Genomic DNA, 115,343 nt, shown 5'->3' on the forward strand with positions numbered 1-115,343 from the left:
GCAATTAACAAACAATTTAAGGTGGCCATGGCGATGAGGCTCACCCCTTTCCATTCCGAACAGGGAAGTTAAGCTCATCTGCGCCGATGGTACTGCCACTAGGTGGGAGAGTAGGCCGTCGCCTTTTTTCAAAAGCCCTTATCTAACGATAAGGGCTTTTTTTATACCCTAAATTTAAGGATAGTATAGATTACAAGTCATAGTTTATACAAATAGCATCAAAAAAGGCCTAGATATACTCTAGGCCTTTTTTAGTTTATAGAGGGGTATACGCGTGTATAACCAAACTTGCACTAGTTAAATCTATATAAGCTAGTATACAGCATCAGAATAGTAGTAATAGGAGGAGTGAATTGTTTTAATGTGTAGTTTACGGTAGTTAGATTATAGATAATGTATTAATTAGGTACTATTTGTTGTTATTAGCTGTGTATTAATAGGAACTAGTATGAGAATATTATTGAGTTTACCACAAAGAAAAAGGGCTAGAAACATATGTTTCTAGCCCTTTTATTATATACTACTATGTGATATGAAGTTATTCTTCTTCACTACTATTTAATTCTTCTTCTTCCTCTTTATTTTTAGTATTCTCAAGTATGTTAAGCTTCTTTAATTTTGCTTTCCATGTATTTAAAGACTCTTTTTGATTGTTAATATTCTTTAAAACATTTTTAACTAAAGGATTGTCTTCAGAAGCATTTGAGAAAAACTGTAAATTGTTTTCTAACTGACGAATTTCGTTTTTAGATTCATCAATTTTTCTTCTAATAAATAACCTTTCTTTGTAGATTGCATTTTCATTATCGCTAGATGATAACTTTTGAATCTTATCACCATATTTAAGCAACTCTGATTCTTGCTTGCTAATATCTAGTTTTCTAAATATGGCATCTAAAATAGTATTAAATTTATTATTTATATTTTTCTTTTTAAACGGTACGTGTCCGTAGCTTTTCCATTCGTTTATAAACTCCTTAATACTAGCTAAATCTTTAGATCTATCGCCAGAAAGTTGAAACTCTTTTAACTTGTCTAAACAAGCTGTTTTATGTTCTAAATTTTCAAGTTCCTCTTTGCTAGATTGATTTTTTAAAGCGTGAAGTCTGTCAAAATAATGATTACAAGCAGCCTTGAACTCATTCCAAATTTTATCAGAATATTTTCTAGGAACGTGGCCAATTGTTTTCCACTCTCCTTGTACGCGTTTCATTTCTTTAGTTGCAACGTCCCAATCTTCGCTATCTTTTATTTGAATAGCGGTTTCTAATAAAGCTCTTTTTTTATCTAAATTTTCTTGTTGTTCCTTTTTTAAGTTTTTGTAAAAAGCATTTTTAGACTTGTTAAATGTTTTTACTGCTTCTTTAAAGGTTGCCCAAGTTTGTTCGTTAGATTTCTGAGGTACTTTGCCAGCGTTAAAGAATTCTTCTCTTAGAGCTTCTATTTCTTTAATTTGTTTTTGTAATTCTTTATGGTTGCTAGATGTGTTTTCTGATATGGCAATTATTTTTGCTATAATAGAGTTCTTTTTTTCTAAGTTAACCTCGTGAATTTTATCTAGGTCTTTATAATAATCTTGTCTCCTTTGGTGTAATACTTTTGTAGCATTGCTAAATTCTTCCCAGATTAACTCTCTGTGGTCTTTACCTACAGGGCCAATATCTTCTTTCCAGATTTTGTGTAATGTTTGTAATTCTCTAAAAGCTTTGCTAAGATCTGGCTCGTTAGTTAAGGCGTTAGCACGAACTATTAATTTAAGTTTTTCTTCTAAATTATGTTTAAAGTCTAAATCTCTTAATTCCCTGTTTAAATGAAGAAAGTCGTAAAAAATTTCTATATGGTGGTGGTATGTTTTCCAGACATTGTTATAATCTGTCCTAGGAATAGGTCCAGCATTTCTCCAGTTTTCTTGAAGGTCTTTAAAGTTCTTATACGTAGTATTTATATCTTCTTCTACGTTTACAAGACCTTTTAAATCTTCAATTATTTGAAGTCGTTTTTCTAAGTTTTTTTGAAGGTTTTGTTCTAGGTTTTTATAATATTCATCTCTTTTTTCTCTATAATCAGAAAATACTTCGTTAAATTGTCTTTTTGTTACAGAGTTGTATTTAAAGTCAATTTCATTGCCGCCATTAGCTATAAATTCTTCTTTTTTATGTTCAAGAAATTCTTGAAACTTTAAGTCGAATTCATATTTAATACCATCTATGTGTTTTTTAATGGCCTGTACTTTTTCATTCTTTACCAAGCGTTGTAGTTCGCCTACTAAATTTTCCATACTCATTGCATGGTAATCTAATAATGGTATTTCATGCCTTTTTTGATTGTCTTGATCTTCTGCATCTTCTGCATTTGTTTCTTCAATCTCATCTATAATTTCTTTATCATCTTCAACTTCTTCGTTAGATGATGAGTTGTCAAGATCTTCATTTTTTATTTCAGTGGTTTTCTCTGATGTAGTAGTTGCATCAGTAGTTTCTGAATTTTCTTCACCCTCTACATTGTTTTGTAGTTCTTCTTTGCTGTCTTCCAACATAATCTTTAGTATTTGGATTTCTATATAATGGTAATATACTAACAACCAAACAAACTTCAAAACTTAATATGTTTTTTAGCAGTCTTAAATTCTACATTTGGTAGTGGTATTTTTCTTATAATTTGTTATTTTATTACTTTAACTCCCTCTAAGTTTACTCTAGAAACGTGTATGTCATAAGGTATGCCTACTTTATTATAGATATCTTGCATTGCATTGGCTACTTTTTTAGCGTTTTCTTTTCCTTTGCTTAAGGCAAATATAGATGGGCCAGACCCTGAGATTCCACAACCCAACGCGCCAGCTTCTAAAGAAGCACTTTTTACATTGTCAAAAGCAGGTATAAGTATAGAGCGTATTGGTTCTATAATGTAATCTTGTAACGACCGGCCAATTAAATCATAATCTTCAGTATATAAACCAGCTATTAGTCCACCAACATTTCCCCATTGCTTAATACCGTCTGCTAAAGAAATTGTTGTTTTAAGTATTTTTCTAGAATCTGACGTTTTTATCTCTATTTGCGGATGTATAACCGTTGCGTAAAGTTCTTTAGGTGTATTTATTTTTATTATATCCAAGGGATTATAGCTACGAACTAAAGTGAAACCTCCAAATATTGCAGGTGCTACATTATCTGCATGTTGTACACCACTTGCTAATTCTTCTCCTTTCATAGAAAATTGAACAAGTTCTAAATTAGAAAAAGGCTTGCCTAGTAATTGGTTCATTGCCCAAACAGCACCAGTAGAGCTGGCAGCGCTACTTCCTATACCGCTACCAGCTTTAATATTCTTATATATTTCTATCTCAAAACCACCAGAGTAATCTGTTGCAGCTAACAAGGCCAAGCCCGCAACACCAGCAACGTTTTTATGGGTTTCTAATGGTAGGTCTTGACCTTCTAATTTTGTAATTGTTATGCCTTTCTTGGTAGTTTTTCTGATAACCATTTCGTCACCAACACTGTCTAAAGCAACACCAAGAACATCAAAACCACAAGATACATTTGCTATAGTAGCAGGACAAAATACCCTAATTTCGTTTTTCATAATTAAAAGTTTCCAATTCTTATTATATCAGCAAATATACCAGAAGCAGTAACATCTGCTCCTGCGCCAGCGCCTTTGATTATCATAGGTTGGTTAGGATATCTTTCAGTAAAAAATAAAACAATATTATCACTACCTTCTAGATTGTAAAAGTCGTGCCCTTTTGGTATGTGTTGTAAACCAACGCTTGCTTTTCCATTTTCAAACTGAGCGACATACTTAAGTTTGCAATCTTTTTTGTCTGATTCATTAAACATATCTTGGAAAGAATCTTCATTTTTAATAAGAGAGGCAAAGAAGTCTTCGTTATTTGTTGTAGCTAAGCTTTCTTTTGGTAAAAATGGTTTATTAGTTATTTCATCAATATCTAATTTATAACCACTTTCTCTTGCTAAAATTAAAATTTTACGGGCAACATCTATCCCGCTTAAATCTATTTTAGGGTCTGGCTCTGTGTAACCTTCTTCTTGAGCTTCTTTTACGATATCATGAAAAGTAGTAGAGCTACTAAAGTTATTAAAGACAAAGTTTAAACTACCAGATAGTACCGCTTGTATTTTTAATATTTTATCTCCAGATGCAATTAAATGTTTTAATGTATCTATAATTGGTAAACCTGCGCCTACATTAGTTTCAAACAAAAAGGGAGCATTATATTTTTGAGCTAAATATTTTAATTTACTATAGTTATCATATTCCGATGAGCATGCAATTTTATTACAAGTAACAACAGAAATGCTATTGCGTAAATAATCTGCATAAGTCCTAGAGACTACATCACTAGCTGTGTTGTCTATAAAAATGCTATTTCTGTAGTTTAATTCATTTACTTTAGAAAAGAATTTTTCTTTATCAGCTTTATCTCCGCTAGCTAATTGTGTTTCCCAATTTTTTAAAGAGATTCCGTCTTCATCAAAAAACATAGTTCTGGAGTTAGATATACCAACTACTCTAATGTTTAATTTTAAATTGTCTTTAAGGTATTTTTTTTGTTGTTTAATTTGATGTAATAATTTAGAACCAACATTACCAACACCCATAATAAACAAGTTAAGTTGTTTTGTGTTTTCTTCAAAAAATTTCTCATGAAGAGCATTTAAAGCCTTTTTAACATCGCACTTATCTATAACGGCTGAGATATTACGTTCAGATGATCCTTGTGCTATAACTCTAATATTTACGTTATTTTTACCTAGTGTGCTAAACATTTTTCCGCTTAACCCTTGGTGGTTTTTCATATGGTCACCGACAAGAGCAATAATTGCAAGATCATTTTCAACCAAAACAGGTTTAATTTTTCGTAATGAAATTTCGTACTCAAATTCCGAATTAATTGCAGCTTCTGCAGTAGTTACATCATCAGCAGAAATACCAACACAAATTGAATGCTCTGAAGATGCTTGAGTTATAAGCACAATGCTAATTTGCGCTACCGAAAGTACTTCAAAAAAGCGTTTAGATATACCTGGTATGCCAACCATTCCGGAGCCTTCTAAAGATAATAGACTAATATTTTCTATATGACTTATTCCGCGAACCGTTCTCCCGTTTTTATCTAAGTTTTTAGTTATAATTGTACCTTGAGACTCAGGATTAAACGTGTTTTTTATAGCAATTGATATGCCTTTTGCAAGTACCGGTTGTATTGTAGGTGGGTATAAAACTTTAGCCCCAAAATGAGAAAGTTCCATAGCTTCTTCATAAGATATATTAGCTATTGCTTTAGCTTGTTTAACTATTCTAGGATTTGCTGTAAACATACCGCTAACATCTGTCCAAATTTCTAAGTTTTCGGCATCAATGGCAGCAGCAATAATAGATGCTGTATAATCAGATCCGCCACGGCCTAAAGTTGTAGAGTCTCCCTGAGTTGAAGAAGCAATAAAACCACCTAAAACAGTAATTTTGCTTTCTGTGCTATTAAAGAAATTTTTAATTAAGCTATTTGTTTCATTAAAGTTTTTAATTGCAGCTTTACCATAATTGGCATTAGTTTTTATAAGCTCTCTACTGTCTTTGTATGCAGTATTTAAACCTTGGGCTATAAAGTATTCACTAATAATGTAAGAAGATAATAGTTCTCCATAACTTACTATTTTGTCTGATAATTTAGGTGTTATTTCACCAATAAAGAATGCGCCCTCTAATAATGTTTCTAGTATGTTTAATTCGGTTTTTACTTTGCTTAAAACTTTACTTTGGTTGGTTACAGGAATTAGTTCTTTTATGGTGTTTATATGTCTTTCTTCAATCTTTAAAAAGACATCTTTGTAGCTTTTTTGGTGTATAGATGCTAATTGTGCAGCTTCTAATAATAGATCTGTAACGCCACCAAAAGCAGAAACAACCACGGCTGTTTTAGATGTAGATTTTGAAACTATGTCTTTAACTAATTCTATATTTTTGGCATTGGCAACCGAAGTTCCGCCGAACTTTAATACTTTCATTGTAAGATAATTATAGATTTTTTATTTGTATTGAAAAAAATCAATACGTAAAATGGACGTGTATTATATAGCAAATAACCCCATAGGGGTAATTGTTGTGTTAGTAATAACACAAGTAAAAATGGTTGTAGAAAATGTAGTTACGTTGTCCAAAATGTTTATTTAAGCTTTGCTTATTAACGAATCAAATGTAGTACTTTTGTCTTTTTAAACAAATGATTTCTAAAACTTTTACCATTTTAACAGTAAAAGACTAATATTTTTATTGAATGAAGATTTTTACAGGTGCACAAATATACGAAGCTGATAAGTTTACAATTGAAAAACAGCAAATTACAAGTGATGAGTTAATGGAGCGTGTTGCAACTCAAATTTTTAATTGGTTGCATTTAAGATTACAAGGCGCACAACCAAAAATACATTTGTTTTGTGGTATTGGTAATAATGGAGGAGATGGTTTGGCTGTTGCAAGACATTTACAAGAGCACGGCTATAATATAGAAGTATACATTGTAAACTATAATGAAAAAAGAACAGATGAGTTTTTAACAAATCTAAAACGTCTTAAGGATAGAAATATTTGGCCTAATTTTCTTACAGAAGATAACGAGTTGCCGCAAATAGCAAAAGAAGATATAGTTTTAGATGCTATTTTTGGAATTGGTTTAAATAGAGCACCTGTTAGTTGGGTTGCAAAATTAATGAACCACATTAATAATTCACAAGCATTTATATTAGCGGTAGATGTACCTTCTGGTTTATTTTTAGATAAGGTAGTAACAGATCCAAACGCAATAATACATGCAAACCATATATTAACATTTCAATCTCCTAAATTGGCTTTCTTTTTGCCAGAAACAGGTATTTACTTTAATCAGTGGGAGATTTTAGATATTGGTATAGATGCAGAATATATAGCTAAGACAGAAACTGAATTTGATTTAGTAAGTAAAAATGAAGTTTTACAGTTATACTTACCAAGAGAGAAATTTGCTCACAAAGGTACTTATGGTCATTCTTTAATAATAGGTGGTGGTTATGGTAAAGTAGGAGCTACAATATTAGCCTCAAAGGGTGCTTTAAACTCGGGTAGTGGTTTAGTATCTGCTTATTTACCTAGGTGTGGTTACATACCAATGCAAACAGCAATGCCCGAAGTTATGGTGCAAACTTCTAAATCTGATGAGCATATAACGGATTTTAATTTTGATATAAAAGCAACAGTTATAGGAATAGGTCCAGGTTTAGGTCAGCATAAAGAAACAGTTGAAGCTTTTTCTAAATTTTTAGAAACAAATACAACACCTTTGGTTGTAGATGCAGATGCATTAAATATTTTATCAAATAATAAAAAACTATTAGAATTATTACCAGAAGACAGTGTGTTAACGCCGCATCCTAAAGAGTTAGAGCGTTTAATAGGTGAGTGGAGTAATGATTTTGATAAATTAGAAAAAGCAAAAGCTTTTTCTGGACAATATAAGTGTGTGCTAGTTATAAAAGGAGCACATACCATAACACTATATAAAGGAAAAGGATTTATAAATACTTCTGGAAACCCAGGAATGGCTACAGCTGGTAGTGGAGATGTTTTAACAGGAGTTATTACAGGTTTTATAGCGCAAGGATACTCGCCAGTTATTGCTGCCGTATTTGGTGTTTACTTGCATGGAAGTGCTGGTGACTTGGCGGTAGAGAGTTTAGGGTATCAATCCTTAACAGCGTCTAATATTGCTAATACTATTGGTGGGGCGTTTATAGAATTATTTAGAAGACCTGAAGCTCCGCAAGCACAAGAGCAACAACAAGCATAATATATTAGTTATAGTAAGGCTTACAGAAACTATTCTTTAGTTTTTGTAGCCGATGCTGTAGCTAACCTTCTTTTTACCCAAGTTAATGCATTTGAGTATTCTATAAAAAACTTCATTGGTTTTTTGTAGAACATTTTTTCAATTTTAAAGTTGTGCATATCTATTTCTTTTACAGAAACAATTGCGAGTGCTTTAAGGTTTTCTAAACCTCTTACAAAATTATAAACTGTTGGATCTATAGCGTAAGAATTTTTACGTAGACTAATGTATCCAAAATCTCTATCTCTAAAATGTATTTCTGAAATGCCAATTATTTGAAAAGTTTTTTCTAATGTAATAGTAGTTCCTTCATCAAAAGAAGCTACCATATAATTGTCATATATGTATATTCTTCCAGACTCTAATTGATATTCTTTAACAATTACAGCCTTTTTGGTTTGCCCCATTTTCATATTCTGTATGTAATAAATAGTGTTCGGGCGCTAAATTAAATTTATGTTAAGATAATTAGAAAAAAACTAGATAAAAGGTTAATATATCCTTTAACAGTTGGTAAAAACAAAATATTGTTTTGTTTTTATTGCCTATAATGCGATTTAATAAAAAAGGAGCCAATGAAAATTGACTCCTTTTTGTTTATTTGCTTATAATTAAATTTATGCTTCAGAAGCTTTGCCTTCTTTTTCAATTTTAATAGTAAGCTCGTTCTTTTCATCATTTAAATCCATAAAAATGCTATCTCCTTCTTCTAGCTTAGAATTTACTATTTCTTCTGCTAATGCATCTTCTATGTATTTTTGAATAGCTCTTTTTAGTGGTCTTGCACCATATTGCTTGTCAAAACCTTTATCTGCTATATAGTCTTTAGCTTTTTCTGATAAGTTAAGGTTGTACCCTAAATCGCTAATTCTACTGTATAGTTTTTTAAGCTCTATATCTATGATTTTGTGAATGTCTGCTCTCTCTAATGGGTTAAAGACAATAACGTCATCTATCCTATTTAAAAATTCAGGAGCAAATGCTTTTTTAAGAGCATTTTCTATAACACTTTTTTGATGAGAGTCTGCTTGTGCTTTTTTAGCAGATGTACCAAAACCAACACCTTGTCCAAAGTCTTTTAGTTGACGTGCACCAATGTTAGAAGTCATAATAATGATTGTATTTCTAAAATCTATTTTACGACCTAAGCTATCTGTTAAGAAACCATCATCTAGAACCTGAAGCATCATATTAAACACATCTGGATGTGCTTTTTCTACTTCGTCTAATAAAACTACAGAATATGGTTTTCTACGTACTTTTTCAGTTAATTGACCACCTTCTTCGTAACCAACGTATCCTGGAGGTGCACCAACTAATCTTGAGATAGCAAATTTCTCCATATACTCACTCATATCAATACGAATAAGAGCATCTTCAGAATCAAACAACTCTTTAGCTAATACTTTAGCTAATTGCGTTTTACCAACACCAGTTTGTCCTAAAAAGATAAACGAGCCAATTGGCTTGTTAGGATCTTTAAGTCCAGCTCTGTTACGTTGTATAGCTTTAGAAACTTTAGCAACAGCATCATCTTGACCAATAACATTACTTTTAATAAGGTTAGGTAATTCTGCTAATTTATTAATTTCTGTTTGTGCAATTCTGTTAACAGGTATGCCACTCATCATAGAAACAACATCTGCTACATTGTCTTCGGATACAGTTTCTCTATGTAATTTGCTTTCTTCTTCCCATTTTTCTTGAGCAATAGCTAAATCTTTTTCAATTCTTTTTTCGTCGTCTCTAAGTTTAGCAGCCTCTTCATAACGTTGTTTTTTTACAACGGTATTTTTTAGTACTCTAACATCTTCTAGTTGTTTTTCTAACTCTAAAATTTGTTTAGGCACGTCCATATTAATTATATGTACTCTAGAGCCAGCTTCATCTAAGGCATCAATAGCTTTGTCTGGTAAAAAACGATCTGTCATATAACGGTTCGTTAATTTAGCACAGGCAATAATAGCCTCGTCTGTATAATTTACATTGTGGTGCTCCTCATACTTACCTTTAATGTTTTGTAAAATCTCTATTGTTTCATCTACAGTAGTTGGTTCTACAATAACCTTTTGAAAACGACGCTCTAATGCACCATCTTTTTCTATGTATTGTCTATACTCGTCTAAAGTAGTTGCACCAATACATTGTATTTCTCCACGTGCTAATGCTGGTTTAAACATATTAGAAGCATCTAAGCTTCCTGTTGCACCGCCTGCGCCAACAATGGTGTGTATTTCATCAATAAAAAGAATAATATCATCATTCTTTTCTAGTTCGTTCATAACAGCTTTCATACGCTCTTCAAACTGACCACGGTATTTTGTGCCTGCAACTAAAGAAGCTAAATCTAGTGTTACAACACGTTTATTGTATAAAATTCTAGATACTTTTTTGTTTATAATACGTAAAGCTAAACCTTCTGCAATGGCACTTTTACCAACACCAGGTTCGCCTATTAAAAGAGGGTTGTTCTTTTTTCTTCTACTTAAGATTTGCGAAACTCTCTCTATTTCTTTTTCTCTACCAACAACAGGATCTAATTTGTCTTCCTCTGCCATTTTAGTAAGGTCTCTACCAAAGTTGTCTAAAACAGGAGTTTTAGATTTTTTGTTAGATTTAGGACCTCCGGTAGTAGCGCCAAAGTTTTCTTTTTCATCATTATCACTACTGTCAGAGTCACCAGGAAAAGATTCTGCTCTTGGTGTGTCTATAAAGTCTTCATCTTTAGTGATAATAGATTTAAATTCGCTTTTAACGTTATCGTAATCTACTTTTAGCTTATGTAAAAGTTTTGTAGTTGGGTCGTTTTCGTTTCTCAAAATACATAATAATAAGTGCGCTGTATTAATAGAAGAACTTTGAAAAAGTTTAGCTTCTAAAAAAGTTGTTTTTAATGCGCGTTCTGCTTGCCTAGTCAAGTGCAAGTTTTTTTTATCTTTTTGCAGATTGTCAGAATTAGGGTTTGCAGGGCTCAGTATTTCCACCTTGCGTCGCAAATGATCTAAATCTATCTCTAATGCATCTAATATGTTAATTGCTTTTCCGTTTCCGTCTCGCAATAAGCCAAGCATTAAGTGCTCGGTACCTATAAAATCGTGCCCAAGTCTTAAAGCCTCCTCTTTGCTATACGCAATTACATCCTTTACTCTAGGTGAAAAATTGTCATCCATAAATTAATCCTTAATCAATTATAAAAGTAATAAATCTATTTCTATATAAGGCAAATACTGTTCCTATATTCGTTAAAGTTGGAATATTTGTCGAAAAAATAAGGTTGGACTACCATATTTTAAATAATTATTAACTATTTGCCTATTAAAAAGTGTTAATAAAAAATGTATTAAAGTGGGGTAATTGTGCTTTTCTCGTAATGATTTTATGTATATTGGCATCAAATTTTTAATCAAATAGTATATAAGATTTTAATATGGCAGAAGGGGAAAAAATTATTCCAATAAACATAGAAGACGAAATGAAATCTGCCTACATTGATTATTCAATGTCGGTTATTGTATCACGTGCTTTACCAGACGTAAGAGATGGTTTAAAGCCTGTACATAGGAGGGTTTTATATGGTATGCATGAGTTGGGTGTTCGTTCCAATAGTGCGCATAAGAAATCTGCCCGTATTGTGGGTGAGGTTTTAGGTAAGTATCACCCACACGGAGATACTTCTGTATATGACTCTATGGTGCGTATGGCTCAAGAATGGAGTTTGCGTTATATGCTTGTAGATGGTCAAGGTAACTTTGGTTCTATAGATGGTGATAGCCCGGCAGCAATGCGTTATACGGAAGCACGTATGCGTAAAATTGCCGATGACATGTTGGCAGATATAGAAAAAGATACAGTAGATCATCAACTAAACTTTGATGACTCTTTAAAAGAGCCAACAGTTTTACCAGCAAGAATTCCAAACTTATTAGTAAACGGTGCCTCTGGTATTGCAGTAGGTATGGCTACAAATATGCCACCACATAACTTAACAGAAGTTGTAGATGGTACTATTGCATATATAGATAATAATGATATTGAGATAGACGAGTTAATAACACATATAAAAGCTCCAGATTTTCCTACTGGTGGTATAATATATGGTTATGATGGCGTTAGAGAAGCCTTTAAAACAGGTCGTGGACGTGTAATGATGCGTGCTAAAGCTACTTTTGAAGAAGTTCAAGGTAGAGAATGCATTGTTGTTACAGAGATACCATACCAGGTGAATAAGGCTGATATGATTAAGAAAACAGCCGATCTTGTTAACGATAAAAAAATAGAAGGTATTTCTACTATTAGAGATGAGTCTGATAGAAACGGTATGCGTATAGTTTACATCTTAAAAAGAGATGCTATACCTAATATTGTACTTAATACCCTTTATAAATATACTGCATTACAAACGTCTTTTAGTGTTAACAACATTGCACTAGTAAAAGGTAGACCACAATTACTTAATGTTAAAGAGATGATTCACTATTTTGTGGAGCATAGACATGAGGTTGTTGTACGTAGAACCGAGTTTGAACTTAAGAAAGCAGAAGACAGAGCGCACATCTTAGAAGGTTTAATTATTGCGTCTGATAATATAGACGAAGTAATTGCTATTATTAGAGGTTCTTCTAATGCAGATGAAGCTAGGGAAAACTTAATTGAAAGGTTTAAACTTTCTGAAATACAAGCCAAAGCAATTGTAGAGATGCGTTTGCGTCAATTAACAGGTCTGGAACAAGACAAGTTAAGAGCAGAGTACGACGAAATTGTTAAAACTATTGCAGACTTAAAAGATATTCTTGCTAATCAAGAGCGTAGAATGCAAATTATTAAGGATGAGCTTTTAGAAGTTAAAGAGAAATACGGAGACGAAAGAAGATCTGAAATTAATTTTGCAGGTGGCGATTTAAGTATAGAAGATATGATACCAGATGAGCAAGTGGTAATTACCATTTCTCATGCAGGTTATATTAAACGTACCCCTTTAACAGAATATAAAACACAAAATAGAGGTGGTGTTGGGCAAAAAGCATCATCAACTAGAACAGAAGACTTCTTAGAGCACTTATTTGTTGGTACAAACCATCAGTATATGTTGTTCTTTACACAAAAAGGAAAATGTTTCTGGATGCGTGTTTACGAAATACCAGAAGGTAGCAAAACATCTAAAGGTAGAGCAATACAAAACCTTATAAATATTGAGCAAGATGATGCTGTTAAGGCATTTATTTGTACACAAGATTTAAAGGATGAAGAGTATGTAAATAGTCACTATGTAATTATGGCGACTAAAAAAGGTACCGTTAAAAAGACATCTTTAGAGCAATATTCTAGACCACGTTTAAATGGTATTAATGCCATAGGTATTAAAGATGATGATGAGCTACTAGAAGCTAAATTAACAACTGGTACTAGTCAAATATTCCTAGGTTTAAAATCTGGTAAAGCCATTAGATTCGAAGAAAGTAAAACAAGACCAATGGGTAGAAATGCTTCTGGTGTTAGAGGTATTACACTTGCAGATGATAATGACGAGGTTGTAGGTATGGTATCTGTACATAACTTTGATGATGACATTTTAGTAGTGTCTGAGAAAGGTTACGGTAAGCGTTCTAGTTTAGAAGATTATAGAATAACAAATAGAGGAGGTAAAGGAGTTAAAACTATCAGTGTTACCGATAAAACAGGTGGACTAGTAGCAATTAAAAATGTTACTGACTCTGATGATTTAATGATTATTAATAAATCTGGTATTGCAATACGTATGGGTGTAGAAGATCTACGTGTTATGGGTAGAGCAACGCAAGGTGTTAGGTTGATAAACATAAAAGGTAAAGATTCTATTGCGGCTGTAGCTAAGGTTATGAAAGACGAAGAAGCAGTTATAGAAGACGAACTTGCAGATGGTGAAGAAGCTATTGAAGGTGAAGCTCTAGATATTACAGAAGGAGAAGGTACATCTGAAGATGGCACGGCTCTTGATAATGATACTACCGAATCAGAAGAATAAATTTTTTACACTAATTATTTAATAGAAATTGAAATGAAAACTAAATTTTTAATATTAACAGCAGCAATGTCGTTTTCGGCGATGACTTTTGCACAAAAAAACGAAGTAAAGGCTGCTGATAAAGCATTAAAATCTGATAATGCTGCTGAAGCTAAATCTGCTTTAGCAAAAGCAGAACCATTATTAGGTTCTGCAGACGAGAAAACTAAAGCATTATATTACTTGGTAAAAGGTAAAACATATTCAAAATTAGCTAAAGCTGGTGAAGAAGGTGCTTTTAAAGAATCTATTGCAGCTTTTAATGACTTAATTGCTTACGAAGAAGAAGTAGGTAAAAAGAAATATACTGTAGAAGCTAAACAAGCTATGTCTGGTATGACTGGTGATATTGTTAACGCGGCAATAAAAGATAACAACGAGAAGAAGTTTGATGCTGGTGCAGATAAATTATACCTAGCATATAACTTAAGTAAGCAAGATACTGTTTACTTGTTTTATGCAGCTAACAGCGCTGTAAACGGTCAGAATATGGAAAAAGCTCTTAAGTATTACAACGAGCTTAAAGATATAAACTACGATGGTAGCGAAATTAAATATTCTGCTGTAAACATTGCAACTGGAGAAAGAGAAGAAATGGCTAAATCTCAAAGAGATTTAATGGTTAAATCTAAACAATACAAGGATCCAAAAGAAGAAAAAATGCCTTCTAGAAAAGCTGAGATTGTTAAGAATATAGCGCTTATCTATACGCAATTAGGGCAAGATGAAAAAGCATTAGAAGCTTACCAAGATGCAAGAGCAAACAATCCTGGTGATGTTAATTTAATTTTAAACGAAGCTAACCTACAATATAAATTAGGAAACAAAGACAAGTTTAAAGAGCTAATGGCAGAAGCAACTAGAGTAGATCCAAATAATCCAGATTTATTTTACAACATTGGTGTAATTAATATGGAGCAAGAAAATATAGCTGAAGCTAGATCTGCATACGAAAAAGCAATTGAATTAAATCCAGGGTATGTAAATGCTCAGTTAAATTTATCTACAACATATGTAAATGAAGGTAACGGATTAATTGATTCTATGAATGCATTAGGAAGCTCAAGAGCAGATATTGCAAAGTATGATGAATTAAAGGCTAAGAAAGATAGTATGTTTAAAGAAGGAGCACAGATTTTAGAAGATGCTTTAAAACAAACTCCAGGCAACCAAGCATTATTATCTCAGTTGAAAAATATATATGGTGCATTAGGTGATAACGAAAACTTTATGCGTCTTAAGAAGTTATTAGGAGAGTAATCTTTTAAAACTTTCTAGTTCTATATAATTGAATATCGGTTATTAAGGAATTAATTATTTTACTAAAAGCTGAACAATGATATCATTGTTCAGCTTTTTTGTTGTTTGTTATTTTGTTTTAGATGTTGTTATTTGTGTTATGACTTACTTGGTTTAATAGCTGCATTCTTTTATTATTGTAAAGAGCTATTGCATTTTAAAAAGTTCTTTACATCTAAATTCTCTAAAATGTATTCTCGCGAAGACAATACTTTTCTGTTACATTAGATTTTGTATAATTATTTATAGAGCTTTTGGTATTTACTAAAGTGATGCACCAATACTCTATTAGGTGAATAATTATAGGTTTTGCTTTGTAAGTATTAAAATACAGGTTAGATTAATTTTTTAGTAACCCTTTAAAAATAAAAAACCATCTACATATAGTAGATGGTTTTTTTGGTTGTATAAATAGGGTAGTTTGGTTTAAATCTCCATTTTCTTTAACTCGTGGTAGTTTCTATTTAGCTTTTTAAGTAATAAACCATATAATAAAAAGTATATTAAAGCTAATAATGCGGTTGTAAGTAGAGCTACTACAATAAAACTAATTGCCATTATAGTTCTTAACTTTTCTTCTGTTAACCCCTCAGGAATCTCATTTGGATAAACAGCGGTAAGCATATTAGGATCAAAATAAAAACTAGCAGCAAACAAACTCATTGTTAGTAGTATCATAGATAAACTAAAAATTACGTAATGTTTTACGGTTCTTCTTGTTTTTATAATGTTTTTCATTAAAGTTCTAGCGTCATCTAAAACAGAAATTTCTTTATACCTTTTATAGAATTGAAAAATAAAATAAAAAATAACTAAGTATTGTATTCCAGATAAAACTATAAAAAACGTAGAGCTGTCATTAGTATAATATATACTCATACGCTCTCTAGTGCTAGGTAGTAAGTATAATAGGTTTGGTAATACAAACTCTAGAATACTAATAATAAATATCCACTTAACAATAGAGGAAGATTTCTTCCATATCATTTTATAAATATCATTGTAAGACAGTTTAGGGTGTTCTATTTCCCTTTTTTGCCAGTCTTTTTTTAAGATGTCCAATTCATCCATATATATTAAGGATTTAAAATGGTTTTTAATTTTTTCTTTATTCTATTCATCTTTACTCTAGCGTTTACTTCAGAAATACCAAGTGTTTCAGATATTTCTGTGTAGTTTTTATCTTCTAGATAAAGAAAAACGAGTGCTTTTTCTATGTCTCCTAACTGTTTTACAGCTTTGTACATTAACTTAAGTTGTAATTCTTCCGTCTCATCATATTCATCTGCCTTAATTTTAAAAATTACAGACTCGTAGTCTTGTGTGTTTACCCTTCTTTTAGATTTTCTATAAAGTGTTATTGCTGTGTTTAGTGCAACTCTATACATCCAGGTACTAAATTTAGCGTCTCCCCTAAACTTTGGGTACGCTTTCCATAACTGTATTGTAATTTCCTGAAACAAGTCGTTATGCGCATCCCTATCATTAGTATATAAGGTGCAGACTTTGTGAACAATGTTCTGATTGTTCTCTAGTTCTGTTACAAATGCATGCTCTAAGTCTTTGCTCACTTTTAGTTGGTAGTTATACTAGTTAGTAGTTGTAATGCATTATTTGTTACACTAGAATTTAAAAAATTATTTTCTTGGATGATAATTTGCAATTACCTCTGCCAAGTGTGTTCTATCTAAGTGTAAGTATACTTCGGTTGTTGTAATACTTTCGTGACCTAACATTTGTTGTATTGCCCTCAAATCTGCTCCGTTTTCGAGTAGGTGTGTTGCAAATGAGTGTCTTAGCGTGTGCGGACTAATTGTTTTTTTTAGACCTATTTGTTCAGCTAGCTGTTTAATAATAGTAAATATCATTGCGCGGGTTAATTGTCTACCTCTTCTATTTAAAAACAAAATATCTTCAAACCCTTTTTTAATATCTAGATGATTTCTTATTTGGTCCTTATATATAGTAATGTACTTTTTGTTAATATCACTAATAGGTACAAAACGTTGTTTGTCTCCTTTGCCGGTAACTCTAATAAAGTCTTCTTTAAAAAAAAGATCAGACAGTCTTAGGTTGGTAAGTTCAGATACACGCAAGCCACAACCATATAAGGTTTCTAGCATTGCTCTGTTGCGCTCGCCCTCGGGTTTGCTTAAATCTATAGCGTTAATTAAATCGTTAATTTCTTCTAAATTCAGTGTATCCGGGAGTTTACGACCGGTTTTAGGAGATTCTATTAAGTCCATAGGGTTGTCTAGCCTATAGTCTTCAAAAATTAGATAGTTAAAAAAACTCTTTAAACCAGATATAATTCTTGCCTGTGATCTGGGGTTAATGCTGGCAGATATCTCGTATATAAATTGCTGAGTAGTTTGTTTAGAGATAGAAATAGGTGTTTCTGTGATATTTCTTTGCTCTAAAAACAGAATTAACTTTTCTACATCTAAAACGTAATTTGTAATAGAATTGTCCATTAATCCTCTTTCTATCTTCAGATAGTGTTGATAATCAGTTAGTCCCTGTCTCCATTTCATGTAGGTTAAAATTAAGTTAATAATTTGGTTAAAAAAAGAGTTTTTAAACCGTGTTTTTTCTTCACATCTAGTTATTGTTGGTTTACAACAAATACTTACATTTACACAACAAATGTTGTAAGTAAACAAAATTAACAATCTATGTTTACTGCATAATTATAAACTAAAAATTAAAAATTTTTTATGAAAAAGTTATTTATTGTAGCTATCACAGCTCTAGGATTTACTTTTGCTGCACAAGCACAAGATGCAGCTACTTCTACTAACGGCGGACAAACTGCTCAAGGTAAATGGTTAATTGAAGCTAACACAGGTTTTGGTGCTGTTAATGCTGCTAGTACTTCTTTTGGTTTAACATCTGTAGATGGAGAAACTACTTGGTCTTTAGGTGCTGAAGGTGGTTATTTTGTTGCTGATGATTTAGCAGTAAAAGTTGGTTTAGGATACCAAGATCAAGGTAATGATGTATCTGCTTTTACTTATAAAGTTGGAGCTAAATATTACATCGCTAGTATGATTCCTGTACAGGTTGATTATGCTGGTGCAAGTGTTAAAGATGCAGATGAAAACCCAAGCTTTTTAGGTTTGCAAGGTGGTTATGCTATTTTCTTAGGTGAAAACGTTAGTATTGAGCCAGGTCTACGTTACAACATTACTATGAATGATGATGCATTTTCTGAAGATGTTTTTCAATTCCAAATTGGTTTCGCTTTACATTTCTAAGTAAAACTTATTAATAGTATTAAGGCTGTCTAATTTTAGGCAGCCTTTTTTTTGTTTATTTTTTTTGAGTTGATATTGTTAATTAAATATTAAATTAATGCATATACTACAGTCTTTGTAGGTAAATTAAAATATTTGTTTAAGTTTACTGCATAATTATAAACTAAAAATTAAAATTATTATTTATGAAAAAGTTATTTATTGTAGCTATTGCGGCTTTAGGATTTGCTTTTAGTGCACAGGCTCAAGAAGGTTTTGGTGCAGGTGTTAATTTAGGTCTTCCAATGGGAGATTTAGATGATTTTTATGGTTTTAATGCAGGTGTTGATGTACAGTATTTGGGTGCTGTTTCAGAAACTTTTTATGCAGGGGGTACTATTGGGTATTCTCACTATTTTGGTAAAACTTATGATGCAGCTCCTGGTATAGAAATAGAGCAAGAAGATATTCAGTTTTTACCAATTGCTGCTGTAGCTAAATTTATGATTACAGAAGATTTTTCTGTAGGTACAGATTTAGGTTATGCTCTTGGTCTTAAGGAAGATGTAGATGGTGGTTTTTATTACCGCCCTAAGTTAGGATACAGAATAGCAGATTCAATTGAGCTTAACTTATCATATGCTGGTATTAGTTTAGAAGATGATATAAATGCATCTACTTTTAACATAGGATTTATGTTTCAGTTGTAAAAATAACTGATATAAAATATTTAAAAGGAAGCCTTATGGCTTCCTTTTTTTATGCATAATATTTAGTATTTTTACAGTATGAAGTTACTAATAATCAATGGTCCTAATCTTAATCTTTTAGGTAAAAGAGAGCCAACTATATATGGCAATACTACATTTGTAGACTATTTTTCAAGCTTACAGTTAACCTATAAAAATATAGAGTTAAGCTATTATCAATCTAACATAGAAGGAGAGCTTATAGATAAAATACAAGAAGTTGGTTTTTCTTATGATGGTATTATTTTAAATGCAGCTGCTTATACACATACATCTGTGGGTATTGGAGATGCTATAAAAGCTATTGAAACACCTGTTGTAGAGGTACATATTTCTAATACATTTGGTCGTGAAGAGTTCCGTCATCAATCTTACATATCTCCTAACGCTAAAGGTGTAATACTAGGTTTTGGTTTACAGAGTTATGACTTGGCTATACAAAGCTTTTTAGCTTCTAAATAACTTATTTTAATGCACAAAACATATTTTAATTGGAGTAGTGGTAAAGATTCTGCTTTGGCATTGTATAAAATGCAGCAATCTAAAACGCATAAAGTAGATAAGCTGGTAACCTCTGTTAATGCAAGTTTTAATAGGGTTTCTATGCACGGTTTGCGTTTGCCTTTGTTAGAGTTACAAGCAGAAGCTTTAGGTTTTTCTTTACAAACTATTTTGTTAGATGCAGATGTGTCTATGACGAGCTATAATGAGCTTATGAAATCTGCTATGCAAGACTTAATAGCAGAAGGTTATACGCACGCTGTTTTTGGAGATATCTTTTTAGAAGATTTAAAAAAATATAGAGAAGATAAGTTAAAAGAAGTTGGTGTAACAGGTGTTTTTCCTTTGTGGAAACAAGATACAGAGCAACTGCTTAAAGAGTTGTTACAATTGGGCTTTAAGGCAATTACAGTATGTGTTAATGCCAAGCTGTTAGATGCATCTTTTTGTGGTAGAGAAATAGACGAAAGTTTTTTTAATGATTTACCTGAAGGTGTAGATCCTTGCGGAGAAAATGGAGAGTTTCATACGTTTGTGTATGATGGACCTAATTTTGCGCAGCCAGTAGCGTTTACTATAGGAGAGAAAGTACAGAAAAGTTACGCTCCAACTAGTAATGATGATGACAATTGTTTTAAAAAAGATGAGAATACTACTTGGGATACTTCCTTTTGGTATTGCGATCTTATTCCAAAATAAAAAAAAGTCCTAAGCTTTTAAAGCTTTAGGACTTAAGTATTTTTCTTCTATATAAAATGTTCCAAAGGGTAGTAGTGATGCAATAAATAGTATTGCATATCTTTTTATGCCCCAATTTTGTTGTCTACATACTAGAACTGCTATAATAGCATAGGCTATAAATAAAACTCCGTGTGCATTACCAATATAAATATTAGGTTCTTTTATGCCTGCTAAATATTTTAAAGGCATACCAACACCAAATAAAAGTAAATAAGAAATACCTTCTAATATAGCAATAAGTCTAAATGTTTTAAGCATATTTTTTAATTTAAAAAAAGCCTAAAATCTAAGAGTTAACACGCTTAGACTTTAGGCAATTTATATTGTATAAGTTTTTTACTACTACAAGTGTATCACCTCGTCATAAGCATCTGCAACAGCTTCCATAACAGCTTCACTCATTGTTGGGTGTGGGTGTATAGCTTTTAGTATTTCATGACCAGTAGTTTCTAGTTTACGTGCAACAACAGCTTCAGCTATCATATCTGTAACACCAACACCAATCATATGACAACCTAACCACTCACCATATTTAGCATCAAAAATAACTTTTACAAAACCATCTGGAGTACCAGAAGCTTTTGCTTTACCACTTGCAGAGAATGGGAATTTACCAACTTTAAGTTCAAATCCTTTTTCTTTAGCTTGCTTTTCTGTTAAACCAACAGAAGCTATTTCTGGAATACAGTATGTACAGCCTGGTATATTACCATAGTCAATAGGCTCTACGTGTAAACCTGCTATTTTCTCTACACAAAGTATACCTTCTGCAGAAGCAACGTGTGCTAAAGCAGGGCCAGGAGTAACATCTCCGATGGCATAGTAACCTGGTATGTTTGTTTGGTAATAATCATTTACCATTATTTTATCTCTATCTGTAGCAATACCAACACTTTCTAAACCAATGTTTTCTATGTTAGTTTTAATACCTACAGCAGATAAAACAACATCAGCCTGTATAATTTCTTCTCCTTTACTAGTTTTAACGTAAACGCTAACACCGTTACCAGAAGTATCTACTTTAGTAACCTCAGAAGATGTTTTAATTGTAACACCTGCTTTTTTAAAGCTACGCTCTAATTGCTTAGAAATGTCTTGGTCTTCTACAGGTACAATATTTGGTAAATATTCTACAACAGTAACTTCTGTACCAATAGAATTGTAAAAGTATGCAAACTCCATACCTATAGCACCACTACCAACAACAACCATTTTTTTAGGTTGTTCTTTTAAAGACATTGCTTCTCTATAACCAATAATTTTTTTACCGTCTTGTGGTAAACTAGGTAATTCTCTACTACGTGCACCAGTTGCAACTATAACGTGGTCTGCACTGTATTCAGTTTCTTTACCATCTGCATCTTTAACAGATACTTTTTTACCAGCTTTTAATGTGCCGTAACCGTTAATGACTTCAATTTTATTTTTTTTCATTAAAAATTGAACCCCTTTACTCATTCCTTCGGCAACATTACGACTACGATTAACAATAGCGCCAAAATCTTTATCAACATTTTCAGCATTTAAACCGTAATCCGAAGCGTGTTTTAAATATTCAAAAACTTGAGCAGATTTTATTAATGCTTTGGTAGGGATACAACCCCAATTTAGACATACTCCGCCTAAACTTTCTTTTTCTACTATAGCTGTTTTTAAACCTAATTGTGAAGCTCTAATAGCAGTTACATAACCACCTGGTCCACTGCCTAAAACAATAACATCAAAATTGCTCATATATATACTTTTATTTGTCTAAAATTTTAAAGTAACAAATGTACAAAACCAATTAGCAATTAGCAATTACCAAAATCTATAAATATCAATAATAACAGAATGCTAACGTTTTAGTACTTATCTTTATATTTTACACACTAAAACAAACATTATATAGATATGAAAACAGTTAAATTTCAATTTTTAATGCTATTTCTTTTTGTTGGCGTATCTGTTACGGCACAATCTAAAGAGGTAATTATACAAGTGCAAAAGGTAACACCACAAGTATATATGCTAGTTGGGCAAGGTGGAAATATTGGTGTTTTTGTAGGAGAAGATAATGTACTAATGATAGATGATCAGTTTAGTAGGTTAAGTCCTAAGATTAAAGCTGCTATAGAAACTATAACAACAAAACCAATTGCATATCTAATAAATACACATATGCACGGTGACCATACAGGTGGTAATGCTAATTTTAACGATGCTACTACTATGGTTATTGCACACCATAAGGTTAGAGAGCGTTTAGAGCAGCAAAATACAGAAGCACTTTCCGCTAAAAAAATAGATTCTTTAACAGCTAAGAATATGTTGCCAGAACTAACATTTTCTGATAATATGTTGTTGTATGATGGTAATGAGACTATAATGGCAATACACGTACATAATGCACATACAGATGGTGATTCACAAATTTATTTTAGTGATAACAATGTATTGCATATGGGAGATACTTATTTTGCTGGTAAATACCCTTATATAGATTTAAGTCGTGGTGGTAGTGTAGACGGTTATATAGCTGCATTAAAAAACGGAGCTATGTTGGCTAATGCCGATACTAAAATTATACCTGGACATGGAGAATTGTCTAATAAAAAAGAGTTATTAGAGTATATAAAAACACTAGAAACTATTTATAGTAGTGTGATGAAAGAAATTAAAGCTGGTAAAAGTCTAGAAGAAGTAGTGGCAAATAAAGCAATAACAGCTCCGTTTGACGCTACTTATGATTGGAGTTTTATATCAGCAGAAAAAATTAGAACAACATTTTACAAAAGCCTGAAGAACAAGTAATAATTACTTGCCAAACATTTTTTTGTTAAACTCATCAGATTTTCCAGAAGGTATAGAGAGCGATTGCCACTCTGTACCTTTTATCATTCTGCCTACATATGCAATTTGTGCTATGTGTCCAGCATAATGAGCAAGTTGCCTACTTACGGCTGCCATAACAGAATGCTCTACAGCGCGTATTTTAATTTTTAAAGTAAAATTGTCTTCGTTAATGTTGTCAATGGCAGTAAATAGGCAATCCCAGCCTTTGTTCCAGTGCACAAGCATTTCTTCTTTTGTTTTATATGGCGCAACAAACTCAGATTCTCTATTACGCCATTCTTTTTCTCCGTCTTCAGTAAAAAAGTTTGTCCACCTACTTAACATATTGCCAACCATATGCTTTACAATAATGGCAATACTGTTATCAGCTTCGCCATACATCCAATGTAAATCTTCATTAGTTAGTTGGTCAAATGTTTTTTCAGCCATTGTTTTGTTTCGGTTAAACTCAAACAACATACTTTCTTTGTATGCTTCAACAAAATTCATAGTTACTTTTTTTAAGACGGATTAAAATTTAAGCTAGCAGAGTTAATACAGTAACGCTGTCCGGTAGTTTCCTGTGGGCCATCATCAAAAACGTGACCTAAATGTCCGCCACAATTAGCACAAACTGTTTCTACTCTTGTCATACCGTGCGTTGTATCTTTAATGTATTCTATAGAACCTTCTATGGCTTTGTCAAAAGAAGGCCATCCACAACCACTTTCAAATTTATGGTCTCCATTAAAAAGCTTGGCGTTACAACCTTTACAATTGTAACTACCTTCTTTAAAATGTAGGTTAAACTCTCCTGTATGTGGGTATTCTGTACCTTTATTTCGTAAAACGGTATAAGATTTCTCAGGTAACTGAGCTTTCCATTCAGAATCTGTTTTCTCTACGTTGTATTTTTTACTCATTATTTTGTAGGTGTAAATTTTAAGGCAGCGCCATTTATACAATGTCTTTCTCCTGTTGTGTTTTTAGGTCCATCATCAAAAACGTGTCCTAAATGTCCGCCACAAACAGCGCAATGTTCTTCTGTGCGCTTGTAACCAATTTTGTAATCTACATCAAAAGCAACATTGCCGTCTATTGTTCTATCAAAACTAGGCCAACCTGTACCAGATTTAAATTTGTGCTCGCTCTTAAATAAAGGAGTATCACAAGCAGCGCAACTATAAATTCCTTTTTCTTTAATTTCTAAAAGGTTACTAGAAAAAGCACGCTCTGTACCAGCTTTACGCAAAACATTGTATTCTAAAGGTGTTAACTGAGCTTTCCATTGCGCATCTGTTTTTTCAACCTTTACTATGTCTTGTTTTGTTGTAGCTTCTTTTGTTTTTTGTGAGTTTCCCTTGCAGCTTATAAATAATGCTACTATGCTAAAAATTAATAATTTTTTATACATCAATTTTATATTTTAAGGTTATTCAAATTTAGTCGATTTTTAATGCAATTCCTATCAAACTAAATGCATAAAAAAAGCCTCTACTTATTATAAATAGAGGCTTGTAATTTTTGGTGTTATTTTTATTCTGCTACAACACGTACAACATCTTCTTCTGTAGTATCTAAAATACCCATAACATCATTAATATTAGTTGTATCTAATTTACCATTTATAAGTTCTGAAGGTAAAATAACTACTCTAAAAGTTTGGTTATCTGTATCACCAGTCGCTAAAGTGCTTAAATCAAAATCTGACTCTAAAAACAAGTTAACATCTAAAAATGTGTGGTCGTAGTTGTATAATAAAGTACCTTGATCTAATAATCTTGTTTGCGGTAATAAGCGCCATATGTCTACAGACTGTCCGTTACTGTCTGTTGTTTGGTCCCATAAAATATAAGCTAATACAACATCAGATTCAAAAACCTCTACAGTTGTAGGGAATTCAAAATATAAAGAATAGTCATTAGCAGGAGTAAAGTTGCCTGTAATTTCATATACACTTCCGGTGATGTTTACGCCATCTACGCCATCAACTCCATCTCTTCCGTCAGAGCTGCTACAAGCTGTTAATACTAATGCAAATACTGCTGCTATGGTCAAGGTAATTTTTTTCATAATGTATAATTTTTTCGTTTTCTTTTATAAGTGTTTCAAAAAGCGTTCCAATTTTAAAATTAGAGAATTTATTTTGCATATCAACTAAAGAAATAAGATTATATCTATGATATTATTACAACATAGAATATTTTTGTATTTTTAAAAAACACACTAAACACATTACTATTATGAAAAAGATATTATTAGTATTAACCATTTTTATTGCAGTTTCGGCCTGTAAGGTGAATCCTTTTACGGGTAAAAAAACGTTGAATATGTATCCAAACAGTTCAATTTTTCCGACTGCATTTGCTCAATACGACCAGTTTTTAACAGAAAATAAAACAATTACAGGTACTACAGATGCAAAAATGATTGCTTCTGTGGGGCAACGTATAGCCTCTGCAGCAGAACGTTGGTTAACAGCAAATGGTTACCCAGGATATTTACAAGATTACAAATGGGAATATAATTTAGTTGATGATAACACTGTAAATGCTTGGTGTATGCCAGGAGGTAAAATTGTTTTTTACACGGGGATATTGCCAATTTGCCAAGGAGAAACAGGAGTTGCTGTTGTTATGGGTCACGAGGTTGCACACGCTTTAGCAGATCACGGAGCACAACGTATGTCTGCAGGACAGTTACAGCAAATAGGAGCTGTTGCAGGTAATGTTTTAATTAAGGACGATAAAACAAAAGGAATGTTTAATCAGGCTTACGGTGTAGGTTCTCAAGTAGGTGTTATGCTACCTTTTAGTAGAGGTCATGAGACTGAAGCAGACCGTATTGGGTTACAAATTATGGCTATTGCAGGTTACAATCCGGATGAAGCAGCAGAACTTTGGAAAAGAATGAAAGCAAATAGTGGGGGACAAGCGCAACCAGAATTTATGAGTACGCACCCATCTAACGATACTAGAATTAATAATTTAACAGCTTGGGCCCCAATGGCAAGAGAAGAAGCTAAGAAATTTGGAGTAACTACTTTTAAGTAATAGTAGTATAAAAGTAAAATTCATTTATAATTGTATATTAGAGCTGTTCAAAACAAAATTTGAACAGCTCTAATTTTTTTATATGACTAGTATTGCATTAGTAAAAGGAAGTAAAAAACTATTAAATGCCTGGGCCTTTTACGATTGGGCTAATTCTGTTTACAGTCTGGTAATAGCATCTGCAATATTTCCTATTTTTTATGGCGCACTATTTAGATCTGCAAACATAGAAAAAGTAACTGTTTTTGGAGGTGAAATTGCAAGAGCGCCTTTAATTAGTTACACTACATCTTTAGCATTTGTATTTATAGCTATTATAACACCTTTAATTTCTGGAGTTGCAGATTATTTAGGAAACAAAAGAATGTTTATGAAATTCTTTTGTTATTTGGGAGGTATCTCTTGCATTGGTTTATACTGGTTTTCTTTAGAGAATATCTACTTTGGGCTGCTTTGCTTTTTTATGGGCTTGGTTGGTTTTTGGGTGAGCTTTGCAATAAATAATTCTTATTTACCAGACGTTGCACATCCAGAGCAAATGGATGCTATTAGTGCCAAAGGTTTTTCTATGGGGTATGCAGGTAGTGTATTGCTATTGCTTTTTAATTTAGCAATGGTAATGAAACCAAAGTTTTTTGGAATAGAGTCTGATATTGAAGGGGTTGCAGAGCTTAAGGCGATGAAATATTCTTTTGTTACTGTAGGTATTTGGTGGATAATTTTTAGTCAGTATACATTTTATTACTTACCAAAAGGAAACAAGCAAGAAGGGAAGCGTAGTAACGTAATTTTAAATGGTTTTAAGGAGTTAAAAGGAGTTTGGCATCAACTAGGAGATCAAATAAAATTAAAACGTTATTTAGTTGCCTTTTTTGTGTACAGTATGGCAGTACAAACAGTAATGCTAATTGCTACTTATTTTGGAGAAGAAGAAATTGGTTGGGGTTCTGATAGTGAGCGAACAACAGGTTTAATAATAAGTATTTTGGTAATACAGTTAGTTGCTATTTTAGGTGCTGTAATTACAGCAAATGCATCTAAAAAGTTTGGTAATGTTAAAACATTAGCAGTTGTAAATTTACTTTGGATTGTTATATGTGTCTATGCTTTTTTTATGTTAACACCAGTAGATTTTTATATTGGAGCAGGTTGTGTAGGTTTGGTAATGGGTGGTATACAAGCATTGTCTAGATCTACGTATTCTAAGTTTATACCAGAAACCAAAGACACTACATCTTTTTTTAGTTTTTACGATGTAGCAGAGAAAATAGGAATAGTAATAGGAACTTTTTTATACGGTTTTGTAGCGCAAGTAACAGGTAGTATGCGTAATGCTATTGTTTTTTTAGCAGTGTTTTTTATAATGGGAGTAATACTTTTATTGCGAGTAGATAAAAAAATAGAGACAAAAGAATAAAAACAAAAAGGCAGATTATATTTTTATAATCTGCCTTTTTTTATGTGTGATGTTTTTTTATCCTTTAGAAATACCTCCAGAACCAGAAGTCTTACTTTCAATTTTTTTAGGATTACCTCTATATTTAATATCTCCAGAACCAGAAACTCTAGCGTCTAGTGTTTCTGTTGCTGTTACTTTTATGTCTGCAGAACCAGAAACTAAGGCAGAAACATAACTAGCTTTTAAGTCGTAAGCAGAAATATCTCCAGAACCAGAAACTCTAATAGTAAAGTCTGTTGCTGTACCGCTTAAATTAATATCACCGGAACCAGACATAGAGGCTTTGAGTTCTTTAGTATCTACTTTTAGTCTAATATCACCAGAACCAGAAATACGAGTTTCAAAAGAGTTGCTTACTAAAGTTGTTTTACCAACAATATCTCCAGAGCCAGATACTGTAGCTTCGTTAATATGTTCTACAGGAACTGTAACTGTTAATTTACTGTTGCGAGACGGAGTTAAATTCATCCCTTTTTCAGCTTTAATTACAAGTTTTCCGTTTTTAACTTCGGTTTTAATATGTTCAAGAATATTTTCATCACCCTTAAGTGTAATGTTTCCTTCTTTGCCATCAATTAATTCTACATCAAAAAAACCAGCTAAAGAAATAGCTTCGTAATCGCCAACACTTCTAGTTGTGGTAGTTATATTGCCATTTCCTTTTATACGCTTTCCCCATTGTGCATTTGCAGTAAAAGCTAAGGTTAGTGCTAAACTAAGAGTTATTATTTTTTTCATTCTATTGTGTTTTAGTTTTTATGTATTGATATACTTCCGTACTCGGTTTCTACAGTTACAAAGTTATTACTGTTTTCTGATCCGCAATTGCCTTTATAATATTTTTTAGAGTTTTTAACTTCTTTAACACTTAGGTTGCAGTTGTCTAATCCGTTTATTCCTCCGTAAGATGAGTTTAACTCAAAATTAAAGTTATAAGTAGGGCTGTAGCCAATTTTAACTCCTGTGTAATCTGCACTAATATCTACATCTCCTGCATTTTCAGTTAACTCATTAATTTTTATAGAACCGTAATCTGCATTAATAGATACATTACCGTTTATTTTACCAAGTTTAACACTTATATAATCGCCATTACCTTTTATGCTAGAAACATCATCAACTGTAATGCTGCCATAATCACTATTATAGATAAGGTTTTTCATCTTTTTAATAGACGCGTTTGTGTAATCTGTAATTAAAGTTAAATCTCCTGCTTTTGCAATGGTAAAACCAGAGTAGTCTGCATTAATTTTACCACTGTTTATATAGTCTATTTCAGATTTTGAGGTATAATCAAAATTTAAATTGTTGTTTCGCCCTCTAAGTTCACCAATATCTAGTCTGCCGTAATCGCAATTAATTGTTGCGTGGCCATCAATCCTATCTATAGTAATGGAACCATAATCATTAGTTAAATCTATGTTGTTTTTAATAGGTAATTTAATGGTGTAGTTAATTTCCATATTAACATTGTTATTATTGCCCCAACCCCAGCTACTACTTTTGCCTATGTTTGTTTTAGCAGAAACTAAACTGCTAGAGCCATCAAAATTAATGGTAATATCATCTAACTTGCGTTGTACTTTTTCTTTGTTATTACCGCTAGTTTTAATGTGCACAATTATTTCTACTCGGTTTTTATCCCAAGAAATAATATTTAAATTACCATATTTATTAGCTACTTTTAATAGCGCATTGGTATTTACAGAAAAGTCTTTTTTAATTGTTTTTTCTTTGGTGTATTTACCAATATCATTATTAGCAATGCTAAGTAATGGTATGGCAAGTAAGAGTAAGGTTATTACCTTATAAAGTAAAGTTTTCATCATTGTATTTCTTTAGATTTTTAATAGTATCAATTTGTTCCATAACATCTTTTACAAGATCTATTCTGGTTTGGTAATTTGTTATTATGGCGCTTAATATTAGTTTGGTATTACCTCCGTTTACTAGGTTTTGTTCTAAAACTGTATAGTCTTTTTCTAGTTTTTGCAATTGTAAAAGGGTGTCGTCTATAATTTTTTTAGTAGTAGGCGAATTCTCTTTTTTTAAATTATTAATTTGATCATTAATTAAACTAGCAAAGTAATTTTTTGTTTCTGTAACCTCAGGAGCCATTTCTGTAATTTGCTCTGTTGTAGTTTGGTTTGTATTAAAAAACGTAATGCCAATTGCGCATAAAAATGCAATAGATGCAGCGATAGCAAAAGGTTTCCAAAAAGAATTTTTATTGTTTTTTGGTTCACTATTATTGGTGGTGTTCAGTTTTTTTAAAAACCGATCTTTATGTCCAACACTAGGTTCTTGGGTGTCAAAATTACCTTCAAGATTTTTAAAAAGATCTTCTATATTATTGTTATCGATCATATGCAATCGTGTATTAATTTTTTACGTAAACTGTCTTTAGCTCTAGAAATTGTAGTTCTACAATTGGCATTGCTAATGTTCATTATTTCACTTATTTCTTCATAGTCGTACCCTTCTATTAAATGTAAGGTCAAAGAAATTCTGTAATTGTCTTTCAATTGTGTCATGGCAGCCATCACTTTTTGAGCCTTCAATTGTGTTTCACCATTATCTATTGTACTACTATCAGTATCTTTGACCTTGTACATTATGTCATCTATAGCAACTTCGTTATTTTTTTGTTGCTTTCTGTATTGGTAAATACTATTGTTTATTACAATACGTTTTAACCAAGCCCCAAAAGCTACTTCACCTTTATAGGTATGTAATTTTGTAAAGGCACTTAAAAACGATTCCTGCATTATATCCTCTGCTTCAGCGCTATGTTTTACAATTCGGTACGCAGTATTGTGCATTGCTTTATAGTACCGGTTATAGATCTCTAGCTGTGCACTTTGCTTGCCTTCTTTGCATTGTAGCAATAAAGTATTGATATGTTCTTTTTGTTGGCTCAAAAAAATGTGTGGTTTGTTTTATAGATGATAGATTGATTTAATTGTTACAATTTTTTTAAAATCTATTTGGTATTGGCATAAGAATTGACCTAATATACAAGATTAAACTACGGTAAAAGCCAAGTAACAAGGGGTTTTGCTTAGATTTTATAAAAATAACTAAATTTAAATAATAGATTTCTGTTTTTATTTTATGACAGAATGACTGAAATATAATTATGCGAGATTCAGAATTTGACAATTTGGCGCTGAAAGGTATTAATGAAGAAGCAGAGCTTATACCATTATTAACGCCAGAAGACGAGGAGGAGATGAGTAATGAGCAGCTGCCAGAAACACTACCTATATTGCCCTTACGTAATACGGTATTATTTCCAGGTGTTGTTGTGCCTATTACAGCTGGTAGAGACGCGTCTATACACTTAATTAAAGATGCTAATAATGGCTCTAAAGTTATTGGTGTTGTAGCGCAAAAAGATGAAGAAACAGAAAATCCAGGTATAGACGATATACATACTTTAGGTACTGTTGCTAGAATATTACGTGTTTTAAAAATGCCAGATGGTAATACAACCGTAATTATACAGGGTAAAAAAAGATTCGAAGTTGCTGAGGTTTTAACAGAAAAACCATATATGACGGCTACTGTACGCGAAACTAAAGAGGTTAGGGAAGAAGAAGATACGCCAGAATTTAAAGCTATAATAGAGTCTATTAAAGAAATGGCTTTAAAAGTAATTTCTGAAAGTCCAAATATACCTAGTGAGGCTTCTTTTGCTATAAAGAATATAGAAAGCAATTCTTTTTTAATAAACTTTGTATCATCTAACTTAAGATTACCAGTAAAAGATAAGCAAGCGTTATTAGAGATTGAAAACTTAAAAGAAAGAGCTTTAGCTACATTAAAGTTTATGAATGTTGAAATGCAGAAATTGCAATTAAAAAACGACATTCAGTCTCGCGTACGTACAGATATGGATCGCCAACAAAGAGAATACTTTTTGCATCAGCAAATGAGAACCATACAAGAAGAATTGGGTGGTGGCGCTACGGCAGAAGATGAGTTGGCTGAACTTAGAGAAAGGGCGAAAGACAAAAAGTTTACTAAAAAAGAAAGAGAGTACTTTAATAAGGAGTTAAACAAAATGCAACGTATGAATCCGCAAGTGGCGGAATATGCTATACAACGTAATTACTTAGATTTTTTTGTAGACTTACCATGGGGAGATTATTCTACAGATAAGTTCGATTTAAAAGAGGCTCAAAGAATATTAGATAGAGATCATTACGGTTTAGAAGATGTAAAAAAGAGAATTATAGAATATCTAGCGGTGTTAAAACTGCGTAATGATATGAAATCTCCTATTTTATGTCTTTATGGACCTCCAGGAACAGGAAAAACATCTTTAGGTAAATCTATAGCAGAGGCTTTAGGTAGAAGTTATGTTAGAATGTCTTTAGGTGGTTTAAGAGATGAGTCTGAAATTAGAGGTCACCGTAAAACCTACATTGGTGCAATGCCAGGTAGAGTTTTAAAAAACATTAAAAAAGCAGAACACTCTAACCCTGTTTTTGTATTAGACGAAATAGATAAACTATCTAACAGTCATCAAGGAGACCCTTCTTCTGCAATGTTAGAGGTTTTAGATCCTGAGCAAAACAATGAGTTCTATGATAATTTCTTAGAGCTTGGCTACGATTTATCTAAGGTGATGTTTATTGCTACGGCAAATAATCTAGGAGCTATACAGCCAGCACTTAGAGACCGTATGGAGATTATAAATGTATCTGGTTATACTATTGAAGAAAAGGTAGAGATAGCTAAAAGACATTTGTTGCCAAAACAATTAAAAGAGCACGGTTTAAAGCCTAAAGATTTAAAAATTGGAAAGGCACAATTAGAGAAAATTGTAGAAGGTTATACAAGAGAATCTGGTGTGCGTTCTTTAGATAAGCAAATAGCTAAAATGGTGCGTTATGCAGCAAAATCTATCGCAACAGAAGAAGAGTACGAGGTGAAAATTACCAATGAAGTTATAGAAAAAGTTTTAGGTCCTGCAAGGTTAGAAAGAGATAAGTACGAGAATAATGATGTTGCAGGAGTTGTAACAGGTTTAGCTTGGACTAGTGTTGGAGGCGATATTTTATTTATAGAGTCTATTTTATCTAAGGGTAAGGGAGCTATGAATATTACGGGTAACCTTGGTAAGGTAATGAAGGAGTCTGCTACCATAGCATTAGAGTACATAAAATCTAATGCAGAAAATTTTGGTATTAAAGATGAGGTTTTTGAGAAGTACAACGTACATATACACGTACCAGAAGGAGCAACACCAAAAGACGGTCCTAGTGCAGGTATAACTATGTTAACGTCTCTAGTGTCTTTATTTACACAACGTAAAATTAAAAAGAGCTTGGCTATGACAGGTGAAATTACATTACGTGGTAAAGTATTGCCAGTTGGTGGTATTAAAGAAAAAATATTGGCTGCTAAACGTGCTAGAATTAAAGAAATAATCCTGTGCGAAGAAAACAGAAAAGATATTTTAGAAATTAAAGAAGATTATCTAAAAGGTCTTACCTTTCATTATGTAACAGATATGAGTCAGGTTATAGAAATTGCTATAACAGATCAGAAAGTAAAAAACGCAAAGAAAATCTAGAATACTAAGGGCTATTTAATTAAATTTAGGTAGCCTTTAGTTTAAGTATATAAATATGAGAAAAATTACCATAGCAATAGATGGTTATTCATCTACCGGAAAAAGTACAATTGCAAAGCAACTAGCAAAAGCTCTAGGTTATGTTTATGTAGATACAGGAGCAATGTATAGAGCGGTAACTTTATATGCTATAAGAAAAGGTTTTGTTTCAGATACCAGTGATAATTTTACTGTATTAATAGAAGCTTTACCAAACATAAATGTAAAATTTGTACATAATGATGAATTAGGTTTTTCAGAAATGTTTTTAAATGATGAAAACGTAGAAAAAGAAATTAGATCATTAGCGGTTTCTGGGCAAGTAAGTAAGGTGGCGGCTGTAAAAGAAGTGCGTACAAAGCTAGTAGAAATGCAAAAGGAAATGGGTAAGGAAAAAGGCATTGTAATGGACGGTAGAGATATTGGTTCTGTTGTTTTTCCTGATGCAGAATTTAAGGTGTTTATGACTGCTTCTCCAGAAACAAGAGCACACAGACGTTATAAAGAACTATTAGATAGGGGAGATGATGTGACTTATGAAGAAGTTCTAAAAAATGTTAGAAGTAGAGACTATATAGACTCTAACCGTAAAGAATCACCATTATTATTAGCTAAAGATGCTATTGAATTTGATAATAGTGATATGGGGCTTGTAGAGCAATTTGAGCGAATGCATAATTACGCATTACGTATTATAGAAAAAGAATAGTAAAAAAAACGGCAATCTAAAACTAGATTGCCGTTTTCTTTTAACCACTGTATTTTATAAATTTGGTATTACCAAAACTTGGTCAGGGTGTATAACGTCAGGATTTTTTAAGACACTAGTGTTAGCCTCAAAAATTTGCTTGTATTTCATTGGATCTCCGTAATAATGCTTAGCAATTTTACTTAAAGAATCACCACCTTTTACAGTATGTCTGTGGTATACAGATTCGTCTTCAACAGAAATGTTAGCTGTTACATCTGCAGGACTATCACCACCAACTTCTTTAATTTTATCCCAAATTAGGTTTTTCTCGTACTGCGTAGCAGCTTGTCCTTTTATTTTTAAAACGCCACCTTCTTCAGTTACGTTACCATCTTTAATTGCTAATTTTTCACCAAGATCTAAAACAGATTGGTATTTCGCTTTTACGCTCATAATGTTTATTATTTATAGTTAATTAATATGCTCAATATACTAAAAATTACATCAATTTTAAAGTAAAAAATCTAAAAAAATAGAGCGGGTAGCTAATGTCTTGAGAATTAGTTAAAAGCAGTACTTGTTTTAGTAAGTATTTAGTTGTATTTTTGCACCCCTTTTTTAACGGTAGTGTAAGAGAAAAAGGGGATAACAAAATTTATATAACATCTTTTGTAGTGGAAGTTTAACTCTTATAACATTACAAAATACAAATTTTAATCAGCAAATGGCTGAAGACAAAAAAAACGCTCAAGTAGAGGAATCTACAACGGCACCAGAAGTAAAAGCAGTAACACCTAAACAAGATCCAAAAGCATTTTTGGCTGAATTTGATTGGGATAAGTACGAAGAAGGAATTGAGCGTGTAGACGATTCTAAATTAGAAGAGTTTGAAGCGATGGTTGCTGAAAACTTCGTAGATACTGCAGATGAAGAGGTAGTTACAGGTACAGTTGTTCATTTAACTGAGCGTGAAGCTATTATTGATATTAACGCTAAATCTGAAGGTGTTATATCATTAAACGAATTTCGTTACAATCCAGATCTTAAGGTTGGAGACAGCGTTGAGGTTTTAATTGATATTCGTGAAGACAGAAGTGGACAATTAGTATTATCTCACAGAAAAGCTAGAACAATCAAGGCTTGGGACAGAGTTAATAACGCTTGTGAAAAAGAAGAAATCGTTAATGGTTTTGTTAAATGCAGAACTAAAGGTGGTATGATCGTAGATGTATTTGGAATTGAAGCATTCTTGCCAGGTTCTCAAATAGACGTGAAGCCAATTAGAGATTACGATCAGTATGTTGGTAAAAACATGGAATTCAAGGTTGTTAAGATTAACCAAGAATTTAAGAACGTAGTTGTTTCTCATAAAGCATTAATTGAAGCTGATATTGAAGAACAGAAGAAAGAAATCATTGGTCAATTAGAAAAAGGACAAGTATTAGAAGGTGTTGTTAAAAACATTACTTCTTACGGTGTGTTTATTGATCTTGGTGGTGTAGATGGTTTAATCCATATTACAGATCTTTCTTGGTCTAGAATTAACCATCCAAATGAGGTTGTTGAGTTAGATCAGAAAATGAATGTTGTAATTTTAGATTTTGATGATAACAAATCTAGAATTCAATTAGGTCTTAAGCAGTTAGAGAAGCACCCATGGGAAGCGTTAAGCGAAGACATGAAAGTTGGTGACAAAGTTAAAGGTAAAGTAGTTGTTATAGCAGATTACGGTGCATTTATTGAAGTTGCTGAAGGTGTTGAAGGTTTAGTACACGTTTCTGAAATGTCTTGGTCTACGCACTTGCGTTCTGCTCAAGATTTCGTAAAAGTTGGAGATGAGATAGAAGCTCAAATCTTAACTTTAGATCGTGACGATCGTAAAATGTCACTTGGTATTAAGCAATTAACTCCAGATCCATGGACTGATATTGTAACTAAATACCCAGTTAACTCTAAGCATAAAGGTATTGTACGTAACTTTACTAACTTTGGTGTGTTTGTAGAAATGGAAGAAGGTATAGATGGTTTAATCTATATTTCTGATCTTTCTTGGACTAAGAAAATTAAGCACCCATCTGAGTTTGTAACTGTTGGTGAAACTTTAGAAGTAGAGGTATTAGAATTAGATGTAGATGCACGTAAACTTAGTTTAGGTCATAAACAAACTACTGATAACCCTTGGGATAAATACGAAACTGAATTCGCTTTAGATACAGTACATAAAGGTACTATAGATGAAATGGTAGACAAAGGAGCAATTGTTAACTTTAACGAAGACATTGCAGCATTTGTACCAACTCGTCACTTAGAGAAAGAAGACGGTAAGAAAATTGAAAAAGGTGAAGAAGCAGACTTTAAAATAATTGAATTCAATAAAGAATTTAAGAGAGTTGTTGCTAGTCATACTGCAATTTTTAGAGAAGAAGAACAACGTAATGTAAAAGCAGCTGTTAAGAGACAATCAGCAGCAGCAGACGAAGCTAAGCCAACTTTAGGTGATGCTAACGAAGCTTTACAAGCGTTAAAAGATAAAATGGACGCGGCTAACAAAAAGTAAGCTCACATTTTAATAAATTTTAAAAGCCTAGACGAAAGTTTAGGCTTTTTTTTATGCATAAAAATGAACAGCTAAATTGCTGTTATGTAGTTCATTTTATAACCTATTTAATCTTCTAAGTTTTAAAAAATAGAAACATATAAATAAAGAGTTTAGTTTATTTAACTACTTTACGTATAAATTGCTATTTTTGTGTAGCAAAAGTCTTGGTATCCTAACCTATGAGTAAAAAAGTACTACTTTCCTCTAAAGAAATCCAAATCATATTAAATAGATTGGCTTGTCAGTTATTAGAAAATCATTCAGATTTTAAAGACACCGTCTTAATAGGGTTGCAGCCACGTGGCACATTTTTAGCAAAAAGACTTACAGATCTTTTAACAAAAGAATATGGTGTTAAAGAAATAAACTTAGGTTCTTTAGATATCACTTTCTATAGAGATGACTTTAGAAGAGGAGATAAAACCCTAGAAGCAAGTAAAACTCACATAGATTTTTTAGTTGAAGATAAAAAAGTAGTCTTTATAGATGACGTACTTTATACAGGACGAAGCATTAGATCTGCATTAACGGCAATACAATCTTTTGGTAGACCTGCAGAAATAGAATTACTAACCTTAATAGATCGTAGATTTAGCAGACATTTACCAATACAACCTAATTATAGAGGTAGGCAAGTAGATGTTATTAACGGTGAAAAGGTACAAGTACTTTGGCAAGAGAATGAAGGACAAGATATTGTCTATTTAATAAATGAATAAAACAACGAAAATGAGCGAATTGAGTGTAAAGCACTTATTAGGAATAAAATATCTTAACAAAAACGATATTAATCTCATTTTTGAAACCGCTGATCATTTTAAAGAAGTTATTAATAGATCTATTAAAAAAGTACCTTCTTTAAGAGATGTTACAATAGCTAACGTTTTTTTTGAAAACAGTACAAGAACTAAACTCTCTTTTGAGTTAGCAGAAAAAAGACTTTCTGCAGATGTTATTAATTTTTCTGCAGCTCAATCATCCGTAAAAAAAGGAGAAACCTTAATAGATACAGTTAACAATATATTATCTATGAAAGTAGATATGGTTGTTATGCGTCATCCAAACCCTGGAGCAGGTGTATTTTTGTCTAAGCACGTAAATGCATCAATTATAAATGCAGGTGACGGTGCGCATGAGCACCCAACACAAGCTTTGTTAGATTCTTATTCTATAAGAGAGAAGCTAGGAGAAGTTGCTGGTAAAAATGTAGTTATTGTGGGTGATATTTTACACTCAAGAGTAGCTTTGTCTAATATCTTAGCTTTAAAATTACAAGGGGCAAATGTTAAGGTTTGCGGACCAAAAACATTAATTCCAAAACATATAGAGTCTTTAGGGGTAACAGTAGAAACAGATCTACGTAAAGCGCTTAATTGGTGCGATGTTGCTAACATGTTACGCGTACAAAACGAACGTATGGATATTAGTTATTTTCCAACAACTAGAGAATATACCCAGCAATTTGGCGTAAACAAAGCATTGCTAGAAAGTCTAGATAAAGAAATAGTAATAATGCACCCAGGACCAATAAACAGGGGAGTAGAGATTACTAGTGATGTTGCAGACTCTAATCAATCTATAATCCTAGATCAGGTAGAAAATGGCGTAGCCGTACGTATGGCTGTTATTTATTTACTGGCATCTAAAATAAAATAATACATTATGGTTTTTGAAAAAGATGGTACAACAACAATTGTGGATCAAGAGAACATCTCTTTAGCAAAATTTTTAGAAAATTTAAACAACGCCTACGATAAAATAAAGAACGATCATATTATTGTAAATCTTTTTTCGTTTTCTGCGTTAACCACTTCAGATGTGTTAGAGTTTTTAGACTTGTCTAATACGCATAGAGCTTCTAATAAATCTTTTGTTTTGGTTACTAACAAAGTTTCTTATGATGATGTGCCAGAAGAAATTTCTGTAGTTCCTACCATAAAAGAAGCCAGAGATATTGTAGAAATGGAAGAAATAGAACGTGATTTAGGCATTTAATTTTAGAGATATTATTTTTTAATAGTAAATAAGTTATTTCTGTTTGCTGTTTTTTATCATATTAACTTATCAATTACAACTATTTTGCAATTAACAGTATTAGGTTGCCACGCAGCTACGCCACGTACACTGGCTAACCCTACATCTCAGACATTAGATATTAGAGGACATTTATTTTTAATAGATTGTGGGGAAGGTACGCAAGTGCAACTTAGAAAGAGTAAGCTTAAGTTTTCTAGAATAAAACATATATTTATATCTCACTTACATGGCGATCATTTTTTTGGTTTACCAGGACTAGTATCTACTTTTAGATTATTGGGTAGGGAAAACGAACTACATATTTACGGACCAAAAGGTATAAAAGAGGCAATAACGATGCTGTTAAAACTTGGAGATTCATGGACAAATTATCCACTTTATTTTCACGAGTTAACCAGTAAAGAATCTATCGTAGTTTTTGAAGATGATAAAATAAAAGTATCTACTATACCGCTAAATCATAGAATTTACACAAACGGTTTTTTGTTTCAGGAAAAGGAGGTGGATCGTAAACTAAATATTGAGGCTGTTACTGCTTTTGGTATTGATAAATGTTACTATCAAAAAATAAAAAACGGAAAAGACATTACTTTAGATAATGGTAATGTGGTTTCTAATACAAAGTTAACTTTTGATCCGCCTAAACCAAAAAGTTATGCTTTTTGTAGTGATACTGTTTTTGAGCCAAGTATAGTTCCTATTATTAAAGATGTAGATGTTTTATATCATGAAGCTACATTTTTAGATTCTGAAGCCGAGTTAGCAACAAAAACAAAGCATTCTACAGCAAAACAAGCGGCTATAATAGCTAAAGATGCAAATGTTGGTGCTTTAGTATTAGGTCACTATTCTACACGTTATAAATCTACCGACTTATTTAAACAAGAAGCAGAAGAGGTTTTTAAGCCTGTGTTTTTGGGAGAAGATGGTAAAGCCTTCAATTTTTAAGCCTAACAACAGTTATCTATTTTATAAACTTTATCTTTGCCCGCTTTTTAAAGTTTGGGAATAACTAGTATATGTTCTGGTTTTGTACTGAATAGATTGCTTAACTATACAACAAACTTTAAAATGCAATAATTTATAATTTAGTATGGAGAAGTTAAAAGGAGTGTTATATGTCCTTATTGGGGCAGCTAGCTATGGTGTGTTAGCAACATTTGTTAAAAAAGCTAACTTAGAAGGGTTTAGTACTAGTGGGTTAAATACATTACAATATCTTATTGGTTTTGTTGGTGTTGCTTTATTGGCTTTGCTAAACAAGAAGAACCGTACTGTTGCAAAAACAAAAGAAAATAATAACGGAAAATTAAAGCTTGTGCTTTTTGGTACTGCAGCAGGTTTAACCAGTTATTTTTATTATTTAAGTCTTAATTATATTCCTGTTTCTGTTGCAATTATTTTTTTAATGCAGGCCATTTGGTTGGGTGTTGTATTAGAGATGATATTAAGTAGAAAGGTAGATAAACTTAAGTTATTTGGTAGTATACTGGTTGTAATAGGTACTTTATTTGCGGTAAATGTTTTTCAGGAAAGTCAATCTATAGATCCAAAAGGTTTTGTTTTGGGTATTATGGCAAGTATATGTTATACAGCTACATTGTATGCCTCTAACACAGTTGCGGTTAACTTACCCAATATGGTTAGGAGTAAATATTTGGTATTGGGTGGTTTATTAATTGTTTTGTTAATATGGAATACTGCGCTTATATCGGAATTTGATTATGCTAGTTTAAGTTTCTGGAAGTACGGATTGTTTTTGGGTTTTTTCGGAGCTGTTTTGCCTCCAATTGCATTTAACAAAGGGTTTCCTATTACAGGTATTGGCTTAGGTAGTATTTTAACATCATTAGAAATTCCTGTTTCTATTTTAACGGCAAGCCTAATTTTGCATGAAGAAATTAAAGGCATACAATGGTTTGGTGTTTTTGTTATTATTATTTCTGTTGCAGTTATTAACTACAAGAGTATAGTTAACGATATTAAAAACACTAAAAACGAGTCTGCTTCTGCCTAAATAATTGCTAAATTTGTAGTTGTAAATACGGTATTGTTTTAAGTTTTTAGAATGATGTTGTTTGCGTTATAAAATTAGACATCACGTTATGAAAAAGGATTTAGGAAACTATAGAAAATCGTACCAGAAAAGTGAACTTTTAGAAGGTGGAGTATCAGAGAATCCAATAGAGTTATTTCAAAAATGGTTTTATGAGGTTGAAGCTGCAGATGGTATAGATGAGCCAAATGCTATGACAATTTCTACCATAGGATTAGATGGTTTTCCTAAAAGTAGAGTGGTTCTATTAAAAAAATATACGCACGAGGGTTTTATTTTTTATACCAATTACGAAAGTGAAAAAGGCAAAGCAATAGCTAATAATCCTAATATGTGTGTGTCTTTTTTTTGGCCTAATCTAGAAAGACAGGTCATTATTAAAGGGAAAGCAGAGAAAATAGCAGAAAATTTATCTGATGGTTATTTTGAGTCTAGGCCAGATGGCAGTAAGCTAGGTGCAATAGTATCAGACCAAAGCACGGTTATACCTTCTAGAGAATATTTAGAAGCCAAATTAAAATCGCTAGAAGAAGAATATCAGAATAAAGAAATAGAAAGACCAAAACACTGGGGCGGGTATATTGTAAAACCTGTTTCTATAGAGTTTTGGCAGGGAAGACCAAATAGGTTGCATGACCGAATTAGGTACGAGTTGCAAGAAGATTATAATTGGAAGATTGAAAGGCTTGCGCCTTAATAAGCTTATTGGTTTTAATGGAGTTTGATAAGTAGTAGTTGTACCAATTATGGTTGCGTTGCTAGCTTCTATATACAGAAGTAATTTGTATCTTTGTTTCCCAATAAAAAATGCTGTAATTAATTAAGAATGAAGAAGAAAGTAGCTTTTTATACACTAGGTTGTAAACTAAACTTTTCAGAAACTTCTACCATAGCACGTAGCTTTGTAGATGAAGGTTTTGATAGGGTAGATTTTGCAGAAGCTGCAGATATGTATGTAATTAATACATGTTCTGTTACAGAAAATGCAGATAAAAGATTTAAATCTATAGTAAAGCAAGCTCAAAAGAAAAATCCAGATGCTTTTGTTGCGGCAGTTGGTTGTTATGCACAGTTAAAGCCAGAAGAATTAGCCGCGGTAGACGGTGTAGATTTGGTTTTGGGGGCAACAGAAAAATTTAAAATTACAGATTACATAAACGATTTGTCTAAAAACGATTTTGGAGAAGTACATTCTTGTGAAATTGAAGAGGTAGATTTTTATGTTGGTAGTTATGCAATAGGAGACAGGACTCGCGCTTTTTTAAAGGTGCAAGATGGTTGCGATTATAAATGTACGTATTGTACTATTCCGTTAGCAAGAGGTATTTCTAGAAGTGATACTTTGGATAACGTTTTAAAAAACGCAGCAGAAATAGCGACAAAAAATATAAAAGAAATTGTGCTTACCGGTGTTAATATTGGTGATTATGGTAAAGGTGAATTTGGAAATAAAAAGCACCAGCATACGTTTTTAGACCTAGTAAAGGCTTTAGATACTGTTGAAGGTATTAACAGGCTTAGAATATCTTCTATAGAACCAAATCTGTTAAAGAACGAGACTATTGAATTTGTATCTAAAAGTAATTCTTTTGTGCCACATTTTCATATTCCGTTACAGAGTGGTAGCGATGCTATTCTAAAATTAATGCGTCGTAGGTATTTAACTAATTTATATATAGATCGTGTTGCTAAAATTAGAGAAGTAATGCCACACGCTTGTGTAGGTGTAGATGTTATTGTTGGTTTCCCTGGAGAAACAGATGAGCACTTTTTAGAAACATATCATTTTTTAAATGAATTAGATATATCCTACTTACATGTTTTTACGTATTCTGAAAGAGATAATACGGTAGCAGCATCTATGGACAATGTAGTGCCTAAGAATGTTAGAGCAAAGCGAAGTAAAATGCTTAGAGGTTTATCTGTTAAAAAGCGTAGAGCTTTTTATGAAAGTCAGCTTGGTACAACAAGAACAGTTTTGTTCGAGAGTGAAAATAAAGAAGGATATATAAATGGTTTTACAGAGAATTATGTAAAAGTAAAAGCTCCTTGGAATCCGGAATTGGTAAATACATTACATAAGATAGAGCTAACAGAAATAGATGAAGATGGCTTAGTCAGATTCGATTTTGTAAATACAATAGCCACAGTATAAAAAAAATGAGCTAAAAAGTATAATAACTTTTTAGCTCATTTTTTATTTTTTTTTAGATACGTATACCTATTGGTAGCATTTCTTTATATAGTCTTTTGTTTTTTCTTAAAAAACTTGCTACATCTGGACTAGTAGGGACTACTCGCATATTCTTTTCTTGAATATCACTTAAAACGGCTTTGATAAAGTTTTCTTTAAAATCTACAGCTACAATCTCTTCAGGAATAATTAGTTTTGTTAAAAACACTTTGCGTTCTTGTGAAGAGTATTCTAATTTAGCCAAGTGTCCATTAACTTTAGTTTCATACTGGCGTAAAAAACTATTGTCTTTAATCTCTACTTCATTCATATAGTATATGGTTTTAAATTGTAGTTAAAATATGCGTCAATGTGTTCAAAAATGACGATATTTAGATAAGTTTTATCATAAAATACTTACTATAAATAAGTGATGATAACCTCACAAAGTTACGTCAAAAATACGTAAAAACCTAGTTTTCAATTTACTAAACACTTAGTTGTCTTAATATATGATTAACGTTTACTTAATGCCTGGTATGGCTGCTAATCCATCGATATTTAAAAATATTAAACTGCCGGAAGAGACTTTTAATCAGCATTTATTAGAGTGGTTTGTGCCCAGTAAAGGTATGTCTCTAGAAGAATACGCAATAGAGATGTGTACTAAAATTACACATACAGACGTTGTATTAATAGGTATTTCTTTTGGAGGTATCTTGGTGCAAGAGATGGCAAAGCATATAAGAACCAAAAAAGTAATTCTAATATCTAGTGTAAAAACTAAATACGAACTTCCAAAACGTATGCGCTTAGCTAAGTTTACAAAAGCGTATAAACTACTACCAACGGGCTTGGTAACTAATATGGAGGTTTTGGGTAAGTATGCCTTTGGAGAAACTGTAACAAAGCGTTTAGAGTTGTATGAAGAGTACTTATCTGTTAAGGATAAGTATTATTTAGATTGGTCTTTAGATCAGATGATAAATTGGGAGCAGACAGAATACGACCCTAATTTGGTACATATTCACGGAGATAACGACCCTGTTTTTCCTATAAAATATATAAAAGATTGTATTCCTGTGTCTAAGGGAACTCATATTATGATTATAAATAGGTTTAAGTGGTTTAATGAGCATTTGCCACAAATAATTTTAGAATAGATAAGGTATTTAATATCTTTGGTAAGAATTGAATTTAATAAAGAAATAGGTAGAAGATGAAAGTTGTAAAAAGTATACTAATGTTTTTAGGAGTGGTTTTAGTGGCAGGTTCACTAATGTTTGCAGTGCAGAGTAGTGCAGTTGTACCACAAGAAAATAATGAAGAAGCTGCCGATATAGCTCCAGATAATGGATACAGAGTATCGTCAATAGAAATTCCGGCAGATTTAAATTTTGCAGGAGAATCTGTGCCGTTAACAGATCCAGAGGTTATGGAGCGTATAGATCGTGAGTTTTTGGTAAACACTTACTGGCAGTCTAATGCTTTGTTGTTAATGAAAAGAGCAAATAAGTACTTTCCTATAATTGAACCAATTTTAGCAAAAAATGGTGTGCCAGACGATTTTAAATATTTAGCTGTTGCAGAAAGTGGATTGCAAAACGTAGTATCGCCAGCAGGTGCAACTGGTTTTTGGCAAATTATGAGAGCTACAGGTAAAGAATATGGTTTAGAGGTTAATGATAACGTAGATGAACGCTATCATATTCAAAAATCTACAGAGGTTGCTTGTAGGTACTTAAAAAAATACAAAGAGAAATTTGGTAATTGGACATTAGCTGCTGCGTCTTACAATGCAGGGGCAGGTGCTATTAACAAATATTTAAATCAGCAAAAAGTAGATTCTTATTACGATTTGCTATTAGGGCAGGAGACAGGTAGATACCTTTTTAGAATAATGGCTATTAAAGAAATATTATCTGCTCCAGACAAATATGGTTTTGAGATTTCTGAAAAAGATATGTATAATGCTGTGCCTAGTTTTACTGTAGATGTAGATGTTCCAGTATCTAACTTTGCTGACTTTGCAAATGAGTACGAGATTAACTACAAGGTATTAAAAAGACACAACCCTTGGTTAAGAGAGCCACATTTAAATAACAACTCTAGAAAAAAATATACTATTGAAATTCCTAATAAAGGATATTACAAGATAGATTAGTAACAAGTTACTTTTAATAAAAAAGCCCTTAAAACATATGTTTTAAGGGCTTTTTTTGTAATGTATAATTTATAAAGAATTAGATTTTTTTCATCTGTTGTTTCATCATCTTTATTTGATCTGCAAGCATATTCTGCTTGTCTAGCTTTTTAGCTTCATTTAAAAGCATTGTAGCTTCTCTTTTACGTCTTTTCTGCATAGCTATACCAGCTAAACTTAATTTAGCCATAGCCATATCATAATCCATTGTTAAGCCAAGCTTAAGTGCTTTTTTAAAGTACTTTTCAGCTTGAGTTAAGTTTGTTTGAGAAAATATAATTCCATGTAAGTAGTTATAATAACCTTGTTGTTTAACGGTTAAAGCTCCCTCTGGATTTTTAATTTTAGTTAACCAATTTTGAGTTCCAGCAAGATCTTGCTTTCTCATCTTTAAAAAGGCAAGTAAAATAATTTCGTTTCTAAAGTAGAAGAATACAAATACAAGAGAAAGGAGAATAAGGGCAATGCCATTACCTATATTACCTTCTATAAATTGATAAACTGCGTAAGCTATGATTAAGGCTGCAATGCCTATTTTAATGTTTTTATTGAACATATTATTTTTATTCTATTGTTTTATAAGTAATTGTTGATGTAATCTTAGTTGGTATTTTTTGATCTCCTAACATAGCTACACTAGAGCTTCCCTTGTAAGATCCGGTAACAGTCATTTCCTTAATAAAGCCAGTTTTAGCATTTGCTGTAACCTTGGTAGATTGTGAACCTTTTAATTCCATAGAAGTAGCAGCCTCATTAACACTCATAACTACATCAGCCTCACAGCTAAGTGTAGTAGTGGTTGCATTTATAGCATTTAAAGTCCAATTATTTTTAGTGCTTAATTTTCCTGAGTATGCATTTTTCCATGTATCACCGCTAGCAACTTTTTCTCCAGAATTAGGATAGATATATGTCATTTGTTTAAAACTGTTGGCTAAACCATCAGAACCATATTCTTTACCTAATGAAGTTCTAATTGTATTTATGGTATTGCTATCTGTTACACCAGAAGCGTTAATCATTTTATCAATTAAATCTTCGCCGCCAGTAACATTAGTAATATTACCATTGTTAGCTAAAACAATTTTAACAGGAGTATTTAAAATAGAATTAAACATAGTAGATTGTATGTCTCCTTCATTAACATTTTTAGCTTTTACATCCATTAAAACACCCTGCAGATTAGATGTCATCTTCATATTTAAGTCTGTAAAAGACATTTCTAGTACGTAGGCACCATCTTTTTTCTCTAAAACTTTCATCTTATACTCACCAAAAATATCGTTAGTAAGCTCGTGAGACATACCTTCCATTTCTTGAGTAATTACTTGTTGTGCATTTTGTTGTACAATAAAAGTATCGCCAACAGAAAGTTTGTATTCTAAATTAGATTGGGCTTTAATGACTAGAGAGCATAGTAAAACCGTGGCAAGAAAGAATAATTTTTTCATTTAAAAATAGTGTTATAAATTTGCAAATGCAAAAGTACTAAAAACAAACTAAAATATTTTATTAATTAGGTTTGCTAATGAAAAAACTCTTTGTATATTTGCGCCCAGCTTTTATAGAGCAGAATTAAAGTTAAGATTTTACATTACATTATTATAAAGATATTCTAGTATGCCGAAAAGAACGTTTCAACCATCAAAGAGAAAGAGAAAAAATAAACACGGTTTTAGAGAGCGTATGGCTTCTGTAAACGGTAGAAAAGTTTTAGCAAGAAGAAGAGCTAAGGGTAGAAAAAAACTTACTGTATCTTCTGAGTTGAGACATAAGAAATAATGATTATATATATTATAAAATAATAAAGGTGTTACTTTTTTAAAAGTAGCACCTTTTTTTTGACCTAATCGTACGTATACTACGTTTTTAATTACACCCAAAACAATAAAATAAGTTACAATGCCGAAAAGAGAAGACATTAAATCTATTTTAATAATAGGTTCTGGACCAATAGTAATAGGGCAAGCATGTGAATTTGATTATTCTGGTTCACAAGCATTACGTTCTTTGCGTGAAGATGGAATAGAGACAATCTTAATTAATAGCAACCCAGCTACAATTATGACAGATCCAACAATGGCGGATCATGTGTACTTAAAACCATTGACAACAAAATCTATTATAGAAATCTTAAAAAATCATCCAAATATAGATGCTGTTTTGCCAACAATGGGTGGGCAAACTGCATTAAATCTGTGTATAGAGGCAGACGAAAAAGGAATTTGGGAAGATTTTAATGTAGAGATAATAGGTGTAGATATAGACGCTATTAATATTACAGAAGATCGCGAAAAATTTAGAGAGCTAATGCTTAAAATTGGTGTTGGTATGGCGCCACAAGCAACAGCAACTTCTTTTTTAAAGGGTAAAGAAATAGCTCAGGAATTTGGTTTTCCGTTAGTAATTAGAGCTTCTTATACTTTAGGTGGTGCAGGAGCTTCTATAGTTTACAAACCAGAAGATTTTGATGAGTTACTTAGTGTAGGATTAGAGATTTCTCCTATACATGAAGTAATGATTGATAAAGCATTACTAGGTTGGAAAGAATACGAATTAGAGTTATTACGTGATAAAAATGATAACGTTGTTATTATTTGTGCTATAGAAAATATGGATCCTATGGGGATACATACAGGAGATTCTATAACTGTAGCTCCTGCTATGACATTGTCTGATGCTACTTACCAAAGAATGCGAGATATGGCTATCCATATGATGCGTAGTATTGGTGACTTTGCAGGTGGTTGTAATGTGCAGTTTGCAGTTAGTCCGGATGAAAAAGAAGATATTATCGCAATTGAAATTAACCCAAGGGTTTCTAGATCATCTGCATTAGCATCTAAAGCAACAGGGTATCCTATTGCTAAAATAGCTTCTAAATTAGCTATTGGTTATAACTTAGATGAATTAGATAACCAAATTACTAAATCTACATCTGCTTTATTTGAGCCTACTTTAGATTATGTTATTGTAAAAATACCACGTTGGAATTTTGATAAATTTGAAGGGTCTGATAGAACTTTAGGTTTACAGATGAAATCTGTAGGTGAAGTTATGGGTATTGGCCGTTCTTTTCAAGAAGCATTGCACAAGGCAACACAGTCTTTAGAAATTAAACGTAATGGTTTAGGTGCAGATGGTAAAGGTTATAAAGATTATGACCAAATAATACAAAAACTTACAGTACCAAGCTGGGACAGAGTTTTTGTTATATATGATGCAATACAGTTAGGAATTCCTTTAAGTAGAATTCATGAAATAACTAAAATAGATATGTGGTTCTTACGTCAGTATGAAGAATTACATCACCTAGAAAAAGAAATTTCTAAGTACACAGTAGAAAGTTTACCAAGAGAGTTATTGTTAGAAGCAAAGCAAAAAGGTTTTGCAGACAGACAAATAGCACATATGTTAGACTGTTACGAGAGTGAAGTACATAAAAAACGTTCTGCACAAGGCATAAACAGAGTATTTAAATTAGTAGATACTTGTGCTGCAGAATTTAAGGCAATGACACCTTATTACTACTCTACTTTTGAAGAAGAGATAGAAACTCCAGACGGTAAACGTTATGTACAGAATGATAGTGTTGTAAGTGATAAGAAAAAAGTTGTAGTACTAGGTTCTGGACCAAACAGAATAGGGCAAGGTATAGAATTTGATTATTGCTGTGTGCACGGTGTTTTAGCAGCTGCAGAATGTGGTTACGAGACTATAATGATTAACTGTAACCCAGAAACGGTTTCTACCGATTTTGATACAGCTGACAAATTATATTTTGAACCAGTTTTCTGGGAGCATATTTATGATATTATTCAGCATGAAAAACCAGAAGGTGTTATTGTACAATTAGGCGGACAAACAGCTTTAAAGCTTGCAGAAAAATTATCTAAATATGGTATAAAAATTATAGGAACTAGTTTTGAATCTTTAGATTTAGCTGAAGACAGAGGTAGTTTCTCTAAAATGTTATTAGAGAATAATATACCTTTTCCTAAGTACGGTATAGCAGAAACTGCAGATGAGGCTTTAGAATTAGCAGACGAGTTAGACTTTCCGTTATTAGTTAGACCATCTTATGTATTAGGAGGTCAAGGAATGAAAATTGTAATAAACAAAGCAGAGCTAGAAGAGCACGTTGTTAATTTATTAAAATCTATTCCAGGAAATAAACTTCTTTTAGATCACTACTTAGATGGTGCAATAGAGGCAGAGGCAGATGCTATTTGTGACGGGGAAGATGTTTACATTATAGGCATTATGGAGCATATAGAACCTTGTGGTGTACACTCAGGAGATTCTAATGCAACATTACCACCTTTTAATTTGGGTGAGTTTGTAATGCAGCAAATAAAAGACCATACTAAAAAGATAGCATTAGCATTAAATACAGTAGGTTTAATAAACATACAGTTTGCTATTAAGGATGATATGGTATACATTATAGAGGCCAATCCTAGAGCATCTAGAACAGTTCCTTTTATAGCAAAAGCATACAAAGAACCGTATGTAAATTACGCTACAAAGGTAATGTTAGGAGAGAAAAAAGTAAAAGACTTTAATTTTAACCCTCAATTAGAAGGTTTTGCAATTAAGCAACCTGTTTTTTCTTTCAATAAATTTCCTAATGTAAACAAGAATTTAGGTCCAGAGATGAAGAGTACTGGAGAAAGCATCTTGTTTATAGATAGTTTAAAAGATGATGAGTTTTACAACTTATATGCAAGACGTAAAATGTACTTAAGCAAATAGTGTAAAGTTTTTACAAATAAAAAATCCCCATTAGAAATTACTCTAATGGGGATTTTTATTTATTAACTAATCTAAATGTGGGGTTTGGTAGTCTTATTTTTTTATCCCAAAAGGGAGAGAAAAATCTCTTCCCTTAAGTTGGGGTTTGTTGTTCTACTCTTGTAAATTAAGAGGTAGTATATTGTAAATAGATTTCTCTCCTTTAGTAATAGTTTTTGCTAAAGTTTCATAAGATTCTTTTTCTGGATCATTAGAATTCCATTCAACTCTTCCTTTTTCAAAATCTGAGAAGTAAGTATCCCAATCTGTGTATTTCTCTTTAGCAATAACCAATGTTTCAGATAAAATTTCTAAAGATTCTTCTTTAGTTATATAGCCAGATGCGTACCCCATACAAACGTTATTAGTAACTCTAGCATAATCCCAAGATTTGTATGTGTAATCTCTAGTTTTTAATTCTTCAAGCGACTCTAATAAAGATTCTTTGCTTGTAATATCCCAAGCGCTTTTAAGCATTCTTTTAGCTCCTGCAGCATCAGATTTTTCAAAAGGAAATTCAAATATTTCTTTATAACCACTAACTAACTCTTCATTTGTAGTATAACCAGCATTACTCATCATAGCTTCTACATCACCAACACCGCCGTATCCGTGAATAAAATATATACCACCAAGCATAAAACTGCTTAGTTGTTCGTCTTTTAATTGTTCGCTTTTAGAGCAAGAAACAGCACTAAATATTGCTATGCAATAGATAGCAGCTAATTTAAGTTGTTTTACTTTTTTCATAATTTTTAATTTTGAATAGGACTTATTTTAATATATACGCTAATTTATGACGAGACAGTTGTAATTAGTTTAGACAATAAATATTTGTCTAGAGTTAATTCATATTCGTTTTTAGTTTAGACCGTTTAGCGCTACGTTAGCTAAATAATAATAGTTAGATGTTGTGCTATCTATTTTAGATTTTAATTGTATTTGGTATTCTAACCCAGACTTGTTGCCGTCTATAGGAGAGGAGATAACTATTTTATGAAGAAATAAATCTTCTTTAGGACTGTTTTCGTTACCAGTCTTTATAGCTCTCTTAACTAAGCTGTCTAGAGAGCTAATATCTATTTCTTTTTGTAGAGAAAACATATAGTTTTCTATTTTACCTTCTTCTAATTTTAAAGAAATTTCTGAAAGTTGTGCCCAAGCATTATCCTTGAACGACCAACCTTCCATACTTAAAGATTCAGGAGTATTTGTAACAGTAGCATCAACTTGGATTCCTTTTTCTTGGTAATTTTGTAATATTAAATCTGTGTATAGCGCGTCTTCTCCAAATTTATTTTTAAGAACTTCTTCAATCTGTACAAACCCATCTGCATTAGCTTTATATACTTTTTCTTTGCAAGAAAAGAATATAAAGAGTAGGAGTATAGGTAAAATAGATTTTAGTTTCATTATCATTTTTGCTAAAGAGTATTTACTCTTAATTTAGGAGTAAATGTATAATCTAAAGGCGGTTATGTATATGAAGAATCTATATTAGTTAACGATCAGTTTATATTTGAAGCTAAAAGCGGTTAGTTGTTTAGTAAGCGTTCTACAAACTCTGTCTTACGGCGTGCAGAAACTGGAATTTGTTCTCCTGATTTTAGAAAAATATATCCGTTTTTATCATACTTATCTATAAAATCTAAATTAACAACATAAGATTGGTGTGTACGCATAAAACGATCTTCAGGGAACTGATCTTCAAACTCCTTAATTGGTTTAGATGCGATATAAGATTTTCCGTTAGACAAATAGAATGTAGTATATCCTTTATCAGACTTGCAATGTGTTAAATGTTTAAATTCTATAATTTGTAAGCCTTCTTGTAAGCGTAAAATCAGTTTTTCTTTTTTGCGACCAAGCATTTCATTTTTAACAACTTGCAATTGTTCTTGCTGTGTTTCTGTATTTGTAGTTATAGCTTTGTCTATTGCAGCCTCTAACTCTTCAATATCTACGGGTTTTAAAATATAATCTACAGCACCGTTTTTTAATGCTTGTAGCGCATACTGCTCGTACGCAGTAATAAATATTACATTATAATTTAAGTTGGTGGTTTGCTCTAAAAAATCGAAAGCATTACCATCTATAAGGTTTATGTCTAAAAAAATTAAATCTGGATTACAAGCATTTGCAACAACAACTGCTTCTTTTACAGATTCGCATTCTCCTAATATTGTTATATCTTTTTCTAAAGAAGTTATCATTGCTAATAACCCTTTTCTAATATAAAGTTCGTCTTCTACTATTAAAGCTTTAAGCATCTTCTGGTTCTATTTTATATGGTAAAGTAAGTGTAACAAGTGTTCCTTGTTCTTTGTAAATTGATCTATCTTCTATTATAACGCCAGTTTCTACTTTTAATTCTTTAGAAATAATTTTTAGGCGTTCTGCCGTTATCTGTGTAGATAAAGACTTCTTTTTACTATTAGTATTTTGCTTGGTTGCATTAATACCTAAACCGTTGTCTTTAATTAAGCAGACTAGTTTGTTATCTTCTAAACTAATTTTTAGTGATATCTCTGCGTTTTCCATATTGTTTTTAAAGCCGTGTTCTATGGCATTTTCTACAAATGGTTGCATTAACATTGGAGGTACAAGAACGTTTATGTTATTTAATTTTTCATCAACTATTAAGCTATAATTAAAACCATTCTGACCTCTCATATTTTGTAAGTCAATATAGTTTTGTAGCGCTTTTAACTCTTGTTTTAATGGTACAAGTTTTTCTCTAGAGTTTTCTAAGATTAAACGTAAAAGTTTAGAAAATTTAGATAGATAAATAATTGCTTTTTTGTCTTCCTTGTTTAGGATCATCCCTTGTAGAACAGACAAACTATTAAAAATAAAATGAGGAGTCATTTGTGAGCGCAACAAACGTTGTTCTGTTTGTATATGTTCGTGGGCTGTTTTTATGTTTCGATATTTAAAAACAAATAAAGCAGAAAGTAGGGCAACGGTTAATAAAAGTAATAAAAAGGCACCCCATATTTTTTGCTTTTCAGCAATTTCTAAACGGTTATCTATAACTTTTACTTGCTTTATTAAAGTAGTTTCTCGTCTATTTGCAACTTTTAGTTGTTTATCAGAGCTTTCTAAAGCGTGTATTTTTTCACTAATTTTTTGTCTAAAAATCTCTTCATTAGTATCTTCTATATAATCTAAATATCCAGAAGCTTCAATTAGTTTATTTTGAGATCTATACAAATCAAAATAATGCTCGTACAAGCTTTTTTTATTGTAGAGAGTAGAGCTTTCTGTTAGTGACATAGCAGCTGAATCTAAGTACATTTTTGCATTTTTCCAGCTTCCTTTTCTTATATATGCTAAGCCAATGTTAGAGTAGTGTACATTATGGTTTCTATCATCAGACTGTTTTAATGTTTTTTTAAGGTATACAATGGCTTCATCCCACTTTTCTAGCCCCATTAGGGTTAACGCATAATTATTTGTAAATAACGATAGTTTTCTATATTTAGGGTATGTAATATTGTTGTATATTTTATGAGCTTTTTTAAAATCATCATTATGATAATACAACATTCCCCATTTAAAACATAGACTTTGGTAAGCAATAGAATCTTTTTCTCTAAAAATAGGAGCTACCTTTTCGCAATACTCAATTCCTTTTTGAATTTCATTTAAATCGATAAGATTTTCTGCCATTAGATTAAAAGCTCTAACCAAATTGGTTGTATCTTTTAAACGCATAGCCTCCTTTGTCATTTTATTAGAAAATACCAATCCATTAGAATACTGTCTTGTTCTTCCATAAGATTTAGTAAGATAAAAGAGCTCGTCTAAACTAAGTTTTTGTGTTTCTTTTTTTTTGCTAAGCGTATCTATAACTACATAATACTCTCTAGAATTAAATAATTCTTCTAGTGTTTGCTGTGCTTTTATAGGTTGATATATTACAACGCATAAGAAAAATAAAATTATGGTTTTTAACTGCTTCATAGATTGGTTTAACAAAATTGAATATAACCAAATGCTTGTAATTATCTACAATATGTTTTTAGAAATATTAATTATTTTTTCCTTTTTTTAATAATTCGCCCTCCGCATTGTAAGTTTCACCATTATATAGGCTATATGTAGCATTATTACTATCGGTGCTTAACGTCATTGAGTTTGCTGTATCTGGAAACTTTTTAAAAACTTTGTTGTTTTTATCTATTAGATATGCTGTGTTGTTTTTTTCTACATAAGCGTATTTTTCTTGAAAATATTTAGCGCTTTCATATTCAAAGGGAATAACAACTTCTCCTTTTGTATTAATATAGCCATATAAATTACTTCCTTTTTCCTTTACAGCAGCTAGGCCATTAGAAAAAATATCTGCCCATTGGTACTCTTTTAAGTCAATAATTACTTTTCCGTTTTCATTAATAAAGGCATCCTTATCTGTATAATTTACATTGTCTTTTATATAGTTTTTAGCGGCAAGTATAAGACCCGCTTTACCAAAGTCACCTTCAAAATTTTGCCATCTACCATTGGTAATGTTTTTTCCTGTTAGGGTATATATATCAGTGTTGCTTATACCATTTTCATTATCAATTTCAGTTATAAAACTATTTTCTAAAACCGTTATTCTATTAAACCTTTCTGGTAATATTTGTTTTCCGTATTTATTATAAAGACTAGTTTTACGATTATTATAAACGTTAAAATAGCCCTTTTCGTGGTAAATATTATTATAAATATTAGGTAATAATACTTTACCTGTTTTTGCATTAATTAGACCTTTAGGTCCATTAACTTCTTTTTCTGTAATAACAATGTTACCATCATATATTTCATATCTATATAATACATAATCTATTTTCTCTAGAGTATTGTTTGTAGTATTTAGCCAAAGATATTCTCTAGTGTAGTCTGTGTCCTCTGTGTAGTAATAATAATCTAAAACGTATTCTAAGTCGTTGAACGTAGGCCTAATAACCCAATTACCAGCAGCATTAACAAAACCGCTTTTATTTGTGGTACTGTCTTGTGCTATATAATAACCAAAATTAGATTTTTTGTAGCTAGGTGGTTTTATGGTTACTTTTTTTGTGTTTAATGTTGGTTTGCCTTTATTAATAAACAGCTTTATTTTATCTATCTCTCCTTTAGCAGAATAAGTAGTATAGGTTGTACGTGAGTTTATAGGTGTTTCTGGTACGGTTTGTAATAAACTGTTTTTTAAATCTTCTTTTGTTTTAATCTTATTATTATCAATTTTTTTAATTGTTTTAGAAAAGATAGACTTTACATCTTTTAAATAAGATAGCATTTCTTCAGTAGGTTTAGAATTACTAGAAATCCCTTTTTCTTCTAAAATTTCGCCATTTTTATGTATTGCTTCAATAGATACAATATTATCTTCTAAATAAGAGGGATATGTAATCTGTACCTTGTTGTAATCTACTTTTTTATAACTTATAACAATGGTATCAACTTCTGTTGTAGAAGCGTCTATTATATATTCTTTAATATTTGGTACACTGTAAATAAAGTTAACATTTAAACTGTCTATATTTTTAGCAGAAGAAAAATTATGAACTAGGTATCCGTTGGAGTTTACAGTAGTCGTGGCTGTATCTGCTACAGTTGTTTTATCAGAAAGGAATTTTTTTTCTATTTGTAATTTTATTGGATTATCAATTTTATCCCAATGCTCTTCAATAGATTTTAATTTTAAATCTGAAGTACTATAACCACCAAACCTTAATGTAGAGTTAGGAGGTATTATTTTTTGCTCAAATATAATCTCATTTGTAAAATCTGAAATGTGTTTATCTATGGTATCCTTTGAGTAAATTTTATATGGATTTTTATTAAAAATAGTAGTGTCTTTTTTCTGAGATGTCTCTACCGATAATTCTAAATTTATACTAGAAAAATTTAGTAGCATAGTAATACCTTGGTTTTCCTCTTCTAGAAGTTTTTTAGCTTCGGCTAGAGTTAAAGTATCTATGGCTTTTATTAACGGATTGTCCTTGTCTATATTCTTTAATGGTTTTTTCTGTGAAGTACAAGAGCAAATACCAATAATTAAAGCTAATGGTACTATTACATTTTTAAGCATAAATTTTATTTTAGTTGTGGTGGTTTAGCTATAAATTTCTTGCTCTAGAGTACTCTTTTTATAAGACTTTATGGCAAAAAAGATAAATACTAATGTAATAAGAGTTCCTAATATTAGTGTATTGGTAGATCCTAAAGTTTCAGAAATTGATATAAGTATTTTTTTTAATCCTCTTCTAGATCCAGACACACTTATGTTTTCTCCTGCTTCTAATTTTAAAGCACTAGAATAACAAGCAAAAGTAAGAATTGCTGCGATTAGAGAATATATACTAGGTTTAACCCAAGCCTTGGTTTTTTTCTGCTCTGTATTTTTTGTTAAACTTGCACTAGAAACTATGGTGTCTAGTGTAGATTGATATTCTTCTTGTGTAGCAAAATCCAAATACACTTTTTCTTTCTTCCCTTTTTCAGTAAAAAATACTTGAAACCCTTGTTCTGCTGCAAAAGGAACAATTTTTAAAATATCGGTATAGCTAAATGTATGTTGTGTGTTTAGTAGTCCTTTTTTATCGGAATCTAATTCTGTTGTAAAAGCTTCTATAGTTTTATAATCCTCGTCAGATACCCTAATTGTAGCATCTGTTAGTGCTATGTTTTTAATATATGTTGCTTTAGGATTAATTATGAATTGTTGCATTTATCTAATTTTTAAATTTTTGATAAATGTAGACAAGCATATTAAAATACCTATATATCAATATATATTTGACTATAGTTAATTAATATTTGATTGCTTTTAAGATTTAAACTAAAGTGCAATTTTAATGTTTTCAGATTCTAAGGTGTCTAAAAAATCTTCCATCTTAAAGTTAGAAGACTCAAAAGTGTTACTTCTTTTAAAAGCTTGCTCTTTACGTCTAATACTACGTGCAAATCTACGTATACCTTGTTTGTCTTCTACTAAAAGACCTGGTACTACTAAACTTTTACCATCTGCATCTTTTGCAACCATTGTAAAATAAGACGAATTACAGTGTTTTTTTTCTCCTGTAGTAATATTTTCAGACTCTACTCTAACACCAACAACCATAGAGGTTCTTCCTGTATAGTTTATAGATGCTTTAAGTGTAACTAATTCTCCTACTTCTATAGGGTTTAAAAAATCTACTCTGTTTACAGATGCAGTTACACAGTAGCCTCTAGAGTGTTTAGAGGCACAAGCAAATGCAATTTGGTCCATTAGATTTAAAATATAACCACCGTGCACTTTACCTCCAAAATTAGAGTGTGCAGGTAACATTAATTCTGTTATAGAAACTTTAGATTCTTTAGCCGTTTTAAATTTTTTCATAGTCTTAATTTCTAACGTGTGGAGATTTTTCTTTTGTTACTTCTGTAATAAAATATTTAGTGTCACCTAACCAAGAAAAAGTTGCGTAACGCTCCACATAGGTAACTTTTACATAGTTACCTTGGTACTCTTTTAATTTGTCTATAATATCTACGTCCTTATCTAAAACCGAAAAAGAGAATATCTGTGCTCCAGATATTCCTTGACTTATTTCTCCTTCCCAGGTTTTAACAATAACACCTTTGTGGCTAAATTTTATTAATTCGCCAGATCTGTACCCCTCACTAATAGGTACATAATATATAAAGGCATATATAGCCGCAAATACAGCAACAATAAGTAATAAGGTAATAATTAATGCTTTTTTCATTTTATAAAAGTATAATGGTTGTTTTTGTTTATAATTCTTCGTGGTTATCTAATGCTCTATTTAAAATTGGCTCAGGAATAGATTTTTTAGCTTTGGCGCCCATTTTCTTCAGTTTTTCTATAGAAGTTACAATGTTTCCGCGGCCTTCTACTAACTTATTCATAGCACCTTTGTACTCGGTTTTAGCCTCGTCCATTTTTTTGCCAACTCTAGTTAAATCGCCAACAAATCCCTCAAACTTATCATACAAAGCACCTGCTTGTTTGGCAATTTGTATGGCATTACGCTGTTGTTTTTCGTTATTCCACATAGTATCTATAGTACGTAAAGTAGCAAGTAGAGTAGATGGGGTAACTATAACAATGTTCTGTTCAAAAGCCTTGTTGTATAAGCTGTTATCATTATTAATGGCTATTGCAAATGCTGGTTCTATAGGTACAAAAAGCAATACAAAATCTGGACTTTCCATTTCGTATAAATCTTCGTACTTTTTTGCAGATAATTGATCTACGTGTTTACGCAGAGATGTAATATGTTCTTTTAAAAATTGCTCTCTGTCAGTTTCATCATCTGCATTTACATAGCGCTCATAAGCGGTTAAAGATACTTTAGAATCTACTACCATTTTTTTATTATCGGGTAAATTAATAATAACGTCTGGTAATACTCTAGAACCATCTTCTCTGGTAAAACTTTGTTGTACAGTATACTCTCTATCTTTTTCTAATCCAGATTTCTCTAGTACACGTTCTAGCACAAGTTCTCCCCAGTTTCCTTGCATTTTACTATCGCCTTTTAATGCTTTAGTTAAGTTTTCTGCTTCCTGGGTAATTTTAAGATTCTGACTCTGTAAGTTTAGTAATTGTTCTTTTAAAGCAGAATGTATGCTAATGTTCTCTTTCTGACTTTCTTCAACTTTCTTCTCAAACAACAGAATTTTTTCTTGTAGCGGATGTAAAATATTTTTAATGTTTACTTGATTTTGCTCTGTAAACTTGGTGCTTTTTTCATCTAAAATCTTATTTGCTAAGTTTTCAAACTCTTTGGTAAACTTTTCTTGAAGCTGCTCTACTTCTTGTTTTTGTTCTGTATTCTTAAGTTCAAGGTTTTCTAAATCTGCTTGGTATCTTGTAATTCTATTTCCAAGTAACTCTTTGTCTTCGCGCAAAGAGTTTTTTTCATCTTCTAGAGATAATAGTTTATTTTCTAATGTAGTCAAGTTTTGCTTTAATATAGATTCTCTTTCTAATAGAGCACTTTGGCTAGATTTTGTTTTAAGGTTCTGAATATAATTACCTAAAAAGTAACCTGCGGTAAGGCATAAAATGGCAACTAAAAAGTAAATTAAAAAATCGGTCATAAAGTTCTAGTGTCTATAAAAAGTAAAGATAAACGTTTTGTCTTTTGTTTTCTTTATAGTTTTTAGAAACTGATAAAAAATTTAGACTACTTTAAAAGAACCACTTTCTGGATTAAAAGTAATAGTATCTTTAGGAAAAAGAGCATCAAACTTTTTTGCAGCAATAAGAGCTGCTGGAGTGTTAAAATGACTTGTGTTTTTATCTAAAATCAAGATTTTATCGCATAATTGTAATGCAACTTCTATTTCGTGAGTCGTAAACAGAATAGTCTTTTTGGTTTTATGCGCTATGTTTTTTAATAGTTTAAGAATTGTTGCTTTGTGGTACAAGTCTAAATGAGAAGTTGGCTCGTCTAGTAAAATAATAGAGGTGTCTTGTGCCAAGGCTCTAGCAATCATTACTTTTTGTAATTGTCCGTCACTAAGTTCGTAACATTTTTTATGTTGTAACTCTTCAATTTGAACCAAAGAAATAGCTTCTGTAATTTTTTGTTTGTCGGTTGTTGTTAAGGTACCTATCCAGTTTGTGTATGGCTGTCTTCCTAAAGCAATAACCTCTAATGCTGTTAAATTTTTAGATGCTATTTTCTCTGTTAAAACAACACTTATTTTAGATGCTAATAGTTCTGTTTTGTAAGATTCTAATAACAAATTATCTATATAAATAGTGCCGCTTAGTTTAGGTTGTACATTGCCTAATGTACGTAGTAATGTAGATTTCCCTATGCCATTTACACCAACAATAGCCGTTAATTCTCCTTTTTGTAACGCAAAATTAATATCCTTAGAAATAACAATTTGTTTTTTCTTAGAGCTGTAACCAACACTTAGGTTTGTTACTTGTAGTGCTATATGTTGTTCTTCTTTTTTGATGTTTTTTATTTTTTTATTCTGTTTTAATCAATCTTTAAAATACCATTTTCTTTTTGCGTACCAATAACCAAATTACAACAGGAGCACCAATAATAGATGTAATAGCATTTATTGGTAATACATAAGCACTGGAAGGTATTTGTGCAATGGTATCACACAGGAGCATTAAAATAGCGCCATATAATAGTACAGCTGGTATTAATATTTTATGGTTGGTTGTATTAAAAATTTGGCGAGTTAAATGTGGTACTGCCAAGCCTATAAAAGCAATTGGTCCTGCAAAAGCTGTTATGCTTCCGGCTAATAAACCTGTTGCTAAAATAATTAAAAAACGTTGTTTCTTTATGTTAACACCAAGGCTACGGGCATAATTTTCGCCTAATAAAAAGGCATTTAAAGATTTTATGGCAAATATACTTAAGCTAACACCTAAGCCAATTATAGCGCTTAATAGTCCAAGTTGTGTCCAAGTTAAATTACCAAGACTACCAAAAGACCAGTAGATATATTGTTGTAATTGTTCTGCATCTGTAAAATAAGAAAGAACACTTACAATTGCAGCAGTGATGCTCCCAAACATTAATCCTATAATTAATAGTGCCATTGTGTCTTTTACTTTAGATGCAACAACCATAACGGCTAATAATACTAAAAAACTACCAGCGCTAGAAGCTATAGCAAGTGTAACATTTGTTACTATACCAAAAGTAATAATTCCAGATAATACAGAAGAGCCCATAATTAAAATGGCAGCTCCTAAACTTGCGCCAGAACTAATACCAAGTACAAAAGGGCCCGCCAAAGGGTTTCTAAATAGTGTTTGCATTAACAAACCACTTAACGCCAAACCACCACCAGCTAGTATAGCAGTAATAGCTTTTGGTATTCTGTAATTTCTAATAATATAACCCCAGGATTCTTTTTGCAAATCACCTCCAAAAATTGCACTTAATGTATCTGAAAACGGTATGCTTACAGAACCAAAACTTATACTAATGCAGAAGCATATTACCAGTAAAACAAGTAATAGTAAAAAAGTTAATTTATAGGATTTGGTTGTTAACACGTTATTGCAATGGTTTAAAAAAGGTAGTCTTATAGTCTGGCAAAACATCTGGATGAAAAATAGAAATAAGATCTTTTAATACTAAGTCTGGCCTATTTGGAGCAAGTTCAAAAAATAGTACGCCGCCAGTTTCTCCTTTAGAAAGTGTAATTGTGTATATTTTTTTATTCTTGTACGCATTAAACTGAGTGTAATGTTCGCTAGATGCAGCAACTTCTTTATAACTAGAATTATTAGAAGGAGATATCCAAAAATCTGCTTTACCAGCTTTGTCAAAAACACTTTCTACGCTTAAACCAATACCGCCAGTTTCCTCTAGATCGCTCCATAAATAATTAGAGTTTGCATCTTTTAAAAATTGAGCCATCCAGCTTTTTCCGCCAGCAACGTGCCATAAATCTTTGTATAAACCTCCTGTTAAAACACTTGGTCTGTTGCTCGATTTTTTGGCTAGTTCTTTAGCTTGATTGTAATTTGTTTCAATTGTTTTAAAGATTGAATCTGCCTTTACTTCAGTATTAAAAAAAGGAGCAAAAAATTTAATCCATTCTGCTTTACCTAGTGGTGTTTCCTCTGTCCAATCACCATTAAAAACAACAGGTATATTAGAGCGTTGTAAAGTACTGTATGTTTTATTGTTATTGTCTATGCCAAAACCAACAACAACCTCTGGATTAAGGGCTATAACCATTTCTGTATTAAGAGATTGGTTAACGCCAAGTTCTTCTATTTTTCCTTTGTTAATTAGTGTTCTTGCATTAGGAGATGAAATATAATCTGTATTAGGAAAACCTACTAATTTATCTAAAACTCCTAGAGATTCTAATGCCGGAATATGGGTTGTAGATGTTACAACAATACGCTCTACAGGCACACTAACAATAGCATCATAATCGTCTTTATTTAATGTAATACTAGCTGCTTTTTCTTTAGGGACAAGTGCGTATGTAAAAGCAGATTCTGCTTTTGGCCAAGGAGAGGTAATTTTTAAAATTGTAACACCATTTTCTTGTTTTTCTATGTTAAACCCCTTTGCATAGGTTAACGGTATAGTATTTACTTCTTGCTTTAGAGAAGTTGGTAATGGCGCAGGCTTATTTTCTTTACAAGCTGCAAGTAGTATAAAGCAACTTAAAAAAAAAGTTTTAAAAATTTTCATTGACTCTGGATTAGAGTCCAAAAGTAGTGTAATTTAAATTTGAATAAAAAAATTGAGTAAAAAGGATTACTTTTGCGCCGAATTTTGGTTCTAACTACATAGTGTAGTAAGATTAAAAGGGAATTTGGTGCAAAACCAAAACTGTTCCCGCAACTGTAAGCTTAGTTTACCTAGGGTAAATGCTTTTTGTAACTACAATCCACTGTCTAATTTATGGCGGGAAGGAAGGCAAAAAGACGCAAGTCAGGAGACCTGCCATATTATATTAACAATTTAATAAAATCCTCGGGTAAAGGATATTTAAATAATTATGGTGCACAATAAATTTTTATTTTTTTCACTGTGTTTTTTCACAGTCCTATTTTCTTATGCTCAAAGAGATAGTGTAGTAGTTTTAGATGAAGTTGTTTTAACAGATGCAAAGTTATCTCAGTTTTCTGTAGGTAATAAAAAGCAAGTTTTAAAAGATTCGGTTTTAAGCAAGAGTCAATCTTTTACAGATTTGTTACGTTACAATAGCACAATATATTTTAAAGAAAATGGCTATGGTATGGTATCTTCACCTTCTTTTAGAGGAACAAATGCGCAGCAAACTGCTGTAATTTGGAATGGTATAAACATTAACTCTCAATTAAACGGGCAAACAGATTTTAATACTGTTGTTACATCTAACTACAATAACGTAACCATAAAAAGTGGAGGAGGAAGTGTACAATACGGTAGTGGAGCCATAGGAGGTAGTATTCACCTAAATAGTACTTTTAATTTTAAAGAGCATTTAGATAACGAGGTGCGTATTGGTTATGGTAGTTTTAATACTCAAAGTACAAACTATAAACTTTCTTTAGGCTCTAAAAAGTTTTCACTAGACCTTGGTGTAAATTATAATTCATCTAATAATGATTATAAATATTTAGGAACAGATCAGAAAAATGAAAATGGAGCTTATGAAAACGGAAACGTTGACCTTAGTTTAGGGTATTTAATTTCAGACAATAATATTTTAAAACTATACCACAACACGTATTTGGGTTCTAGAGATTTTTCAGGGACTTTATTAGTAAAGTCTAACGAGAATTATAAGAATACAAATGTTAGAACAATGTTAGAGTGGAGTAATTTTAATGATAAAAAAATTAGTCGCTTAAAACTTGCTCATTTATATGAAAGATATAGATATTATGCAAATAAAGATAGACCTGAATATGCCTTTGGTTATGCAAATTCTTATTTGTTTAATTATGATTATAAATACACTTTTTCAAACGTAATACTAAACGGTATTGTAGATCATAATTATACAGATGTTATTGGGAGAAATATAGAGGAGTCTAACAGAAGCATTACATCATTATCAATCTTAATGCAGCACAAACTATCTAGTAAGTTTAAATATACATTTAATGTTAGAAAAGATTATACAGAAGATTTCTCTAGTCCATTTCTGTTTGTTTTTAATGGTGATTATAGTTTTTCTAACATTTATAATATAACACTTAGTGCATCTAAAAATTATAGAATACCCACTTTTAACGATATGTATTGGGTAGGAGCAGGTAATAAAGACTTAGTGCCAGAAACATCTAAACAAGTAGAGATTGGTAATTATTTTAAATTTAAAAATATTCAGTTTAACGTATTAGGTTATTATACCAAGTTGTCTGAAATGATACAATGGAGACCTATCTCTGGTGAAGGGTGGATACCTGTAAATGTAAAAGATGTTACACAATATGGAGCAGAAGCAGAAGTAGCTGTAACAAAACAAATAGGAAAAAGTAAATTAGTATGGTTAACTAATTACGCATATACAAAGTCTATAGACGATAGTAACGACAAACAATTAATGTATGTGCCATTACATAAAGTAACATCTAACCTAGCTTTTAGTTACAAAAAAATAGAAGCTTATATGCAATTATTAAGAAACGGGTTGGTATATACAACAACAGATAGTAGTCGCGAGTTACCAGGTTATACTGTGGCAAATCTAGGAATGAATTATGAGGTTGTAAAAACCTCTAAAAACACAACATCTTTAGGTTTAAGAATTAATAACTTATTTAATAAAGAATATCAGAACACGGCATTTAGACCTATGCCAAATAGAAACTTAATGGTTCAACTAACAACTAAATTTTAATATTATGAAAATGAATGGTAAAATAGCATCTCTACTGGCTTTAGGGTTTTTAATTATTTCTTGTGAGAGTGATGATAACTCAGTAGACTTGCCAAAAGGAGAATACGATAATGGAATTTTAATATCTAACGAAGGAGCTTTCTCTGGAGGAACAGGAACTATCAACTATATTTCTGATGATTATTCTACTATGGAGTCAGAGGTATATAAGAAAGTTAACAATGAAGATTTAGGTACAATAGTACAATCTATAGGTTTTAATGATGATGAAGCATATATTATAGCAAATGTTTCTAATAAAATTTCAATTGTAAACAGAAATACGTTTGAAAAATTAGGGGAAATTACAACAGGACTTAATAACCCTCGTTATTTTGCTGTATCTAACGGAAAAGGTTATGTAAGTAACTGGGGAGATACTGCAGATGAAAATGATGATTACATTGCAATTATTAACTTAAGTAGTTTTGCTATAGAGGGCACTATTCCTGTGGTTTTAGGACCAGAAAAATTATTGGGCGAAAATAATGTTTTATATGTAGCACATTCTGGTGCTTACGGTACTAATAATAAGGTTTCTGTAATTAATACTATTACAAATGAACTATCTAGTACTATAGAAGTTGGTGATGTACCTAACTCTATGCAAATAGAAGATGGTTATTTATGGGTGTTAGCCTCTGGAAAACCTAATTATATCCCAGGTGTAGAAGAAACAGGAGGTGTTTTATCTAAAATTAATACAAGAGATTATAGTGATATCGTTAACTATACATTTGGTGTTACAGAACATCCAGGTTCTCTAGGTTTAGATGATGATGAATTTTATTATGGTCTTGGTGGTAGCATATACAAAATGGATATTGAAGACACAGAGCTACCTACTTCAGCATACATAGAAAATATTAGTTATTATAATATGACTATACACGACGATAAAATGTATGTAACAGATGCTAAAGATTATGCAAGTAATGGGTCTGTATCTATATATGATTTAGAAACTAAAGAGTTAGAACAAACATTTGATGTAGGCCTTATACCAGGAGGAGTTTATTTTAATTAAGAACATCACAATTACACATAAAAAAAGGCTCACTATTTAGTGAGCCTTTTTGTTTTTAATACCGAGTTGATAAAACCTAAACTATTTACTAGTAGGCTTAATATCATTTGGCATAATATACATCTCTGAACTAAACTTAGGGTATGTAACACCTTTTGTAACTTTAGCTGCGTCTGTATCTTTCTGTAAGTCGAACTTACCAGCAGTACCAAGCATATCATCTAAAGCAGCACGCAATAAAGGATCTGTAGTATCTCCGTAAGGTTTAATGTTTTTATAATATTGGTATTCTATAACCTCTATATCAGGTACAAAACCATTTGTATAGTCACTTTCATTATTAGCATTATAAATTTGGAAAACAATTGGCTGCATACCTACAGTGTGTTTTGTACTTCTGTTATCAGTATCTGTATAAGGTTCATCTCTACTTCCTTTAGGAGCATCTACAACAGTAATAGAGCCTTCATTTTTACCCTTTGTTTTTTCGCCAATAACCTTAACAGGTATATATGGCCTTAATCCGTTTATGATCATTTCACTTGCAGAAGCAGTTCTTTCTGTACCTATAACATAAAGTCTAGTTATGCCTGTTAATCTATTCATAGCAGTAGCTCCTGATTGATTTCCAGTGTTTTTATCATATAAAAAAACATCTTGGAAGAACGGGTATACAGAGTTATTTTCAGCACTTCTTTTTGAATTATACCTTAATTCAGCAAATACATCTCCATTTGAAGAGCCTTGAATGTAAGGGTTAGCTTCACCATATATCATACTTGCTAATAAAGCAGATGTTAATACAGAACCACCACCATTGTATCTAAAATCTAAAATAAGTTCATTAACTCCAGCTGCTTTTAATTCTCCAAAAGCATCGTTTAATTCTCCGTTGTACGTGCCACGGAAACCTTCGTAAACAAGGTAGCCAATTTTACGTCCGCCTTCTTCTATAACGCTTGTATGTAGTACAGGGTTTATAGATAATTCTTGAGCCGTAATTGATTTTTCTTCAGTCTGTGTTAGTACATTATCTTCAGAAACGGTAGCTAAACCTAATGTTACACTTTCTTGGGTGTAGAGTTTGTTTATAATTGTGTAATTACTAACAGTCATTATTTCACCATCTACTTTAGATACCAGATCACCTCTTTTTAGCCCTGCAGTTTCGGCAGGAGATCCCGCAGCAACAGAACCTATTACCATAACAACGTCGTTGGTTCCTGATACTTGTACTAAAGGACCTCTAGTTATACCATAGGTAGTGCTAATACCATTAAAACTTGCCAATTGCTCAGCAACATCATCAATAAACCAAGAGAAATCATCTACTACGTCTGGTTTGTATATTAAAGAGTTAAATAAAGCTTCCTCTGTAGTGTTTGCATCACCAGTTGTTTTAATGCTATTTAAATATGTATAAAAAGCATCTTGGTCGTCATCTTTAGTATCTGCTAAATTTGGCACATCTTCTTGCCAAAAATACCAGTGGTTTAATCCTTTCCAGATAAACTCGTTTACTTCGTTATTTAATTCTACTTCACCTGTTTTTACTTCTCCTCCGTCATCATCATTTTTATCACAAGCCGATAAGAAGAGAATTAGCCCAGATAATAGAAATACTGTTTTTTTCATAATAGTTATTTATTTAGTATAAGAACAAAGCTAGTCGCAACTATTGTTCCATAATTTTACACATATATAAGGTGTAGTATATATACGTTGTATATAGTGTGTCGGTTTATAATGCTGTAAATTACTGACATCTTTTATAAAAAAAAATTTTTTTGTAACAAAAACTGTTATCCATCGTCTTCCTTATATAGACATTAGTAATAGTGTTTGTAGTAACAACCAAACTAAAAATGAAGCAAACAGAATTTCTAAATGTAGTAATGCCTTTTAAAGACAAGCTATTTAGGTTAGCTAAGAGATTGCTTGTTTCTACAGAGGAAGCAGAAGATGCCACCCAAGAGATACTGCTAAAATTATGGTCTAAAAACGACCGAATGAAACAGTATGCAAGTGTAGAAGCTTTTGCTATGACAATGACAAAGAACTTTTGTTTAGACCGGTTAAAATCTAAACAAGCAAGTAATTTAAAGTTAGTACATAGTAATTACACAGACGGGAGTGCGTCTTTACAACGCCAAGTAGAAGCACAAGACAGTGTTAATTGGGTAGAAAAAATAATGGAGAGTTTACCAGAACAACAAAAAATGGCATTGCAATTGCGAGATGTAGAGCAGTATAGTTTTGAAGAGATTGGTAAATTACTAGAGATGACACCTGCAGCAGTTAGAGTGGCATTGTCTAGAGCAAGAAAAACAGTGAGAGAAAAATTAATTGAAAAGCATAATTATGGAATTGCATAATATAGAAAAATTAATAGAAAAGTATTTGGACGCTACCACTACGGTTGCGGAAGAAGAAACATTAAAAGCCTATTTTTTAAAGGGTGATGTTGCTCCGCATTTAAAAGAGTACACAGCAATGTTTACGTACTTTTCTGTAGCTAAAGAAGAAACATTTACCAAGCAGGTGCCATTAAAACCTAGAAAAAGAAATTATAAATGGTTATCCGTTGCAGCAGTAGCAGTTTTAGTATTTGGTATTTATTACGGTAATGATTACCGAGAGCAAAAAGAGGCAGAGTATGTTTTACACCAAACAAAAAAAGCATTTGGTCTTATAGCTCAAAACCTAAATAAAGGAACCGAAAAACTGGTTTACCTTAATAAATTTGAAGAAGCAAAAAACAAGATTTACAAAACAAACTAAAATTAAAATTATGAAAAAATTATTAATCATAGCAGTATTAACTGCATTACCATTTACAGGATTTTCGCAATCAATTTTTGACAAGTTCGAGGATTTAGATAACGTATCATCTGTTATAGTAAATAAAAGTATGTTTAATCTATTAACTAAAATAGACGTAGATGTAGACGATAAAGAAACTAAAGATTATATAGATATAGCTAAGAGTATAAGTAGCCTAAAGGTTTTTATTACAGAAGACAGTAAAGTAGGAACAGATATGTTAACCACAATGAAGTCTTACTTAAAAACAGCTTCTTTAGATGAACTTATGCGTGTAAAAGATAAAGACGCCAATATTAAGTTTTATATAAAAAGCGGTAAAGATGAAGACCACGTGAGCGAACTTTTAATGTTTGTTAGTGATATACAAAATGCAAAAGTAGATGGTCGTAAGGTAGAAACAGTGTTAGTATCTATTACTGGAGATATAGACTTAAATAAAATAGGTTCGTTAACTAGTAAAATGGGTTTGCCTAAAGAGTTAAATCAAATTAAATAATAATATTCATAAACTATCAAGGTTAAAAAATCTAACCTTGATAGTTTTCACAATTAATACACATCAATATGAAAAACGGTATAAAATACGTAGCAGCATTAATTTTGTTAGTTACATTAGGCTCTTGTTCTTCTAATCAAAGCTTACAGGAGTATTACGTAGATAGTAACGAAAACGAGAATTTTTTATCTTTTGATATTCCTACGAGTATCTTAAATATAGCAACGGCAAATTTATCTCCTGAAGAGAAAAAAGCAGTAGAGTCAATAAAAAAAGTGAATGTTTTAGCATTTAATAAAACTACAGATAATGTAGCTTCTTATAAAGTAGAAAAAACAAAAGTAAATGCTATTTTGGGTGATAAAAAGTACACTCAGTTAATGAAAATTAACTCTAAAATGGCAAAAGGTGTAGTTAAGTTTACAGGTACAGAAGATGCTATAGATGAGGTAATTGTTTATGGTTATAAAGACGATAAAGGTTTTGCTTTAATACGTGTGGTTGGTGATAATATGAACCCCGCTTATTTAGGAAAGTTTATTAGTGCTATGGAGAAATCTGATATAGATGAAGGTGCTTTAAAGGATTTAGGTAATCTGTTAAATAAATAAAAAGTAATTACATATTTTTAAAACCCTGTTTTTAACATAGTTAAAGCAGGGTTTTTTTGTGACTAAAAATAAAATAGTGAACATATGTTAATAGGTTTAAATACATTTTATATCTTGTAGGCACATTAACTATTTAAACATTAACAATTATGGAGAATCCAGAAAAATGGATGAATTTAGCAATCGAGAAAGTAATGGATTATGGCCCAAAAATTATTATGGCTATAATTATTTATCTAATTGGTTCGTGGCTTATTAGTAAACTAGTAGGTGTAGCTAGAAAAGTAATGGCCAAAGGCAACTATGATGAGTCATTACAGAAATTTTTATTAAACCTTATTGGTTGGGGATTAAAAATCTTTTTAATCATTACCGTTATTTCTACACTAGGAGTAGAAACTACAAGTTTAGCAGCAGTAATAGCGGCGGCAGGTTTGGCAATTGGTTTAGCGCTACAAGGTTCTTTAGGGAATTTTGCAGGAGGCGTTTTAATTATGATTTTTAAGCCATACAAAATTGGGGATTTAGTTGAAGCTCAAGGAATTTTAGGATCTGTAAAAGAAATTGAAATTTTTACAACTAAATTAATTACACCACAAAACAAATTAGCAATAGTACCAAATGGTGCAATGGCTAATGGTAATATTATTAATTACACTGCAGAAGGGAAAATGAGAGTAGATACCACAGTTGGTATTGGTTACGGAGAAGATATGAAGAAAGCTAAAGAAGTGCTTTTAGAAATGCTTGTAGCTAATCCTAAGGTATTAAAAGATCCTGCACCATCTGTAAACGTAGAGGAGTTAGCAGACAGTTCTGTAAATTTAGCAGTACGTCCGTTTTGTAAACCAGAAGATTATTGGGATGTATATTTTGCAACAATAGAAGGTTCTAAATTAGCATTAGACAAGGCTAAAATTGAAATTCCTTACCCACACGAAGTTCAAATTAATAAATAAGACAATCTGTTTCTTAATATAAAGACCGCTATATGCGGTCTTTTTTTTGTTCAATTTTAAACAAACAAAAACAGTACATAATGTTATCAACAATTAATAATAATCGTTAATAATAAGTTAATATTAGACAAGTAATTTTAATATCTTTTAAATGTAGTTTTATGGCCAACAAACCTATATAAAAAATGATGAAAAATTACCTTAAAGTATTCATTTCCATTGGAATGCTGCTTTTGACGGCCATAGGCTATTGTCAAGCACCAGCATACTACAACGGAACAGATGTTACCCAAACAGGGAGTAACTTAAAAAACAATTTAACAAACTTAGTAACAACTACACAAACCACTGTACTAAGTTATACACCAGGCGTTTGGGACGCTTTAAAACAAACAGATTTAGATCCGGCAAACTCTAATAATGTATTGTTAGTTTATGGTTATAATGATACAGATGGTAACACAACTACAGATCGTACCAGAAGTAAAAATAACAATGGTGGCGGTCTTGGCGATTGGAACAGAGAACATGTTTTTCCAAAATCATTAGGAAATCCAAACTTAGGAACATCTGGTCCGGGATCAGATGCACACCATTTAAGATCTTCAGACGTACAGTTTAACTCGTTACGTAATAACCACCCTTTTGGTGATGGTAGTGGTAATGCAGGTTTAATGAGTGGTAATGTTTGGTATCCTGGAGATGAGTGGAAAGGAGATGTTGCTAGAATGGTAATTTATATGTACGTACGTTATGGCAACCAATGTTTGCCTACAGCAGTTGGTACAGGGGCAACTACGTATAGTGCAGATGTTCCAGATATTTTTTTACAATGGAATGCACAAGATCCAGTTTCTCAAGTAGAAATTAATAGAAATGTATTGTTAGAGGGTATTCAAGGAAACAGAAATCCTTTTATAGATAATCCTGCTTTTGCAACTGCTATTTGGGGAGGACCACAAGCAGAAAACAGGTTTAACAACACAAGTTCAGATACAGAAGCTCCTACTGCACCTTTAAATTTGGTTGCAGCAAACACAACAGAAACAGAGACACTTTTAAGTTGGGATGCAGCTACAGATAATGTGGGTGTTACAGCGTATCAAATTTTTAATGGTACTACTTTAGTTGGTGTGGTTAGTGGAACATCATACTTAGTAACAAACTTAACAGCTAACACAACTTATACTTTTACTATAAAAGCAATAGACGCTGCAAGTAATACATCTGTAAATAGTAATACAGCTTCTGTTACAACTTCAGAGGGTACGGTAGTTACACCACCAACAGGAGATTATATTGTTTTTCAAGGGTATGAGAGTACAACTACAGATAACTGGAACTTTACAGCATCACCAAACAATTGTAATGATGGTGGTAGCGATGTTTGGGATGTAGTTACAAGCATAGGATCTATAAGTACAGCAAATACAGCTGTAAATTTCTTTGGTGTTAGAGATTTAGAAGGTAATTGTGGTACAGCAGATGGTGGTACATTAACTTTTGATACTGTAGATGTTTCTACTTACACAGATGTTAGCTTATCTTTTGCTGTTAATGTTGTTGGTTATGATGTAACCAATGGCGATACAATTAGTTATGAAATTTTTCACGATGGTACTTCACAAGGAGTACAAGTTATAACAGTTGGCAGCCCTTACAGTACTTCTGGCTGGGAGCAAATTACGGCTTCTGTTCCTAATACAGTTGCATCAGTAAGTTTACAATTATTTGTAAAACAAAATGGTGGTAGTGATTATGCTGGTTTTGATGATGTACGTTTAGAAGGAACTTCTTCTGCACCAGTAACCTCTCCATCAATCTTAATAAATGAAATAGATGCAGATACACCTGGTACAGATACACAAGAGTTTGTAGAGTTGTTTGATGGCGGAACCGGAAATACACCATTAGATGGTTTAGTAATGGTTCTTTACAATGGATCAAATAATCAAAGCTACGCTGCTTATGATTTAGACGGATATACAACTAATGCAGAAGGGTATTTTGTAATAGGAAATGTAGATGTGCCAAATGTAAATTTAGTAATACCAAGTAACGGCTTACAAAATGGTGCAGATGCTGTTGTTATTTATACTGGTGATGCTTCAGATTTTCCTAACGGTTCTGAAATCTCAACAGACAATATTATTGATGCTGTTGTATATGACACTAATGATGGTGATGATGCAGAATTATTAGTGTTACTAAATGCTGGTGAAGCTCAGGTTAATGAAGGCGGAGCAGGAGATAAGGATAATCATTCTTCTCAACGTATATTAAACGGTGCAGGAGGAGCCCAAAATACATCTACATTTGCACAAGAAACACCAACGCCAGGTGCTGCAAACGGACAAGTTGTAGTTGTGCCACCAATAGAAGCATCAATCTTAATAAACGAGTTAGATGCAGATACAGCAGGTACAGATACACAAGAGTTTGTAGAGCTGTTTGATGGAGGAGCAGGAAATACAGCTTTAGATGGTAAAGTGCTAGTTTTTTATAATGGCTCTAACAACCAAAGTTATGCGGCTTATGATTTAGATGGATACGCAACCAATGCAGAAGGGTATTTTGTAATAGGAAATGTAGATGTACCAAACGTAAATATTGTAATACCAAGTAACGGATTACAAAACGGAGCAGATGCTGTTGCTTTATATATGGGTGATGCTACAGATTTTCCAAATAATTCTGCAATAAGCACAACAAATCTTTTAGATGCTTTAGTGTATGATACTAATGATAGTGATGATACTGAGTTATTGGTATTGTTAAATGCAGGAGAAGCACAAATGAACGAAGGTGGAGCAGGAGATAAAGATGCACATTCTTTACAGCGTTATACCAATGGTTCTGGCGCAGCGTTAAGCACTGCTAATTATGTACAGGCTTTGCCAACACCAGGTGCATCTAACACAAATGCTACAGAGCCAATTACTTTGGTAATTAATGAAGTAGATGCAGATACAGCAGGTACAGACACTCAAGAATTTGTAGAGTTGTTTGATGGCGGTAAAGGAAACACGGCTTTAGATGGTTTTGTTTTAGTACACTATAACGGATCTAACAATCAAAGTTATGCTGCGTATGATTTAGATGGATACGCAACCAATGCAGAAGGGTACTTTGTAATAGGTAATGTAGATGTGCCAAACGTATCTTTGGTAATACCAAGTAACGGGTTACAAAATGGTGCAGATGCAGTGGCTTTATATGCAGGTAATGCATCAGATTTTAGTAATGTGGCTGTAACTATAAATGGTTTAATAGATGCTTTAGTGTATGATACTAATGATAGTGATGCTACAGAACTATTAACTCTATTAAATGTAGGAGAGGCACAAATTAACGAAGATGAATTAGGTAATAAAGACGGACATTCATCACAACGTTTTCCAAACGGACAAGGAGGAGCAAGAAATACAGCAACGTATACACAAGCTATTCCTTCTCCAGGAACAGAAAACGGAGCTGTTATACCACCACCAGCAACTATTAGTATTGCAGAGGCAAGAAATGTAGTCGACGGAGAAGTGGTTACTGTAACAGGAGTACTAACCGTTGCAGATGCTTTTGCTGGTTCTGCTTACATACAAGATACAACAGGAGCAATTGCTATTTTTGATGAGTTGGTACACGGAGATGGTGTTTTTATTGTGGGTGACTCTATTACTGTAACAGGTACAAGATCTGCTTTTAATGATCAATTACAGATAGCTACAGTAACCAATGTAGAAAATAATGGTATACCTAAAAAAGCAATAGAGCCAGTAACTATTACTTTGGCTGAGTTGGCTAATCACCCAGCAGAATTAGTAAGAGTTATTAATCCTACTTTTCCTAAACCAGGAGATATTCTTTTTGGGAATTCTAATTACACTATAACAGATGCATCTGGTAACGGATCATTAAGAATAGATAATGATGTAAAAGTCATAGTTGGTTTAGGTCAGCCTACTATTTGTACAGAAATCACAGGTGTAGTTGGTCGTTTTTATGAAACATACCAATTGCTACCAAGATCTGCAGAAGATATGCCTTGTGCAGGAGAATATGTGCCACCAACAATTCCTGTACAAATAGGGAAAGACAAAACATTAGATGTTGTTGCCTGGAATATTGAGTGGTTTGTTGATGAAGAAAATTCACCAGCAGCAGGCAACCCAATGTCTGATGCAATACAAAAAGACAGTACAAAAGCTATAATTGCAAAACTAAATGCAGATATATATGCTGTAGAAGAAATTGCAGATGAGACTTTATTTGCTCAAATGGTAAGTGAGCTTCCTGGGTATGATTATGTACTTTCACCAGCGGTATCTTACCCTAATGACCCTGGAGTTAGTCAAAAATTAGGATTTATCTACAATACCGCAACTGTAAGTGTGGTAAATACTAAGGTGTTGTTGCAAACAATTCACCCAATGTATAACGGAGGAGACGACTCTGCCTTGGTTAATTATCCTAGTGCAACAGATCGTTTTTATGCAAGTGGGCGTTTGCCATTTTTAATGACGGCAGATGTTACTATTAATGGTACTACAGAGCAAATAAATGTGGTTGCTTTGCACGCTAGAGCAAATAGCGGTACAGATGCACAAGGTAGGTATGATATGCGTAAGTATGATGTTGAGGTGCTTAAGGATACTTTAGATGTGCAATATGCCGACAAAAAACTTATTTTGTTGGGTGATTATAATGATGATGTAGATACAACAGTTGCAGATATTACAACTACAACAACATCTAGTTTTAATGCTTATGTAACAGATGAGGTTAATTATAATATAGTGTCTAAAGCATTAAGTAATCAAGATTTTAGATCGTATGTTTTTAGAGAAAATATGATAGATCATATTACCATAACAAACGAATTAAATGACAATTATATAGCAGAATCTGTACGTGTACATTATGAGTTTTATGATAGTGATTACCCAAATACGGTATCAGACCACTTTCCGGTATCTGCACGTTTTCAGTTAAAAGGATTAGAGTTGGTAAGTATTACTACCACAGATGTTACTTGTGGTACGGCTACAGATGGTACAGCTACAGTAGTTGTAGAAGGTGGTGCAACACCATATTCTTATGAATGGAGTAATGGAGATGTAACCCAAACTGCAGCTAATTTAGAGGCTGGTGTTCATAGTGTAATTGTTACAGATGCTTCTGGTAATGAGGTTACAGAAGAATTTACAATAACCGCTCCAGAGTCAATAAACATTTCTGTTTCTGATGATACAAAGGTTTATTTGGGATTTGATTCTTGTACAACACTAAGTGTAATAGCAATAGAAGGTGGTGTTGCTCCTTATAGTTATGAGTGGAGTAACGGAGAAACTACACAAGATATAAAAGCGTGTCCAGAAGCTACAACAATATATACAGTTACTGTAACAGATGCTAATGGTTGTTCTACAACAGCAGATGTTACTGTTGAGGTAGAGGATGTAAGGTGTGGTAATGTTTACAGACCAGGAGTTGAGGTTTGTTACAGAGGAAAATCGTACTGTATGTCTAAATGGGCAGCTGCCGTTTTTGTAAAGTATTATGGTGCAACATTAGGTGCTTGTGATACTTCTAATAATGTAGAAATTACGAATCTAAGACTATATCCAAATCCGTTTAGGAACTATTTAAATATTCAGTTAGATAGTAATATAGATACAAATGTAGATTTTGTAATTTATAATTTTTACGGTAGAAAGGTGTTTAGTACACAGGAGCAGCTTACAGCTGGTGAGTCTAATTTAACCTACAATTTAAGTTATTTAAGACGTGGTAAATACTTTTTAAAAGTGATAGTAAATGGTAAAGTACAAAAGGCAAGGTTGTTGTTAAAACGATAAACAATTAGCATTAAAATAAAAAAGCCCATCAATTTAAATATTGATGGGCTTTTACTTTGTAATAGCTTTTATAAAATAGCCAATTAAATACCAGTATAGTTACTTGGTGTAATTGCTTTTAATTCAGTTTTAATAGCATCAGAAACTTCTAGTGTATCTATAAAATTAGCAATAGACTTCTGGTTAATTTTCTCGTTAGTTCTAGTTAAACCTTTTAAGGCTTCATACGGGTTAGGGTATGCTTCACGACGTAATATAGTTTGTATAGCCTCTGCAACAACAGCCCAATTGTTTTCTAAATCTTGCTCAAACTTTTCTTTATTAAGTAATAACTTGTTTAAACCTTTTAAGGTAGATCCAAAAGCAATTATAGTATGCGCAAAAGGTACACCAGCATTTCTAAGTACTGTACTGTCTGTTAAATCTCTCTGTAGTCTAGAAATAGGTAATTTTGCAGATAAGTGCTCAAAAATAGCATTTGCGATACCTAAATTTCCTTCAGAGTTTTCAAAATCTATAGGGTTTACTTTATGTGGCATAGCAGAAGAACCAACTTCACCAGCTTTAATTTTTTGCTTAAAGTAATCCATAGACACATATGTCCAGAAATCTCTATCTAAATCTATAATTATAGTATTAATACGCTTAAGCGTATCAAACAAAGCGGCCATATGGTCATAATGCTCTATTTGTGTAGTAGGGAAAGAATGTTGTAAGTCTAATTTTTCTTGTACAAATTGTTGTCCAAATGCTCTCCAGTCTATAGATGGATAAGCAACTTTGTGTGCATTAAAGTTGCCAGTTGCACCACCAAATTTAGCTGCACTTGGTATATCGTTTAATAAATTAAATTGTTCTTTTAATCGAACTACAAAAACCTCTATTTCTTTTCCTAAACGAGTAGGAGAAGCTGGTTGTCCGTGAGTTCTAGCAAGCATAGATACTTCTGCCCATTCTACAACTAAGGTTTCTAGTTTTTCTACTACATCAAAAAACATTGGTACATAAACCTCGTTCATTGCTTCTTTAATAGAAAGCGGAATAGCGGTATTGTTAATGTCTTGTGATGTTAAACCAAAGTGTATAAATTCTTTAAATTTCTCTAAACCAAGTTTGTCAAATTCTTTTTTAATAAAGTATTCAACAGCTTTTACATCGTGATTTGTAACTTTCTCTATTTCTTTAATGGCTTGTGCATCTTCAGTAGAAAAGTTCTTGTATATAGAACGTAAGTTTTCAAATAAAGAAGTATCAAAAGACTCTAATTGTGGTAGCGGAATTTCGCATAATGCAATAAAATATTCAATTTCTACTCTAACTCTGTATTTTATTAATGCTTCCTCAGAAAAAAAAGGACCTAGAGCATCTACTTTGTTTCTGTATCTTCCGTCTATAGGAGAAATAGCATTTAATTGGTTTAAAGACATCTGTTTTTGAATTGATTTTTAAAAGCTGCAAATATAGTCAAAAGTTGAGTTATTTGTCTATCTATAAGCTGTTTTCTGTGCTTGTTTTTAGGACGAAACAACATCAAACTAAAAAATATTTTATTTGATTTTTGCTAATGTTAATCGTGCTCTTGCCTTATATGCAGCAGTGCCGTAAGGGTAATTTTTCTCTAAAATGCTACGTAAGTCTGGATATATCCAACTGTATTTTTGTCCTAAGAGTAAAAGGCTTGTCATAGAATATGCTTGTGTTGCCACTTTGTGGTCGCCAATAAGCCAATCAAAACAAGTAGTTGTAATTTGTTCTAAATGATTTTCATTTAGCTGTTCTTTAATGTTATTCTCCTTTTTTGAAAAATATTTAATCATCAAAATTTCACATATTTTAGCGCAAGGTCTAATACTAGATTCTAGTTTTAAAGATTTTAATCCTTTAAAGAATTTATTTAGTACAGGAAAAATGATAGTATTATCTTCTTTAAAAGCAAACTCTAATACCCAAGCTGCTTTGCAGGAAATAGGATCGTTAACAGTATATGCTATATCTAATAAGTCTAAAACCAAATGAGGGTGTTCTAAAATAACACTAGAGATTTGTTGTCTTTTTTCTCTAGAGTGATTAACACTGTTTTCTAGCCACGAATATAATTCTGATTTAGTCACAAAAATTGTACTTTGCAAGTATAAATTTAAGAGGATGAAAATACTAAAAATAATACTAGTAGCGCTATTGGTTATTTTAATTGCAATGCAATTCTATAGACCAGAACAGAATAAAGCAGAGACCGATTTAAAAACGGCGTTTTTAACAGAAACGAACCCGCCTAAAGAAGTACAGAAAATATTAGCGGCTAGTTGTTATGATTGCCATAGTAACACTACAGCGTATCCTTGGTATAATAATATAGCGCCAGTATCTTATTGGTTGGCAGACCACGTTAAGGATGGTAAAAAACATTTAAATTTTTCTGACTGGGAGAAGTACTCTCTAAAGAAAAAAGACCATAAGTTAGAAGAGGTAATAGAAACTATAGAGAGTGGAGAAATGCCTTTAGACGAATATACTTGGACACATAGTGAAGCAAATTTAACTACAGTGCAAAAAGAAGCAGTTATTAGTTGGGTAAAAGATACTAGAGCGTTGTATCAATTAAAGATGAAACAAGAGTAGGCAGTCCGTTTACAGCAGTTTTACTTATAATTGTAAGGTTATTAAAATCTGATTGATTAATACTTGGTTTAGGATCTATAAAGTAAATAGGTGTGCCATTATTTACATAATGTACTAAACTAGCGGCTGGGTACACTTGCATAGAGGTGCCAATAATTATTAATATATCTGCTGTTTGCGTTATCTCTGCAGCTTTTTCTAGTAAGGGTACTTCTTCTCCAAACCAAACAATATGGGGTCTTAATTGCTTTCCGTTTTTAGATAGATCTCCTAAATTTAAGTCTTTTGTACAGTCAATAACATCAGACTCTTTTTTAGTGCAACGTGCTTTTAAAAGTTCGCCGTGTAAATGCAATACATTTTTGTTGCCAGCACGTTCATGTAAGTCATCTACGTTTTGGGTAATTACAGTTACATTAAAATGCTTTTGTAATTCTGTAATAGCTAAATGGGCTTTATTAGGCGTAACAGTTAGTAACTGTTTTCTTCTTTGGTTGTAAAAATCTAAAACAAGCTCTGGATTTGCAGCAAACCCTTGCGGAGATGCCACTTGCATAACATCGTGACCTTCCCATAAGCCATCTGCATCTCTAAATGTTTTAATTCCGCTTTCTGCACTAATTCCGGCTCCAGTTAATAATACTATATTTTTCATTCGTAATTATATTCAGTTTTTTATAAAATTAAACTTTTCTTTTTATATTGGTCTTTATGACAGACACTAAACTATTAACGTATTTAGAAAACATAATAAGTGACGAACGCAAACAACGTTTTCTAGATATTTTAGAAGATAGAACCAACCAAATAACAGTAGCGGTAGAAGACGTTTTTCAAATGCATAATACGAGTGCTGTTGTTAGAAGTTGTGATGCTTTTGGCGTGCAAACAGCGCATTTAATAGAAAGTAAATACAGTGAACGTTTAGATAAAAATATAGCAATGGGTGCGCAGCAATGGGTAAGTACCCCAAGATATAATACAACAACAGATTGTATAGATACCTTGCGTAAGGACGGTTATAAAATTATAGCAACATCTCCGCATACAGATTCTTATTTGTTAGACGATTTTGTAATTGATGGTAAAATAGCCTTATTCTTTGGGACAGAAAGAAGTGGCTTAAGTCAAGAAGTACTAGACAAAGCAGATGGATTTGTAAAAATACCAATGGTAGGTTTTAGTGAGAGCTTAAATATATCTGTATCAGCAGCAATATTATTACAAAATTTAACTGCCAAACTAAAAAGAACATCTACAAATTGGCAACTTACAGAAGAAGAAAAATTAGAAACTAGACTAGAATGGACTAAAAATTCTATAAAGAGTATAGATGAAATTTTAGAGCGTTATTATAAAGAAAACTAGACAGTTAAGTAGTAGTAATACTTACAATTTGTTATCCTTTTTTTTTGTACATTGAAGAACCAATCAAAACCAAAAAACAAATGATGATAGCAATTTACATAGTAGTAGGGCTATTGGTATTAGTTGCAATTTTAGCACTAGTTGCACCCAAAAGCTACAACGTATTTAGATCTATAGATATTTCTAAACCTAAAAAAGAGGTTTTTAATTATGTGTTATTGGTTAAGAACCAAGAAATATGGTCTCCTTGGGCTAAAAAAGACCCAAATATGGCTCGTAAGTACATAGGTATAGATGGTACTGTAGGTTTTGTTAGTTATTGGAACGGTAATAAAGAAGTAGGGGAGGGAGAACAAGAGATTACCAATATTCTAGAAAGCGAACGTATAGAAGGTGAGTTGCGTTTTTTTAAACCATTTAGGTCTACCTCTAATTGTTATTTTAAAGTGTATGATACTGGAGAAAACAAAACTAAAATTACCTGGGGATTCTCTGGTAAAAATGTTTTTCCGATGAGTATAATGATGCTTTTTATGAATATGGATAAAGTAGTAGGTAAAGATTTTGATGAAGGTTTACAAGCCTTAAAAAAAGAATTAGAGCGTAATTAATTAGCTCTAGTAGCGCAATCTTCTAATTTAGCTATAGTTTGTTTTGCTATCTCTTTTGATCTTAAATGATAGTATTTTTTAGATTCACTTAAAGATGTATCCATAAGTTTTAACTCGTTTTTCTGATAAATCTCTTTAGCTAGTTTGTATGCTTCTTTACAGTTTTCTGTATCTACAACCATTTTTTTCATAGACTTTTCAAACGGAATTAATATGCTATCTACAGCAGCGTATAATTCGTTATTAGAATACTCAGAAGTATTTTTGTTTTTTCTGCTAAAATTGGAGATAGCAACTATGCTAGAATTAATACAATCCTCTGCCTCTTTAATTAATGATTTAGCTGTTTCAAAAGAATTTGTTTTTGTAACTTCTTTTAATAGGTTTAATCCTTGGTTAACATCTTGGGTAGCATCGTCACAATTACAATCTTCTAATTGCTTCTCTAGTTTATGTACTATTTTAATGGCTTTGTATGTGTGGTATTTAATTGTATTTATGTCCTTTGCTATAACAGCTTTATTTGTTTGCTTTAATACTACACCTAAATTAGATTTAACTAAATCACAGGTAGTATTTACAACAAAAGAACACAACAGAAGTACTGTAGCAAGTAGGTATAATATTTTTGTTTTATGTATCATTTTTAAGGTTTTGGGGCACCCTTAAGTACAGATTTAATTGCAATATAATGCGTAATAAAATGATAACCTTTTATTATCGTTAAAGGGGCGAAAAATCCTAATGATGTGTTATTTTACAAGGATTCATCAATAAAATATAGTATATTCAGTCTCTTAAAAAAACTAAACCTTACACAAGTGCGGAACGTAGATATTAAAAATTATAAGGCAACAGAAAAATTAAAACTTTCTAACAAACCAACGGAAGAAACTTTTGGAGAATCTGATAAAAAATTAAAAAAAGAATTAGAGGAAATTAGAGAAGAGTTAGGAGATTTTCAAGACACATTGTATGCGCACGGTAAATACAGTGTTTTAATTTGTTTACAAGGAATGGATACTTCTGGAAAGGATAGTCTTATTCGTGAAATTTTTAAAGATTTTAATGCTCGTGGTGTAGTGGTGCATAGTTTTAAAGTGCCAACAGAACTAGAACGTAAACACGATTATTTGTGGAGACACTATATTGCTCTACCTGCTAAAGGTAAGTTTGGTGTTTTTAATAGAACCCATTACGAGAATGTTTTGGTAACACGTGTGCATCCAGAATATATTATGGGCGAGCATATACCGGGCGTGCATAGTGTAGCAGATATAGATGATGCTTTCTGGGATAAAAGATTTGAGCAAATAAATAATTTTGAAAAACATATCGCAGAAAACGGAACTTTAATATATAAGTTTTACTTGCATCTATCTAAAGAAGAACAACGCCAAAGGTTATTGCGTAGACTAGACCTAAAAGAAAAGAACTGGAAATTTTCTCCAGGTGACTTAAAAGAGCGTAAACTTTGGGATTCTTACCAAGAGTATTATGAAGATACAATAAATAGAACTTCTAAAACACACGCACCTTGGTATGTAGTACCAGCAGATAATAAAAAAGGAGCACGAGTAATTGTTGCATCAATATTATTACAAGAATTAAAAAAATATAAAGACATTAAAGAGCCTGAGTTAAATGATAAAATAAAGGCAAATTTAGAACTATATAAAACTCAACTAGAATCAGAATAGAATGAAAAAATTAACCTTAGTATTCCTTTTTATATGCGCTACCGTTTTCTCGCAAACCGAAGACGAAAAACAACTTAGAGCCATTTACGATGCATCATTAACAGATGGTATGTCTTATGGTTGGTTAGATCATTTGTCTAATAGAATAGGCGGACGTTTGTCTGGATCTATAGAAGCAGAACAAGCGGTAAGTTACACTAAAAAAGAATTAGAGAAATTAGGATTAGATCGTGTGTATCTTCAGCCCGTAATGGTGCCAAAATGGGTGCGTGGTATGGCAGAGTATGCAAATATTTTGTCTGCAGATGGTACTTCTACTAGTGTGCCAATTTGTGCATTAGGGGGTTCTGTGGCTACATCTGGTTTAGGTTTAAAGGCAAATGTAATAGAAGTAAAAGCTATAGAGGAATTAGAAGCTTTAGGTAAAGATAAAATTGCGGGTAAAATAGTATTTTTTAATAGACCTATGAACCCTAAAGATATTGTAACATTTACAGCTTACGGTGGATGCGTAGATCAGCGTTATTCTGGTGCAGCAGAAGCTGGTAAGTATGGAGCTGTTGGTGTAATAGTACGTTCTGTTAATTTACGTTTAGACGATTATCCACATACGGGTTCTATGAGTTATGGAGACACTCCTGTAAAAGACAGAATACCTGCAGCTGCAATTAGCACCAACGGAGCCGAGTTATTATCTACCTTGTTAAAATTAAACTCGGATACAAAATTCTTTTTTAAGCAAAATTGCAAACAATTAGCAGATGTTCAGTCTTACAATGTTATAGGGGAAATAAAAGGAAGTACACACCCTAATGAAATTATTGTGGTAGGCGGACATTTAGATTCTTGGGATTTAGGAGATGGTTCTCATGATGATGGCGCTGGGGTTGTACAAAGTATGGATGTATTACGTTTAATAAAAGCATCTGGCTACAAGCCAAAGAGAACCATAAGAGCTGTTTTGTTTATGAATGAAGAAAATGGTTTACGTGGTGGTAATAAATATGCTGAGGTTGCCAACAGTAAAAACGAAAATCACATATTTGCTTTAGAGAGTGATGCTGGTGGTTTTTCTCCTAGAGGTTTTTCTTTTGATTGTTCTGATGATAATTTTGAACAAGTAGATAGCTGGAGAAATTTGTTTAAACCTTACTTAATTCATTTGTTTGAAAAAGGAGGTAGTGGAGCAGATGTTGGTCCGCTTAAAAAAGACAATATGGTTTTAGCAGGCTTACGTCCAGATTCTCAGCGTTATTTTGATCATCATCATGCGGCTAACGATACTTTTGAGCACGTAAATAAAAGAGAACTAGAATTAGGAGCCGCAACTATGACAAGCTTGGTGTATTTGTTTGATAAATACGGTATTGTAACATCAAAAAAGATAAAAGGATAATAACAAATTCTTAAACTGCTAAACTTTTTTCAACAGAAAACAATGACTATCTTTGCGGTTCAAAAAAAATAAAGCGATATGCAAGACGGAATTTACGCAAAATTCAATACTACTAAAGGAGAAATTTTAGTAAAATTAACTCACGATAAAACACCAGGTACAGTTGGTAACTTTGTTGCTTTAGCTGAAGGAAATTTAGAAAACTCTGTAAAGCCACAAGGAACACCATATTATAACGGATTAAAATTTCATAGAGTTATTCCAGATTTTATGATCCAAGGTGGTTGTCCATTAGGAACAGGTACAGGAGATGCTGGTTATAAATTTGATGATGAGTTTCACCCAGATTTAACGCATTCTGGTCCTGGAGTATTATCTATGGCTAATGCTGGTCCTGGAACAAACGGAAGTCAGTTTTTTATAACACACATAGCTACACCTTGGTTAGATAATAAGCACACAGTTTTTGGAAACGTAGAAAGTGGTCAAGATGTTGTAGATACTATTGCACAAGATGATACTCTAGAGAGTTTAGAAATAGTTAGAGTTGGTGAAGAAGCTGAAAAGTGGAATGCAGTTGAAGCATTTAGAACTTTTGAAGGATCTAGAGAAAAAAGATTAGCAGAAGAGAAAGCTGCTGCTGCCGCTGAAATGGAAAAATTAGCTGCTGGTTTTGAAGAAACTGCATCTGGTTTACGTTACAAGGTTATTCAAAAAGGTACTAGTGGTGTTAAAGCAGAAAGCGGTAAAACAGTTTCTGTACACTATGAGGGTTCTTTAACAAGTGGTCAAGTTTTTGATTCATCTTACAAAAGAAACGAACCAATAGATTTTCAATTAGGAGTAGGACAAGTAATTCCAGGTTGGGATGAAGGTATTGCTTTATTAGAAGTAGGAGACAAGGCTCGTTTTGTTATTCCTTCTAACTTAGCATATGGTAGTGCTGGAGCAGGTGGAGTTATACCTCCAAATGCATCTTTAATATTTGATGTAGAATTAATGGGTGTTAAATAAGCACTGTTAAAATACTAAGCATAATTTTTAAGACCTCTCTTTTCTAAAGGGAGGTTTTTTCGTTTAGATAAAAAACTACCGTTTACACTTACAGTTAAAAGAACAATATTTATAACAATTAATACAGATAAAATAAGGAAAAAAGTGATCATATCTTTACAGGTTAATTTATTTCTTTAGGCTTTATAGATGTATAACAACTATGTTAACAAAAACCCTACCGTTATTTCTGCATATAACTAGAAAAACTAATTATACGTGTTACTTCTACTAGATTCAATAATGTTAAAAGGGTTGCGTTAAAAGTTAATTAAATTATAATTTTACGTACTTTTATGGCTGATAATGACTAATATAAGTGCTAAAATAGACAGTTATAAGTATGAAAAGTAATACGTTAGATACGCTTAAATATCCTATTGGTCATTTTTCTTGTCCTAAAGAAATTTCTAAAGAGCAACTACATAATTGGATTTTGGTTTTAGAAAATTTTCCTAAAAAGTTACAAGATTTGGTTGTTAATTTAAATGATACACAATTAAATACACCGTACAGACCAGAAGGGTGGTCTGTGAGGCAACTTATTCATCATATAGCAGATAGTCACCACCATAGTTATACGCGGTTTAAATGGTCTTTAACAGAAGATAAGCCAGTTATAAAAGCATATGAAGAAAAAGATTGGGCAATGTTAATAGATGCAACTACAGCTCCAATAGTATTATCTCTAAATTACATTACCGCTTTACATGCAAAAATGGTGTATTTATTAAATGCATTATCGGTAGAACAATTACAACTAGAATTTATACATCCGGCAGATAGCTCAACGGTTAGTGTTGCAGAAAATATTGGCAGGTATGCTTGGCATAGCAATCACCATTATGCGCATATAGAAAACCTTTGTAAAAGAGAAGGTTGGTTGTAAATTTAGAATAAAATGATACACAAATGAAAGAGCAAATTACTTGGAGCGATTTTTCTAAAATAGATATGCGTGTAGGAACTATTATTACAGTAGAAGATTTTCCTGAAGCTAGAAATCCAGCATATCAATTACAGATAGATTTTGGACCAGAAATAGGTGTTTTAAAAACATCTGCACAAATTACATTACGTTACAGTAAAGACCAGTTGCTAGACAGACAAATAATTGCAGTTGTAAACTTTCCTAAAAAACAGATTGCTAATTTTATGAGCGAATGTTTGGTAATGGGAGCTGTAGAAGGTAAAGATGTTATTTTATTAAACCCAGAAGCTAAAGTGCAAAACGGTTTAAAAGTAGGGTAGTGGTAAAAGTGATAAAATAAAAAATCCCGAGTTATAAACTCGGGATTTTTTGTAAGCTGTTGTAATTTAAATTACATCATTTTGCTAAAGTAAATAGCGTTCATAAGTAGTTTGTTTGTACCAAACCAAAAGGCTCTAAAGTTAGTGTTATCTGTAAATAAAATTACACGTCCTTTACCGTAACCCTGCGTTTTAAACGGAACACTATTTTTTAATATGCCTAAATTTTCTTCAGAAATATAACCGCTTAACAATGGGTTGTTAGTATATTGTATTGGGTTGTTATAACTGTTTTTGTCTGGATTTATATAAATATTGGTATTTCTAAATAATGGTAATTTATCATTTTTATAACCAAAGTTTATAGGGTGAGAACGATCTAATTTAGCTTCAAAAATAGCGCCACCAGTTACTTGTGCTCCTCTAAAATCTCTACGTTTGTCAAAAGGAATGTTCTTGGCTACTAGTGATGAATCCTTTTTAAAATCGATTTTCATTAGTTCATTAGAATTTAGCCAATACGCCGCATTTCTGTAGGCAATTAAAGTTCCTCCATCTTTTACCCATTCTTTAATTTTAGTAACTGAGCTTTTGTCTAGTGCACTAGCATAAATACTAGGCACAATTAAAGTAGTGTATCTGCTTAAATCTACTCTAGAAAAATAATCTGTATCTAGCTTTGTAATTTTCATATTATAACGCTGATCAAACAAATGCCAAATTTCTCCTGCATCTGCATACGTTACTCCACTGCCAACTAATAGTGCTACTTGTTGTTTTTTAAGCGGATCAAACTCATTACTACCTAAATCAATACCCTTAGTTAAACCAGTACCAACAGCAGTAATTGTTAGGTTGTTTTCTTTAGCAACATTTTGTAAAAACAAATGAAGCTGCTGTTTGTTGTATTTCTGATTCTGTACAGGAACCATTATAGTGCCATAGTCATATTCTTTACCTTCTACAGAAAAAGGACTTTTGCCAACTTTAGCTCTTAAGCCAGCTTCTAAAATTGTGTTTAGAGCTTTAGGGCTATAGTATTCATTCCACTCAAATAAATAAGCATAACTACTTTCGCCTGTTATAGCTCCTTGTAACGGTTGTAAATCATTAATTTCTTCACCTAAATTAGTTAGGTTTGTAGTTTCTGTATAATCTAAATTAAAAGCTAGTGGAAACGTCCATGCAGAAATATCATAAAATAAACTATCAGTAAACGTTGTTCTTTTTTCGAACATAGCATTTATAAGTTGATAGTTTTTTTGGTTCATAGGAACAACATAACTAGCTCCTTTTTTATATTTTTTTCCGTTTAAGTTAACATCGCTTTTAAGTTCGTTAAATTTTATTTTGTGTCGTTGTAAAATATCAGCTAAATGCCAGGTTTTAGCAGCATCTTTACTATCGCCAAAAACGATAGCTTTTGTTTTACTCTTTGCAGCTTCGGCTTTTGCATTTTTATAAAATTGTTGTTGGTATCCAAGTATTTTAGATCTCATATTATTTGCAGCTTCTATAGTAGATAATGCTGCTGTAAATTGATTTCTAATAGTAAAAGGGAAAGTAAGTATGCCGTTTTCGCTTTCTTGTACGTGGCCACGAGAACTGCCTTGTTCAAACAAAATACCAATACTACCATTAACATCTGGGAAAGTAGATCCTTTACCATAGTAGTAATCATCATAATTTTCTTCAGAATAATATAAAGAACCTATTTTATCAAAAGCTTTGGCGTGATAGGTGCCAATTTCTGCTGTTAATTCTTGATTTAAAGTAGGAGTTAAAGGGTGTACTCTTGTTGGTTCTCCAGGCTGAAAAAAGAAAGTAGAATTTGTTCCCATTTCATGATGGTCTGTTAAAATATTAGGTAGCCATTTATGAAACGTATTAATTCTTGCTTTGCTTTCTGGTAATTGTACAGGTAACCAATCACGGTTCATATCAAACCAATAATGATTTGTACGTCCGTTTGGCCAGGTTTCATGATATTCTCTATCATTACCATCTGGATTTAAGTTTTTACTTTTATTACTATTTGCCCAATGTGCAAAGCGTTGTATGCCATCTGGATTAAAAGCTGGGTCCATTAGAATAACCATATTATCTAATAGCTTTTCTATTTCTGGGCCTTGGGCAGCAGCTAAATAGTAAGCATATGCTAAGCCAGCATTTGCACCACTAGGTTCGTTACCATGTATAGAAAAACCTTGATAAACAACAATAGGCTTATCTTCTGTTTTACCATTGGTGTTATTAGTGTTACTTAAATGTTCTTGCCTTATATTCTCTATGTTTTTTAAGTTTTTAGGCGATGTAACGGTAAGCAGCAAAATTGGTCTGCCTTCATACGTTTCACCTCTGTTTTCTATAGAGATTCTGTTACTAGCTTTTGCTAATGTTTGCATATAGAATTGCAGTTTGTCATGAGAAACGTGCCATTGGCCAACCTCATGACCAATAACGTCTATGGGTTTAGGGATGTCTTGGTTGTATGTAATATTTTGTGGTAGGTAATAATTAAGATCTAATTTTTGTTGGGCTTGAGTATATTGAAACACAACAAAAATTAATAAAAGCAGTCTTTTTTTCATAGATGAGTTAGTTTTTAGAGCTAAAAAAAGCGACTCTTTTTTGAGAGTCGCCTAAAGATACATTTTTTTTGTTATCTAGATATCTTCAAAGCTTACGTTTGTAAAACTGCTTGTTGCAGTAGCTTCTATTTCTTCACCATTAATACGTTCTTCTTTTTTGAAGTCTTTTTGGTGTCTGTCAGAAATTACTTCCTCACCTTTTTCGTTAATAATGTAGTCCATCATTTCATTTAAAAGCTCTTTAAAAGGAGTAAAATCTTCTTTGTATAAGTAAATTTTATGCTTTTTATAATGGAAAGATCCATCATCGTGTGTAAATTTTTTACTCTCAGTAACAGTTAAATAATAGTCTCCTGCCTTAGTACTCCTCACATCAAAAAAATAAGTCCGTCTTCCGGCTCTTAGTACTTTTGAATAAATCTCTTCCTGATCCATTAGTTCTTTTTCACTCATTGTTATAGTTATCTCGTTAGTGTAATGTTATCATAGTATTCCTCAAAAATGGAAAAAAAATAGCTAATTGACAACATTTTTCTAACTTTCTTTCTCTGATAGCTGACTATTATAAAGAGCTTTATAATAGCCTTCTACTGCGAATAAAGAACTGTGTGTACCCTCTTGAACGACTTTACCATTGTCTAGAATTATGATTTTATCTGCGTTTTTGGCAGACGACACTCTATGGCTAACTATTAATGTAGTTTTATTTTTAGAAGCAGACTTTAAATTGTTAAGTATTTGCTCTTCCGTTTCTGTATCTACAGCAGAAAGGCAATCATCAAACAAGTAAATTTTTGGATCTTTAAGTAGGGCTCTAGCAATAGAAACTCGTTGCTTTTGCCCTCCACTTAGGGTAATACCCCTTTCTCCTAAAACAGTGTCGTACTTTTCTTTAAAGTTCATAATGTTTTTATGAACAACAGCTTTTTTAGCGACAGCAATTATTTCTTCATCTGTAGCGTCTTCTTTTCCAAATTTAATATTGTCTTTTATTGAATCTGAAAACAAGAAGGCATCTTGTGGTACAGCACCTATGTTTTGTCTTAAACAATCTAGGTTTACTTTTTTAATAGAAGTGCCATCTATTAATATATCACCAGAAGAAACATCGTATAATCTTGCAATAAGGTCTAATACAGTAGATTTTCCGCTACCTGTTTTACCTATAATAGCAACAGTTTCTCCTTGGTTTATAGAAAAAGATATGTTTTTTAAAGCTGTAATGTTAGTATCATCATAAGTGAAGCTTACATTTTTAAATTCTATTTTACCGTTAATATCCATAGGAGTGGTAACAGTGTTTTCTATTTCTGGTTTTTCTTTTAGAAATTCGTTAATTCTTGCTTGTGATGCTTCTGCTCTTTGTATAATAGAGGTTAACCAACCAACAATTGCAACAGGCCAGGTAAGCATATTTACATAAATTATAAACTCTGCTATAAGTCCTATGCTTTCTATTTTTCCGCTTATATATTGTTGTCCTCCTACATAAATAACAATAATGTTACTTATACCAATTAGGAGTACCATTAGAGGAAAAAACCAAGCATTTATTTTTACCAAAGCCATACTTTTCTCTTTTCCTTCATTGGCTAAAGACGTAAGCTCTGCATTGGTACGGTCTTCTATGCTATATGCTTTTATTACAGAAATACCAGAGAAAGATTCTTGTGCAAACGTAGATAACTTAGATAAAAACTGCTGTACAATAGTACTACGTTTGTGTATTAATTTACTAATGTTATAAATTAAAACAGATAAAATTGGTAATGGTATTAGGGTATAAAGTGCTAATGATGGCGCTTTAGAATACATTATAGGGATAATGCAGGCAAATAGCGTAATAGTATTCATACCATACATTAAAGCAGGGCCACAATACATTCTAACCTGACTAACATCTTCGCTAATCCTGTTCATTAAATCACCCGTTCTGTTCTTTTTATAAAAGTTTAAACTTAATTTTTGGTAGTGGTCGTAGACCTCATTTTTTAGATCGTATTCTATATATCTAGATACGTTAATAATGGTTTGTCTCATTAAAAATGTAAAAAAACCAGATAAAAGGGCAGCACCTAAAATAATAAGTATGTATTCTAGTAAATGACTTTTAACTAAAGATATATCTATATTATCTTGGGTAATAAACTCTTTTACAACGTTTATAGATTTGTTTACATAAGGGGGCATTACTAAAGAAAATACGCGAGCAATAACTGTAATTATAATACCAATTGTAAGCTTAAGCCAATATTTTTTAAAGTACTTATTAATGTGTTTTAATTCTTTCATTTATGTTTTAAGGATAGTGGTGTTGTACTAAGTTAGCAAAGATAGGTTTTTGAACCATAACCTTATGTTATCATTATCATAAGATAAAAACTTGTTACAATTGGTACATTTGAAAAATATAATAGTACTTTTGCAAAATATAATTTTTAACAAATTAAAGTTCTTTTTCAATGCTAACAAGAAGGCATATCAGGGTTAAAGTAATGCAGTGTATTTACGCCCTAACTCATTCGCAAGATGATACACTAGAAAAACAAGTAAAGTTTTTAAAATACAGTGTAGATAGTATGTATACATTATACTTACTAATGTTAAGTTTGTTGGTAGAACTGCAAAAGAGAGCAGAAGAGCAAGCAGAGATTGCATCTAAAAGTTATTTAGGCAATGTTTCTGATGCGTATCCGGACAGAAAAAAGTTTGTAAACAACAAAGTATTGTTACAAATAGCAGACAACAAATTACTACTTGAAGAATTGTCTAGCAGAAAATTAAACAATTGGTATTTAAATGAAGAGTATGTTAAGTTAATATACAAAGAAGTTGTAGAGAGTGAATACTATACAACGTATATGACTAGCAATACAAGTAGCTACGAAGAAGATAGAGATTTATTGGCAAATCTTTACAAATTTGTAATAGCTCCTAACGAAAAAATATACGATTATTTTGAGGATGATAAATTAACTTGGATAGACGATATTCCTATTATAAATACATTTGTATTAAAGTTAATTAAGAAGGCTAAGCCAGATGTGGTAGAATCTTTTTTCTTGCCAGAGCTTTTAAAAGAAGACGATGATATGCTTTATGCAAAGCAATTGCTTACCAAAACATTGTTAAATGATGCTGAATATGTTAAAGAAATAGTTGGTAAAACTCCTAATTGGGACAAAGACCGTATTGCAGACATAGATGGTATTTTACTAAAAATGGCAATTTGTGAGCTTTTAAACTTTCCGTCTATACCAGAGAAAGTAACTATAAATGAGTTCTTAGAGATAGCAAAAGAGTACTCTACACCAAAAAGTAGCATTTTTATAAACGGTATTCTAGATAAGCTAGTGCGCGAGTATAAAAGTGAAGGAAAGTTAAAAAAGATAGGTAGGGGATTATTATAAGAATAATTCATTAATTTTGTGTAAAACAAAATAAAATTTAAAACTATGAGAAAGATTATTTTAATGCTAGGTGTAGCTGTGTTTGCTATGTCTTTTACATCTTGTAAAGACAATGCTTCTAATAAAATAATTATGGCTAATGTTGATAATGCTGCTGAAAGAGATAGCAATGCTAAAAACTTGCCAGAAATGAGTTTTGATAGAACTGAATTTGATTTTGGTACTATTGAACAAGGTACTCCACAACAAACAGTTTTTACGTTTACAAATACAGGTAATGCGCCTTTAATTATTACAGACGCAAAAAGTACTTGTGGATGTACTATTCCAGAATACCCAAAAAACAAAGCAATTGCTCCAGGAGAATCTGGTGAAATGTTAGTTAAGTTTAACGGATCTGGTCAAAACCAAATAACTAAAGCAGTAACAGTAACTGCAAATACAGCTAAAGGAAGAGAAACTTTACGTATAAAAGCTTTTGTAAACCCTAAAAATGGTACAACAGCATTAATTCCGACAAAGTAAAAATATGGATCAAATATTAGAGCAATACCCTTTCCTACCAATGGTAGGTATATTTATAGTAGCATATTTTTTTATGATACGCCCGCAAATGAAACGTTCTAAGGACGAAAAGAAATTTGCAACAGAGTTAAAAAAAGGAGATAAAGTTATTACTAAAAGCGGAATGCATGGTAAAATTTTTGATCTAAATGATAAAGATATGTCTTGCGTAATTGAGACTATGGCTGGTAAAATTAAATTTTCTAGATCTGCTATTTCTATGGAAATGAGTAAGAAAATGAATGAGCCAGTAGCAGAAAAAAAGTAATACTATAAATTACTATTTAAAAAAGCATCGATGAAAATCGATGCTTTTTTGTTTGTGGTCTATTTTGTATCTTAATAAAAAAAAAGCAAAATGAAAAAAGTATTGCAAGTTGCAAACGGGGTAGCGTTTATTTTTACATTAGCTATTAATTACCTGTCTAATACAGGTAAAATGAACAATACAACTATAGGTGAAGTTTCTAGGGGTTTACGATCGTTATTTACACCCGCAGGCTATGCCTTTTCAATATGGGGATTAATTTACCTTTTTGTATTTTCTTACATTATTTATCAAGGTAGAGGTCTTTTTGTAAAAGTACGCGATAATGACTTTGTGCTAAAAATTGGTTGGTGGTTTGTGATTTCATGTATAGCTAATTGTAGTTGGGTTGTGAGTTGGATTTATGGCTACACCGGGCTGTCTTGTATATTTATATTCTTGTTGTTATTTTCATTATTAAAAATAGTGTGGAATAATAAAATGGAATTGTGGGGTGCTCCAATTTCTGTAATTGCGTTTCTATGGTGGCCTTTTGTAATTTATAGTGGTTGGGTTACTGTAGCAAGTATAGCAAATGTATCTGCATACCTAGTAAAAGTTAATTGGGACGGTTTTGGTTTTGAGCCAGTAGTGTGGACAGTGGTAATGATTATAGTGGCCGTAGTAATTAATTTAGTCGTTACCTGGCAAAGGAATATGCGCGAGTTTGCTCTTGTAGGTGCTTGGGCATTAATAGCAATTGGCATAGCTAATAGTGTGCTAGAGGAGGTACTGGCTTATATAGCATATGGAGCTGCAGCTATTTTAATGCTAAGTAGTTTTTTCCACGCATTTAAAAACCGAAAAACTGCACCGTTTGTTAAGTTAAAGGAACATTTAAAGAAATAGAGTTTTTATTTATTAAGTGCATTTTTATCTTTTTCTATTTGTAGGTAATCACTAATACTAATCCCTAAAATGGCATTAAGCTTTTTATTAAGCTGAATCTTAGATATATTTAAATCAGCTGCTATAGATTCTTCAGAAAGGGTAGAGTTGGTTCTGTTTTTTTTAATAATTTCATTTATTTCTAGTATAAAATCTTGTTCTGTAGTAGCAATATTTTTTTTAAAATTAATATCTTTTACATTGTGTAAAAAGTTATATCTAAATTTTTCTTGGTTATATATTAGGGTTTTGATAGATTGAGATAAAACGGAGAAACTAAAGGGTTTAGTTAAGTAAGAATCTATTCCGGAATGTAGTCCTTTTAGATAAGATTCTTCATTATCCAAAACTGTAAGCATAATAATAGGAATATGAGATGTTCTTAAATCATTTTTTAAAATTTCGCATATAACGTAGCCGTCTTTATCTGGTAAATTAACATCACATATAATAAGGTCGGGTATAATTTCTAGTGCTTTTTCTATGCCATCAATTCCATTAGATAGGTGTACATTATAGTTAATGTTTAATTTGCTTTCAAGATATTTAATTAAATCTAAGTTATCTTCAATTATTAAAATTGAATAACCTGTGTTACTGTTCTTGTTTATAGAAGCTTCACTAAAATAATTGTCGTTATCCTCATTATCAAGTGTTATTATAGATTGGTCTATTTCCGCAGATTGATAAGTAATCTCTTCGGGTTTTAAATGTGTGTCTCCCTTATATAATTTTAAGGTGAATTCGGTTCCTAATTTACTATCAACATCTATAGATCCCTTGTGTAATTCTATAAATTCTTTAGATAAATGAAGGCCAATGCCAGAACTAGCCTTAGTGTTGTTAGAGGCTATTGTAAATGCGTTAAATATTGTGTTTAAGTCATCACTTGGTATGCCTATACCAGAATCTTTAAAACAAACGTTTATAAAGTTACGCTCTTTGTGGTCTGTAATTTTTATAGAAATATCTCCATCATTGGGTGTAAATTTAAAAGCATTAGATAGTAGGTTAAAATACACTTTATCCATTAAGTTTCGATCTATGAAAATAGATAAATCTTTGTTGTTTGTTTCTAGTGTAAAATTTATATTTCTTTTTCTAGCTTCACTTTCAAAATCATTAAAAATTCCTTTAGAAAAATCTAATAAATTTGTTTCAGATGCTTTTAATGTAAATTTGCTTTCTTCGACCTTTCTAAAGTCTAGTAGCTGGTTTGTTAAGCGCAATAGGCGTTTAGAGTTATTAAAAATTATGCTTATTTCATTTTTTAAATTGTTTTTATAAGTGCTTTGTTTTTCTGTTAAGCTTTCTATTGAAGATAAAATAAGAGTTATGGGTGTTTTAAATTCGTGAGATAAAGCTGTAAAAAAATTGACTTTAGCCTCGTTACTATGTTCAGCTTCGTTTGCTATTTTTTTTATCTCTTTTTTCTGTTTGGTAATTTTTTTATTTATGATTTCTAATTCGCGCTTTTTCTTTCTTATGTTATAGCCAGAATAAATACTGTATATACCTAATGTTATGCTTATTATAAATAAAGCCAGTACTATTTTTAATGTGGTGCTCTGTTTTGTATAAGTATCTTCTTGTTGTTTAATTTTTTCTTGTTGTTTTATAATGTCTAATTGGTGTTCATATATTTTATCAAACTGATGTTTCATTATATCAGCATTTCTAGAATCTATGAGAATTGTTTCTAGAGTATTGTTTTTATTGACCTTTTCTCCGTTTAGCATTTCAATAGCTAATTTGATTGCTTCATGACCTCCGGTAGGATAAAAAACAGTAGCTTTTAAAATGTTGTCTTTTACCAGTTGTATGCCTCCATTAGGCTCGTTTAAGCCATCAACACCAATTATATCAACGTGGTTATCTAAGTTTAATTCTTTTAATACATCCCAAGCTCCTAGGGCCATTCTGTCGTTATGAGCATAAATGTAATTTATATCTTTTTCCTTTTTTAAGAATGATTTTAAACTGTCTTTTATAGAGTATTCCTCCCAGTTGCCTTCAATAGAGTGTACAACATTTAGATTGTTTGTTTTGTTTATAATTTTATTAAAACTAATACTTCTGTCATATGCAGGAGAAGAGCCTTTAAGTCCTTTAATTTCTATAATTTTTTTTGGATCGTTGCCGGCAATAGAAGAAATATAATTTGCAACATTAACGCCAACTTGTTCGTTGTCGCCTCCTAAATAAGCAGTGTAATTTTGACCATCTATTTTACGGTCTACTACTAAAACAGGAATGCCCGCTTTTAGAGCTTTTTCTACATAAGGGGTAATAGGTTTAGATTTAACTGGAGATACAATAATAATATCTACTTTTTCTAAAATTAATTCCTCTAAGTTTTTTATTTGATTTTCTATATTATCCTTACCGTCAAGAACTTTTAAATTTATGTTGGGGTAAAATGCTACTTCTATCTCCATATCTTTGATCATAGACTTTCTCCACTGATCATTAATTCCTGTCTGTGCAAAACCAATTGTTAGTTTTTTAGTAGATTTATTTGTGTTGCAACTGTAATGTAAACATATGTTTAATGTAATTAGTATTATAAAAAACTTGCTAAGCTTAAGACGGAACATTTTTGTAAATTAAATTGTTAAGACATTAAATAATAAATCTTTAAAATGTAAAATTTATTGGTAAGAAAAATTATAAAAAAATGAAAGTATAAAGTTTAGTTACGATGGAATTTTACGTCTTAAATTTAATTATTTTTTATGTAAAATATTAATTTTAAGTAAATCAAATAATCAATTGTTTATTATTAGTGAACAAGGTTGATTTAGGGGAGTAGATGAAGGGCTATAACAATTATAGTTTGCAGCTTTTTTTTAGTCTATTTTTTTATGTAAAGGGGTAAAACAAAAAAACCTCCAGCGTTAACTGAAGGTTTTTTGTGATCGCGAAAGGATTCGAACCTTTGACCGTCTGCTTAGAAGGCAGATGCTCTATCCAGCTGAGCTACGCGACCATTTAAAAGACATAATATCTGTCTTTCGGGCTGCAAATATACAATAACCAATTTATAATATGCAAGTAAAATTTAAAATAATTTTAGTTTTTTTTTATTTCATTAATTTTAGTAAAAAATGAACTTTATACATAATGTAAAGAGAAAACATATAAAGGAAATAGAATTATAAAAAGAGTCACTTCTCTATATAGTATTTTAACTTTTTGGAGCAAAATGAAGAATGTAAAATAATAATTAAAAAAAGTTTCATTCTAATAATACTTATAATGAGCACGTTACCAAAAATATCAAAAAAAAGATTAAAAAAAGTTCAAAAACACTTGGTAGCTATGCTTAATCGTTATATATTTGCACTCGCAATTAAAAACTGTGTAAGTTCATTAAAGAGTATTGGAGAGGTGCCTGAGTGGCCGAAAGGAACGGTTTGCTAAATCGTCGTAGGTGGAAACACTTACCCAGGGTTCGAATCCCTGTCTCTCCGCAATAGCTGTCAAAGCAAATTGCGAGGACAGAAAAATTTCTCAATTATTGAAGTTAAAAAGATAACTATTCGGGGTGTAGCGTAGCCCGGTTATCGCGCCGCGTTTGGGACGCGGAGGTCGCAGGTTCGAATCCTGCCACCCCGACCAAGAAAGCCTTTCAGGAAACTGAGAGGCTTTTTTATTTTATACTGTTAAGGCTAAAAAAAAGCTTCTCTTTATAGGGAAGCTTTTTTTGTATAATAGTGTTTTGAAAATAGAAGATACTGAAAAATTTATACAGTAGAGTCTTAGGTATTACAAGTTCTAATTGTTGTTAGGAATCTTTTACAAGCGTTTTCCTAGGAGGGTTTCAAAATTGTAAAAATTTTTAGAGTTGTAAATTCTATATGCTTGTTTTATATCACTCTGAGTGATTTTTTGAAGAATTCCTTCAATTTTTTTATCTGAAATAGATTTGTCTGCAAATATTCTAAAGTGAATTTCAGATTCCATTTTTTGTTGATGAAATTGATCTAAGGGTTTTAGATTTTGTTTAAACTTAATAATATCATTTTTAATTGAATCTATTCCATTTCCAAACTCAGAAACAATAATTGTTTTGCCGTTGTAGGTTCCAATAAACATTTTAAAGCCATATTGGTGATTTAGGCTTATATGTTGAGCTAGACTATCTGTAGGTAATTTAAATGCAACATTATTTGTTTTGCTAAGAAAATCGAAATAATTCTGGGCTCGTACTAAATTAAAATTCCTTTCTTTTAATGAATCTTTAATTTTAAAGGATAATAAGTTGTTATTTTTTGATAGCGTATAATGTAGAATCTTTTTTGAGCTATCTTTTTCAGAAACTTGTGAAGAGATTTGGGAAATATAATCAAATTCAATTTTTGATTCGTTTGCTGTCCATTTAGCATTTAGCACATTATCTTCAATTAATAGTAGACTGTCTGGGTAAAAATAAAACCGAGTAAATCCATCATTTTCTGGACTAAACCATTTTCCGTTCAATTCTTTTTCAAATGAATTTTGACCACATGAAATTAAATTCAAAGTCAGTACTAATATTAATATGTAGTTTCTGTTTCTCAAGGCTGGGAATTAGATTTTGTATCTAATTTGTTAGTTATTCTAGTTCTTTAGTCTGTATTAATGTTTTTAATGTCGGTGGCGGCAGATTAAACCTGTAAGCCTTGATACCTTCGTAATCGAAAAAAGCCAATCTATAGTTGTCTAATTCATCAATTGCAGCTCTCTCTTTTTTTGTTAATTCTGAATATTCTTTTTGATACCATTCTTTTGATAAATAGTTTTTATAATCATATATACCATCTTTAATTTCAGCTAGTATAGGCTGTAAATATTGAATAGGAAAATGCTTTTATAAAATAGAAATTCAAATTTATCTTTAGAATTAGAGCCTAAATGGGTTCCATTTTTCTCCAACAGTAGTACGTTCTGCACCAACTCCAATTGGCATTTCAAATAACTGATTTAGTGTTGTGTCTAATTCCACAGCATTTTTTAAAGAAATAATTTTTGCATTTTTTTCTGTGTGCTCATCCTGTCCGCACAAGAACTGCCAATCTCCATCATTGTCGTGTGATGCGTATAAAATTGGGCTTTTAAGATCGGTCACGTGATTACAGGTAAAAATGGCCTTATTTTCTGCATCACTGAATTTAAATTCAGTTTTGTCTTTATCGCTTTTTTCTTTTCTAAATAGATTAAATATTCCCATAATAGCTGTTAAGTTATTAAAATTTACAGTATTAAATGTAAGTAAATATTTTATTTTAAAGTGATTAGGTGGGGTGTCTTTTTCTTATAGTAGCTATTTAGTTTAGAACTTTTTTCATTACTACATACTCAATTTTCCCTTTTACAAATCTATTTTTAGTTAATATCATTCCGAATTTAGCGTAATAATCAGATTTGTCTGTTCTGGCATTACACCATATTTTATGCAGTTTTTCATCTTCTGCTATGTTAATAATTCTGTTTAATAACATTGTTCCATATCCTTTTCCTTGATAATCTGTTAGCGTTGCAAATTTTCTAAACTGAGCTGCTTTATTTTTAACAAATAGCGATATAACAGAAACCATTTTACCATCAATAAACAACCCAAAATGTCTTCCTTGATCATCATTTTCTAGCTTAACGTAGTTAATAGGCTTATTTGGCCACATAGTTCTATGGCGAATATTTAATGTTTCTTCAGAAGTTATTTCTATGATTTTGGGAATCATTAAGGCTTGGATTATTTGTAGTTTAGTAGTGTTTTTTTATTTTAACATCCTTTTTCGTAATTCCAGACATTAAGAGTTTTTTCTTCCGAGATAAGTTTAATCCAACCTGTGTATGTTGTAATAACAAGGTTATCTTCAACGGAACAAGGGTGTTTTCTATATTCTGTGACTTTTACTTTATTCCATTTTTCTTTCTTCTCGGTTGTTAACTTAACGCCAAAAAAGTCTCCTTTTAGTGTTGTTATTTTATCATGGTATGTAGAGAAGGTCCTTCTCTTAAATTTAGTCCGTTTTTATTAGCATACCATTCTGTGTTTTTCTCAATAGCATAATCCATCCAAGAAATTAGCCGTAAGTTTTTAGATTTTAGTTCTTTAGTGCTAATCCAAAATCCGTTTTTAAGCTTTACAAACTCAGAGACTGAGTCAACAAAAATTAAAGCCATTGTCTCATACCCAACCATTTCAAGATTTGGATTTTCTAATTTTTTTCCAAGCCCATTTTTTTCAATAAAAGCTGTGTAGAATTCTTTGTTATTATCAGTTTCTCCTAAGTAGATTTTCCCTTGAATCTTTCCGTTAGGTTTATTGTATATTTTAAGTCCAGAACCTGGAATATAAACACAACATAATTTAAATTCTTGTAATTAGTGCTTTTCGGTCCAGATTGTTTCAAAGCTTACGCAGACTATTAACATCTCTTCAGTAGGTTTTTCTCCACTTTCTTTTAATAGGTTCTTAAAAAATTTCCAATGAGCTTTTTTCCATTTTTTTAATGGTTCAATATTAGTCCCGATATCTAATTCAGCATACTCTTTTGAAATTTTGTTGAACGGAATTGTGTCAACACTTTTATTTTTTATTATGGCTTTTGCCTTTCCATCAAAATTTGTAATTATTTGCTTTGCTCCAATCTTTGGTAAGTCTACATTGTATTGCTTGTATAAACTATATAAACTAGAAGAAGTTTTCTTTTTTCCGTTTACGGTTAATTTAGCTAATCTATTTGCGTCTTCTTCATTGTTATGAAAAAAATCTGCTTCTGGGATTTTCTCATCTTTAAAGTCTGGATTAGATTTTATATAATTATTCCATATTTTAGATACAGATTCATCAACTATACTTTCAGATTCTGTTTCTATTTCGATTTTTGATTCATTTTTGCAACAAATTAAAGTCAAAAGCAAAATAAATATGAAAGGTTTCATCGTTTTCTGTATCATTCTTTAGACTTTACAATTTTTAGCCATTCTTTTTCTATCGTATTCAATTTTTCAAAGTCTGCCTTGTATTTTAGATTTGGTTTATACCAACTTTGAGATAAGTAATACTCTTGAATTATTTTTGTTTTAAATACGTATCCTCTAATTGCAAAGGGTAAGTTTCTTAAGATTTTATAAGAATCTTCATTTTCAAAATCTGTTGCTGTATTTTCAAGATTTATTTTACTCGGTAAATTATGGTAGTCAGAATCAAAAGAAGTAAAGTGTTTTTTTATAGGTCCGTCTGTTGACGTTACATACAACTCACCTTTAGGATGAAAGTTTTTCTTTTTGAATGATATTTTACCGTTGTAGGTTATAAAATTAGTACTAAGACCATTAGAGCTAGCACTTCTTCCGTTATCAATAAACCAATTATCTGTATTGTTAAAAAAGCTATTTCTTACGCTAAAACCTTGATTTTCTCCCATTTCTATATTCAAAGTAAAATCATCTATCTGATTGTTGGCCCATCTGTTTGCTGCAGTTAAAATATAATCAAAGCTGTAAAAATCTGATATTGATCCTGACATTTTAAATCTATAGGTGTGTTTAATTTTGTTTATTCCTGGTTTAAATACGGCATTAAAATGGTACACATAATAAAATTCTGGTGAATTTGAATTAAAGTCCTCACCAAGAACTTCTTCTTCGGTCTTAGCATCTATTTTATTTTTTATATAATATTCTTTGGTGTTTACCATTGCAGTCTTAAAGTTTAATGAGTTTCCGTTCATAATAACCTTAAAATTTGACATATAGGGATGTGCTCCATTTTTAGGAAATCCATTTACATCTCCACTAGGAGAAGGAGCTTCAAAACCAACTAATATTGTTTTTTCTGTACTAGGGTTGTAAAAAGTATAATCAACTGTTACGTAGACATATTCTATTTCATCAATAATGATTCTTTTAACGGTTAGGATTTCTTTTCTGATGCTAACCTCATTTTCAGAAATAGGAATTAATTGATTGCCTGAAGCGTAATAAGCCCCGTCATTGCTATACAATGTTAGAGATATAAAAGAGAAAAGGATGAAGATTAATTTATTCATATTTATTTTTTTATTTCTAATACTACTTTCGTAAATGAAAATAGTAAACTAAGTGCAGCTTTATGTACATACTTGGAAACTATTTAGCTAGCGGATTAATAACGATTCAAATATAACTTATTTAGATAATAGTATTAATAAATCCTTAAAAGAGCCATTTTTTGTAGTTTTATTTTGACGATTGCAAGACAGGCTAATATTATTTAAAATTGTTTAGTTAGTACAACCTTATATTATTTCATTTTGATTACCTTATAATTATTACTAAAAAGACAAAAGAATAAAAATGAAAATAGGACTTGTACTTTCTGGAGGCGGTATTAGAGGTGTGGCACATATAGGAGCTATAAAAGCTTTAGAAGAATATGGAATATATGTAACACATATAGCAGGTACAAGCGCTGGTGCTATTGTAGGCTCTCTTTATGCAAGCGGAGCTAGTTGGGAAAGTATATTGCATTTTTTTAAAACCATACCTATATTTAATAGACATAATTATGCACGTAGCAAACCAGGGTTTCTAGATACCGAGAAATATTACGATAACTTTAAAGAATTTTTTCCGGAAGATGATTTTGGAGCGTTAAAGAAAACGCTTTTTGTTACGGGCACTAATATAATAGATGGTACTCTAAAAATCTTTAAAAAAGGGCAGCTTATTAAACCAGTACTAGCCTCAGCATCGTTTCCAGGAATGTTTACTCCTTTAAAAATAGGCAATGCATATTATGTAGACGGTGGCGTATTAAACAACTTTCCTATAGAGCCGTTAAAAAAGGATTGTGACATGATTATAGGGGTGTATGTTAATCCTCTAAAGAAAATAAAGATAGAAGATTTAAAACATTCGTATACTGTTGTAGAACGAGCTTATAAATTAAAATCGGCATCAGAATCTATGCTTAAATTTAATTTGTGTGATATGATAGTTCTTCCGGAAGGATTATCAGATTTTGGTACGTTTGATATGGGAAGTATAGATACCATATTTGATCTAGGTTATACGGCAACTAAGAAAATTCTAGAAGATAATCCGTCTATAATAGAAAATTTAAAAGAACAGTAAAAAAAAGACTCCTTTGTGAAATAAAAGGAGTCTTTTTTATATAATAAAGCAGTTTTTAAGCGCTTACAACTTCTTTGGTGTTTTTTCTGCTTTTTACCCAAAAGTATAATACAGTAAATAATACAATTAGTATAGCAGGGAAAGTAACCATAGAGCCTAATGTGGCTTGGCCAGCAACTAAATCTAGTTGATCTCCTGTTAAACCATTAGCTTCGGCAGCAGCTTTGTCAGTATCTATCCAACCACCTATAATTGGTGAAAAGATAGAATTGGCAAACATACCTACGGCACCTATTATAGACATACCTAAAGCACCACTTTTTGGAATTTTATCGGCAACAAAACCAATCATATTTGGCCAAAAATAAGCAACACCTAAAGCAAAGAAAACAGCAGCTACATAAGCCATTTCTCCTGTCTGCGTACTAAAAAGGTAAATCCCAATTGTAGCTAATATTGCAGAGCCAAGTAAAACACCTGTCTGATCGAATTTTTTAACGACAGCACCTCCAAAGAAACGTGCTACAGCCATTAAACCAGTAACTAGTGCTAAAATTAACATTGGGTTAGCGCCACTTTTTTCTAGTATAAGTCCAGACCATTGTTGTGGCCCAAATTCAGATATAGCTGTTAAGGCCATACATATTAGCATAAAAATAAACAGTGGAGAAAGCATAGCTTGTAAGTTACTACCAATAGTGGCAGCTTCTTTAACTTTAGCTTTTGGCCAGCTTTGTCCCCAAAATAATACAGCATAAATAACAGTTGGTATCATAATCATCCAAATTTGCGATTGCCAGCTCATTTCTTCTGCTGTCATAAAATTAGATAATAAGCTACCTATAACTATACCACCAGGGAACCACATATGAAACCTATTTAGCATTGTACTCATTTTACTGCCTTTAAAAGCATCTGCAATCATTGGATTACAAGCTGCTTCTGTACAACCATTTCCTAAACCAATTAATAGAGTAGACACTAATAAACCAGCATAACTAGTAGCGTAAATGGTCATTATAATACCAATAGCGTGTGCAAAAAACGCAAATTGCATAATCACTTTTCCACCAACCTTATGGTAAATTAAACCTCCTATAACCATAGAAATTGGAAAACCTAAAAACCACATAGAGTTAATAAAACCTAATTGTTCTGCGCTAAAACTAAGCTCTTCTCCTAGTTGTTTTAATATTCCGGCTCTAATACTAAAAGATAAAGCGGTAGAAATTAAAGCAAAGCAACTACCATAAAATAACCGTTTGGCATTAGTTCCTGTTCCCATATTCGTGTTTTCCATAAGTTAGTAAGTTTGTTTTGTTTGGTAAAAAAAGTTGAATTTAAGTTAATTTTTTAGAATAAAAACCTAAAGTCAAATTTCTAATTTAATTTAGTTGTTAAATTTAAAAGTAATAAAGTTTTACCTCCAAATACAAATTTAATAGTAATGACTGGGCTAAATTTCTATTATCTTGTTTTAAGGTGGTTCTTTTTTATCAATTTGATAATTTTAAGAGCTTTTGCGCCATTTTTTCAATCATCTTATTTTGCTTTAAAATGAAAAATTAATACCTAGGGATATGTAATTATTACTGAGAAATACATTTAGTTTTTATAGATTAATATATTTGTTTACTTATTTAGAACACATCAATTCAAATTATGAAAATAAAAGTATCTAGTATAAAGCACATTACAATTCTATTTTTTGTGTTAATTTTTTTTAATCAATGTAAAGAGGCGTCAAAATCAGAAAAAGAAACACCCGTAAATGTAGTTTCTGATCAGAAAAAAGAAGAAAAAAAGGATACTGTATATAATTTAATAGTAAATAAGCCTGAAGAAATTAAAGTGCCAAAAGGTATGGTGTGGATTCCAGGAGGAGAATTTGTACAGGGAGCAGTGCCACAAGATAAGATGGCAATGGAACATGAAAAGCCTGCACATAAGGTAGCTGTAGATGGTTTTTTTATGGATATTACAGAGGTTACAAATGCTCAGTTTGCTCAGTTTGTAAAAGAAACAGCTTATATTACTGTTGCAGAAAGAGAAATAGATTGGGAAGAAATGAAGAAGCAAGTACCAGCAGGTACACCAAAACCTCACGATTCTATTTTACAACCAGGTTCTTTAACGTTTAAGAAAACAAAAACAACAGTGCCAAATCTATTCGATTTTTCTCAATGGTGGCATTGGACAATAGGGGCTAATTGGAGACACCCTAACGGACCCAAGAGTTCTATAAAAGGTTTAGATAACAATCCGGTAGTGCAAATTTGTTATGAAGATGCTATGGCATATTGCAAATGGGCGGGAAGAAGGTTGCCAACAGAATCTGAGTGGGAGTATGCTGCTAATGGTGGTAAGTCTGGTACTATTTACTTTTGGGGAGATAATAGGGATGTTTTATCTAAAAATGCAAACAGTTGGGAAGGGGAGTTTCCTGTAAAAAACAGTAAAGAAGATGGTTTTGAGAAAAGAGCTCCAGTAAAAAGCTACCAACCTAATGGTTATGGCTTGTATGATATGGCTGGTAATGTTTGGGAGTGGACAAGCGATTGGTACAATGTAAATTATTACAAAGAACAATCTGCCGGACTTTTACAAAAAAATCCTAAAGGAGCAACAGAAGCGTATAATCCACAAAATGTATATATAGAAGAAAAGGTTATTAAAGGCGGATCTTTTTTATGTAGCGATAGTTACTGTGCTAGTTATAGAATCTCTGCTCGTATGGCATCTAGTACAGATTCTTCTGCAGAACACACTGGTTTTAGAACAGTTGCTACGGTAGATATGTTAAAATAACCTCAAATTATATATGACTATGACTCTATTGTAACAATTTATGATAATTCGCTTTTCAGTTTGCATAAAAAAATTACATTTGTGTTCTAAACTAATCTTAGAATAAAATATTATGTCAGATACAATAGAAAGAATTAAATGTCTTATTATAGGTTCTGGACCAGCAGGATACACAGCGGCAATTTATGCAGCTAGAGCAGATTTAAAACCTGTTATGTATACAGGTATGGAGCCAGGTGGGCAATTAACAACTACTACAGAAGTAGATAATTTCCCAGGGTATCCAGAAGGTATAGACGGACCAACAATGATGACGCAATTGCAAACGCAAGCAGAACGTTTTGGTACAGAGGTTAGAATAGGTATGGTAACTGCTGTAGATTTTAATAAAACAGTTGGTGGTATACACAAGGTAACTGTAGATAATTCTAAAACAATAGAAGCAGAAACTGTAATTATTTCTACAGGTGCTACAGCTAAATATTTAGGTTTAGAAAGTGAGCAACGTTTGCGTGGAGGTGGAGTATCTGCATGTGCTGTTTGTGATGGTTTCTTTTACAAAGGTCAAGATGTAGCTATAGTTGGTGCAGGAGATACTGCAGCAGAAGAAGCATCTTACTTAGCTAATATTTGTAAAAATGTTACAATGTTAGTTCGTAAGGATGAAATGAGAGCTTCTAAAGCTATGCAACATAGAGTAAATAGTATTTCTAATATTACTGTAAAATACAATACAGAAGTAGACGAAGTATTAGGAGAACAAGTTGTAGAAGGTTTACGTATGGTAAATAACAAAACGCAAGAAAAAGAAGATATTGCTATTACAGGTCTTTTTATAGCAATAGGTCATAAACCTAACACAGATATATTTAAAGGTCAGTTAGATATGGATGAAACTGGTTATTTAATTACAGAAGGTAAATCTACTAAAACAAATTTACCAGGTGTATTTGCTAGTGGAGATGTACAAGATAAAGAATACAGACAAGCAGTTACTGCTGCAGGTACTGGTTGTATGGCTGCATTAGATGCAGAACGTTACTTAGCTGCTGTAGAAGAAATAGCATAAGTATACTATATTTTATAAATTATAAAGGGTATTGATAAGTGTAATAAGCTTATTAATATCCTTTTTTTTATGATGAGCGCTTAGCACAATGCGGCTCATAGTAGGTGAATCCTTGTCTGGATAATTAAAACTCGTAACTATTATATTATGCTTTTCTAAATAAGTAGTTATTTTTTGATCATTGTATGTAAATGCTGCGTGGTTTGGCATATAGCTAAATTTATCTTTAGTCTGTATACCTTCTAAAAACAGTAAAATATGTTGTTGTAATTTTTTTTGTCTTTTTGTATAAATAGCATCAGCATTTAATAAAGTAGCTAAGTTTGCAGGTGTAGCTGGACTAGCACCTCCAAAAAAGGCTGTATTTTTTAATTCTTCTATTCTTTTGCTGCCTCCAAAAATAGCTCCTGCTTGTATTGCAAATCCTTTGCCTAAAGAGGAGCATACTAGTAATTCTTTAGGCTTTAATTCTTTTAATTGAGAGTAACAACCAGCTCCATTGTTTAACGATAAGCCTAGTGCGTGCGAGTCATCCGCAACTACTATAATTTTATCTAAAGGAAGTTTTTGTAAGCCAATAAAGCTAGGGTAATTTAGACCGTTAAAATCTATACTGTCTAAAAATATTACAGGCGGTATATTACTTATTTTTAAATAATTGTCTATAGCATTTGCTAACTCTTTATATGTGGTGTAATTTTTTGTTTTTTGTTGATGTAACGCAATATGCGAGTTTGGAGCATAAAATAAACTATGACCTTCCGATTTAAAATAATCACATACCAATTGCCCTGCTAAGTAGCCAGAAGAAACAGTTACACAAGCTTCACTATTTACAATTTTAGCTAAGTATTTTTCGGCTTTATCATAAACAGATATTTTAATATTAGATTTTCTTGAGGCTCCATAATTGGTGCCATATTTTTTAATATTATCTATATATACTTTTAAAAACTGTTTGTGTTGTTGCAAGCCTAAATAGGCAGTGCCTCCAAAATATAGTTTTTTGGAGGCATCTACCGTAATTTTTCTACCAGGGAAAGAAGTAACATTTGTCATTATAGCAATGTAATGCCAGAACCTCCTTGACTCGGGAAAATAAGATTTCCGTTTGGTTCTATTTCTATTCCTTTTGCAATGTCTTTACTTAAAAGCATAGCACCATCCATATCTACATAATCTAATTGAGGTGTTAATTGTGCTATGGCAGATATACCAACAGAAGATTCCGTCATGCAACCAACCATAACTTTTAACCCTAGCTCTTTTCCTTTTTTTATCATTCTAAGAGCAGGAGTTAAACCACCACATTTGGTAAGTTTAATGTTTATGCCATTAAAGTGGTAACCACATTTTTCTACATCAGACTCAACAATACAACTTTCGTCTGCAATAACAGGTAAAACACTAGCGTGCATTACTTTTTCCATTCCTGTCCAGTCATCTGCTTTTAAAGGTTGTTCTAAAAACTCTACGCCTAATTTTTTAAGTTCTGGAGCGTAACTTATAGTTTCTTCTGCTGTCCAGGCGCAATTTGCATCAATCCTAAAAATAGCATCAGAATGTTTTCTAAGTTCTTTAACAATAGCAACATCTTGGTTTGTTCCTAGTTTTATTTTATAAATAGGCCAAGGTTGTTCTTTCATTTTAGCAACCATATTTTCTATAGAATCTATGCCTATTGTAAAATTTGTAATAGGGTAGGTGCTATTATCTGTATTCCAGATTTTGTAAAGTGGTTTATTTAAAAGTTTACCATATAAATCGTGCGCAGCTAAATCTAGAGCACAAATAGCAAAGTTGCTTAGTTGTTGTTGTATTAAAAATTGATTGAAATCTTCTGATGTAGTAAAATTATAATTCTCTATTGCTGTACGTATGCCTTCAATTTCTTTTTGCATACTCTCAAAAGTGATCTTATAATAAGGGTTGGCAGTAGCTTCACCATAACCTGTTTTATCATTTAAACCAAGACTAACCACCATACTATCTTGAAAATTGTGCGACTCTCTAGAGATGCTAAATGTATGTTTTAGGGGAAGCACATACTTTGTTAAGGTTAAATTCATATCAGTATTTAAATTTATACTAATATACTAAGGCCAACCTTGTAAACAAAACAAGATTGGCCTTATTAAAACTATTTTAACGTCTTTACTTTATCTCTTTTTTACGCTTCCAGAAGAAGATTTATTTTTTTTAACAGTAGCATTACCCGTATACAATATATCTGCTCCGCTGCTGGCATCTGCAATTAAAGAATCTGACACATCTACGCTAATGTCTGCTCCGCTACTAGCATCTGCATCACAGTTTTTTGTTTTTAACTCACGAGCATCAATATCAGAACCGCTACTAGCATTTACGGTTAAGTTATTTGTTTTGCCACTTAACTTAATATCTGCGCCACTACTGCAATCTGCGTTTACAGAGTTTGCTACTAAAGCAATTTGTATATCAGCTCCGCTACTAGCATTTAAATCAATTTCATCAGCTTCTATCTGTGATTCTGAATTTAAGTCGGCACCACTAGAACTATACAAAGCAGTAATAACAGGTAGTGTAACGTGTACATTTTTTGTAGCTCTACCAATGTTTTCAATAGCGTGTATTTTAAGTTTGCCATCTTTAACGTCTGTACCAATTAGGTCTATAACATTTTCATCTGCTTCTACTCTTATACTAAATTCTTTTGCTTGTGTTACATAAACATTAATGCCTTCTGATGCTGAAATGCGATCAAAACTGTTTGTAATTTCACGATTCTGCTCTGTTAACTCGCCATTTCCTTTTTTTCCGTCTCCAAAGTTAAAAGAGCAAGAGCTTAACAGTAAACTTATTACTAATGCGATTGTGATTTTAGATAGTGTTGTCATAATTGTTGTTTTTGATTGATGATGTAAAAGTCTATAAATGATAGTGTTATTTCTAAAAAGATAGACTCAATTGTTATTTTTTGATACTGAATTGTATGTTTTAATTTTTTGAAGCTTCAATACGTGCTCCATTTTCGTCTATTTTAATATTTAAAGAACTCTCATTTCCATTAATTTTAATATTAACGCCTTCTTCGTCCACAGATAGTTTTGTCTCTTTTTCAAATTCATCTGCTTCTTCTTCAATAATGTCTTCACTTGGACAATCTAAACAATCTAAAACTCCTTGCTTATTCATAACCCAAGTATAATCTTTTACCTCAGATCTGTAAATTTCTTCTTTGTATGATGTGTGCCAGCCAATGTTATGCGTATCGGCATCATAATCAAACTTAATAATAACACCTTTAGGAATGTAAAGGGTAATATTAACCTCTTGGTCTCTAATTTTACTTTTAGGATCTAGCATTAAAAAGTTATCTAAAACTACTTTATTATCTAATACTTGGTAGTTGTATTCTATAGTTTTAGCTCTGTCTCTAGCCTCATCAAAAGAACTGCCTTGAGATACTTTTTGTATTTTAATTCGTGCTATATCATCATTAGACCTAACAATATCAAAGATAAAATCGTTATCTAGTAACAGTTTTTTTCCGTTTTCATCTAAAGTAAATGTCATTCCATTAATTCTAAAATTTTCTGGTCTGTCATAGTTTTTACTGGTTCTAGTAGAAATATATAACGTATCTAAAGGCTGTGTAAAGTTTAATACTTCTGTTTTATTAACACTGCCCTTGTACATATTAGCAGTAGCTTCTTTAATACCAACAATTGTTAAACCTATAATAGCAGCTAACCAAACACCAAACAATGTTATTTTTGCTATTGTACCAATAGATTTTAAGTTAGATACAACAATTTTTAATCCTAAATAAAGTAGAAAGAAAAATGGTATTGCTACAGCAAAAAATGTTAATAATGATATAAGCCAAATTGGTGCGCTTGTACTGTTAACTATACTATATATAGGTGTGTTATTAATAACAAACGCATCTGTAAAACCCGCGGTAAACAGGCCAATAAAAGTGCCTATTACTACAGCGCCACCAATTAGGATAAAAAATACACCTATAATTTTACCAATACTCTTAAAAATGAAATTAAAGATGGTTCCAATTGCATCAAAAAAAGCCTGAATCCCAGTTTTAAATTTGCCGCTTGCTTTGTTGTAATCTGCATTTTTTACTTTATCTGTAACAGAGTTAAAACTTTCCTTAACAGTACGCTCTATATTGCTAATGTTAATAGACTCACCACGCATATCTAATTTTTGCGAAGTTGTCTTTGCTTCAGGAATTAAAAATAATAACAGAATGTATATTACTATAAATCCACTAAATGTTGCCAATGTTAGTACAACCCATAACAAGCGAACCCACCAAGGATTTATGCCTAAATAGTGTGCCATACCAGCAGATATACCGCCAATATATTTGTTATCTGTATCTCTATATAATTTTTTTGTTTTAGATTTTGATGCAGATGCTTCTTCATCCTCAAAAATTTCTTCGTCTACACGGTAATCTTCAGGTTGCCCCATAACAGCGATAACGTCTTCTACGTCTGTTTTGGTAATTACCTGCTGTTCGTTTTTAATTTTTTCTTGAAAAAGCTCTGCTATTCGTCCTTCTATATCAGAAATAATTTCGTCACTACCAGGTCCGTTATTTAAAGATTGTTTTATTGCTTTTAAATAGGTGTCTAGTTTGCGATATGCATCTTCGTCTATATGAAAGAATAAGTTGGCCAAGTTTATATTTATAGTCTTATTCATTGTTCGTTTTTTTTGAGTTGGTAACTAGGTTAACGGCATTTCTTAGTTCGTCCCAGGTGGTATTTAATTCGGTTAAAAAATTTTCTCCTGTTTTTGTAAGGCCATAATATTTTCTTGGAGGCCCAGAAGTAGACTCTTCCCAACGATAGGTTAGTAGTCCTGCATTTTTTAATCTTGTTAATAATGGGTAAATAGTGCCTTCTACAACTAGCATTTTGGCATCTTTTAATGTGGAAAGAATTTCAGAAGTATACTTATCTTCTCCCTTTAATATAGAGAGAATACAATACTCTAGAACACCTTTACGCATTTGTGCTTTTGTGTTTTCTATCTTCATAGTTTAGATATTCTGTTTTGATGACCCTCAAAACGGGTGTTAATTGATATGATGAACAAACTCCGCTGAATTATTTTGTAATAGAATTGATTAAGTTCTATAATCCTAACTTGTTAGTATCTTATACAAATATATGTCTTTAAAAAGGTATTATGCAAAACATAGTACTAAAAATTAACTTTAATTTAACATTTCTACTTTCAACTATTTTCAATACTTTTATAAAAATTATAAAACTAGAATGGCAAAAAGCACATTAAAATACAACGTATTTAATTTTTTTAAGTTACCCTCTGCTTGGTGGTGTGGCGTACGTTTACAGCATATAGATACTACCAAAGCAGTGGTAACAGTTAAGCACAGATGGTTTAACCAAAACCCATTTAATTCTATGTTTTGGGCAGTACAAGGTATGGCTGCAGAATACGCAACAGGAATTATGGTTATAGACCAAATTGAGAAAAGTGGCAAAAAAATATCTATGTTAGTTGCTAGTAATAATGCAACATTTACTAAAAAAGCCACAGGAAGAATTACGTTTACCTGTGAAGACGGACATTTAATAGAAGACGCAATTGCTAAAACCGTAGCAACAGGAGAAGGACAAATTTTTACAATGAAATCTGTTGGTGTTAATAAAGATGGTGTTGTGGTATCTACCTTTAATTTTGATTGGACTATACGTTTAAGAAAGTAATTTTTTATTTAAAAATGTAACAACCTATAAATTGTTGCTACCTATTAGTGTCAATCAAAAACAAAAATAAAATGAATGCACACGAAATAGATTACCACATTTTTGGAGAAGAAATGCAGTATGTAGAAGTAGAACTAGACCCGCAAGAAGCTGTTGTAGCCGAAGCTGGTAGTTTTATGATGATGGATACTGATATAAAAATGGACACCATTTTTGGAGACGGATCTAACCAAGACAATAGTGTTTTAGGTAAGATTTTCTCTGCAGGAAAACGAATGTTAACTGGGGAGAGTTTATTTATGACAGCCTTTTTAAATATTGGTCAGCATAAAAGAAAAGTAAGTTTTGCTTCTCCTTATCCTGGAAAAATATTAGCAATAGACTTATCTGAGAAAGACGGAAAATTTATTTGCCAGAAAGATGCATTCTTGTGCGCAGCTAAAGGTGTATCTGTAGGTATAGAATTTTCTAGAAAATTAGGTCGTGGCCTTTTTGGAGGCGAAGGTTTTATTATGCAAAAACTAGAAGGCGATGGTATGGCATTTGTTCACGCAGGTGGTACTATGGCTAAAAAAGTATTGGCTGCAGGCGAGGTTTTAAAAGTAGATACGGGTTGTATTGTAGGCTTTTCACAAACTATAGATTACGACGTAGAGTTTGTTGGTGGTATAAAAAATACTGTTTTTGGAGGCGAAGGTTTATTCTTTGCAACTTTAAGAGGTCCTGGTACAGTATATATACAATCTTTACCATTTAGCAGGCTTGCAGGCAGAGTATTAGCATCTATTCCTAAAGGCGGAAAAGACAGGGGAGAAGGTAGCTTATTGGGTGGCTTAGGAGATCTTTTAGATGGTGATAATAGATTTTAAAGGGTTAAGTATATAAAATGAAGTAGAATAGTTAGCGTTTTTTAACTACAAAAGTTCTAACCAAACAAAGGAGCCAATTGCAAAAAGTAAAGAACCAATTATTAATTTTTTGTTTATACTAGTTTTACTTAATAAGGATAAAAAGAACCCCATAATACAACCTGCAATAGCACCTGCAGTACCAAGCCATATGTACAATAATTCTGGCATATTGTGAGAATGAGGTTCTCCGTTTTGGTAAAACATAGTAAATGTTATTATAGAAGCTAATAAACAGCCCGTAGTAGTATAAAGAATAAAACCTTTTAGTATTGATTTACTTGTAAATAGGAAAAGACTCTTATCTGTTTTTAACTTATTGGGGTCGTTAGTTTTTATCAAGTATAGTACAGTCAGTATAAATACAATTCCGATTACTACTATTTTCATCATCGCTATTAAGTCTTTAGTTTTGTCAATATATAATTAATAGTTATCTCTAATTAGTTCTAGAACAGCTTCCATTTCTTTTTTTACATCAGAAGTTTTTTGCTTAAAATGATTATTCATAAAACTAAAAATTAACGTTTTTCCAGATTTGGTAATTAAGTAACCGCTTAAACTATAGTTGTTTCCTAAACTACCAGACTTTGCATAAATGTATGGTGTTGGGTTACCTTTGTACCAGTTTTTTAAAGTTCCTGAAACTCCACCTACCGGAAATATAGATAATAACCTACCTCTTGGGACTTCTGTATACATTTTATCTAGTACGTGCACAAAAGACGCTGGTGTAAATAAGTTGTATCTAGACAATCCAGAACCATCTACCCAACGTGGTTGTTGTGCTAAATCTCCTAAGTCGGTTTTTAAAATATATTTAATTGCTTTGTTGGTGTTAAGCGTGTCAGACAAAGTACTAGAAGCCATGATAAGCAATTGTTCAGCTAAAAAGTTATCACTTGTATACATCATTCTTTTTGCAATTGAATCTGTTGCTATGCCATAAAGTGTTGTCTTTTTTACAGAAGGGAAGCTCTTTGTTAATGTAATTTTATTACTTGTTTCTGCTTCTAGTAATTCTTTGGTTAGTTTAGAGCTTGTTTTATAAGGAACTTCTATCGTGTCTTTTAAATTAGGGCTTATATAAAAGATATTTTTAACCAGCTCTCTTTTAAAGGTGTGTGGTTTTCTAGAAATACTGTCTTTAAAGTAATTAGGGTATATTTTAATTTCTCCTTTTTTGTAGGCAGATAAGACATTGCCGTAAAGAGGTAAACCACCGCGTTCAGGAGAAAAATAGGTATCAAAATCTTCCCAAGCCCAGCCGCCACCAAACTTATCAGATGTAAAGTTGTTTAGGTATAGCGCTATATTTTTCTGTTTGTTTAAAAAGTCAATAGCAGTATCGTCTTTAAAATAAGGGTGTAAAATTGTTGGGTTTCCTGTTCCTTGTATATAGGTTGTATTGTCTTCTACGGCGTATTTTAATAACGGGCTATACTCTGGTAATAGTTTTAAAGTAGTGTAAAGTGTAAATATTTTGGCGTTACTCGCAGGTGTAAAGTACTTGGTGCTATTCTTTTCAAAAATAGTTTTCTTCCTCACAGGATCGTATACTTTTAAGCCTACAAAATGATTCTTAAACAAAGAAGTTTCTAGTTTATTAGTTGCAACTTTAGTTATTTTAGATTTACTAGTTGCACAACTTGCTAGCATAGAAATAATAATAATATTTAAAGTCAGTCGGTAAGTCTTATAAAATCTAGCTTTGTAAGACTTTACGTAATTATTTTTTAAAATCATTGAATATTTAACATTTTGTATAGACTATTGTAATACCTTTTATCGTTAAATTTATGGAATAATAAATTAATAATTAGAAAAATGGCAAGA

General features: G+C 31.9%; 107 protein-coding genes, 3 tRNA genes, 1 rRNA gene and 1 riboswitch (1 of these 112 running past the window's edge). Of the genes, 53 read left to right on the forward strand and 58 right to left on the reverse strand.

Annotated features, from left to right (window positions below; translation table 11 throughout):
• Positions 1-17: 17 nt before the first annotated feature.
• Positions 18-127 (forward strand): 5S ribosomal RNA (gene rrf / locus BT107_RS00005).
• A gap of 411 nt (positions 128-538) precedes the next feature.
• On the opposite strand, the gene BT107_RS00010 is transcribed toward rrf, so the two are convergent.
• From BT107_RS00010 to thrA, 3 genes are all read right to left on the reverse strand, one after another.
• Complete coding sequence (locus tag BT107_RS00010) at positions 539-2,536, reverse strand: DUF349 domain-containing protein (protein ID WP_072301717.1); 1,998 nt, start codon at positions 2,534-2,536, stop codon at positions 539-541.
• 125 nt (positions 2,537-2,661) lie between these two features.
• On the reverse strand, positions 2,662-3,588 hold the full coding sequence (locus tag BT107_RS00015) for a homoserine kinase (protein WP_072301718.1): 927 nt from the start codon (positions 3,586-3,588) through the stop codon (positions 2,662-2,664).
• Between the two features lie 2 nt (positions 3,589-3,590).
• Positions 3,591-6,035, reverse strand: coding sequence for a bifunctional aspartate kinase/homoserine dehydrogenase I (gene thrA / locus BT107_RS00020; RefSeq protein ID WP_072301719.1), 2,445 nt, complete (start codon positions 6,033-6,035; stop codon positions 3,591-3,593).
• Positions 6,036-6,304: 269 nt separating this feature from the next.
• Here thrA and BT107_RS00025 point away from each other — a divergent pair, with 269 nt between their 5' ends.
• Positions 6,305-7,849: a bifunctional ADP-dependent NAD(P)H-hydrate dehydratase/NAD(P)H-hydrate epimerase gene (locus BT107_RS00025; RefSeq protein WP_072301720.1), complete on the forward strand. Its 1,545-nt coding sequence runs from the start codon at positions 6,305-6,307 to the stop codon at positions 7,847-7,849.
• A 29-nt stretch (positions 7,850-7,878) separates the two neighbouring features.
• On the opposite strand, the gene BT107_RS00030 is transcribed toward BT107_RS00025, so the two are convergent.
• Positions 7,879-8,301 (reverse strand): STAS/SEC14 domain-containing protein, encoded by a 423-nt coding sequence (locus BT107_RS00030; RefSeq protein ID WP_072301721.1) that lies wholly within the window; start codon positions 8,299-8,301, stop codon positions 7,879-7,881.
• A gap of 204 nt (positions 8,302-8,505) precedes the next feature.
• Positions 8,506-11,058, reverse strand: coding sequence for an ATP-dependent Clp protease ATP-binding subunit (locus BT107_RS00035; protein ID WP_072301722.1), 2,553 nt, complete (start codon positions 11,056-11,058; stop codon positions 8,506-8,508).
• A gap of 257 nt (positions 11,059-11,315) precedes the next feature.
• On the opposite strand from BT107_RS00035, the gene gyrA reads away from it, so the two are divergent.
• Positions 11,316-13,889 (forward strand): DNA gyrase subunit A, encoded by a 2,574-nt coding sequence (gene gyrA / locus BT107_RS00040; RefSeq protein ID WP_072301723.1) that lies wholly within the window; start codon positions 11,316-11,318, stop codon positions 13,887-13,889.
• 33 nt (positions 13,890-13,922) lie between these two features.
• Entirely contained in the window at positions 13,923-15,188 is a 1,266-nt protein-coding gene (locus tag BT107_RS00045; protein ID WP_072301724.1) for a tetratricopeptide repeat protein, read from the forward strand.
• Positions 15,189-15,653: 465 nt separating this feature from the next.
• On the opposite strand, the gene BT107_RS00050 is transcribed toward BT107_RS00045, so the two are convergent.
• The 3 genes from BT107_RS00050 to BT107_RS00060 all read right to left on the reverse strand — a co-directional run bounded on the left by BT107_RS00050 (position 15,654) and on the right by BT107_RS00060 (position 17,761).
• Positions 15,654-16,298, reverse strand: coding sequence for a hypothetical protein (locus BT107_RS00050; protein ID WP_072301725.1), 645 nt, complete (start codon positions 16,296-16,298; stop codon positions 15,654-15,656).
• Positions 16,299-16,303: 5 nt separating this feature from the next.
• Positions 16,304-16,798, reverse strand: coding sequence for an RNA polymerase sigma factor (locus BT107_RS00055; RefSeq protein WP_072301726.1), 495 nt, complete (start codon positions 16,796-16,798; stop codon positions 16,304-16,306).
• A gap of 66 nt (positions 16,799-16,864) precedes the next feature.
• Positions 16,865-17,761, reverse strand: coding sequence for a site-specific tyrosine recombinase (locus BT107_RS00060; protein ID WP_072301727.1), 897 nt, complete (start codon positions 17,759-17,761; stop codon positions 16,865-16,867).
• A gap of 183 nt (positions 17,762-17,944) precedes the next feature.
• On the opposite strand from BT107_RS00060, the gene BT107_RS00065 reads away from it, so the two are divergent.
• The 4 genes from BT107_RS00065 to BT107_RS00080 all read left to right on the forward strand — a co-directional run bounded on the left by BT107_RS00065 (position 17,945) and on the right by BT107_RS00080 (position 20,412).
• The gene (locus BT107_RS00065; RefSeq protein ID WP_072301728.1) at positions 17,945-18,484 is read left to right on the forward strand and encodes a hypothetical protein; all 540 of its coding nucleotides are present in this window, start codon (positions 17,945-17,947) and stop codon (positions 18,482-18,484) included.
• A gap of 185 nt (positions 18,485-18,669) precedes the next feature.
• Positions 18,670-19,173 carry an outer membrane beta-barrel protein gene (locus BT107_RS00070; RefSeq protein WP_072301729.1) on the forward strand — a complete coding sequence of 168 codons (504 nt, stop codon included), beginning with the start codon at positions 18,670-18,672 and terminating at the stop codon, positions 19,171-19,173.
• A 78-nt stretch (positions 19,174-19,251) separates the two neighbouring features.
• Entirely contained in the window at positions 19,252-19,674 is a 423-nt protein-coding gene (gene aroQ, locus BT107_RS00075; RefSeq protein ID WP_072301730.1) for a type II 3-dehydroquinate dehydratase, read from the forward strand.
• Between the two features lie 9 nt (positions 19,675-19,683).
• A complete protein-coding gene (locus tag BT107_RS00080) occupies positions 19,684-20,412 on the forward strand; it encodes a Dph6-related ATP pyrophosphatase (RefSeq protein ID WP_072301731.1) in 729 nt (242 codons plus the stop codon).
• A 9-nt stretch (positions 20,413-20,421) separates the two neighbouring features.
• On the opposite strand, the gene BT107_RS00085 is transcribed toward BT107_RS00080, so the two are convergent.
• Both BT107_RS00085 and lpdA read right to left on the reverse strand, forming a co-directional pair.
• The gene (locus tag BT107_RS00085; RefSeq protein ID WP_072301732.1) at positions 20,422-20,712 is read right to left on the reverse strand and encodes a DUF3817 domain-containing protein; all 291 of its coding nucleotides are present in this window, start codon (positions 20,710-20,712) and stop codon (positions 20,422-20,424) included.
• A gap of 84 nt (positions 20,713-20,796) precedes the next feature.
• Entirely contained in the window at positions 20,797-22,188 is a 1,392-nt protein-coding gene (gene lpdA, locus BT107_RS00090; RefSeq protein ID WP_072301733.1) for a dihydrolipoyl dehydrogenase, read from the reverse strand.
• Positions 22,189-22,347: 159 nt separating this feature from the next.
• On the opposite strand from lpdA, the gene BT107_RS00095 reads away from it, so the two are divergent.
• Positions 22,348-23,247, forward strand: coding sequence for an MBL fold metallo-hydrolase (locus tag BT107_RS00095; RefSeq protein WP_072301734.1), 900 nt, complete (start codon positions 22,348-22,350; stop codon positions 23,245-23,247).
• Positions 23,248-23,250: 3 nt separating this feature from the next.
• Here the strand turns inward: BT107_RS00095 and BT107_RS00100 are convergent, their stop codons facing one another.
• The 4 genes from BT107_RS00100 to BT107_RS00115 form a co-directional block, all read right to left on the reverse strand.
• Positions 23,251-23,778 (reverse strand): DUF1572 family protein, encoded by a 528-nt coding sequence (locus BT107_RS00100; protein WP_072301735.1) that lies wholly within the window; start codon positions 23,776-23,778, stop codon positions 23,251-23,253.
• An 11-nt stretch (positions 23,779-23,789) separates the two neighbouring features.
• Positions 23,790-24,191: a peptide-methionine (R)-S-oxide reductase MsrB gene (gene msrB, locus BT107_RS00105; protein WP_072301736.1), complete on the reverse strand. Its 402-nt coding sequence runs from the start codon at positions 24,189-24,191 to the stop codon at positions 23,790-23,792.
• Positions 24,191-24,682 carry a peptide-methionine (R)-S-oxide reductase MsrB gene (msrB, locus tag BT107_RS00110; protein ID WP_072301737.1) on the reverse strand — a complete coding sequence of 164 codons (492 nt, stop codon included), beginning with the start codon at positions 24,680-24,682 and terminating at the stop codon, positions 24,191-24,193. The genes msrB (BT107_RS00105) and msrB (BT107_RS00110) overlap by 1 nt, the downstream gene beginning before the upstream one ends.
• A 122-nt stretch (positions 24,683-24,804) precedes the next feature.
• The gene (locus tag BT107_RS00115; RefSeq protein ID WP_072301738.1) at positions 24,805-25,341 is read right to left on the reverse strand and encodes a hypothetical protein; all 537 of its coding nucleotides are present in this window, start codon (positions 25,339-25,341) and stop codon (positions 24,805-24,807) included.
• 170 nt (positions 25,342-25,511) lie between these two features.
• Between BT107_RS00115 and BT107_RS00120 the strand changes: the two genes are divergently transcribed.
• Both BT107_RS00120 and BT107_RS00125 read left to right on the forward strand, forming a co-directional pair.
• The gene (locus BT107_RS00120; protein WP_072301739.1) at positions 25,512-26,321 is read left to right on the forward strand and encodes a M48 family metallopeptidase; all 810 of its coding nucleotides are present in this window, start codon (positions 25,512-25,514) and stop codon (positions 26,319-26,321) included.
• Between the two features lie 82 nt (positions 26,322-26,403).
• On the forward strand, positions 26,404-27,738 hold the full coding sequence (locus BT107_RS00125; RefSeq protein ID WP_072301740.1) for an MFS transporter: 1,335 nt from the start codon (positions 26,404-26,406) through the stop codon (positions 27,736-27,738).
• A gap of 57 nt (positions 27,739-27,795) precedes the next feature.
• Here BT107_RS00125 and BT107_RS00130 read toward each other — a convergent pair whose 3' ends face one another.
• Genes BT107_RS00130 through BT107_RS00145 form a run of 4 tightly spaced genes read right to left on the reverse strand, consistent with a single transcriptional unit; the run spans position 27,796 to position 30,701 of the window.
• On the reverse strand, positions 27,796-28,518 hold the full coding sequence (locus tag BT107_RS00130) for a head GIN domain-containing protein (protein ID WP_072301741.1): 723 nt from the start codon (positions 28,516-28,518) through the stop codon (positions 27,796-27,798).
• Between the two features lie 11 nt (positions 28,519-28,529).
• Entirely contained in the window at positions 28,530-29,606 is a 1,077-nt protein-coding gene (locus BT107_RS00135; protein ID WP_072301742.1) for a DUF4097 family beta strand repeat-containing protein, read from the reverse strand.
• Positions 29,587-30,147, reverse strand: a complete 561-nt coding sequence (locus BT107_RS00140) for a hypothetical protein (protein ID WP_072301743.1) — start codon at positions 30,145-30,147, stop codon at positions 29,587-29,589. Before BT107_RS00140 ends, BT107_RS00135 begins: the two co-directional genes overlap by 20 nt.
• Positions 30,144-30,701, reverse strand: coding sequence for an RNA polymerase sigma factor (locus tag BT107_RS00145; RefSeq protein ID WP_072301744.1), 558 nt, complete (start codon positions 30,699-30,701; stop codon positions 30,144-30,146). Before BT107_RS00145 ends, BT107_RS00140 begins: the two co-directional genes overlap by 4 nt.
• Positions 30,702-30,919: 218 nt before the next feature.
• Between BT107_RS00145 and lon the strand changes: the two genes are divergently transcribed.
• Together lon and cmk are read left to right on the forward strand one after the other, a co-directional pair.
• Positions 30,920-33,364: an endopeptidase La gene (gene lon, locus BT107_RS00150; protein ID WP_072301745.1), complete on the forward strand. Its 2,445-nt coding sequence runs from the start codon at positions 30,920-30,922 to the stop codon at positions 33,362-33,364.
• A 55-nt stretch (positions 33,365-33,419) separates the two neighbouring features.
• Entirely contained in the window at positions 33,420-34,112 is a 693-nt protein-coding gene (cmk, locus tag BT107_RS00155) for a (d)CMP kinase (RefSeq protein ID WP_072301746.1), read from the forward strand.
• 54 nt (positions 34,113-34,166) lie between these two features.
• Here cmk and BT107_RS00160 read toward each other — a convergent pair whose 3' ends face one another.
• A complete protein-coding gene (locus tag BT107_RS00160) occupies positions 34,167-34,547 on the reverse strand; it encodes a LysM peptidoglycan-binding domain-containing protein (protein WP_072301747.1) in 381 nt (126 codons plus the stop codon).
• A 271-nt stretch (positions 34,548-34,818) separates the two neighbouring features.
• Between BT107_RS00160 and rpsA the strand changes: the two genes are divergently transcribed.
• The 8 genes from rpsA to mtaB all read left to right on the forward strand — a co-directional run bounded on the left by rpsA (position 34,819) and on the right by mtaB (position 42,941).
• The gene (gene rpsA / locus BT107_RS00165) at positions 34,819-36,651 is read left to right on the forward strand and encodes a 30S ribosomal protein S1 (protein ID WP_072301748.1); all 1,833 of its coding nucleotides are present in this window, start codon (positions 34,819-34,821) and stop codon (positions 36,649-36,651) included.
• Between the two features lie 221 nt (positions 36,652-36,872).
• Entirely contained in the window at positions 36,873-37,412 is a 540-nt protein-coding gene (gene pyrR, locus BT107_RS00170) for a bifunctional pyr operon transcriptional regulator/uracil phosphoribosyltransferase PyrR (protein WP_072301749.1), read from the forward strand.
• Between the two features lie 10 nt (positions 37,413-37,422).
• Complete coding sequence (locus BT107_RS00175; protein ID WP_072302861.1) at positions 37,423-38,349, forward strand: aspartate carbamoyltransferase catalytic subunit; 927 nt, start codon at positions 37,423-37,425, stop codon at positions 38,347-38,349.
• A gap of 6 nt (positions 38,350-38,355) precedes the next feature.
• Positions 38,356-38,688, forward strand: coding sequence for a ribonuclease Z (locus BT107_RS00180; RefSeq protein WP_072301750.1), 333 nt, complete (start codon positions 38,356-38,358; stop codon positions 38,686-38,688).
• A gap of 84 nt (positions 38,689-38,772) precedes the next feature.
• Positions 38,773-39,678 carry a ribonuclease Z gene (locus BT107_RS00185; RefSeq protein ID WP_072301751.1) on the forward strand — a complete coding sequence of 302 codons (906 nt, stop codon included), beginning with the start codon at positions 38,773-38,775 and terminating at the stop codon, positions 39,676-39,678.
• Between the two features lie 145 nt (positions 39,679-39,823).
• On the forward strand, positions 39,824-40,747 hold the full coding sequence (locus BT107_RS00190; protein WP_072301752.1) for an EamA family transporter: 924 nt from the start codon (positions 39,824-39,826) through the stop codon (positions 40,745-40,747).
• A gap of 88 nt (positions 40,748-40,835) precedes the next feature.
• Complete coding sequence (pdxH, locus tag BT107_RS00195) at positions 40,836-41,483, forward strand: pyridoxamine 5'-phosphate oxidase (RefSeq protein WP_072301753.1); 648 nt, start codon at positions 40,836-40,838, stop codon at positions 41,481-41,483.
• Positions 41,484-41,612: 129 nt separating this feature from the next.
• Complete coding sequence (gene mtaB, locus BT107_RS00200; RefSeq protein ID WP_072301754.1) at positions 41,613-42,941, forward strand: tRNA (N(6)-L-threonylcarbamoyladenosine(37)-C(2))-methylthiotransferase MtaB; 1,329 nt, start codon at positions 41,613-41,615, stop codon at positions 42,939-42,941.
• Between the two features lie 52 nt (positions 42,942-42,993).
• Here mtaB and BT107_RS00205 read toward each other — a convergent pair whose 3' ends face one another.
• Positions 42,994-43,290 (reverse strand): N-acetyltransferase, encoded by a 297-nt coding sequence (locus BT107_RS00205; RefSeq protein WP_072301755.1) that lies wholly within the window; start codon positions 43,288-43,290, stop codon positions 42,994-42,996.
• A 181-nt stretch (positions 43,291-43,471) separates the two neighbouring features.
• Here BT107_RS00205 and BT107_RS00210 point away from each other — a divergent pair, with 181 nt between their 5' ends.
• Complete coding sequence (locus BT107_RS00210; protein ID WP_072301756.1) at positions 43,472-44,122, forward strand: alpha/beta hydrolase family protein; 651 nt, start codon at positions 43,472-43,474, stop codon at positions 44,120-44,122.
• Between the two features lie 56 nt (positions 44,123-44,178).
• Complete coding sequence (locus BT107_RS00215; protein ID WP_072301757.1) at positions 44,179-45,123, forward strand: lytic transglycosylase domain-containing protein; 945 nt, start codon at positions 44,179-44,181, stop codon at positions 45,121-45,123.
• 79 nt (positions 45,124-45,202) lie between these two features.
• Here the strand turns inward: BT107_RS00215 and BT107_RS00220 are convergent, their stop codons facing one another.
• Complete coding sequence (locus BT107_RS00220) at positions 45,203-45,718, reverse strand: hypothetical protein (RefSeq protein WP_072301758.1); 516 nt, start codon at positions 45,716-45,718, stop codon at positions 45,203-45,205.
• Positions 45,719-45,725: 7 nt separating this feature from the next.
• Entirely contained in the window at positions 45,726-46,613 is an 888-nt protein-coding gene (locus tag BT107_RS00225) for a DUF6263 family protein (protein ID WP_072301759.1), read from the reverse strand.
• A gap of 169 nt (positions 46,614-46,782) precedes the next feature.
• Between BT107_RS00225 and rpmH the strand changes: the two genes are divergently transcribed.
• Positions 46,783-46,944, forward strand: coding sequence for a 50S ribosomal protein L34 (gene rpmH / locus BT107_RS00230; protein ID WP_013619748.1), 162 nt, complete (start codon positions 46,783-46,785; stop codon positions 46,942-46,944).
• Between the two features lie 120 nt (positions 46,945-47,064).
• Positions 47,065-49,917: a carbamoyl-phosphate synthase large subunit gene (gene carB, locus BT107_RS00235; protein WP_072301760.1), complete on the forward strand. Its 2,853-nt coding sequence runs from the start codon at positions 47,065-47,067 to the stop codon at positions 49,915-49,917.
• Between the two features lie 153 nt (positions 49,918-50,070).
• On the opposite strand, the gene BT107_RS00240 is transcribed toward carB, so the two are convergent.
• The 12 genes from BT107_RS00240 to BT107_RS00295 all read right to left on the reverse strand — a co-directional run bounded on the left by BT107_RS00240 (position 50,071) and on the right by BT107_RS00295 (position 62,159).
• The gene (locus BT107_RS00240; RefSeq protein ID WP_072301761.1) at positions 50,071-50,706 is read right to left on the reverse strand and encodes a DUF1266 domain-containing protein; all 636 of its coding nucleotides are present in this window, start codon (positions 50,704-50,706) and stop codon (positions 50,071-50,073) included.
• Between the two features lie 111 nt (positions 50,707-50,817).
• Positions 50,818-51,369, reverse strand: coding sequence for a hypothetical protein (locus BT107_RS00245; protein WP_072301762.1), 552 nt, complete (start codon positions 51,367-51,369; stop codon positions 50,818-50,820).
• A gap of 122 nt (positions 51,370-51,491) precedes the next feature.
• Entirely contained in the window at positions 51,492-52,226 is a 735-nt protein-coding gene (locus BT107_RS00250) for a LytR/AlgR family response regulator transcription factor (RefSeq protein WP_072301763.1), read from the reverse strand.
• A complete protein-coding gene (locus tag BT107_RS00255; protein ID WP_072301764.1) occupies positions 52,219-53,922 on the reverse strand; it encodes a tetratricopeptide repeat-containing sensor histidine kinase in 1,704 nt (567 codons plus the stop codon). The genes BT107_RS00250 and BT107_RS00255 overlap by 8 nt, the downstream gene beginning before the upstream one ends.
• A 67-nt stretch (positions 53,923-53,989) precedes the next feature.
• Complete coding sequence (locus BT107_RS17635; protein ID WP_072301765.1) at positions 53,990-56,038, reverse strand: WG repeat-containing protein; 2,049 nt, start codon at positions 56,036-56,038, stop codon at positions 53,990-53,992.
• A 24-nt stretch (positions 56,039-56,062) separates the two neighbouring features.
• A complete protein-coding gene (locus BT107_RS00265; protein ID WP_072301766.1) occupies positions 56,063-56,677 on the reverse strand; it encodes a hypothetical protein in 615 nt (204 codons plus the stop codon).
• A gap of 111 nt (positions 56,678-56,788) precedes the next feature.
• Positions 56,789-57,331 carry an acyl-CoA thioesterase gene (locus BT107_RS00270; protein WP_072301767.1) on the reverse strand — a complete coding sequence of 181 codons (543 nt, stop codon included), beginning with the start codon at positions 57,329-57,331 and terminating at the stop codon, positions 56,789-56,791.
• Between the two features lie 4 nt (positions 57,332-57,335).
• Positions 57,336-57,701 carry a 6-phosphogluconate dehydrogenase gene (locus BT107_RS00275; RefSeq protein ID WP_072301768.1) on the reverse strand — a complete coding sequence of 122 codons (366 nt, stop codon included), beginning with the start codon at positions 57,699-57,701 and terminating at the stop codon, positions 57,336-57,338.
• 28 nt (positions 57,702-57,729) lie between these two features.
• Positions 57,730-59,061, reverse strand: coding sequence for a DNA recombination protein RmuC (locus tag BT107_RS00280; RefSeq protein WP_072301769.1), 1,332 nt, complete (start codon positions 59,059-59,061; stop codon positions 57,730-57,732).
• An 81-nt stretch (positions 59,062-59,142) separates the two neighbouring features.
• The gene (locus BT107_RS00285) at positions 59,143-59,943 is read right to left on the reverse strand and encodes an ABC transporter ATP-binding protein (RefSeq protein WP_342039451.1); all 801 of its coding nucleotides are present in this window, start codon (positions 59,941-59,943) and stop codon (positions 59,143-59,145) included.
• 25 nt (positions 59,944-59,968) lie between these two features.
• Complete coding sequence (locus BT107_RS00290) at positions 59,969-61,000, reverse strand: FecCD family ABC transporter permease (RefSeq protein ID WP_072302862.1); 1,032 nt, start codon at positions 60,998-61,000, stop codon at positions 59,969-59,971.
• A 1-nt stretch (position 61,001) separates the two neighbouring features.
• Positions 61,002-62,159, reverse strand: coding sequence for an ABC transporter substrate-binding protein (locus BT107_RS00295; RefSeq protein WP_072301771.1), 1,158 nt, complete (start codon positions 62,157-62,159; stop codon positions 61,002-61,004).
• A gap of 68 nt (positions 62,160-62,227) precedes the next feature.
• Positions 62,228-62,433, forward strand: a riboswitch (cobalamin riboswitch).
• Between the two features lie 36 nt (positions 62,434-62,469).
• Between BT107_RS00295 and BT107_RS00300 the strand changes: the two genes are divergently transcribed.
• Positions 62,470-64,302 carry a TonB-dependent receptor plug domain-containing protein gene (locus BT107_RS00300; protein ID WP_072301772.1) on the forward strand — a complete coding sequence of 611 codons (1,833 nt, stop codon included), beginning with the start codon at positions 62,470-62,472 and terminating at the stop codon, positions 64,300-64,302.
• A 4-nt stretch (positions 64,303-64,306) separates the two neighbouring features.
• Positions 64,307-65,368 carry a YncE family protein gene (locus BT107_RS00305; protein ID WP_084639052.1) on the forward strand — a complete coding sequence of 354 codons (1,062 nt, stop codon included), beginning with the start codon at positions 64,307-64,309 and terminating at the stop codon, positions 65,366-65,368.
• 81 nt (positions 65,369-65,449) lie between these two features.
• On the opposite strand, the gene BT107_RS00310 is transcribed toward BT107_RS00305, so the two are convergent.
• Entirely contained in the window at positions 65,450-67,003 is a 1,554-nt protein-coding gene (locus tag BT107_RS00310; RefSeq protein ID WP_072301773.1) for a S41 family peptidase, read from the reverse strand.
• Between the two features lie 230 nt (positions 67,004-67,233).
• On the opposite strand from BT107_RS00310, the gene BT107_RS00315 reads away from it, so the two are divergent.
• The 6 genes from BT107_RS00315 (at position 67,234) to BT107_RS00340 (ending at position 76,115) form a co-directional block, all read left to right on the forward strand.
• A complete protein-coding gene (locus tag BT107_RS00315; protein ID WP_072301774.1) occupies positions 67,234-67,743 on the forward strand; it encodes an RNA polymerase sigma factor in 510 nt (169 codons plus the stop codon).
• Complete coding sequence (locus BT107_RS00320; RefSeq protein WP_072301775.1) at positions 67,730-68,149, forward strand: hypothetical protein; 420 nt, start codon at positions 67,730-67,732, stop codon at positions 68,147-68,149. Before BT107_RS00315 ends, BT107_RS00320 begins: the two co-directional genes overlap by 14 nt.
• Positions 68,150-68,159: 10 nt before the next feature.
• Positions 68,160-68,690 (forward strand): DUF4252 domain-containing protein, encoded by a 531-nt coding sequence (locus BT107_RS00325; RefSeq protein ID WP_072302864.1) that lies wholly within the window; start codon positions 68,160-68,162, stop codon positions 68,688-68,690.
• Positions 68,691-68,758: 68 nt separating this feature from the next.
• Positions 68,759-69,301, forward strand: a complete 543-nt coding sequence (locus BT107_RS00330; protein ID WP_072301776.1) for a DUF4252 domain-containing protein — start codon at positions 68,759-68,761, stop codon at positions 69,299-69,301.
• A 149-nt stretch (positions 69,302-69,450) separates the two neighbouring features.
• The gene (locus BT107_RS00335; RefSeq protein WP_072301777.1) at positions 69,451-70,260 is read left to right on the forward strand and encodes a mechanosensitive ion channel family protein; all 810 of its coding nucleotides are present in this window, start codon (positions 69,451-69,453) and stop codon (positions 70,258-70,260) included.
• A gap of 185 nt (positions 70,261-70,445) precedes the next feature.
• Positions 70,446-76,115: an endonuclease gene (locus tag BT107_RS00340; RefSeq protein WP_072301778.1), complete on the forward strand. Its 5,670-nt coding sequence runs from the start codon at positions 70,446-70,448 to the stop codon at positions 76,113-76,115.
• Between the two features lie 83 nt (positions 76,116-76,198).
• Here BT107_RS00340 and purB read toward each other — a convergent pair whose 3' ends face one another.
• Both purB and BT107_RS00350 read right to left on the reverse strand, forming a co-directional pair.
• Positions 76,199-77,542, reverse strand: coding sequence for an adenylosuccinate lyase (gene purB / locus BT107_RS00345; protein ID WP_072301779.1), 1,344 nt, complete (start codon positions 77,540-77,542; stop codon positions 76,199-76,201).
• 120 nt (positions 77,543-77,662) lie between these two features.
• Positions 77,663-78,226: an adenylosuccinate lyase gene (locus BT107_RS00350; protein WP_072302865.1), complete on the reverse strand. Its 564-nt coding sequence runs from the start codon at positions 78,224-78,226 to the stop codon at positions 77,663-77,665.
• Between the two features lie 34 nt (positions 78,227-78,260).
• On the opposite strand from BT107_RS00350, the gene BT107_RS00355 reads away from it, so the two are divergent.
• Positions 78,261-78,734, forward strand: a complete 474-nt coding sequence (locus BT107_RS00355; RefSeq protein WP_072301780.1) for a heme-binding domain-containing protein — start codon at positions 78,261-78,263, stop codon at positions 78,732-78,734.
• Here BT107_RS00355 and BT107_RS00360 read toward each other — a convergent pair.
• Positions 78,697-79,389: an SIR2 family NAD-dependent protein deacylase gene (locus BT107_RS00360; protein WP_072301781.1), complete on the reverse strand. Its 693-nt coding sequence runs from the start codon at positions 79,387-79,389 to the stop codon at positions 78,697-78,699. The genes BT107_RS00355 and BT107_RS00360 overlap by 38 nt on opposite strands.
• A gap of 56 nt (positions 79,390-79,445) precedes the next feature.
• Between BT107_RS00360 and BT107_RS00365 the strand changes: the two genes are divergently transcribed.
• Both BT107_RS00365 and BT107_RS00370 read left to right on the forward strand, forming a co-directional pair.
• Complete coding sequence (locus tag BT107_RS00365) at positions 79,446-80,102, forward strand: TrmH family RNA methyltransferase (protein ID WP_072301782.1); 657 nt, start codon at positions 79,446-79,448, stop codon at positions 80,100-80,102.
• 83 nt (positions 80,103-80,185) lie between these two features.
• Entirely contained in the window at positions 80,186-80,713 is a 528-nt protein-coding gene (locus BT107_RS00370) for an SRPBCC family protein (protein WP_072302866.1), read from the forward strand.
• On the opposite strand, the gene BT107_RS00375 is transcribed toward BT107_RS00370, so the two are convergent.
• Positions 80,710-81,357 (reverse strand): hypothetical protein, encoded by a 648-nt coding sequence (locus BT107_RS00375; RefSeq protein ID WP_072301783.1) that lies wholly within the window; start codon positions 81,355-81,357, stop codon positions 80,710-80,712. The genes BT107_RS00370 and BT107_RS00375 overlap by 4 nt on opposite strands.
• 177 nt (positions 81,358-81,534) lie before the next feature.
• Here BT107_RS00375 and BT107_RS00380 point away from each other — a divergent pair, with 177 nt between their 5' ends.
• The 5 genes from BT107_RS00380 (at position 81,535) to BT107_RS00400 (ending at position 86,113) form a co-directional block, all read left to right on the forward strand.
• Complete coding sequence (locus BT107_RS00380) at positions 81,535-82,413, forward strand: PPK2 family polyphosphate kinase (protein ID WP_072301784.1); 879 nt, start codon at positions 81,535-81,537, stop codon at positions 82,411-82,413.
• A gap of 1 nt (position 82,414) precedes the next feature.
• Positions 82,415-83,809, forward strand: a complete 1,395-nt coding sequence (locus tag BT107_RS00385) for a M28 family peptidase (protein ID WP_072301785.1) — start codon at positions 82,415-82,417, stop codon at positions 83,807-83,809.
• A gap of 78 nt (positions 83,810-83,887) precedes the next feature.
• Entirely contained in the window at positions 83,888-84,823 is a 936-nt protein-coding gene (locus tag BT107_RS00390; protein ID WP_072301786.1) for a peptidylprolyl isomerase, read from the forward strand.
• A gap of 382 nt (positions 84,824-85,205) precedes the next feature.
• Entirely contained in the window at positions 85,206-85,751 is a 546-nt protein-coding gene (locus tag BT107_RS00395) for a YfiT family bacillithiol transferase (protein WP_072301787.1), read from the forward strand.
• A gap of 23 nt (positions 85,752-85,774) precedes the next feature.
• On the forward strand, positions 85,775-86,113 hold the full coding sequence (locus BT107_RS00400) for a tRNA-binding protein (RefSeq protein ID WP_072301788.1): 339 nt from the start codon (positions 85,775-85,777) through the stop codon (positions 86,111-86,113).
• 71 nt (positions 86,114-86,184) lie between these two features.
• Here BT107_RS00400 and BT107_RS00405 read toward each other — a convergent pair whose 3' ends face one another.
• The 3 genes from BT107_RS00405 to BT107_RS00415 all read right to left on the reverse strand — a co-directional run bounded on the left by BT107_RS00405 (position 86,185) and on the right by BT107_RS00415 (position 90,996).
• Positions 86,185-88,704, reverse strand: coding sequence for a M14 family metallopeptidase (locus tag BT107_RS00405; RefSeq protein WP_072301789.1), 2,520 nt, complete (start codon positions 88,702-88,704; stop codon positions 86,185-86,187).
• Between the two features lie 75 nt (positions 88,705-88,779).
• Positions 88,780-89,157 carry a PUR family DNA/RNA-binding protein gene (locus tag BT107_RS00410; protein WP_072301790.1) on the reverse strand — a complete coding sequence of 126 codons (378 nt, stop codon included), beginning with the start codon at positions 89,155-89,157 and terminating at the stop codon, positions 88,780-88,782.
• A gap of 81 nt (positions 89,158-89,238) precedes the next feature.
• Positions 89,239-90,996, reverse strand: coding sequence for an ABC transporter ATP-binding protein (locus BT107_RS00415; RefSeq protein ID WP_072301791.1), 1,758 nt, complete (start codon positions 90,994-90,996; stop codon positions 89,239-89,241).
• A 170-nt stretch (positions 90,997-91,166) separates the two neighbouring features.
• On the opposite strand from BT107_RS00415, the gene nusB reads away from it, so the two are divergent.
• The 4 genes from nusB to BT107_RS00435 all read left to right on the forward strand — a co-directional run bounded on the left by nusB (position 91,167) and on the right by BT107_RS00435 (position 93,834).
• Positions 91,167-92,114 (forward strand): transcription antitermination factor NusB, encoded by a 948-nt coding sequence (nusB, locus tag BT107_RS00420; protein WP_072301792.1) that lies wholly within the window; start codon positions 91,167-91,169, stop codon positions 92,112-92,114.
• A gap of 45 nt (positions 92,115-92,159) precedes the next feature.
• On the forward strand, positions 92,160-92,639 hold the full coding sequence (locus BT107_RS00425) for a DUF1573 domain-containing protein (RefSeq protein ID WP_072301793.1): 480 nt from the start codon (positions 92,160-92,162) through the stop codon (positions 92,637-92,639).
• A 4-nt stretch (positions 92,640-92,643) separates the two neighbouring features.
• Complete coding sequence (gene yajC, locus BT107_RS00430; protein ID WP_072301794.1) at positions 92,644-92,946, forward strand: preprotein translocase subunit YajC; 303 nt, start codon at positions 92,644-92,646, stop codon at positions 92,944-92,946.
• Between the two features lie 90 nt (positions 92,947-93,036).
• Positions 93,037-93,834, forward strand: a complete 798-nt coding sequence (locus BT107_RS00435; RefSeq protein ID WP_072301795.1) for a hypothetical protein — start codon at positions 93,037-93,039, stop codon at positions 93,832-93,834.
• Between the two features lie 5 nt (positions 93,835-93,839).
• Here BT107_RS00435 and BT107_RS00440 read toward each other — a convergent pair whose 3' ends face one another.
• Positions 93,840-96,470, reverse strand: coding sequence for a substrate-binding domain-containing protein (locus tag BT107_RS00440; RefSeq protein ID WP_072301796.1), 2,631 nt, complete (start codon positions 96,468-96,470; stop codon positions 93,840-93,842).
• A gap of 318 nt (positions 96,471-96,788) precedes the next feature.
• Positions 96,789-96,862, reverse strand: a tRNA-Arg gene (locus tag BT107_RS00445).
• A 395-nt stretch (positions 96,863-97,257) separates the two neighbouring features.
• On the opposite strand from BT107_RS00445, the gene BT107_RS00455 reads away from it, so the two are divergent.
• Together BT107_RS00455 and BT107_RS00460 are read left to right on the forward strand one after the other, a co-directional pair.
• A tRNA-Ser gene (locus tag BT107_RS00455) sits at positions 97,258-97,346 on the forward strand.
• A 70-nt stretch (positions 97,347-97,416) separates the two neighbouring features.
• Positions 97,417-97,494: transfer RNA gene (locus BT107_RS00460), tRNA-Pro, on the forward strand.
• A gap of 177 nt (positions 97,495-97,671) precedes the next feature.
• Here the strand turns inward: BT107_RS00460 and BT107_RS00465 are convergent.
• The 6 genes from BT107_RS00465 to BT107_RS00490 form a co-directional block, all read right to left on the reverse strand.
• Positions 97,672-98,397: a hypothetical protein gene (locus BT107_RS00465; RefSeq protein ID WP_072301798.1), complete on the reverse strand. Its 726-nt coding sequence runs from the start codon at positions 98,395-98,397 to the stop codon at positions 97,672-97,674.
• 361 nt (positions 98,398-98,758) lie between these two features.
• Positions 98,759-99,085: a hypothetical protein gene (locus BT107_RS00470; RefSeq protein WP_072301799.1), complete on the reverse strand. Its 327-nt coding sequence runs from the start codon at positions 99,083-99,085 to the stop codon at positions 98,759-98,761.
• A 97-nt stretch (positions 99,086-99,182) separates the two neighbouring features.
• Entirely contained in the window at positions 99,183-99,596 is a 414-nt protein-coding gene (locus BT107_RS00475; RefSeq protein WP_072301800.1) for a GNAT family N-acetyltransferase, read from the reverse strand.
• 241 nt (positions 99,597-99,837) lie between these two features.
• On the reverse strand, positions 99,838-100,041 hold the full coding sequence (locus BT107_RS00480) for a hypothetical protein (protein WP_139254251.1): 204 nt from the start codon (positions 100,039-100,041) through the stop codon (positions 99,838-99,840).
• 201 nt (positions 100,042-100,242) lie between these two features.
• Positions 100,243-100,818 (reverse strand): ASCH domain-containing protein, encoded by a 576-nt coding sequence (locus BT107_RS00485; protein ID WP_244543082.1) that lies wholly within the window; start codon positions 100,816-100,818, stop codon positions 100,243-100,245.
• Complete coding sequence (locus BT107_RS00490) at positions 100,815-101,912, reverse strand: YARHG domain-containing protein (protein WP_072301803.1); 1,098 nt, start codon at positions 101,910-101,912, stop codon at positions 100,815-100,817. The genes BT107_RS00485 and BT107_RS00490 overlap by 4 nt, the downstream gene beginning before the upstream one ends.
• 286 nt (positions 101,913-102,198) lie before the next feature.
• Here BT107_RS00490 and BT107_RS00495 point away from each other — a divergent pair, with 286 nt between their 5' ends.
• Positions 102,199-102,978 carry a patatin-like phospholipase family protein gene (locus BT107_RS00495; protein ID WP_072301804.1) on the forward strand — a complete coding sequence of 260 codons (780 nt, stop codon included), beginning with the start codon at positions 102,199-102,201 and terminating at the stop codon, positions 102,976-102,978.
• Between the two features lie 55 nt (positions 102,979-103,033).
• Here BT107_RS00495 and BT107_RS00500 read toward each other — a convergent pair whose 3' ends face one another.
• Positions 103,034-104,278 carry an MFS transporter gene (locus tag BT107_RS00500; RefSeq protein ID WP_084639056.1) on the reverse strand — a complete coding sequence of 415 codons (1,245 nt, stop codon included), beginning with the start codon at positions 104,276-104,278 and terminating at the stop codon, positions 103,034-103,036.
• 362 nt (positions 104,279-104,640) lie between these two features.
• Here BT107_RS00500 and BT107_RS00505 point away from each other — a divergent pair, with 362 nt between their 5' ends.
• A complete protein-coding gene (locus BT107_RS00505; RefSeq protein ID WP_072301805.1) occupies positions 104,641-105,786 on the forward strand; it encodes a formylglycine-generating enzyme family protein in 1,146 nt (381 codons plus the stop codon).
• A 112-nt stretch (positions 105,787-105,898) separates the two neighbouring features.
• Complete coding sequence (gene trxB / locus BT107_RS00510) at positions 105,899-106,855, forward strand: thioredoxin-disulfide reductase (protein WP_072301806.1); 957 nt, start codon at positions 105,899-105,901, stop codon at positions 106,853-106,855.
• 12 nt (positions 106,856-106,867) lie between these two features.
• Here trxB and BT107_RS00515 read toward each other — a convergent pair whose 3' ends face one another.
• The 5 genes from BT107_RS00515 to BT107_RS00535 form a co-directional block, all read right to left on the reverse strand.
• The gene (locus BT107_RS00515) at positions 106,868-107,914 is read right to left on the reverse strand and encodes a pyridoxal phosphate-dependent aminotransferase family protein (protein WP_072301807.1); all 1,047 of its coding nucleotides are present in this window, start codon (positions 107,912-107,914) and stop codon (positions 106,868-106,870) included.
• Positions 107,914-108,924, reverse strand: a complete 1,011-nt coding sequence (locus tag BT107_RS00520) for a dipeptide epimerase (RefSeq protein ID WP_072301808.1) — start codon at positions 108,922-108,924, stop codon at positions 107,914-107,916. Before BT107_RS00520 ends, BT107_RS00515 begins: the two co-directional genes overlap by 1 nt.
• Positions 108,925-109,014: 90 nt before the next feature.
• The gene (locus BT107_RS00525) at positions 109,015-109,731 is read right to left on the reverse strand and encodes a head GIN domain-containing protein (RefSeq protein ID WP_072301809.1); all 717 of its coding nucleotides are present in this window, start codon (positions 109,729-109,731) and stop codon (positions 109,015-109,017) included.
• A 100-nt stretch (positions 109,732-109,831) separates the two neighbouring features.
• Complete coding sequence (locus tag BT107_RS00530) at positions 109,832-111,565, reverse strand: PspC domain-containing protein (protein ID WP_072301810.1); 1,734 nt, start codon at positions 111,563-111,565, stop codon at positions 109,832-109,834.
• Positions 111,558-111,902 (reverse strand): PadR family transcriptional regulator, encoded by a 345-nt coding sequence (locus BT107_RS00535; RefSeq protein ID WP_072301811.1) that lies wholly within the window; start codon positions 111,900-111,902, stop codon positions 111,558-111,560. Before BT107_RS00535 ends, BT107_RS00530 begins: the two co-directional genes overlap by 8 nt.
• 241 nt (positions 111,903-112,143) lie before the next feature.
• On the opposite strand from BT107_RS00535, the gene BT107_RS00540 reads away from it, so the two are divergent.
• Both BT107_RS00540 and BT107_RS00545 read left to right on the forward strand, forming a co-directional pair.
• The gene (locus BT107_RS00540; RefSeq protein ID WP_072301812.1) at positions 112,144-112,599 is read left to right on the forward strand and encodes a DUF4442 domain-containing protein; all 456 of its coding nucleotides are present in this window, start codon (positions 112,144-112,146) and stop codon (positions 112,597-112,599) included.
• Positions 112,600-112,670: 71 nt separating this feature from the next.
• Positions 112,671-113,468 (forward strand): TIGR00266 family protein, encoded by a 798-nt coding sequence (locus BT107_RS00545; protein WP_072301813.1) that lies wholly within the window; start codon positions 112,671-112,673, stop codon positions 113,466-113,468.
• A gap of 45 nt (positions 113,469-113,513) precedes the next feature.
• Here BT107_RS00545 and BT107_RS00550 read toward each other — a convergent pair whose 3' ends face one another.
• Entirely contained in the window at positions 113,514-113,900 is a 387-nt protein-coding gene (locus BT107_RS00550; RefSeq protein WP_139254252.1) for a hypothetical protein, read from the reverse strand.
• Between the two features lie 33 nt (positions 113,901-113,933).
• Positions 113,934-115,166, reverse strand: a complete 1,233-nt coding sequence (locus tag BT107_RS00555; protein WP_072302868.1) for a D-alanyl-D-alanine carboxypeptidase — start codon at positions 115,164-115,166, stop codon at positions 113,934-113,936.
• Between the two features lie 168 nt (positions 115,167-115,334).
• Here BT107_RS00555 and BT107_RS17640 point away from each other — a divergent pair, with 168 nt between their 5' ends.
• Positions 115,335-115,343, forward strand: the 5' portion of a protein-coding gene (locus BT107_RS17640; protein ID WP_072301815.1) for a hypothetical protein. It continues 189 nt past the right edge of the window; only the first 9 of its 198 coding nucleotides appear in the window; its start codon is at positions 115,335-115,337; its stop codon lies beyond the right edge, outside the window.

The sequence above is a fragment of the Cellulophaga fucicola genome (assembly GCF_900119145.1).
GTDB lineage: Bacteria > Bacteroidota > Bacteroidia > Flavobacteriales > Flavobacteriaceae > Cellulophaga > Cellulophaga fucicola.

Coding starts and splice junctions, on each gene's coding strand:
- BT107_RS00010 (WP_072301717.1), bottom strand. CDS start 2,536: ATGTTGGAAGACAGCAAAGAAGAACTACAAAACAATGTAGAGGGTGAA.
- BT107_RS00015 (WP_072301718.1), bottom strand. CDS start 3,588: ATGAAAAACGAAATTAGGGTATTTTGTCCTGCTACTATAGCAAATGTA.
- thrA (WP_072301719.1), bottom strand. CDS start 6,035: ATGAAAGTATTAAAGTTCGGCGGAACTTCGGTTGCCAATGCCAAAAAT.
- BT107_RS00025 (WP_072301720.1), top strand. CDS start 6,305: ATGAAGATTTTTACAGGTGCACAAATATACGAAGCTGATAAGTTTACA.
- BT107_RS00030 (WP_072301721.1), bottom strand. CDS start 8,301: ATGAAAATGGGGCAAACCAAAAAGGCTGTAATTGTTAAAGAATATCAA.
- BT107_RS00035 (WP_072301722.1), bottom strand. CDS start 11,058: ATGGATGACAATTTTTCACCTAGAGTAAAGGATGTAATTGCGTATAGC.
- gyrA (WP_072301723.1), top strand. CDS start 11,316: ATGGCAGAAGGGGAAAAAATTATTCCAATAAACATAGAAGACGAAATG.
- BT107_RS00045 (WP_072301724.1), top strand. CDS start 13,923: ATGAAAACTAAATTTTTAATATTAACAGCAGCAATGTCGTTTTCGGCG.
- BT107_RS00050 (WP_072301725.1), bottom strand. CDS start 16,298: ATGGATGAATTGGACATCTTAAAAAAAGACTGGCAAAAAAGGGAAATA.
- BT107_RS00060 (WP_072301727.1), bottom strand. CDS start 17,761: ATGAAATGGAGACAGGGACTAACTGATTATCAACACTATCTGAAGATA.
- BT107_RS00065 (WP_072301728.1), top strand. CDS start 17,945: ATGAAAAAGTTATTTATTGTAGCTATCACAGCTCTAGGATTTACTTTT.
- BT107_RS00070 (WP_072301729.1), top strand. CDS start 18,670: ATGAAAAAGTTATTTATTGTAGCTATTGCGGCTTTAGGATTTGCTTTT.
- aroQ (WP_072301730.1), top strand. CDS start 19,252: ATGAAGTTACTAATAATCAATGGTCCTAATCTTAATCTTTTAGGTAAA.
- BT107_RS00080 (WP_072301731.1), top strand. CDS start 19,684: ATGCACAAAACATATTTTAATTGGAGTAGTGGTAAAGATTCTGCTTTG.
- BT107_RS00085 (WP_072301732.1), bottom strand. CDS start 20,712: ATGCTTAAAACATTTAGACTTATTGCTATATTAGAAGGTATTTCTTAT.
- lpdA (WP_072301733.1), bottom strand. CDS start 22,188: ATGAGCAATTTTGATGTTATTGTTTTAGGCAGTGGACCAGGTGGTTAT.
- BT107_RS00095 (WP_072301734.1), top strand. CDS start 22,348: ATGAAAACAGTTAAATTTCAATTTTTAATGCTATTTCTTTTTGTTGGC.
- BT107_RS00100 (WP_072301735.1), bottom strand. CDS start 23,778: ATGAATTTTGTTGAAGCATACAAAGAAAGTATGTTGTTTGAGTTTAAC.
- msrB (WP_072301736.1), bottom strand. CDS start 24,191: ATGAGTAAAAAATACAACGTAGAGAAAACAGATTCTGAATGGAAAGCT.
- msrB (WP_072301737.1), bottom strand. CDS start 24,682: ATGTATAAAAAATTATTAATTTTTAGCATAGTAGCATTATTTATAAGC.
- BT107_RS00115 (WP_072301738.1), bottom strand. CDS start 25,341: ATGAAAAAAATTACCTTGACCATAGCAGCAGTATTTGCATTAGTATTA.
- BT107_RS00120 (WP_072301739.1), top strand. CDS start 25,512: ATGAAAAAGATATTATTAGTATTAACCATTTTTATTGCAGTTTCGGCC.
- BT107_RS00125 (WP_072301740.1), top strand. CDS start 26,404: ATGACTAGTATTGCATTAGTAAAAGGAAGTAAAAAACTATTAAATGCC.
- BT107_RS00130 (WP_072301741.1), bottom strand. CDS start 28,518: ATGAAAAAAATAATAACTCTTAGTTTAGCACTAACCTTAGCTTTTACT.
- BT107_RS00135 (WP_072301742.1), bottom strand. CDS start 29,606: ATGAAAACTTTACTTTATAAGGTAATAACCTTACTCTTACTTGCCATA.
- BT107_RS00140 (WP_072301743.1), bottom strand. CDS start 30,147: ATGATCGATAACAATAATATAGAAGATCTTTTTAAAAATCTTGAAGGT.
- lon (WP_072301745.1), top strand. CDS start 30,920: ATGCGAGATTCAGAATTTGACAATTTGGCGCTGAAAGGTATTAATGAA.
- cmk (WP_072301746.1), top strand. CDS start 33,420: ATGAGAAAAATTACCATAGCAATAGATGGTTATTCATCTACCGGAAAA.
- BT107_RS00160 (WP_072301747.1), bottom strand. CDS start 34,547: ATGAGCGTAAAAGCGAAATACCAATCTGTTTTAGATCTTGGTGAAAAA.
- rpsA (WP_072301748.1), top strand. CDS start 34,819: ATGGCTGAAGACAAAAAAAACGCTCAAGTAGAGGAATCTACAACGGCA.
- pyrR (WP_072301749.1), top strand. CDS start 36,873: ATGAGTAAAAAAGTACTACTTTCCTCTAAAGAAATCCAAATCATATTA.
- BT107_RS00175 (WP_072302861.1), top strand. CDS start 37,423: ATGAGCGAATTGAGTGTAAAGCACTTATTAGGAATAAAATATCTTAAC.
- BT107_RS00180 (WP_072301750.1), top strand. CDS start 38,356: ATGGTTTTTGAAAAAGATGGTACAACAACAATTGTGGATCAAGAGAAC.
- BT107_RS00190 (WP_072301752.1), top strand. CDS start 39,824: ATGGAGAAGTTAAAAGGAGTGTTATATGTCCTTATTGGGGCAGCTAGC.
- pdxH (WP_072301753.1), top strand. CDS start 40,836: ATGAAAAAGGATTTAGGAAACTATAGAAAATCGTACCAGAAAAGTGAA.
- mtaB (WP_072301754.1), top strand. CDS start 41,613: ATGAAGAAGAAAGTAGCTTTTTATACACTAGGTTGTAAACTAAACTTT.
- BT107_RS00205 (WP_072301755.1), bottom strand. CDS start 43,290: ATGAATGAAGTAGAGATTAAAGACAATAGTTTTTTACGCCAGTATGAA.
- BT107_RS00210 (WP_072301756.1), top strand. CDS start 43,472: ATGATTAACGTTTACTTAATGCCTGGTATGGCTGCTAATCCATCGATA.
- BT107_RS00215 (WP_072301757.1), top strand. CDS start 44,179: ATGAAAGTTGTAAAAAGTATACTAATGTTTTTAGGAGTGGTTTTAGTG.
- BT107_RS00220 (WP_072301758.1), bottom strand. CDS start 45,718: ATGTTCAATAAAAACATTAAAATAGGCATTGCAGCCTTAATCATAGCT.
- BT107_RS00225 (WP_072301759.1), bottom strand. CDS start 46,613: ATGAAAAAATTATTCTTTCTTGCCACGGTTTTACTATGCTCTCTAGTC.
- rpmH (WP_013619748.1), top strand. CDS start 46,783: ATGCCGAAAAGAACGTTTCAACCATCAAAGAGAAAGAGAAAAAATAAA.
- carB (WP_072301760.1), top strand. CDS start 47,065: ATGCCGAAAAGAGAAGACATTAAATCTATTTTAATAATAGGTTCTGGA.
- BT107_RS00240 (WP_072301761.1), bottom strand. CDS start 50,706: ATGAAAAAAGTAAAACAACTTAAATTAGCTGCTATCTATTGCATAGCA.
- BT107_RS00245 (WP_072301762.1), bottom strand. CDS start 51,369: ATGAAACTAAAATCTATTTTACCTATACTCCTACTCTTTATATTCTTT.
- BT107_RS00250 (WP_072301763.1), bottom strand. CDS start 52,226: ATGCTTAAAGCTTTAATAGTAGAAGACGAACTTTATATTAGAAAAGGG.
- BT107_RS00255 (WP_072301764.1), bottom strand. CDS start 53,922: ATGAAGCAGTTAAAAACCATAATTTTATTTTTCTTATGCGTTGTAATA.
- BT107_RS17635 (WP_072301765.1), bottom strand. CDS start 56,038: ATGCTTAAAAATGTAATAGTACCATTAGCTTTAATTATTGGTATTTGC.
- BT107_RS00265 (WP_072301766.1), bottom strand. CDS start 56,677: ATGCAACAATTCATAATTAATCCTAAAGCAACATATATTAAAAACATA.
- BT107_RS00270 (WP_072301767.1), bottom strand. CDS start 57,331: ATGAAAAAATTTAAAACGGCTAAAGAATCTAAAGTTTCTATAACAGAA.
- BT107_RS00275 (WP_072301768.1), bottom strand. CDS start 57,701: ATGAAAAAAGCATTAATTATTACCTTATTACTTATTGTTGCTGTATTT.
- BT107_RS00280 (WP_072301769.1), bottom strand. CDS start 59,061: ATGACCGATTTTTTAATTTACTTTTTAGTTGCCATTTTATGCCTTACC.
- BT107_RS00295 (WP_072301771.1), bottom strand. CDS start 62,159: ATGAAAATTTTTAAAACTTTTTTTTTAAGTTGCTTTATACTACTTGCA.
- BT107_RS00300 (WP_072301772.1), top strand. CDS start 62,470: ATGGTGCACAATAAATTTTTATTTTTTTCACTGTGTTTTTTCACAGTC.
- BT107_RS00305 (WP_084639052.1), top strand. CDS start 64,307: ATGAAAATGAATGGTAAAATAGCATCTCTACTGGCTTTAGGGTTTTTA.
- BT107_RS00310 (WP_072301773.1), bottom strand. CDS start 67,003: ATGAAAAAAACAGTATTTCTATTATCTGGGCTAATTCTCTTCTTATCG.
- BT107_RS00315 (WP_072301774.1), top strand. CDS start 67,234: ATGAAGCAAACAGAATTTCTAAATGTAGTAATGCCTTTTAAAGACAAG.
- BT107_RS00320 (WP_072301775.1), top strand. CDS start 67,730: ATGGAATTGCATAATATAGAAAAATTAATAGAAAAGTATTTGGACGCT.
- BT107_RS00325 (WP_072302864.1), top strand. CDS start 68,160: ATGAAAAAATTATTAATCATAGCAGTATTAACTGCATTACCATTTACA.
- BT107_RS00330 (WP_072301776.1), top strand. CDS start 68,759: ATGAAAAACGGTATAAAATACGTAGCAGCATTAATTTTGTTAGTTACA.
- BT107_RS00335 (WP_072301777.1), top strand. CDS start 69,451: ATGGAGAATCCAGAAAAATGGATGAATTTAGCAATCGAGAAAGTAATG.
- BT107_RS00340 (WP_072301778.1), top strand. CDS start 70,446: ATGATGAAAAATTACCTTAAAGTATTCATTTCCATTGGAATGCTGCTT.
- purB (WP_072301779.1), bottom strand. CDS start 77,542: ATGTCTTTAAACCAATTAAATGCTATTTCTCCTATAGACGGAAGATAC.
- BT107_RS00355 (WP_072301780.1), top strand. CDS start 78,261: ATGAAAATACTAAAAATAATACTAGTAGCGCTATTGGTTATTTTAATT.
- BT107_RS00360 (WP_072301781.1), bottom strand. CDS start 79,389: ATGAAAAATATAGTATTATTAACTGGAGCCGGAATTAGTGCAGAAAGC.
- BT107_RS00365 (WP_072301782.1), top strand. CDS start 79,446: ATGACAGACACTAAACTATTAACGTATTTAGAAAACATAATAAGTGAC.
- BT107_RS00370 (WP_072302866.1), top strand. CDS start 80,186: ATGATAGCAATTTACATAGTAGTAGGGCTATTGGTATTAGTTGCAATT.
- BT107_RS00375 (WP_072301783.1), bottom strand. CDS start 81,357: ATGATACATAAAACAAAAATATTATACCTACTTGCTACAGTACTTCTG.
- BT107_RS00385 (WP_072301785.1), top strand. CDS start 82,415: ATGAAAAAATTAACCTTAGTATTCCTTTTTATATGCGCTACCGTTTTC.
- BT107_RS00390 (WP_072301786.1), top strand. CDS start 83,888: ATGCAAGACGGAATTTACGCAAAATTCAATACTACTAAAGGAGAAATT.
- BT107_RS00395 (WP_072301787.1), top strand. CDS start 85,206: ATGAAAAGTAATACGTTAGATACGCTTAAATATCCTATTGGTCATTTT.
- BT107_RS00400 (WP_072301788.1), top strand. CDS start 85,775: ATGAAAGAGCAAATTACTTGGAGCGATTTTTCTAAAATAGATATGCGT.
- BT107_RS00405 (WP_072301789.1), bottom strand. CDS start 88,704: ATGAAAAAAAGACTGCTTTTATTAATTTTTGTTGTGTTTCAATATACT.
- BT107_RS00410 (WP_072301790.1), bottom strand. CDS start 89,157: ATGAGTGAAAAAGAACTAATGGATCAGGAAGAGATTTATTCAAAAGTA.
- BT107_RS00415 (WP_072301791.1), bottom strand. CDS start 90,996: ATGAAAGAATTAAAACACATTAATAAGTACTTTAAAAAATATTGGCTT.
- nusB (WP_072301792.1), top strand. CDS start 91,167: ATGCTAACAAGAAGGCATATCAGGGTTAAAGTAATGCAGTGTATTTAC.
- BT107_RS00425 (WP_072301793.1), top strand. CDS start 92,160: ATGAGAAAGATTATTTTAATGCTAGGTGTAGCTGTGTTTGCTATGTCT.
- yajC (WP_072301794.1), top strand. CDS start 92,644: ATGGATCAAATATTAGAGCAATACCCTTTCCTACCAATGGTAGGTATA.
- BT107_RS00435 (WP_072301795.1), top strand. CDS start 93,037: ATGAAAAAAGTATTGCAAGTTGCAAACGGGGTAGCGTTTATTTTTACA.
- BT107_RS00440 (WP_072301796.1), bottom strand. CDS start 96,470: ATGTTCCGTCTTAAGCTTAGCAAGTTTTTTATAATACTAATTACATTA.
- BT107_RS00470 (WP_072301799.1), bottom strand. CDS start 99,085: ATGGGAATATTTAATCTATTTAGAAAAGAAAAAAGCGATAAAGACAAA.
- BT107_RS00475 (WP_072301800.1), bottom strand. CDS start 99,596: ATGATTCCCAAAATCATAGAAATAACTTCTGAAGAAACATTAAATATT.
- BT107_RS00480 (WP_139254251.1), bottom strand. CDS start 100,041: ATGGCTTTAATTTTTGTTGACTCAGTCTCTGAGTTTGTAAAGCTTAAA.
- BT107_RS00485 (WP_244543082.1), bottom strand. CDS start 100,818: ATGATACAGAAAACGATGAAACCTTTCATATTTATTTTGCTTTTGACT.
- BT107_RS00490 (WP_072301803.1), bottom strand. CDS start 101,912: ATGAATAAATTAATCTTCATCCTTTTCTCTTTTATATCTCTAACATTG.
- BT107_RS00495 (WP_072301804.1), top strand. CDS start 102,199: ATGAAAATAGGACTTGTACTTTCTGGAGGCGGTATTAGAGGTGTGGCA.
- BT107_RS00500 (WP_084639056.1), bottom strand. CDS start 104,278: ATGGAAAACACGAATATGGGAACAGGAACTAATGCCAAACGGTTATTT.
- BT107_RS00505 (WP_072301805.1), top strand. CDS start 104,641: ATGAAAATAAAAGTATCTAGTATAAAGCACATTACAATTCTATTTTTT.
- trxB (WP_072301806.1), top strand. CDS start 105,899: ATGTCAGATACAATAGAAAGAATTAAATGTCTTATTATAGGTTCTGGA.
- BT107_RS00515 (WP_072301807.1), bottom strand. CDS start 107,914: ATGACAAATGTTACTTCTTTCCCTGGTAGAAAAATTACGGTAGATGCC.
- BT107_RS00520 (WP_072301808.1), bottom strand. CDS start 108,924: ATGAATTTAACCTTAACAAAGTATGTGCTTCCCCTAAAACATACATTT.
- BT107_RS00525 (WP_072301809.1), bottom strand. CDS start 109,731: ATGACAACACTATCTAAAATCACAATCGCATTAGTAATAAGTTTACTG.
- BT107_RS00530 (WP_072301810.1), bottom strand. CDS start 111,565: ATGAATAAGACTATAAATATAAACTTGGCCAACTTATTCTTTCATATA.
- BT107_RS00535 (WP_072301811.1), bottom strand. CDS start 111,902: ATGAAGATAGAAAACACAAAAGCACAAATGCGTAAAGGTGTTCTAGAG.
- BT107_RS00540 (WP_072301812.1), top strand. CDS start 112,144: ATGGCAAAAAGCACATTAAAATACAACGTATTTAATTTTTTTAAGTTA.
- BT107_RS00545 (WP_072301813.1), top strand. CDS start 112,671: ATGAATGCACACGAAATAGATTACCACATTTTTGGAGAAGAAATGCAG.
- BT107_RS00550 (WP_139254252.1), bottom strand. CDS start 113,900: ATGATGAAAATAGTAGTAATCGGAATTGTATTTATACTGACTGTACTA.
- BT107_RS00555 (WP_072302868.1), bottom strand. CDS start 115,166: ATGCTAGCAAGTTGTGCAACTAGTAAATCTAAAATAACTAAAGTTGCA.